Origin of the sequence: Sphingomonas sp. Leaf67 (assembly GCF_001421965.1) — a bacterium.
Lineage (GTDB): Bacteria > Pseudomonadota > Alphaproteobacteria > Sphingomonadales > Sphingomonadaceae > Sphingomonas.
In genome coordinates, this window is record NZ_LMLP01000019.1 from 1 (window position 1) to 111,415 (window position 111,415).

Annotated in this window: 119 protein-coding genes and 2 tRNA genes; 47 read left to right on the forward strand and 74 right to left on the reverse strand. The window is 66.0% G+C overall.

All coding sequences use genetic code 11. The features are described 5' to 3' along the window. Window positions 1–143: 143 nt before the first annotated feature. Window positions 144–434, reverse strand: a complete 291-nt coding sequence (locus ASE90_RS09415) for a hypothetical protein (RefSeq protein WP_055999334.1) — start codon at window positions 432–434, stop codon at window positions 144–146. 97 nt (window positions 435–531) lie between these two features. Between ASE90_RS09415 and ASE90_RS09420 the strand changes: the two genes are divergently transcribed. The 3 genes from ASE90_RS09420 to ASE90_RS09430 all read left to right on the forward strand — a co-directional run bounded on the left by ASE90_RS09420 (window position 532) and on the right by ASE90_RS09430 (window position 4,311). Then, window positions 532–2,805 carry a hypothetical protein gene (locus ASE90_RS09420; protein ID WP_055999337.1) on the forward strand — a complete coding sequence of 758 codons (2,274 nt, stop codon included), beginning with the start codon at window positions 532–534 and terminating at the stop codon, window positions 2,803–2,805. A 90-nt stretch (window positions 2,806–2,895) separates the two neighbouring features. Beyond that, a protein-coding gene (locus ASE90_RS19120) for an IS630 family transposase (RefSeq protein WP_414889064.1) occupies window positions 2,896–3,838 on the forward strand; the annotation gives its coding sequence in 2 pieces (ribosomal slippage) (window positions 2,896–3,242 and window positions 3,241–3,838; 945 coding nt in all). A gap of 107 nt (window positions 3,839–3,945) precedes the next feature. Next, entirely contained in the window at window positions 3,946–4,311 is a 366-nt protein-coding gene (locus ASE90_RS09430) for a hypothetical protein (RefSeq protein ID WP_055999343.1), read from the forward strand. Between the two features lie 25 nt (window positions 4,312–4,336). Here the strand turns inward: ASE90_RS09430 and ASE90_RS09435 are convergent, their stop codons facing one another. The 32 genes from ASE90_RS09435 to tkt all read right to left on the reverse strand — a co-directional run bounded on the left by ASE90_RS09435 (window position 4,337) and on the right by tkt (window position 34,195). Continuing rightward, window positions 4,337–4,597, reverse strand: a complete 261-nt coding sequence (locus ASE90_RS09435; protein ID WP_055999346.1) for a DUF1467 family protein — start codon at window positions 4,595–4,597, stop codon at window positions 4,337–4,339. A gap of 10 nt (window positions 4,598–4,607) precedes the next feature. Continuing rightward, complete coding sequence (locus tag ASE90_RS09440; RefSeq protein ID WP_055999347.1) at window positions 4,608–6,248, reverse strand: ribonuclease J; 1,641 nt, start codon at window positions 6,246–6,248, stop codon at window positions 4,608–4,610. Between the two features lie 45 nt (window positions 6,249–6,293). Then, the gene (locus ASE90_RS09445; protein WP_055999351.1) at window positions 6,294–7,085 is read right to left on the reverse strand and encodes a type III pantothenate kinase; all 792 of its coding nucleotides are present in this window, start codon (window positions 7,083–7,085) and stop codon (window positions 6,294–6,296) included. Window positions 7,086–7,192: 107 nt separating this feature from the next. Then, window positions 7,193–7,921, reverse strand: a complete 729-nt coding sequence (locus ASE90_RS09450) for a biotin--[acetyl-CoA-carboxylase] ligase (RefSeq protein WP_235531739.1) — start codon at window positions 7,919–7,921, stop codon at window positions 7,193–7,195. Beyond that, window positions 7,888–9,333, reverse strand: a complete 1,446-nt coding sequence (gene nuoN, locus ASE90_RS09455) for an NADH-quinone oxidoreductase subunit NuoN (protein WP_055999354.1) — start codon at window positions 9,331–9,333, stop codon at window positions 7,888–7,890. Before nuoN ends, ASE90_RS09450 begins: the two co-directional genes overlap by 34 nt. Then, window positions 9,333–10,901 carry an NADH-quinone oxidoreductase subunit M gene (locus ASE90_RS09460; protein WP_055999357.1) on the reverse strand — a complete coding sequence of 523 codons (1,569 nt, stop codon included), beginning with the start codon at window positions 10,899–10,901 and terminating at the stop codon, window positions 9,333–9,335. The genes nuoN and ASE90_RS09460 overlap by 1 nt, the downstream gene beginning before the upstream one ends. Before the next feature lie 37 nt (window positions 10,902–10,938). Beyond that, a complete protein-coding gene (gene nuoL / locus ASE90_RS09465) occupies window positions 10,939–13,026 on the reverse strand; it encodes an NADH-quinone oxidoreductase subunit L (RefSeq protein ID WP_055999360.1) in 2,088 nt (695 codons plus the stop codon). A 34-nt stretch (window positions 13,027–13,060) separates the two neighbouring features. Then, window positions 13,061–13,366, reverse strand: a complete 306-nt coding sequence (gene nuoK / locus ASE90_RS09470; RefSeq protein ID WP_055755914.1) for an NADH-quinone oxidoreductase subunit NuoK — start codon at window positions 13,364–13,366, stop codon at window positions 13,061–13,063. Continuing rightward, entirely contained in the window at window positions 13,363–13,974 is a 612-nt protein-coding gene (locus tag ASE90_RS09475) for an NADH-quinone oxidoreductase subunit J (protein ID WP_055999363.1), read from the reverse strand. Before ASE90_RS09475 ends, nuoK begins: the two co-directional genes overlap by 4 nt. A gap of 112 nt (window positions 13,975–14,086) precedes the next feature. Then, a complete protein-coding gene (nuoI, locus tag ASE90_RS09480) occupies window positions 14,087–14,572 on the reverse strand; it encodes an NADH-quinone oxidoreductase subunit NuoI (RefSeq protein ID WP_055999366.1) in 486 nt (161 codons plus the stop codon). Then, on the reverse strand, window positions 14,569–15,594 hold the full coding sequence (nuoH, locus tag ASE90_RS09485) for an NADH-quinone oxidoreductase subunit NuoH (protein WP_414882173.1): 1,026 nt from the start codon (window positions 15,592–15,594) through the stop codon (window positions 14,569–14,571). The genes nuoI and nuoH overlap by 4 nt, the downstream gene beginning before the upstream one ends. Before the next feature lie 26 nt (window positions 15,595–15,620). After that, window positions 15,621–17,636 carry an NADH-quinone oxidoreductase subunit NuoG gene (gene nuoG, locus ASE90_RS09490; protein WP_055999372.1) on the reverse strand — a complete coding sequence of 672 codons (2,016 nt, stop codon included), beginning with the start codon at window positions 17,634–17,636 and terminating at the stop codon, window positions 15,621–15,623. Continuing rightward, on the reverse strand, window positions 17,636–18,940 hold the full coding sequence (gene nuoF / locus ASE90_RS09495; RefSeq protein WP_055999375.1) for an NADH-quinone oxidoreductase subunit NuoF: 1,305 nt from the start codon (window positions 18,938–18,940) through the stop codon (window positions 17,636–17,638). The genes nuoG and nuoF overlap by 1 nt, the downstream gene beginning before the upstream one ends. Before the next feature lie 2 nt (window positions 18,941–18,942). Next, window positions 18,943–19,113 carry a hypothetical protein gene (locus ASE90_RS09500; RefSeq protein WP_156355915.1) on the reverse strand — a complete coding sequence of 57 codons (171 nt, stop codon included), beginning with the start codon at window positions 19,111–19,113 and terminating at the stop codon, window positions 18,943–18,945. Continuing rightward, on the reverse strand, window positions 19,110–19,790 hold the full coding sequence (locus ASE90_RS09505; RefSeq protein WP_055999380.1) for a complex I 24 kDa subunit family protein: 681 nt from the start codon (window positions 19,788–19,790) through the stop codon (window positions 19,110–19,112). The genes ASE90_RS09500 and ASE90_RS09505 overlap by 4 nt, the downstream gene beginning before the upstream one ends. Further along, entirely contained in the window at window positions 19,790–20,122 is a 333-nt protein-coding gene (locus tag ASE90_RS09510; RefSeq protein ID WP_235531740.1) for a nuclear transport factor 2 family protein, read from the reverse strand. The genes ASE90_RS09505 and ASE90_RS09510 overlap by 1 nt, the downstream gene beginning before the upstream one ends. Then, on the reverse strand, window positions 20,119–21,342 hold the full coding sequence (locus ASE90_RS09515) for an NADH-quinone oxidoreductase subunit D (RefSeq protein ID WP_055999383.1): 1,224 nt from the start codon (window positions 21,340–21,342) through the stop codon (window positions 20,119–20,121). The genes ASE90_RS09510 and ASE90_RS09515 overlap by 4 nt, the downstream gene beginning before the upstream one ends. Continuing rightward, window positions 21,342–22,199, reverse strand: coding sequence for an NADH-quinone oxidoreductase subunit C (locus ASE90_RS09520; RefSeq protein WP_055999386.1), 858 nt, complete (start codon window positions 22,197–22,199; stop codon window positions 21,342–21,344). Before ASE90_RS09520 ends, ASE90_RS09515 begins: the two co-directional genes overlap by 1 nt. After that, complete coding sequence (locus ASE90_RS09525; RefSeq protein ID WP_055999390.1) at window positions 22,196–22,765, reverse strand: NuoB/complex I 20 kDa subunit family protein; 570 nt, start codon at window positions 22,763–22,765, stop codon at window positions 22,196–22,198. The genes ASE90_RS09520 and ASE90_RS09525 overlap by 4 nt, the downstream gene beginning before the upstream one ends. Continuing rightward, window positions 22,756–23,130, reverse strand: a complete 375-nt coding sequence (locus ASE90_RS09530) for an NADH-quinone oxidoreductase subunit A (protein WP_055999393.1) — start codon at window positions 23,128–23,130, stop codon at window positions 22,756–22,758. The genes ASE90_RS09525 and ASE90_RS09530 overlap by 10 nt, the downstream gene beginning before the upstream one ends. A 206-nt stretch (window positions 23,131–23,336) precedes the next feature. Next, on the reverse strand, window positions 23,337–24,152 hold the full coding sequence (locus tag ASE90_RS09535) for an inositol monophosphatase family protein (protein ID WP_055999396.1): 816 nt from the start codon (window positions 24,150–24,152) through the stop codon (window positions 23,337–23,339). 128 nt (window positions 24,153–24,280) lie between these two features. Beyond that, complete coding sequence (gene efp / locus ASE90_RS09540; protein WP_055999400.1) at window positions 24,281–24,844, reverse strand: elongation factor P; 564 nt, start codon at window positions 24,842–24,844, stop codon at window positions 24,281–24,283. A gap of 38 nt (window positions 24,845–24,882) precedes the next feature. Then, window positions 24,883–25,467 carry a M23 family metallopeptidase gene (locus ASE90_RS09545; protein ID WP_055999403.1) on the reverse strand — a complete coding sequence of 195 codons (585 nt, stop codon included), beginning with the start codon at window positions 25,465–25,467 and terminating at the stop codon, window positions 24,883–24,885. 12 nt (window positions 25,468–25,479) lie between these two features. After that, window positions 25,480–26,505 (reverse strand): L,D-transpeptidase family protein, encoded by a 1,026-nt coding sequence (locus ASE90_RS09550; protein ID WP_055999406.1) that lies wholly within the window; start codon window positions 26,503–26,505, stop codon window positions 25,480–25,482. Window positions 26,506–26,563: 58 nt separating this feature from the next. Continuing rightward, a complete protein-coding gene (thiE, locus tag ASE90_RS09555) occupies window positions 26,564–27,247 on the reverse strand; it encodes a thiamine phosphate synthase (RefSeq protein WP_055999410.1) in 684 nt (227 codons plus the stop codon). Between the two features lie 299 nt (window positions 27,248–27,546). Continuing rightward, on the reverse strand, window positions 27,547–28,452 hold the full coding sequence (locus tag ASE90_RS09560) for a fructose bisphosphate aldolase (protein ID WP_055999413.1): 906 nt from the start codon (window positions 28,450–28,452) through the stop codon (window positions 27,547–27,549). A gap of 29 nt (window positions 28,453–28,481) precedes the next feature. Continuing rightward, window positions 28,482–28,814, reverse strand: a complete 333-nt coding sequence (locus tag ASE90_RS09565; RefSeq protein ID WP_235531741.1) for a type II toxin-antitoxin system PemK/MazF family toxin — start codon at window positions 28,812–28,814, stop codon at window positions 28,482–28,484. Further along, window positions 28,805–29,041 (reverse strand): ribbon-helix-helix protein, CopG family, encoded by a 237-nt coding sequence (locus ASE90_RS09570; protein ID WP_055755911.1) that lies wholly within the window; start codon window positions 29,039–29,041, stop codon window positions 28,805–28,807. The genes ASE90_RS09565 and ASE90_RS09570 overlap by 10 nt, the downstream gene beginning before the upstream one ends. A 408-nt stretch (window positions 29,042–29,449) precedes the next feature. Then, window positions 29,450–30,640, reverse strand: a complete 1,191-nt coding sequence (locus ASE90_RS09575) for a phosphoglycerate kinase (RefSeq protein ID WP_055999416.1) — start codon at window positions 30,638–30,640, stop codon at window positions 29,450–29,452. A gap of 88 nt (window positions 30,641–30,728) precedes the next feature. Beyond that, on the reverse strand, window positions 30,729–31,190 hold the full coding sequence (locus ASE90_RS09580; protein ID WP_055999419.1) for an MOSC domain-containing protein: 462 nt from the start codon (window positions 31,188–31,190) through the stop codon (window positions 30,729–30,731). A gap of 4 nt (window positions 31,191–31,194) precedes the next feature. Next, window positions 31,195–32,202, reverse strand: coding sequence for a type I glyceraldehyde-3-phosphate dehydrogenase (gap, locus tag ASE90_RS09585; RefSeq protein WP_055999422.1), 1,008 nt, complete (start codon window positions 32,200–32,202; stop codon window positions 31,195–31,197). A gap of 13 nt (window positions 32,203–32,215) precedes the next feature. Continuing rightward, on the reverse strand, window positions 32,216–34,195 hold the full coding sequence (gene tkt, locus ASE90_RS09590; protein WP_056000098.1) for a transketolase: 1,980 nt from the start codon (window positions 34,193–34,195) through the stop codon (window positions 32,216–32,218). A gap of 122 nt (window positions 34,196–34,317) precedes the next feature. Between tkt and ASE90_RS09595 the strand changes: the two genes are divergently transcribed. The 4 genes from ASE90_RS09595 (at window position 34,318) to ASE90_RS09610 (ending at window position 35,759) form a co-directional block, all read left to right on the forward strand. Beyond that, a complete protein-coding gene (locus tag ASE90_RS09595; protein ID WP_156361525.1) occupies window positions 34,318–34,509 on the forward strand; it encodes a hypothetical protein in 192 nt (63 codons plus the stop codon). Next, a complete protein-coding gene (locus ASE90_RS09600) occupies window positions 34,509–34,808 on the forward strand; it encodes a cell division protein ZapA (protein ID WP_055999428.1) in 300 nt (99 codons plus the stop codon). The genes ASE90_RS09595 and ASE90_RS09600 overlap by 1 nt, the downstream gene beginning before the upstream one ends. A 184-nt stretch (window positions 34,809–34,992) precedes the next feature. Further along, the gene (locus tag ASE90_RS09605; protein ID WP_055999431.1) at window positions 34,993–35,547 is read left to right on the forward strand and encodes a 5-formyltetrahydrofolate cyclo-ligase; all 555 of its coding nucleotides are present in this window, start codon (window positions 34,993–34,995) and stop codon (window positions 35,545–35,547) included. Beyond that, complete coding sequence (locus ASE90_RS09610) at window positions 35,544–35,759, forward strand: DUF2842 domain-containing protein (protein ID WP_055999433.1); 216 nt, start codon at window positions 35,544–35,546, stop codon at window positions 35,757–35,759. Before ASE90_RS09605 ends, ASE90_RS09610 begins: the two co-directional genes overlap by 4 nt. A 21-nt stretch (window positions 35,760–35,780) precedes the next feature. Here the strand turns inward: ASE90_RS09610 and ASE90_RS09615 are convergent. From ASE90_RS09615 to ASE90_RS09630, 4 genes are all read right to left on the reverse strand, one after another. Further along, a tRNA-Asp gene (locus tag ASE90_RS09615) sits at window positions 35,781–35,857 on the reverse strand. A 452-nt stretch (window positions 35,858–36,309) separates the two neighbouring features. Next, on the reverse strand, window positions 36,310–36,576 hold the full coding sequence (locus tag ASE90_RS09620; protein ID WP_055999435.1) for a hypothetical protein: 267 nt from the start codon (window positions 36,574–36,576) through the stop codon (window positions 36,310–36,312). Then, a tRNA-Asp gene (locus ASE90_RS09625) sits at window positions 36,576–36,652 on the reverse strand. Before ASE90_RS09625 ends, ASE90_RS09620 begins: the two co-directional genes overlap by 1 nt. A gap of 21 nt (window positions 36,653–36,673) precedes the next feature. After that, a complete protein-coding gene (locus tag ASE90_RS09630) occupies window positions 36,674–37,927 on the reverse strand; it encodes an AI-2E family transporter (protein ID WP_082449693.1) in 1,254 nt (417 codons plus the stop codon). 163 nt (window positions 37,928–38,090) lie between these two features. On the opposite strand from ASE90_RS09630, the gene ASE90_RS09635 reads away from it, so the two are divergent. From ASE90_RS09635 to ASE90_RS09645, 3 genes are read left to right on the forward strand one after another with little or no spacing between them, the layout of a single operon-like run. Continuing rightward, window positions 38,091–39,236: an 8-amino-7-oxononanoate synthase gene (locus ASE90_RS09635; RefSeq protein WP_055999437.1), complete on the forward strand. Its 1,146-nt coding sequence runs from the start codon at window positions 38,091–38,093 to the stop codon at window positions 39,234–39,236. Next, window positions 39,233–39,856, forward strand: a complete 624-nt coding sequence (bioD, locus tag ASE90_RS09640; RefSeq protein WP_055999439.1) for a dethiobiotin synthase — start codon at window positions 39,233–39,235, stop codon at window positions 39,854–39,856. The genes ASE90_RS09635 and bioD overlap by 4 nt, the downstream gene beginning before the upstream one ends. After that, window positions 39,853–41,100, forward strand: coding sequence for an adenosylmethionine--8-amino-7-oxononanoate transaminase (locus ASE90_RS09645; protein WP_055999443.1), 1,248 nt, complete (start codon window positions 39,853–39,855; stop codon window positions 41,098–41,100). Before bioD ends, ASE90_RS09645 begins: the two co-directional genes overlap by 4 nt. 7 nt (window positions 41,101–41,107) lie before the next feature. Here the strand turns inward: ASE90_RS09645 and ASE90_RS09650 are convergent, their stop codons facing one another. The 9 genes from ASE90_RS09650 to ASE90_RS09690 all read right to left on the reverse strand — a co-directional run bounded on the left by ASE90_RS09650 (window position 41,108) and on the right by ASE90_RS09690 (window position 51,955). Then, entirely contained in the window at window positions 41,108–42,118 is a 1,011-nt protein-coding gene (locus ASE90_RS09650) for a glycosyltransferase family 4 protein (protein WP_055999446.1), read from the reverse strand. Further along, window positions 42,118–43,683 carry an alpha-amylase family glycosyl hydrolase gene (locus ASE90_RS09655; RefSeq protein WP_235531742.1) on the reverse strand — a complete coding sequence of 522 codons (1,566 nt, stop codon included), beginning with the start codon at window positions 43,681–43,683 and terminating at the stop codon, window positions 42,118–42,120. Before ASE90_RS09655 ends, ASE90_RS09650 begins: the two co-directional genes overlap by 1 nt. 34 nt (window positions 43,684–43,717) lie before the next feature. Beyond that, window positions 43,718–45,763, reverse strand: coding sequence for an acetyl/propionyl/methylcrotonyl-CoA carboxylase subunit alpha (locus ASE90_RS09660; RefSeq protein WP_056000107.1), 2,046 nt, complete (start codon window positions 45,761–45,763; stop codon window positions 43,718–43,720). Then, window positions 45,763–46,140: a lysozyme inhibitor LprI family protein gene (locus tag ASE90_RS09665; RefSeq protein ID WP_055999449.1), complete on the reverse strand. Its 378-nt coding sequence runs from the start codon at window positions 46,138–46,140 to the stop codon at window positions 45,763–45,765. The genes ASE90_RS09660 and ASE90_RS09665 overlap by 1 nt, the downstream gene beginning before the upstream one ends. Further along, window positions 46,131–47,162 (reverse strand): biotin synthase BioB, encoded by a 1,032-nt coding sequence (gene bioB, locus ASE90_RS09670; RefSeq protein WP_056000110.1) that lies wholly within the window; start codon window positions 47,160–47,162, stop codon window positions 46,131–46,133. Before bioB ends, ASE90_RS09665 begins: the two co-directional genes overlap by 10 nt. A gap of 80 nt (window positions 47,163–47,242) precedes the next feature. Continuing rightward, window positions 47,243–49,372 carry a methylmalonyl-CoA mutase gene (gene scpA / locus ASE90_RS09675; RefSeq protein WP_055999452.1) on the reverse strand — a complete coding sequence of 710 codons (2,130 nt, stop codon included), beginning with the start codon at window positions 49,370–49,372 and terminating at the stop codon, window positions 47,243–47,245. 48 nt (window positions 49,373–49,420) lie between these two features. Beyond that, window positions 49,421–50,197 carry an enoyl-CoA hydratase-related protein gene (locus ASE90_RS09680; RefSeq protein ID WP_055999455.1) on the reverse strand — a complete coding sequence of 259 codons (777 nt, stop codon included), beginning with the start codon at window positions 50,195–50,197 and terminating at the stop codon, window positions 49,421–49,423. Window positions 50,198–50,297: 100 nt separating this feature from the next. Continuing rightward, on the reverse strand, window positions 50,298–51,302 hold the full coding sequence (locus tag ASE90_RS09685; RefSeq protein WP_055999458.1) for an RcnB family protein: 1,005 nt from the start codon (window positions 51,300–51,302) through the stop codon (window positions 50,298–50,300). Window positions 51,303–51,412: 110 nt separating this feature from the next. Then, window positions 51,413–51,955, reverse strand: coding sequence for a (2Fe-2S)-binding protein (locus ASE90_RS09690; protein ID WP_056000113.1), 543 nt, complete (start codon window positions 51,953–51,955; stop codon window positions 51,413–51,415). A gap of 114 nt (window positions 51,956–52,069) precedes the next feature. Here ASE90_RS09690 and ASE90_RS09695 point away from each other — a divergent pair, with 114 nt between their 5' ends. From ASE90_RS09695 to ASE90_RS09715, 5 genes are all read left to right on the forward strand, one after another. Beyond that, window positions 52,070–52,867: a DODA-type extradiol aromatic ring-opening family dioxygenase gene (locus tag ASE90_RS09695; protein ID WP_056000116.1), complete on the forward strand. Its 798-nt coding sequence runs from the start codon at window positions 52,070–52,072 to the stop codon at window positions 52,865–52,867. Window positions 52,868–52,942: 75 nt separating this feature from the next. Then, complete coding sequence (locus ASE90_RS09700; protein ID WP_055999461.1) at window positions 52,943–54,469, forward strand: acyl-CoA carboxylase subunit beta; 1,527 nt, start codon at window positions 52,943–52,945, stop codon at window positions 54,467–54,469. Continuing rightward, a complete protein-coding gene (locus ASE90_RS09705; protein WP_055999464.1) occupies window positions 54,466–54,684 on the forward strand; it encodes a hypothetical protein in 219 nt (72 codons plus the stop codon). Before ASE90_RS09700 ends, ASE90_RS09705 begins: the two co-directional genes overlap by 4 nt. Then, a complete protein-coding gene (mce, locus tag ASE90_RS09710; RefSeq protein WP_055999467.1) occupies window positions 54,684–55,100 on the forward strand; it encodes a methylmalonyl-CoA epimerase in 417 nt (138 codons plus the stop codon). The genes ASE90_RS09705 and mce overlap by 1 nt, the downstream gene beginning before the upstream one ends. A 46-nt stretch (window positions 55,101–55,146) precedes the next feature. Continuing rightward, window positions 55,147–55,839: a prolyl hydroxylase family protein gene (locus tag ASE90_RS09715; RefSeq protein WP_055999469.1), complete on the forward strand. Its 693-nt coding sequence runs from the start codon at window positions 55,147–55,149 to the stop codon at window positions 55,837–55,839. Window positions 55,840–56,111: 272 nt separating this feature from the next. Here the strand turns inward: ASE90_RS09715 and ASE90_RS09720 are convergent, their stop codons facing one another. From ASE90_RS09720 to purF, 3 genes are all read right to left on the reverse strand, one after another. Further along, a complete protein-coding gene (locus ASE90_RS09720) occupies window positions 56,112–56,492 on the reverse strand; it encodes a hypothetical protein (protein ID WP_200910852.1) in 381 nt (126 codons plus the stop codon). Window positions 56,493–56,605: 113 nt separating this feature from the next. Beyond that, on the reverse strand, window positions 56,606–57,313 hold the full coding sequence (locus ASE90_RS09725) for an SDR family NAD(P)-dependent oxidoreductase (protein ID WP_055999471.1): 708 nt from the start codon (window positions 57,311–57,313) through the stop codon (window positions 56,606–56,608). Beyond that, on the reverse strand, window positions 57,310–58,770 hold the full coding sequence (gene purF / locus ASE90_RS09730; protein WP_055999474.1) for an amidophosphoribosyltransferase: 1,461 nt from the start codon (window positions 58,768–58,770) through the stop codon (window positions 57,310–57,312). The genes ASE90_RS09725 and purF overlap by 4 nt, the downstream gene beginning before the upstream one ends. Before the next feature lie 116 nt (window positions 58,771–58,886). On the opposite strand from purF, the gene hisI reads away from it, so the two are divergent. Then, a complete protein-coding gene (hisI, locus tag ASE90_RS09735; protein WP_055999477.1) occupies window positions 58,887–59,246 on the forward strand; it encodes a phosphoribosyl-AMP cyclohydrolase in 360 nt (119 codons plus the stop codon). Next, complete coding sequence (locus ASE90_RS09740) at window positions 59,243–59,713, forward strand: hypothetical protein (protein ID WP_055999478.1); 471 nt, start codon at window positions 59,243–59,245, stop codon at window positions 59,711–59,713. The genes hisI and ASE90_RS09740 overlap by 4 nt, the downstream gene beginning before the upstream one ends. A 20-nt stretch (window positions 59,714–59,733) precedes the next feature. Here ASE90_RS09740 and ASE90_RS09745 read toward each other — a convergent pair whose 3' ends face one another. Next, window positions 59,734–61,098, reverse strand: coding sequence for a cryptochrome/photolyase family protein (locus ASE90_RS09745; protein ID WP_055999481.1), 1,365 nt, complete (start codon window positions 61,096–61,098; stop codon window positions 59,734–59,736). A 10-nt stretch (window positions 61,099–61,108) separates the two neighbouring features. Next, window positions 61,109–62,017 carry a histone deacetylase gene (locus ASE90_RS09750; protein ID WP_055999484.1) on the reverse strand — a complete coding sequence of 303 codons (909 nt, stop codon included), beginning with the start codon at window positions 62,015–62,017 and terminating at the stop codon, window positions 61,109–61,111. A gap of 62 nt (window positions 62,018–62,079) precedes the next feature. Here ASE90_RS09750 and ASE90_RS09755 point away from each other — a divergent pair, with 62 nt between their 5' ends. The 8 genes from ASE90_RS09755 (at window position 62,080) to ASE90_RS09790 (ending at window position 69,089) form a co-directional block, all read left to right on the forward strand. Next, window positions 62,080–62,559 (forward strand): RNA pyrophosphohydrolase, encoded by a 480-nt coding sequence (locus ASE90_RS09755; RefSeq protein ID WP_055999487.1) that lies wholly within the window; start codon window positions 62,080–62,082, stop codon window positions 62,557–62,559. Window positions 62,560–62,623: 64 nt separating this feature from the next. Beyond that, window positions 62,624–63,520 carry a YdiY family protein gene (locus ASE90_RS09760; protein ID WP_056000122.1) on the forward strand — a complete coding sequence of 299 codons (897 nt, stop codon included), beginning with the start codon at window positions 62,624–62,626 and terminating at the stop codon, window positions 63,518–63,520. Between the two features lie 63 nt (window positions 63,521–63,583). Next, window positions 63,584–64,753: a hydrolase gene (locus ASE90_RS09765; protein ID WP_055999489.1), complete on the forward strand. Its 1,170-nt coding sequence runs from the start codon at window positions 63,584–63,586 to the stop codon at window positions 64,751–64,753. Beyond that, window positions 64,750–65,763 (forward strand): arginine N-succinyltransferase, encoded by a 1,014-nt coding sequence (locus ASE90_RS09770; RefSeq protein WP_055999491.1) that lies wholly within the window; start codon window positions 64,750–64,752, stop codon window positions 65,761–65,763. The genes ASE90_RS09765 and ASE90_RS09770 overlap by 4 nt, the downstream gene beginning before the upstream one ends. Before the next feature lie 2 nt (window positions 65,764–65,765). Then, window positions 65,766–67,019, forward strand: a complete 1,254-nt coding sequence (locus tag ASE90_RS09775; protein WP_055999494.1) for an N-succinylarginine dihydrolase — start codon at window positions 65,766–65,768, stop codon at window positions 67,017–67,019. Window positions 67,020–67,085: 66 nt separating this feature from the next. Then, a complete protein-coding gene (locus ASE90_RS09780) occupies window positions 67,086–67,307 on the forward strand; it encodes a hypothetical protein (protein ID WP_055999497.1) in 222 nt (73 codons plus the stop codon). 8 nt (window positions 67,308–67,315) lie between these two features. Further along, window positions 67,316–68,113 carry a TrmH family RNA methyltransferase gene (locus ASE90_RS09785; protein WP_055999500.1) on the forward strand — a complete coding sequence of 266 codons (798 nt, stop codon included), beginning with the start codon at window positions 67,316–67,318 and terminating at the stop codon, window positions 68,111–68,113. Window positions 68,114–68,144: 31 nt separating this feature from the next. Further along, window positions 68,145–69,089, forward strand: coding sequence for an arginase family protein (locus ASE90_RS09790; RefSeq protein WP_055999503.1), 945 nt, complete (start codon window positions 68,145–68,147; stop codon window positions 69,087–69,089). A gap of 5 nt (window positions 69,090–69,094) precedes the next feature. Here the strand turns inward: ASE90_RS09790 and rmuC are convergent, their stop codons facing one another. The 3 genes from rmuC to recR all read right to left on the reverse strand — a co-directional run bounded on the left by rmuC (window position 69,095) and on the right by recR (window position 71,752). Next, window positions 69,095–70,519 carry a DNA recombination protein RmuC gene (gene rmuC, locus ASE90_RS09795; protein ID WP_055999506.1) on the reverse strand — a complete coding sequence of 475 codons (1,425 nt, stop codon included), beginning with the start codon at window positions 70,517–70,519 and terminating at the stop codon, window positions 69,095–69,097. Window positions 70,520–70,599: 80 nt separating this feature from the next. Next, window positions 70,600–71,124: a peptide deformylase gene (def, locus tag ASE90_RS09800; RefSeq protein WP_055999509.1), complete on the reverse strand. Its 525-nt coding sequence runs from the start codon at window positions 71,122–71,124 to the stop codon at window positions 70,600–70,602. Window positions 71,125–71,155: 31 nt separating this feature from the next. Then, window positions 71,156–71,752 carry a recombination mediator RecR gene (gene recR / locus ASE90_RS09805; RefSeq protein ID WP_055999512.1) on the reverse strand — a complete coding sequence of 199 codons (597 nt, stop codon included), beginning with the start codon at window positions 71,750–71,752 and terminating at the stop codon, window positions 71,156–71,158. Window positions 71,753–71,805: 53 nt separating this feature from the next. On the opposite strand from recR, the gene fmt reads away from it, so the two are divergent. After that, a complete protein-coding gene (fmt, locus tag ASE90_RS09810; RefSeq protein WP_055999515.1) occupies window positions 71,806–72,711 on the forward strand; it encodes a methionyl-tRNA formyltransferase in 906 nt (301 codons plus the stop codon). Continuing rightward, on the forward strand, window positions 72,708–73,451 hold the full coding sequence (truA, locus tag ASE90_RS09815) for a tRNA pseudouridine(38-40) synthase TruA (RefSeq protein ID WP_055999518.1): 744 nt from the start codon (window positions 72,708–72,710) through the stop codon (window positions 73,449–73,451). The genes fmt and truA overlap by 4 nt, the downstream gene beginning before the upstream one ends. A 107-nt stretch (window positions 73,452–73,558) precedes the next feature. Here truA and ASE90_RS09820 read toward each other — a convergent pair whose 3' ends face one another. From ASE90_RS09820 to ASE90_RS09860, 9 genes are all read right to left on the reverse strand, one after another. Then, window positions 73,559–74,761 (reverse strand): class I SAM-dependent RNA methyltransferase, encoded by a 1,203-nt coding sequence (locus tag ASE90_RS09820; protein WP_055999521.1) that lies wholly within the window; start codon window positions 74,759–74,761, stop codon window positions 73,559–73,561. Further along, window positions 74,752–76,140, reverse strand: a complete 1,389-nt coding sequence (locus ASE90_RS09825; protein ID WP_055999523.1) for an NAD(P)H-hydrate epimerase — start codon at window positions 76,138–76,140, stop codon at window positions 74,752–74,754. The genes ASE90_RS09820 and ASE90_RS09825 overlap by 10 nt, the downstream gene beginning before the upstream one ends. Next, window positions 76,137–76,526, reverse strand: a complete 390-nt coding sequence (locus ASE90_RS09830) for a hypothetical protein (RefSeq protein WP_055999526.1) — start codon at window positions 76,524–76,526, stop codon at window positions 76,137–76,139. The genes ASE90_RS09825 and ASE90_RS09830 overlap by 4 nt, the downstream gene beginning before the upstream one ends. Before the next feature lie 345 nt (window positions 76,527–76,871). Beyond that, complete coding sequence (ilvD, locus tag ASE90_RS09835; protein WP_055999529.1) at window positions 76,872–78,593, reverse strand: dihydroxy-acid dehydratase; 1,722 nt, start codon at window positions 78,591–78,593, stop codon at window positions 76,872–76,874. Window positions 78,594–78,602: 9 nt separating this feature from the next. Beyond that, complete coding sequence (locus ASE90_RS09840; protein ID WP_055999531.1) at window positions 78,603–79,322, reverse strand: N-formylglutamate amidohydrolase; 720 nt, start codon at window positions 79,320–79,322, stop codon at window positions 78,603–78,605. Further along, a complete protein-coding gene (locus tag ASE90_RS09845; RefSeq protein WP_055999534.1) occupies window positions 79,319–79,798 on the reverse strand; it encodes an enoyl-CoA hydratase/isomerase family protein in 480 nt (159 codons plus the stop codon). Before ASE90_RS09845 ends, ASE90_RS09840 begins: the two co-directional genes overlap by 4 nt. Before the next feature lie 148 nt (window positions 79,799–79,946). Further along, window positions 79,947–80,774 (reverse strand): 4-(cytidine 5'-diphospho)-2-C-methyl-D-erythritol kinase, encoded by an 828-nt coding sequence (locus ASE90_RS09850; protein ID WP_055999537.1) that lies wholly within the window; start codon window positions 80,772–80,774, stop codon window positions 79,947–79,949. 4 nt (window positions 80,775–80,778) lie between these two features. Next, window positions 80,779–82,332, reverse strand: a complete 1,554-nt coding sequence (locus ASE90_RS09855; RefSeq protein ID WP_235531744.1) for a tetratricopeptide repeat protein — start codon at window positions 82,330–82,332, stop codon at window positions 80,779–80,781. 13 nt (window positions 82,333–82,345) lie between these two features. After that, window positions 82,346–84,007: an electron transfer flavoprotein-ubiquinone oxidoreductase gene (locus ASE90_RS09860; RefSeq protein WP_055999540.1), complete on the reverse strand. Its 1,662-nt coding sequence runs from the start codon at window positions 84,005–84,007 to the stop codon at window positions 82,346–82,348. Between the two features lie 119 nt (window positions 84,008–84,126). On the opposite strand from ASE90_RS09860, the gene ASE90_RS09865 reads away from it, so the two are divergent. Genes ASE90_RS09865 through moaB form a run of 3 tightly spaced genes read left to right on the forward strand, consistent with a single transcriptional unit; the run spans window position 84,127 to window position 87,129 of the window. Further along, window positions 84,127–84,843 carry a uracil-DNA glycosylase family protein gene (locus tag ASE90_RS09865; RefSeq protein ID WP_055999543.1) on the forward strand — a complete coding sequence of 239 codons (717 nt, stop codon included), beginning with the start codon at window positions 84,127–84,129 and terminating at the stop codon, window positions 84,841–84,843. A 29-nt stretch (window positions 84,844–84,872) separates the two neighbouring features. Continuing rightward, window positions 84,873–86,612: a lytic transglycosylase domain-containing protein gene (locus tag ASE90_RS09870; protein WP_056000128.1), complete on the forward strand. Its 1,740-nt coding sequence runs from the start codon at window positions 84,873–84,875 to the stop codon at window positions 86,610–86,612. Beyond that, window positions 86,602–87,129 carry a molybdenum cofactor biosynthesis protein B gene (gene moaB, locus ASE90_RS09875; protein ID WP_055999546.1) on the forward strand — a complete coding sequence of 176 codons (528 nt, stop codon included), beginning with the start codon at window positions 86,602–86,604 and terminating at the stop codon, window positions 87,127–87,129. Before ASE90_RS09870 ends, moaB begins: the two co-directional genes overlap by 11 nt. A gap of 3 nt (window positions 87,130–87,132) precedes the next feature. On the opposite strand, the gene ASE90_RS09880 is transcribed toward moaB, so the two are convergent. Then, on the reverse strand, window positions 87,133–87,462 hold the full coding sequence (locus ASE90_RS09880) for a VOC family protein (protein WP_055999549.1): 330 nt from the start codon (window positions 87,460–87,462) through the stop codon (window positions 87,133–87,135). Between the two features lie 56 nt (window positions 87,463–87,518). Here ASE90_RS09880 and ASE90_RS09885 point away from each other — a divergent pair, with 56 nt between their 5' ends. The 4 genes from ASE90_RS09885 to ASE90_RS09900 all read left to right on the forward strand — a co-directional run bounded on the left by ASE90_RS09885 (window position 87,519) and on the right by ASE90_RS09900 (window position 91,762). Beyond that, on the forward strand, window positions 87,519–88,589 hold the full coding sequence (locus ASE90_RS09885) for a PA0069 family radical SAM protein (RefSeq protein WP_055999552.1): 1,071 nt from the start codon (window positions 87,519–87,521) through the stop codon (window positions 88,587–88,589). A gap of 63 nt (window positions 88,590–88,652) precedes the next feature. Then, entirely contained in the window at window positions 88,653–90,071 is a 1,419-nt protein-coding gene (locus tag ASE90_RS09890) for a M48 family metalloprotease (RefSeq protein ID WP_082449695.1), read from the forward strand. A gap of 39 nt (window positions 90,072–90,110) precedes the next feature. Further along, complete coding sequence (locus ASE90_RS09895; protein ID WP_055999555.1) at window positions 90,111–91,277, forward strand: NAD(P)/FAD-dependent oxidoreductase; 1,167 nt, start codon at window positions 90,111–90,113, stop codon at window positions 91,275–91,277. After that, the gene (locus tag ASE90_RS09900) at window positions 91,241–91,762 is read left to right on the forward strand and encodes a DNA-deoxyinosine glycosylase (protein WP_082449696.1); all 522 of its coding nucleotides are present in this window, start codon (window positions 91,241–91,243) and stop codon (window positions 91,760–91,762) included. Before ASE90_RS09895 ends, ASE90_RS09900 begins: the two co-directional genes overlap by 37 nt. A gap of 159 nt (window positions 91,763–91,921) precedes the next feature. Here ASE90_RS09900 and ASE90_RS09905 read toward each other — a convergent pair whose 3' ends face one another. Continuing rightward, complete coding sequence (locus ASE90_RS09905) at window positions 91,922–92,353, reverse strand: hypothetical protein (RefSeq protein WP_055999561.1); 432 nt, start codon at window positions 92,351–92,353, stop codon at window positions 91,922–91,924. A gap of 70 nt (window positions 92,354–92,423) precedes the next feature. On the opposite strand from ASE90_RS09905, the gene ASE90_RS09910 reads away from it, so the two are divergent. Genes ASE90_RS09910 through coaD form a run of 3 tightly spaced genes read left to right on the forward strand, consistent with a single transcriptional unit; the run spans window position 92,424 to window position 94,068 of the window. Further along, window positions 92,424–92,666, forward strand: a complete 243-nt coding sequence (locus ASE90_RS09910) for an exodeoxyribonuclease VII small subunit (protein ID WP_055999565.1) — start codon at window positions 92,424–92,426, stop codon at window positions 92,664–92,666. Next, entirely contained in the window at window positions 92,666–93,571 is a 906-nt protein-coding gene (locus ASE90_RS09915; protein WP_055999568.1) for a polyprenyl synthetase family protein, read from the forward strand. The genes ASE90_RS09910 and ASE90_RS09915 overlap by 1 nt, the downstream gene beginning before the upstream one ends. After that, on the forward strand, window positions 93,568–94,068 hold the full coding sequence (gene coaD / locus ASE90_RS09920; protein WP_082449697.1) for a pantetheine-phosphate adenylyltransferase: 501 nt from the start codon (window positions 93,568–93,570) through the stop codon (window positions 94,066–94,068). The genes ASE90_RS09915 and coaD overlap by 4 nt, the downstream gene beginning before the upstream one ends. 23 nt (window positions 94,069–94,091) lie before the next feature. Here coaD and ASE90_RS09925 read toward each other — a convergent pair whose 3' ends face one another. Then, entirely contained in the window at window positions 94,092–94,646 is a 555-nt protein-coding gene (locus ASE90_RS09925) for a DedA family protein (RefSeq protein ID WP_055999571.1), read from the reverse strand. Between the two features lie 91 nt (window positions 94,647–94,737). On the opposite strand from ASE90_RS09925, the gene ASE90_RS09930 reads away from it, so the two are divergent. The 4 genes from ASE90_RS09930 (at window position 94,738) to ASE90_RS09945 (ending at window position 97,982) form a co-directional block, all read left to right on the forward strand. Beyond that, complete coding sequence (locus tag ASE90_RS09930) at window positions 94,738–95,787, forward strand: COX15/CtaA family protein (RefSeq protein WP_082449698.1); 1,050 nt, start codon at window positions 94,738–94,740, stop codon at window positions 95,785–95,787. A gap of 119 nt (window positions 95,788–95,906) precedes the next feature. Continuing rightward, the gene (rplM, locus tag ASE90_RS09935; protein ID WP_082439099.1) at window positions 95,907–96,386 is read left to right on the forward strand and encodes a 50S ribosomal protein L13; all 480 of its coding nucleotides are present in this window, start codon (window positions 95,907–95,909) and stop codon (window positions 96,384–96,386) included. Continuing rightward, window positions 96,386–96,952 carry a 30S ribosomal protein S9 gene (rpsI, locus tag ASE90_RS09940; RefSeq protein WP_082449699.1) on the forward strand — a complete coding sequence of 189 codons (567 nt, stop codon included), beginning with the start codon at window positions 96,386–96,388 and terminating at the stop codon, window positions 96,950–96,952. Before rplM ends, rpsI begins: the two co-directional genes overlap by 1 nt. A 280-nt stretch (window positions 96,953–97,232) precedes the next feature. Further along, window positions 97,233–97,982 carry a class I SAM-dependent methyltransferase gene (locus tag ASE90_RS09945; RefSeq protein ID WP_055999574.1) on the forward strand — a complete coding sequence of 250 codons (750 nt, stop codon included), beginning with the start codon at window positions 97,233–97,235 and terminating at the stop codon, window positions 97,980–97,982. A gap of 260 nt (window positions 97,983–98,242) precedes the next feature. Here ASE90_RS09945 and ASE90_RS09950 read toward each other — a convergent pair whose 3' ends face one another. The 6 genes from ASE90_RS09950 to kduI all read right to left on the reverse strand — a co-directional run bounded on the left by ASE90_RS09950 (window position 98,243) and on the right by kduI (window position 105,585). Further along, window positions 98,243–99,001, reverse strand: coding sequence for a metallophosphoesterase family protein (locus ASE90_RS09950; RefSeq protein WP_055999577.1), 759 nt, complete (start codon window positions 98,999–99,001; stop codon window positions 98,243–98,245). 46 nt (window positions 99,002–99,047) lie between these two features. Beyond that, the gene (locus tag ASE90_RS09955) at window positions 99,048–100,247 is read right to left on the reverse strand and encodes an MFS transporter (RefSeq protein WP_055999580.1); all 1,200 of its coding nucleotides are present in this window, start codon (window positions 100,245–100,247) and stop codon (window positions 99,048–99,050) included. Beyond that, window positions 100,244–102,832 (reverse strand): PAS domain-containing protein, encoded by a 2,589-nt coding sequence (locus tag ASE90_RS09960; protein ID WP_055999582.1) that lies wholly within the window; start codon window positions 102,830–102,832, stop codon window positions 100,244–100,246. The genes ASE90_RS09955 and ASE90_RS09960 overlap by 4 nt, the downstream gene beginning before the upstream one ends. Before the next feature lie 68 nt (window positions 102,833–102,900). Beyond that, window positions 102,901–103,902, reverse strand: coding sequence for a sugar kinase (locus ASE90_RS09965; RefSeq protein WP_056000147.1), 1,002 nt, complete (start codon window positions 103,900–103,902; stop codon window positions 102,901–102,903). Further along, window positions 103,899–104,651: a 2-dehydro-3-deoxy-D-gluconate 5-dehydrogenase KduD gene (gene kduD, locus ASE90_RS09970; protein WP_055999585.1), complete on the reverse strand. Its 753-nt coding sequence runs from the start codon at window positions 104,649–104,651 to the stop codon at window positions 103,899–103,901. The genes ASE90_RS09965 and kduD overlap by 4 nt, the downstream gene beginning before the upstream one ends. 94 nt (window positions 104,652–104,745) lie before the next feature. Continuing rightward, window positions 104,746–105,585, reverse strand: coding sequence for a 5-dehydro-4-deoxy-D-glucuronate isomerase (kduI, locus tag ASE90_RS09975; protein WP_055999588.1), 840 nt, complete (start codon window positions 105,583–105,585; stop codon window positions 104,746–104,748). Window positions 105,586–105,934: 349 nt separating this feature from the next. Between kduI and hemF the strand changes: the two genes are divergently transcribed. Then, complete coding sequence (gene hemF, locus ASE90_RS09980) at window positions 105,935–106,777, forward strand: oxygen-dependent coproporphyrinogen oxidase (protein ID WP_055999590.1); 843 nt, start codon at window positions 105,935–105,937, stop codon at window positions 106,775–106,777. A 4-nt stretch (window positions 106,778–106,781) separates the two neighbouring features. Further along, window positions 106,782–107,375: a GNAT family N-acetyltransferase gene (locus ASE90_RS09985; RefSeq protein ID WP_200910854.1), complete on the forward strand. Its 594-nt coding sequence runs from the start codon at window positions 106,782–106,784 to the stop codon at window positions 107,373–107,375. Here ASE90_RS09985 and ASE90_RS09990 read toward each other — a convergent pair. Beyond that, the gene (locus ASE90_RS09990) at window positions 107,348–108,088 is read right to left on the reverse strand and encodes a hypothetical protein (protein ID WP_055999593.1); all 741 of its coding nucleotides are present in this window, start codon (window positions 108,086–108,088) and stop codon (window positions 107,348–107,350) included. The two genes, ASE90_RS09985 and ASE90_RS09990, sit on opposite strands and share 28 nt — an antisense overlap. After that, window positions 108,085–108,855, reverse strand: a complete 771-nt coding sequence (locus ASE90_RS09995) for a hypothetical protein (protein WP_156361526.1) — start codon at window positions 108,853–108,855, stop codon at window positions 108,085–108,087. Before ASE90_RS09995 ends, ASE90_RS09990 begins: the two co-directional genes overlap by 4 nt. Window positions 108,856–108,984: 129 nt before the next feature. Between ASE90_RS09995 and lipB the strand changes: the two genes are divergently transcribed. From lipB to ASE90_RS10015, 4 genes are all read left to right on the forward strand, one after another. Beyond that, a complete protein-coding gene (lipB, locus tag ASE90_RS10000) occupies window positions 108,985–109,668 on the forward strand; it encodes a lipoyl(octanoyl) transferase LipB (protein ID WP_056000153.1) in 684 nt (227 codons plus the stop codon). A 94-nt stretch (window positions 109,669–109,762) separates the two neighbouring features. Further along, window positions 109,763–110,035: a hypothetical protein gene (locus ASE90_RS10005; protein WP_055999599.1), complete on the forward strand. Its 273-nt coding sequence runs from the start codon at window positions 109,763–109,765 to the stop codon at window positions 110,033–110,035. A gap of 203 nt (window positions 110,036–110,238) precedes the next feature. Continuing rightward, window positions 110,239–110,913, forward strand: coding sequence for a hypothetical protein (locus ASE90_RS10010; RefSeq protein ID WP_055999602.1), 675 nt, complete (start codon window positions 110,239–110,241; stop codon window positions 110,911–110,913). Between the two features lie 319 nt (window positions 110,914–111,232). Then, complete coding sequence (locus ASE90_RS10015) at window positions 111,233–111,367, forward strand: entericidin A/B family lipoprotein (RefSeq protein ID WP_055999605.1); 135 nt, start codon at window positions 111,233–111,235, stop codon at window positions 111,365–111,367. Window positions 111,368–111,415 lie beyond the last annotated feature (48 nt).

A 111,415-nucleotide genomic window follows, 5' to 3' on the forward strand; every position in this document is an offset into this window, starting at 1 on the left:
GTGTCCCCTCGCGCCCCGGGAGATAACCAGCAATCCGCTCCCATTGCTCATCCGTCAGCGTGCGTCTGCTCAAGGCTCGGCTCCTTCGCCAGCCTTGAATCAGAACTCAACCCGAATGGGAATCCTGCAAATGCAGACACCGCCTAGAGGTCGTCGATCGCCTCATGCAGCTTCGCCAGCACGGCCGTGTCGCCGGCCGGAGCCGCCGCAGCCGCCGTAGACAGTCCCATCAGGTCGACCGCGCCGAAGCTGGCCGCCAATCCCTTCAGCCGGAATGCCGCGGGCTGCCACCCTTCGGCATCGGCGGCATCGAGTGCGCTGAGCGCCTTTTTCGCGCTTTCGGTGAAGGCACGGCGCAGCTCGGCGATCAGTTGGGGTTCGTCGCCCAACGCCGCCGCCAGCGCCGCATCGATTGCTCCGGGATCATAGACCATGGCTGAAGAATACGCCCCAAAAGGTTAAGAAAATGTTACAGCTACGTCGGTTCGACCGCTCTGTCGTTCGGATGACGACCATGGTAGACGGTACGTCATGAATGGGGGTTCGATCACGGAGCTGCAACAGCACCACCAGCATTCCGATGGCGAACAGGTCGCGCAGGACGAGGCGCAACACTGGCTGGCAGAGGCGGTCCCCGAACCCGAACCGATCGGGCGCAACTGGATCGCACCGACGCTTGCCGGCGTTGCCGTGCTCGGCTGGGCGGGCGGGATGCTGGCATGGAGCGCGCCGTCGCTGCCGGCGCTGGGGCCGATCGGGCTGATATCGTTCATTGCCGCCCTGTGCGTGCCGCCGATGCTGCTCGGCGTCGGCTGGCTGCTGCTTCGTCGGAACAGCCGGGCGGAGGCACGGCGGTTCGCCGCCACTGCGCAGGCGATGCGGGCCGAGGCACAGGCACTGGAGGCGGTCGTTGCCAGGGTTCGACACACGCTGTCGGAATCGCGCAGGGAACTGGCCGAACAGACGCAATCGCTGCTGACGCTGGGCGACAGCGCGACCGACCGGCTGCGCGGCGTCAGCGCCGGGATGGGCGAACAGGTCGAGGCGATCGGCACGACTGCCGGCCGGCTCGATCGGGTGGCCGATGCCACGCAACAACGGCTGGCGACCGTGCTGTCCTCCCTGCCCCGCGCCCGTGCCGAAGCAGCGGAAATGGCCGCGCTCGTCGAGGCGACCGGCCTGTCGGCCAGCGAACGGGTCGCCGCGCTCGACGCGCAACTGGTCGTCGTCGCGCAACGCTCGCGCGAGGCCGATCAGCTGGCCGGGGGCGCGGCGCAGCGGTTGGCGGCGCATATGAACCGGATGGAAGCAACCAGCGAGAGTGCCGGCGTCCGCCTCGAATCGGTCATCGCCACCATGTCCGAAGCGATCGACGCGGTGCTCGAACGCGCTGCCGCCGCGATCGACGAATCGCGCAAGGCGATCACCGCGCAGGGCGATGCGACGATCGCGATGATCGAGGCGAATGGATCGGCGATCGAACGCGCCGGACGCGAGGGTGCCGAGCAACTCGCCGATCGCGTCGCCAGGATCGATGCCGCGATCCACATGCTGGCCGAACGGCTCGACGATCGGCGTCGCGATGGTGAGGCGCTGTTGACCCTGCTGAACGACGGACTGGCCGGGGTCGACGATCGCTTCGAACGCTTGCGGGTGACGGGGGTCGAACGGACCCAGGCGGTGGCCGGATCGGTCGCTGCCTTGACGCAGGTGGCCGATGCCCTGGCCGACGCATTGGCCAATGGCGACGGTACCGCCCGCCGCGTGATCGCCAGTGCCGAGGAAGTCTTGACCGCGCTCGACGCGGCGGCGCGCGAAATGGACGAAACGCTGCCGGGCGCGCTCGACCGGCTCGACAGCCGCATCGCCGCCAGTCGCGCCGTCGTCGCCCAGTCCAAGCCCGAACTGCTCGCGCTGGTCACCGCTGCCGAGAGCACGCATGACGCGATCGAGGCGATTGCGGGGGTCGTGGCAATGCAACGGGACACGTTGTCGACGGTGCAGCAATCGCTGCTCGACACGCTCGACCGTGGTGCCGACCGGATCGAGAATGTCCGCACTATCGTCGACGAGACCATCGCGACGACGATCCATTTCGCCGAAGACTCCGCGCCGCGCCTGACCGAAGCGATGCTCCGCATCCGCGATACCGCCGAAGCGGCGAGCGAACAGACCCGCGAGACGCTGGCGAAGGTCCTGCCCGATGCCGCCCGCGATCTCGAGGCACGCGGCGCGCGTGCGCTCGCCAACGCGGTCGACAGCGCGGTGACGGGGCAGGTCGCCGAATTGTCCGCCATCGCCAATCACGCCGTTGCCTCGGCGATCGAGGCTTCGGAGCGGCTGTCACGGCAGATGCTCGACATCGCCGACACCAGTAAACAACTTGACGAACGCATGGCCATGGCCCGCGCCGAACACGAAGCCGCCGACAGCGATCAGTTCTCGCGCCGCGTGTCCTTGCTGATCGAGGCGATGAACTCCGCCGCGATCGACATCGCCCGTTCGCTGTCGACCGATGTGTCCGATACGGCATGGGCCGCTTATCTGAAGGGTGATCGCGGCGTCTTTACCCGGCGCGCGGTGCGGCTGGTCGACGGGACGCAGGCCCGCGAGATTGCCGCCTTGTACGATGCCGATCCCGGCTTCCGCGATCAGGTGAACCGCTACATTCACGATTTCGAGGCGATGCTGCGTCAGATCCTCGGCTTGCGGGACGGATCGCCAATGGGCGTGACCTTGCTGTCGTCCGATATGGGCAAGCTGTACGTGGTGCTGGCGCAGGCGATCGAGCGGTTGCGCAACTAGAGCATGATGACGTAGATCTGAATCGCTAGGGATTCCCGTTGGGCTTGCGATCTGATTCACTGTGCCGGCTGGCGAAGGAGGCCAGCCAGCATGTCAAAGCCATATTCGATGGACCTGCGGGACCGGGTGGTCAGGGCGGTAACCGCTGATGGCATGTCGTGTCACGCGGCCGCTTCACGCTTCGGGGTGGCGCCGAGTTCGGCGATCAAATGGGTGCGGCGCTTTCGCGATACGGGCAGCGCCGCGCCGAGCCGGATGGGTGGTCGCCGATCCAACATCCTGTCCGGCGCGACACGTGACTGGCTGCTGGAGCGGATGACCCGCGACTTCACCTTGCGTGGACTGGTAGCGGAGTTGGGAGGCCGCGGCGTGAAGGTCGACTATGTTCAGGTCTGGCGGTTCGCCCATGTCGAGGGGCTGAGCTTCAAAAAAAAGCGTGCTGCCCGCCGAGCAGCTCCGTCCCGCGATCGCCCGGCGTCGGGCGCAATGGAAGAAATACCAGGGCCGGCTTGATCCGGTGCGTCTCGTCTTCATCGATGAGACGTGGGTCAAGACGAACATGGCCCCCTTGCGCGGTTGGGCACCGGTCGGCCAGCGGCTCCATGCCAAGGCGCCCTACGGCCACTGGCGCACGATGACATTCCTGGCCGCGCTGCGCTACGACCGGATCGACGCGCCGTGCGTGCTGGACCAGCCGGTCAACGCGCAAAGCTTCATCGACTATATCGAGCAGTGCCTCGTGCCGACGCTGTCGCCCGGCGACGTCGTCATCATGGACAACCTCTCCAGCCACAAGAAACCCGCTATCCGCAACGCCATCCGTGCGGTCGGTGCCAGGCTGCTGTACCTGCCGCCCTACAGCCCGGACCCGAACCCCATCGAGCAGGTTTTCGCCAAGCTCAAGCACCTCATGCGCAAGGCCACCGAGCGATCCCACGAGGCAACATGCAGACGCGTCGGCACGCTTCTCGATGCCTTCTCCGCCGCAGAATGCCGCAACTACCTCATCAACTCCGGATATGGGTCAGCTTGATGTCATCCGACTCTAGTGGGGTTTGCCGGGGAGGTCGTTGTACGCCAAACGGGAACGAACTCGCTTACCCCGCCCTTTTCGAAGCATTTCTGGCTGCCGACGATACGTTGGCGACACGCGACCAGACTGCCTACTACTTCTCGCTGCCGAACGTGTTCGGCCGTGATTTCGATCTGAAGTTCGAAAAGTCGGTCTGCATCCTGATCGGGGAGAATGGTTCGGGAAAGCCGACGCTACTCGAAATGATCGTAACTATGGCGCGTTCTGGCGAAGGCGGTGGTGCGCAGGGAACGACAGTGGTGGGACCGTCGCGCGGGGCAGGCAAGGACGCCGACCGGCTGGGCGATCTGCCGTGCGCGGCAGGCTGCCGCGGCGGGCCGATTTCATGTCCGTGGCGGCGTTCTTCGTGGCTTACGATGCTCGGTAGCGCGTTCCCGACACCTTGCCACGCGCTGAAATTCTCACCGCACTGATGATGCGGCCTGATCGGAAAACGCCTTAATTATAGAAATTCAGCATGTCGGCGGTCACCCAACCATAAACGTAGTTGAGGTAGAACCCGCCAAACAAGACCCCGGATACCAACGTCGTCCGCCAAGCCATCTGCCCGAAGCGGAACCCAGATGGTGCGCTGTCGGCCTGTCCCGGCACCGGGGGTTCGCCCGCTTCATGCGTCGTGCGAACCCCGAACGGCAACACCAGAAACATCGCCAGCACCCAGAACAGCAGGTAGATGGCGAGCGCCGATTGCCAGGTCATGCGCCGCTCGTCAGGCCGGAATGATCAGCACGTCGACGACCGGCTTCTTGCCGGTCCAGCGCGTCGCGACGCGGCGGACCGCAAGGCGGATCGCCTCGGGCAGCTTGGACCGCTCACGCCCCTTGGCCGCGACCGTCTCGGCCGCCGCATCGACCGCTTCCTCAAGAAAGGGTTCGCGGTCTTCCTCGACCGGCACGCCCTGCACCCGGATCTGCGGCTGACCGATCAACTGCCCGCGCCGGTCGATCGCGACCGCTACCGACATATGGCCAAACGCCGCCAGCTTGCGCCGTTCGTTGATCGTCGTGCCGTCCGCCGGCAGAATGACGTCGCCGTCCAGCGCAAGTCGCCCAACGGCCGCCTGCCCGACCTTGGTCGGATTGCCCGGTGCCAGACGCACGATATCGCCGTTGGTCTGGACCAGCGTTTGACCGATGCCCTGCGACAGGGCGAACCGGGCATGTTCCATCAGATGGCGCATCTCGCCATGGACCGGTACCATGACTTTCGGACGCAACCAGCCGTAGAGCTTGGCCAGTTCCGGCCGACCGGGATGCCCCGAGACATGGACATGCGCCTGCCGGTCAGTAACCATTTCGATCCCGGCCGCGGCAAGCTGGTTCTGGATGCGACCGATCGCAACTTCATTGCCGGGGATCTGCTTCGACGAGAAGATGACCCGGTCGCCGGACTGGAGGCTGAGCTGATGCTCCCGATTGGCGATGCGGGCCAACGCCGCGCGCTGTTCTCCCTGCCCGCCGGTCGCGATGATCAGAACCTGATCGCGGGGCAGGCGCATCGCGGTGTCGAAATCGACGGTCTGCGGGAAACTCTTCAGATAGCCCGTTGCCTTCGCGACCTTCAGAATGCGGTCAAGCGAACGACCCGCCACGCAAACTTTGCGGTTGGTGTCGCGTGCGACCTCGCCCAGCGTATGCAGTCGCGCGGCGTTGGACGCGAAGCTGGTGACCATCACCCGCCGCCCTTCGGCAGAGGCAATCTGTTCGAACAGCCCCTTGCGAACATCGGCTTCCGATCCCGATGCCTCGGTGTTGAAGACGTTCGTCGAATCGCACACCAGCGCGAGGATACCCTCATCGCCGATCGCGGTGAGTTCGGCCGGGCTGGCCGGCGTCGCGACCATCGGTTGATCGTCGAGCTTCCAGTCGCCCGAATGGAACACCTTTCCATGCGGCGTGGAAATGACCAGCGAGGTCGATTCGGGGATCGAATGCGCCATCGGCACGAAGCGGACGCCGAACGGACCGACATTCACGTCGCCGCCCAGCTGCACGATCTTCAGCTTCACCCGATCGGCAATGCCTTCTTCATCGAGCTTGCCGCGGATCAGCCCGGCAGTGAACGGCGTTGCATAAATCGGCACGCCCAGATCGGCAGCCAGATATGGCAGCGCGCCGATATGGTCCTCATGCCCATGGGTGATGACGATGCCGAGCAGCTGGTCGCCGCGTTCCTCAATGAATTGCAGGTCGGGCAGCATCACGTCAATCCCGGGATAGCCCGGATCGGCGAATGTCACGCCGCAATCGACCATGAGCCATTTACCGGCGGTCCCGTACAGGTTGACGTTCATGCCGATTTCGCCCGACCCGCCAAGCGCGACGAACAACAATTCTTTCTTTGGTGTCACTCAATCTCTTTCAATGCCCGCGCCCATTCGCGGGTTGGGTTTCGTTCAGTACGTTGCTGCAGAAATATGGGTGCGGCGCCACAGCATCGCCAGTCCCGTGATCGTCAGGTCTTGTTCGATCGAATCGAAGACCTGCGTGTGTTTCTCGAACAGGATCGCCAGACCGCCGGTGGCGATCACGCGGACGGGGCGGCCGATTTCCGCCTTCATCCGCGCGACCAGCCCCTCGATCATCGCAATATAGCCCCAATAGATGCCGATGTGCATCTGATCGGCCGTATTACGGCCGATCACCGTCTTCGACGCTGGCGCCTCGATCGCGATACGCGGCAGCTTGGCTGCCGCCGTTACCAGCGCATCGAGCGACAGGTTGATGCCCGGCGCGATGATCCCGCCTTTGTATGCCCCTGTATAATCCACCACGTCGAATGTCGCGGCCGTGCCGAAATCGACGACGATCAGGTCGCCGGGATGAGCCGCATGCGCCGCGATCGCATTCAGTGCGCGATCGGCACCGACCGTATGCGGCTCCTCGACATCGAGCGCGATGCCGAATGTCGCCGCGCCGCGCCCGGCAACGAGTGCTTCGACCCCGAAATATTTGCTGGCGAGCACTTCGAGGTTATGCAGCGCACGCGGAACGACCGTGCCAATAATGACCGCCTCTACCACCGCCCGGTCACGTCCGCCCAGTGCCAGCAACTGGCTGAGCCATACCGCATATTCGTCCGCGGTCCGACGGGGATCGGTCGCGATGCGCCAGCGCGCGACGATCGTTTCGTCGTCGACCAGCGCGAAGACGATGTTGGTATTGCCGGCATCGATCGCAAGCAGCATCGAACTTCCCCGTCACGCCCGACCGGCGTGGTTCCCCTTCCCGCTAAAGGGTGCAGCGGGCCACGACAAGCGCTCCGCCATGCCGCACACGCATTGTAACGACCGCTTCACGCCGAAACATCGCCAGCGTGGACGATTACCGGCTTGCCGCCCTGATCGATCAACCGCAACGCTCCATCGACTTCAAGGCCTGCGAACCGTCCCGATTGCTCACGACCGTCGGGCAACCGCACGCGAAGCGACGTGCCGACAGGATGCGCCATCTTTTCCCAAGTACTGCGGACGATCGACAGATCGCCCATCCGCCACCGCGCGACCCAAACCGCAAAACGGTCGCAAAGCTTCACGAGCAACGCGTCTGGCCCGACGCTGAAACCTTCCGCTGCGAGGGAGGTCGTCGATCGGTCGGGAAGCATTGGATGCGAGGAAAGATTGACGCCGAAGCCGATGACCACCGCATTGCCGGATCGTTCGAGCAGAATACCGGACAGCTTCGCATCGCCGACCATCAGATCGTTCGGCCATTTGATCGTCGCGATCCCCGGCGCAAACGCCGCAACCGCTTCGGCCAAGGCGACTGCGGCGACCAGCGTCAGGGTATGCGCCGGCGGATCATGAGGACGCAACCGAACGATCGTGCTGGCAAATAAATTGCCCGCACCGTCCGCCCAGTTCCGCCCCAACCGACCTCGCCCCGCCGATTGACGTTCGGCCCGCAACCAGAGGCCTTCCTCGGCTCCGGTCGCGGCAGCGGCGATCAGGTCGGCATTGGTCGACCCGGTCTCGCCGACAACCCGAATCGTCAGAACAGTGCCCGAGCCGCCGTCAGCGACCACGCCGACAGCGCCGGGATCAGGAACAGGCTGACCGGCGAGATCACCACCGCCGCAGCAAGCGTCAAACCGCCCTCAACCAACGCCGGTTCGCGCAGGAACTCCGGTGCCGGTTCGTCGAAGTACATCGTCTTGACGACGCGCAGATAATAATAGGCACCGATCGTCGAGGCCGCGATTCCGATGACCGCCAGCGGGAACAGGCCAGCCTGCACCGCCGCATCGAACACCGCGTATTTGGCCCAGAAGCCGAACAACGGCGGGATACCGGCGAGCGAAAACATGAAGATCGCCAGCGCCAGCGCGAGGGCCGGGCGCGTCCGCGACAGGCCCGAAAGGCTCGCCAACGTTTCCAGCGGTTGCCCGTCGCTGCCCCGCATCTGCAGGACAACGAGGAACGAACCCAGCGTCATCACGACATAGACGGCGAGATAGAACAACACGCCCGCCACGCCCTGCGACGAACCGGCGGCCAGTCCGATCAGCGCGAAGCCGACATTGTTGATCGACGAATAGGCCAGCAGCCGCTTGACGTTCGTCTGACCGATCGCGCCCACCGCGCCGAGCAGGATCGAGGCGAGTGCAGCAAAGACCACGATCTGCCGCCACTGGTCCACCGCCGGACCCATCGCCTCGACAGCGACGCGCAACGCCATCGCCATTGCCGCGACCTTGGGTGCGGACGCGAAAAACGCGGTCACCGGGGTCGGTGCGCCCTCATACACGTCCGGCGTCCACATGTGGAACGGCACTGCCGCCAGCTTGAACGCGATGCCCGCGAACACGAACACCAGCCCAAACAACAAGCCCATGTTGCGCGGCCCGGCATAGGCCGTCGCGATATCGGTGAACAGCGTCGTGCCGGAAAAGCCATATACCAGGCTGATGCCATAGAGCAGGATGCCCGATGCCAGCGCACCGAGCACGAAATACTTCAGGCCCGCCTCGGCCGAACGCGTATCACGGCGCATGAAGCTCGCCAGCACATAGGCCGCAAGGCTTTGCAGCTCGAGCCCGACATACAGGAGCAGCAGGTCCGACGCCGAGACCATCATGCCCATGCCGCAGGCCGACAACAGGATCAGTACCGGATATTCGGGCTTCAGATCGTCGCCGCTGGTCCGTTCGAAGAACCGGGGGGCGATGATGATCGCGACGGCCGATGCGAAATAGATCAGCACCTTGGCAAAAGCCGCAAAGGCATCCGCGCGATACATGCCACCAAAAGCCGTACCACCCGACGATCCATTACCGATCAGCGCGACGCCGGCCCCCGCCAGTACGAAGACCGCCGCGATGCTCACGCCGCGCGTCGCCGCCTGCTTGCCCCATGCCGATACCAGCATCAGGACGATCGCCCCGACCGCGAGAACCAACTCGGGCAGGGTCATCGAAAGTTGTTCGGCGTAGCTCATCAGTGCGATTCCCCGTGCGCCGCTTCACCGCCGCCCGTTCCATGTTCCGCGGCCTGCGCCGCCGCCGCCGCCGGATTGCCGGCAGTCGACTGTGAGTCCGAAGCTGGAGCTGCCCGTTCGATGCGAGCGAGCAGCACGCCGACATCCTTGCGCATCGGTGCAAGGAAACTCTCGGGATAGACGCCCATCCACAACACAACCGCTGCGATCGGTGCCAGCATCGCCAGTTCGCGCATCGACACGTCGGGCATCGTCTTCACATCGTCATGCACCAGATCGCCAAGGGCAATACGGCGGTAGAGATAGAGCGAGTAGGCCGCACCAAGAATGATGCCGGTCGTGCAAATTAATGCCGCCCACGTCGAAACCCGATAGGTACCGGCAAGGCTCAGGAACTCGCCGACGAAACCCGAAGTGCCCGGCAGACCGATCGACGCCATGGTGAACAGCAGGAAGAACACGGCATAGCGCGGCATATTGATCGCCAGACCGCCATAGCGCGCGATCTCGCGGGTGTGCAGCCGGTCGTAGATGATGCCGACGCACAGAAACAGCGCGCCCGACACCAGCCCGTGGCTGAGCATCACGATCATCGCGCCTTCGATCCCCTGCTGGTTGAAGGCGAACAGGCCGATGGTCACGATCGCCATGTGCGCGACCGACGAATAGGCAATCAGCTTCTTCATGTCCGACTGCACCAGCGCCACGAGCGAGGTGTAGACCACCGCGATCGCCGACAGCGTCAGGATCAGCCAAGTCAACTCGCCCGAGGCCTCCGGGAACATCGGCAGCGAGAAGCGCAGGAAGCCATAGCCGCCGAGCTTCAGCAACACGCCCGCAAGAATGACCGAACCGGCGGTCGGTGCTTGCACGTGCGCGTCGGGCAACCAGGTGTGGACCGGCCACATCGGCATTTTGACGGCGAACGACGCGAAGAAAGCGAGCCACAGCCACATCTGCACCTGCACAGGGAAATCATACGCCATCAGCGTCGGGATATCCGAGGTACCGGCCGTGCGGATCATGTAGATCATCGCGATCAGCATCAGCAGCGAGCCGAGCAGCGTGTACAGGAAGAACTTGTACGATGCGTAGATGCGGTTCGCCCCGCCCCAAATCCCGATGATCAGGTACATCGGGATCAGGCCGGCTTCGAAGAATACGTAGAACAACAGCAGATCCTGTGCCGCGAAGGTGCCGATCATCAGCACCTCGACGCTCAGGAACAGTGCCATATATTCTGGCACGCGATTGGTCACCGACTTCCACGATGCGCCGATACAGATCGGCATCAGGAAGACGCTGAGCATGATCAGCATCAACGCGAAACCATCGATGCCGAGCGCATAGCGGAACACGCCGAAGTCACCGAGCGCCGGTGCCTCGACAAACTGCCACTGCGCGCCGCCGATATCGTAGTTGGCCCAAAGGATTACGCCCAACACGAAGTTGACCAGTGTGGCGATCAGCGCCGTCCAGCGCGCTCCGTTCGCCGATACGAACAGGCACAGCATCGCTGCGACCGCCGGTACCAGCAGCATCACCGACAGGATCGGGAAGCCGTTCACGAGTTATTCCCCCGAACCAATTGCTTGAAACCGCGCATCACGACGCGATCGCCCAGGTAACTGCCGCCGTCAGGCCGATCAGCATGACAAAGGCATAGGTGTAGAGATAGCCGGTCTGCATTCTGACCGCGAGGCGGCTGGAAAAGCCGACCAGTGCCGCCGAACCATCTGGACCGAAGCGGTTGATCGTCTGTTCGTCGCCGCGCTTCCAGAAGAAACGGCCAAACGCAAAGGCCGGGCGGACGAAGAGCAAATGATACAACTCGTCGAAATACCATTTGTTGAGCAGGAAGCGGTGCAGCACGCGGAACGTGTCCGCAATGGCCCCTGCCGTGCCCGGCCGCAGGATATAGACGTAGAATGCACTCACCAGCCCGATCAGCATCACGATCGTCGCGGCCAGCTTCACCAGCACCGGCACCTCGTGCATCGCGTGCATCAGATGCTCGTTGTAGAACAGACTGCCCTTCCAGAAGGCCTCGCCGGCGTCCCCGCCGATGAACCAATGATTGAATACATAGCCGGCAGCGACCGCACCAACCGTCAGCACGATCAGCGGGATCAGCATTACGATCGGGCTTTCATGCGGATGATAGCCCGCCGTACCTTCGACGACATCGGTCGCATGGGCGTCATGGGTCGACGGGGCATGACCCGCGTCTTCGGCGGCCGGATGTGCGTCGTGATGCGCATGATCGTCGTGCCCGTGATGACCGTGCGCATCATGGACCGCGTGCTGGATATGCTCCGACCCGGCCCAACGAGGCTTCCCGAAGAAGGTCAGGAACATCAACCGCCACGAATAGAAACTGGTGAGCAGCGCCGCGAAGGTACCGACATAGAAGGCACCATAGCCGCGCGGACCCGCCGCCCAGGCTGCTTCAAGGATCGCATCTTTCGAGTGATAGCCGGCAAAACCGCCCACCTCGTAGATACCGACACCGGTGATCGCGAGCGTACCCGCCATCATCGCCCAAAAGGTCAGCGGGATATGCTTCCGCAGGCCACCATAATACCGCATGTCCTGTTCATGGTGCATCGCATGGATGACCGAGCCGGCACCTAGGAACAGCAGCGCCTTGAAGAAGGCGTGCGTGAACAGGTGGAACATCGCCGCGCCGTAAGCCCCGACGCCCGCCGCAAAGAACATATAGCCGAGTTGCGAACAGGTTGAATAGGCGATGACGCGCTTGATGTCGGTCTGGACCAGCCCGATCGTCGCAGCGAACAGGCAGGTCGCAGCACCGATGCCCGTCACGACGGCTAGCGCCGTGGGCGAGGTTTCGAACATCGGCGACAGACGGCACACCATGAACACGCCAGCGGTGACCATCGTCGCCGCGTGGATCAGCGCCGACACCGGGGTCGGGCCTTCCATCGCATCCGGCAGCCACGTGTGCAGGCCAAGTTGCGCCGACTTGCCCATCGCACCGACGAACAGCAGCAGGCAGAGCACCGTCATCGTGTCGGCACGGAACCACAGGAAACCAATGGTCGAACCGGCCATCGACGGCGCGGCTTCGAGAATTGCCGGGATCGAAATCGTACCGAACACCAGATAGGTGCCGAAGATGCCGAGCATAAAGCCAAGGTCGCCGACGCGGTTGACGACGAACGCCTTGATCGCGGCGGCATTTGCCGACGGCTTCTTGAACCAGAAACCGATCAGCAGGTACGAAGCCAGACCGACGCCTTCCCAACCGAAGAACATCTGAACCAGATTGTTCGCGGTCACGAGCATCAGCATCGCGAAGGTGAACAGCGACAGATAGCTGAAAAAGCGCGGCTGATCGGGGTCCTCGCTCATATAGCCCCAGCTATAGAGGTGGACGAGCGCGGACACACTGGTGATGACGACCAGCATGACCGCGGTCAACGCATCGACCCGCAATTCCCATGCGATGTCCATGCCGCCCGACAGAATCCAGGTCGACACCGGGGCCACATTCGCCTGCGCCGCGCCGGTCAGGAACGGGATAAAGATCGACCACGACAGCGCGGCCGCGATCAACAGCCCGGCGGTCGTGATGATCTTCGGCACCGCGATACCGAAAGCGCGGTTCAACAGCCCCGCGACGATCGATGCCAGCAGCGGCAGGAACACGACGATATGGATGGCGCTCACGAAAGCACCCCCGAAACCCGAAAAGCCACCGGCATCACCCCTTCATCCGGTTGACGTCGTCGACCGCGATGGAACCGCGACCACGGAAATAGATGACCATGATGGCCAGCCCGATCGCGCTCTCCCCGGCGGCGACGGCCAGTACGAACATCGCAAAAATTTGACCGACGAGGTCGCCCAGCTGTGCCGAGAAGGCCACGAAATTGATATTCACCGCCAGCAGGATCAACTCGATCGACATCAGGATGACGATCAGATTCTTGCGGTTCAGGAAGATGCCGAGCACCCCCAACGTGAACAGGATCGCCGCGACGACCAGATAATGGGTCAGTCCGATCACAGCTCCACCCCCTGCCCAATGGGCTGATTGACGTTGCGAACGGCATCCTTCGCACGACGGTTGATCTGGCGATTGATGTTCTGCGCCTTGGCATCCGCCCGCTTGCGCTGCGTCAGCACGATCGCACCGATCATCGCGACCAGCAGGACCAGCCCGACACCCTCGAAAACATAGAGATAGCGCGAATACAGCAGCCGACCGATCGCCTCGATATTCGGCACCGCCGCTTCGGTCGGCGCGATGCGCCGCGCAAGGTCGATCCGGGCCGCCGTCCATGCATAGGCACCGACGATGAGTTCGACGGCGAGCAGCACCGCCAGCGCCAGCCCGGCAGGCAGGTACCGGACGAAGCCGGCGCGCAATTCGGTGAAGTCGATGTCGAGCATCATGACCACGAAGAGGAACAGGACCGCGACCGCGCCGACATAGACGATGATGAGGAGCATCGCGATGAATTCAGCTCCGCACAGGACCATCAGGCCCGCCGCGTTGAAGAAGGCGAGGATCAGCCACAGCACCGAATGGACCGGGTTGCGCGACGTGATCGTCAGCGCGGCCGATGCCACCACGACCGTGGCGAACAGATAGAAGGCGAGTGTCTGGATCACGAGCGCTGCTCTTCCCCCTGCCCGCCCCGCGTGTTGCTGCGGGACGAAACGCTAATCGATTGGCCGGCGAAGCGAGGTTTCTCGTCCCCGCCGGTACGGAATATGCGCGCCATTACCGATAGGGCGCGTCGCTCGCAAGGTTCGCGGCAATCGCGCGTTCCCAGCGGTCACCATTCGCGAGCAGCTTGTCCTTGTGATAGATCAGCTCCTCCCGCGTTTCGGTGGCGAATTCGAAATTCGGCCCTTCGACGATCGCATCGACCGGGCAAGCCTCCTGACACAAACCGCAATAGATGCACTTGGTCATGTCGATGTCGTAGCGGGTCGTCCGGCGACTGCCGTCCTGGCGCGGCTCGGCCTCGATCGTGATCGCCAGCGCGGGACATACCGCCTCGCACAGCTTGCACGCGATGCACCGCTCTTCGCCATTGGGATAGCGACGCAGCGCATGCTCGCCGCGGAAACGGGGCGAGATTGGATTCTTTTCGTACGGGTAGTTGATCGTTGCCTTGGCCTTGAAGAAGTACCGCAGCGTCAGCGCGTGCGCCTTCACGAACTCCCACAGGGTGAACGATCGGATGGTCTGGGCGATACTCATGCTGGCAATCCTACGCGCTGGATCATCAGCCAGCCCGACACGAGGAATACGAAGGTCAGCGACAGCGGCAGGAAGATCTTCCAGCCCAGCCGCATCAGCTGGTCGTAGCGGTACCGAGGCACCGTCGCCTTGATCCAGCTGAACACGAAGAAGAAGAAGAAGGTCTTCGCAAGGAACCAGATGATGCCCGGCACGAAATAGAGCGGAGCCCAATCGACCGGTGGCAGCCACCCGCCCCAGAACAGCAGGGCATTCAGCGCGCACATCAGGATGACGTTGGCATATTCGCCGAGCCAGAACAGCGCGAACGCCATCGACGAATATTCGGTCTGGTAGCCCGCGACCAGCTCCGATTCCGCCTCGGTCAAGTCGAACGGGGCGCGCGCCGTCTCGGCAAGCGAGGAAATCAGGAACACGACCGCCATCGGAAACAGCAACGGGTTGAAACCGAAACCATTGATGAAGCCGAAGATATGCGCTCGCTGTTCGAGGACGATCGTCGTCAGGTTGAACGATCCGGCCCACAGCACCACCGAGAGCAGCACGAAGCCGATCGCGACTTCATAGCTGACCATCTGCGCGGCGGCACGCAGCGCCGAATAGAACGGATATTTTGAGTTCGACGCCCAACCCGAAATGATGACGCCGTATACGCCCAGCGAAGAGGCGGCGAGAATGTAGAGCAGACCGACATTGATGTCCGCCACCACCACCCCGACGTCAAACGGGATTACGGCCCACACGATCAGCGCTACGGTGAAGGTGATGATCGGCGCCAGCAGGAACAGGCCGCGATTGGCCGACGACGGCACGATCGTTTCCTGCAGAAACACCTTCAGGCCGTCGGCAAACGACTGGAGCAGCCCGAACGGGCCAACGACGTTGGGACCACGCCGCAGCGCCATCGCCGCCCAGATCTTGCGATCGGCGTAAATGATCATCGCCACCGCCAGCATCAGCGGCAAGGCGATGACCAGAATGCCGATCAGCGTCGCAACGGTCCACGCCCAGCCATAGGGCATGCCGACAGTAGTTTCGAAAAACGAGGTCACTCGGCGGCCTCCGCGAAATCCTGGCCATGGACAAGTTCGGCCGAACAACGCTGCATCGTCGGGCTGGCCCGGCAGATCGCGTTGGTCAGATAGAAGTCGGTCACCGGGTAGGTCACCGTCCCCGAGGCCTTAACGTCGAGTACCGGCGGGTTCCAGTCAAACCGTACCAGACCTTCCTGACCCAGTTCGGGCACGGCCGCCGCCATCGCCGCACGGACGCCGTCGAAATCATCGAACGGCAGCGTCACGCCAAGCACTTCCGCCAGCGCGCGGAAAATCGTCCAGTCCTCGCGGGCGTCACCTGGCGGGAACACCGCGCGGTCACCCCGCTGCACACGGCCTTCCATGTTGACGTAGGTGCCGGCCTTTTCGGCGTAGCTCGCCCCCGGCAGAACGATATCGGCCGCCGCCGCGCCCTTGTCGCCATGATGGCCGACATACACCTTGGTCGCGCCAGCGAACTTGGCGAAGTCGACTTCGTCGGCACCGAGGAAAAATACCAGCTTCGGGTTCGCCGCGACGATATCGCCGATGCCACCCGGCTGCGCATAGCCGAGCATCAGGGCGCCCATGCGCGCGGCAGCGAGGTGAACGACGTTGAAGCCGTTCCACGTCGTGCCATCCTCGAGCGCCCGGACCAGATTGCCGTCCTGCGCCAGCTTCAAGGCCGCGCCGTGACCGTTCCGGAGCGCGGCGGGACCGACGATGACCATCGGCCGCTTGGCCGCATCCATCGCTTCGGCCGCACGGTCGGGCAGACCACCGAGCAGACCGAGATCGTCGCCCAGCCATTCCGCCTTGTAGGTCAGATCGACATTGGGGCCGATCGCGAACACCCGTGCACCCTTCTTGATCGCCTTGCGGACACGCGTGTTGATGAGGGGGGCTTCATGACGCAGATCGGTCCCGACCAGCAGGATCGCATCGGCATCCTCGACACCGGCGATCGTCGAGTTGAATGCGACGGCACCGAGATTGGTGACGTCGTAGTCCATGCCCGTCTGCCGCCCTTCCAGCAGCGACGAACCCAGTGCATTCACCAGCGCCTTGGCCGCGAACATGGTCTCGCAATCGAGCAGGTCGCCCGCGATCGCCGCAACCGACGATCCCGCATTGACCGCCGCGATGGCAGCGAAGGCGTCGTCCCATTCGGCCGCGACCAGCTTGCCGTCCTTCCGGACATAAGGCTTGTCGAGACGGCGACGGACAAGACCGTCGACGGCATGGCGCGTCTTGTCGTGCGCCCATTCCTCATTGACGTCTTCGTTCATCCGCGGAACGCAACGCAACACCTGCCGCCCACGGCTGTCGAGACGGATATTGGTGCCGACCGCGTCCATCACGTCGATGGCGAGCGTCTTCTTGAGCTCCCACGGACGCGCCTCGAACGCATAGGGCTTCGACGTCAGCGCACCGACCGGGCACAGATCGACGATATTGCCCGACAGCTCGCTCGATACCGCCTGCTCGAGATAGCTGGTGATCTGCATATTCTCGCCGCGATAGATCGCGCCGATTTCCTCGACCCCGGCGACCTCTTCAGCAAAACGGATGCAGCGCGTACACTGGATGCAGCGTGTCATCACCGTCTTGACGATCGGCCCCATATATTTTTCGGTGACCGCGCGCTTGTTCTCATCATAACGCGACTGGCCCCGACCATAGGCGACCGACTGGTCCTGCAGGTCACACTCGCCGCCCTGATCGCAAATCGGGCAATCGAGCGGGTGGTTGATGAGCAGGAACTCCATCACGCCCTCGCGCGCGGCCTTCACCATCGCGCTGTCGGTGCGGATTTCCTGGTTATCGGCGGCGGGTAGCGCGCACGAAGCCTGCGGCTTGGGCGGTCCCGGCTTCACCTCGACCAGACACATCCGGCAATTGCCGGCGATCGACAGCCGTTCGTGATAGCAGAAGCGCGGAATTTCCTTGCCCGCCGCTTCGCAAGCCTGAAGGACCGTCGCGCCCTGCGGCACTTCGACTTCGACCCCGTCTACTTTTACCTTCGGCATTATTCGGCCGCTTCCATCATGGGCGACATCCCGCCGCCGTTCTTCTCGTTGATCCGCCGCTCGAGTTCGGGGCGGAAATTCTTGATCAGGCCCTGGATCGGCCATGCCGCCGCGTCGCCCAGCGCGCAGATCGTATGGCCTTCGACCTGCTTGGTGACCTGTTGCAGCATGTCGATTTCGGACAGCTCGGCGTCGCCGGTGCGCAGCCGCTCCATCACCCGCCACATCCAGCCCGTGCCTTCGCGGCAAGGCGTGCACTGGCCACAGCTTTCATGCTTGTAGAAATAGCTGAGCCGGCTGATCGCGCGGACGACGTCGGTCGACTTGTCCATGACGATCACCGCCGCAGTGCCGAGACCCGATCCGACTGCCTTCAGGCCATCGAAATCCATCGGCGCGTCAATGATATGCTCGGCCTTGACCAGCGGCACCGACGATCCGCCGGGGATGACGCAGAGCAGATTGTCCCAGCCACCGCGAATGCCGCCGCAATGCTTGTCGATCAGCTCGCGGAACGGGATGCTCATCGATTCCTCGACGACACACGGCCGGTTCACATGCCCGCTGATCTGGAACAACTTGGTCCCGCGGTTATTCTCCGCACCGAAGCTGGCGAACCATTCGGGACTGCGGCGCAAGATCGTCGGCACGACCGCGATTGACTCGACATTGTTGACCGTCGTCGGGCAGCCGTAAAGTCCGGCCCCGGCCGGAAAAGGCGGCTTCAGACGGGGCTGGCCCTTCTTGCCCTCGAGGCTTTCGAGCATCGCGGTTTCTTCGCCGCAAATATACGCCCCTGCGCCACGGTGCGCGAAGACGTCGAAGTCATAGCCCGAGCCGCAAGCATTTTTGCCCAGCAGACCTTTGGCATAAGCTTCGGCGATCGCCGCGAACAGCGTTTCGGCCTCACGAATATATTCGCCGCGAATGTAGATGTACGCCGCCCGCGCACGCATCGCGAAGCCTGCGACCAGCGCGCCTTCGATCAGCTTGTGCGGATCGTGGCGGATGATCTCGCGATCCTTGCACGAACCCGGCTCGGATTCGTCGGCGTTGATGACGAGGAAGTTCGGCCGGTCGGGCTTGGGAGCCTTCGGCATGAACGACCATTTGGTGCCGGTCGGAAACCCTGCACCGCCGCGTCCGCGCAAGCCCGACGCCTTGATCCGGTCGATGATCGTGTCGGGACCAAGCTGCAACAGCGCCTTGGTATTGTCCCAGTCGCCCCGCATCACGGCGGCGTCGAGGTTCCATGGCTGGAACCCGTACACGTTGGTGAAGATGCGATCCTTGTCGGCCAGCATCCTTATCGTCCCTTCCCGATCGCCTTTTCGGCGACAAAATAAACGGCAACCATCGCAGCGATGCCGATGGCGACGCCGAGAAGTTTCAGCGCGCCAACGAACAGTTCAAGCGCGATCCACAACACGACGACACCGACCAGTGCCGCAATCAACAGGCTGCCCAGCGCCCTCACGAAGCCGTTCCCCATTCGGGTCGGTAATCGTGGTTCTCGGTCATCATCGCGGCGAGGTTGGTCGGTTCACCGACCGGTTCGACGGTGTGCCGGCCCGGCTCCTGCGTGCCGGGCTTGGGCCATTCACCCTTGCCCAACGCCTCGAGGATCGCGGTCATACGATCATAATCGAGATCTTCATAATTGTCGTCGTTGATCTGGACCATCGGCGCCGACGCGCAATTGCCCATGCACTCGACCTCGGTCAGCGTGAACAGGCCGTCGGGCGTGGTTTTACCCTTGGTCAGTCCACGATTCTTGCACGCCGCGAACACGTCGTCCGATCCCCGCAGCATGCACGGCGTCGTGCCGCAGACCTGCACATGATAGCGGCCAACTGGCGCGAGATTGAACATCGTATAGAAGGTCGCGACCTCGTACACCCGCATATAGGCCATGCCGAGTTCACGCGCGACGAACTCGATTACCGGTACTGGCAACCAACCCTGGGTATGCGTCTCGGCTCCGACCTGCCGCTGGGCAAGGTCGAGGAACGGGATGGTGCACGACTGCTGCCGCCCTTCAGGATAGCGCGCGACGATCTCGCGTGCCTTCTCGGCGTTGGCGGGGTTCCAGGCGAAATTGCCCCAGCGCGCGCGGACCTCCGCTTCGTCGGGGATGTTGGGGGCGTCGGCCATCAGCGAATAAACTCCACGCGGCTGACTTTGTCGCCGCTGAACGAATAGACGGTCATCACGTCGAACGGTTCGGCGTCGGCCGAACGGCGGACGCGTTCGTGCAGTACGACGCGCTCGCCCAGTTCGAACGACTGCAGGACTTCGGCATGGTTCTGCGGAAATTCGGCAAAGACCGTCGCCATGCCGCTTTCCACGCCAGCGCGGCCGTCACGAACCACGTCACCACGGTACTGGGCTTCATAGCCGTCATCAGCGAAGAAGGCGGCATAACCGCCCGCGTCGCGCGCATTGTAGCGCTCCATCATCGCCATCACGGTATCGAGGCGGCTCAACGGTCGCACTCCCCGAACACGATGTCCATCGCACCCAAAATGGCGGTGATGTCCGCGAGCATATGCCCCTTCGACATGAAATCCATCGCCTGCAGATGGCTGAACGCGGTCGGTCGGATCTTCACCCGGTACGGCTTGTTGCTGCCGTCCGAAACCATGTAGATGCCGAATTCGCCCTTGGGGCTTTCGGTCGCGACATAGACTTCGCCGGCGGGCACATGATAGCCTTCCGTGTAGAGCTTGAAGTGATGGATCAGTGCTTCCATCGACTGCTTCATCTCGCCACGCTTGGGTGGCACGACCTTGCGGTCGTCGCTGGCGATCGGCCCTTCGGGCATCTGTGCCAGACATTGTTTCATGATGCGTGCCGACTGGTACACTTCCTCGACGCGGACCATGAACCGGTCGTAGCAGTCGCCGCGCGTGCCGACCGGCACGTCGAACTCGACCCGGTCATAGGCGTCATACGGCTGCGCCTTACGGATGTCCCACGGGATACCCGCGCCACGAATCATCGGGCCGGAGAAGCCCCAGCGCACCGCGTCCTCCCGGCTGACGATGGCGATGTCGACATTGCGCTGTTTGAAGATGCGGTTTTCCGCGACGAGGCTGATTGCATCGCCGAACAGACGCGGCAGACGCGTGTCGAGCCATTCGGCGATATCGGTCAGCAGCTTGAGCGGAACGTCCTGACGAATGCCACCCGCACGCAGGAAGTTCGCATGCATCCGGGCGCCCGATGCCCGCTCGTAGAAATTCATCGTATCTTCGCGCAGCTCGAACATCCACAGGTTCGGCGTCATCGCGCCCACGTCCATGACATGCGAACCAAGGTTCAGCATGTGGTTCATGATACGGGTCAGCTCGGCAAAGAACACACGCAGATACTGGGCACGCAACGGCACCTCGATATCGAGCAGCTTTTCGACCGCGAGGACGTAGCTGTGCTCCATGCACATCGGCGAGCAGTAATCGAGCCGGTCCATGTACGGTAACGCCTGCGCGTAGGTCTTGTACTCGATCAGCTTTTCGGTACCACGATGGAGCAGACCGACATGCGGGTCGATCCGTTCGATGATCTCGCCGTCCAGTTCAGTGACGAGGCGCAAAACCCCGTGCGCCGCAGGATGCTGCGGACCGAAGTTGATCGTGTAGTTCTGGATCTCGACATCGCCAGGCGTCGGGTTCGCGGCGTCGATCTGGTGATCGTAATCGGCCATCACTTATTCTCCGCGGACGAAGCCGTCGCATCGGGCGAGGGAACGTCGGGATCGACCGGCTTGCTGTCGGCCTGATTACCGGGATGCGGCTTACCCGCGCCGGTATCGGCCGAACCTTCGGTCACCTTGGGCTTATCGACCTGCGGCGCAGCATCCTTGGTCCGTTCATCGGCGCGCTTGACCTGATCGGCAGTCGCCGTCGACTGTGCACCGGGAGCCTGTCCCACGGCAGGCTTCGGCTCGGCAGCCTTCTCATCACCCGGCAAGACGTATTCGGCGCCTTCCCATGGGCTCATAAAGTCGAAGGTGCGGAAATCCTGTGCCAGTTTGACCGGTTCATAGACGACGCGCTTGGCCTCTTCCGAGTAGCGCATTTCGACATAGCCGGTTAGCGGGAAGTCCTTGCGCAGCGGATGGCCGCGAAAGCCGTAATCGGTCAGGATACGGCGCAGATCGGCATTGCCCGTGAATAGTACGCCGTACATGTCGTACACTTCACGTTCGAGCCAGCCGGCATTGTACCAGATGCCAGTTACCGACGGCACCGGCAGTTCCTCATCGGTCGTCACGCGCACACGGATGCGATGGTTCCGTGTCATCGACAGGAGATGATAAACGACGTCGAACCGTTCGGCCCGCTCGGGATAGTCTACGCCGGCAATCTCGGCCAGCATCTCGTATTTGAGCCCCGGCGTATCGCGCAACGTTTCCATCGCAATGACCAGTCGATCGCGATCGACGGTCAGCGACACTTCGCCGACCAGATCCTGCGCGTGGACCAGCATATCGCCAAGTACCGCCGTCGCCGTCTCGACCACGCCGTCATTGGGTGCGTAGCGGGGTGCAGGCGCCCTCACCGTTCGATGCTCCCCGAACGACGGATTTTCCGCTGCAGCTGCATTACGCCGTAGAGCAACGCTTCTGCGGTTGGCGGGCAACCAGGAACGTAGATGTCGACCGGCACCACGCGGTCACAACCGCGAACGACGCTGTAGCTATAATGATAATAGCCGCCGCCATTGGCGCAGCTGCCCATCGAGATGACGTACTTCGGTTCCGACATCTGGTCGTAGACGCGACGCAGTGCCGGGGCCATCTTGTTGCACAGCGTACCGGCGACGATCATCACGTCCGACTGGCGCGGCGATGCCCGCGGGGCAGCGCCAAACCGCTCCATGTCATAGCGCGGCATGTTGACGTGGATCATTTCGACCGCGCAGCAGGCGAGGCCGAACGTCATCCACCACAGCGACCCGGTGCGCGCCCACTGGAACAGGTCCTCGGCCGAGGTGACCAGAAAACCCTTGTCAGTCAGTTCGCCGTTCAGGTCGTTGAAGAAACCCTGATCGGGAGCCTGCACCGGCACGCCGGCCGCGTTGCCCGCGCCAAATCCATGCGGCGGCGTCGTCAGTTCTACTCCCATTCGAGAGCTCCCATCTTCCAAGCGTATACGAGACCCAGCGCCAACTCGCCGATGAAGACCATCATCGACACCCACGCGGTCCAGCCAAGGTCAAAAACCGAGACTGCCCAAGGATATAGGAATGCTGCTTCCAGATCGAAGATGATGAACAGGATCGCGACCAGATAAAAGCGCACGTCATATTGGCTGCGCGAATCCTCGAACGCGGGAAAGCCGCATTCATATTCGGTCAGCTTTTCCGGTGTCGGCTTATGCGAACCGGTGAAACGCGATGCCACCATCGGCAGTACGACGAACGCCGTCGACAGGACCAAGGCAATGCCCAGGAACATCAGGATCGGCAGATATTGCGACAGGTCGACCAAGGCAGGGTCTCTCGCGGTTGCGGTATGGATGGAGCCGGCTTTAGGCCGATGCCGCGGGGGCATCAAGGGCGGAACAGGGTGAGAATCACTCTCATCTCCGCCGATGCCGGATACGGTACGGTTCACACCCCCGCGCAGGTACCGCACGGGGGTCAACGCGCTTGCCGTCGGTGCCCGACCACGCGGCCGGGCAGATCTTTATCTGCTCAGCGAAGGGCGCCGGCGACCAGCTTGTGCAGACGCGTCTGCATCTGTTCGTTGCTGGCCAGCACCTCACCCTTTTCATAGGCGCGATCGGCGCCGCGGTAATCGGTGACGAAGCCGCCCGCCTCGCGCACCAGCAACATGCCAGCGGCAATATCCCACTTCTGCAAGCCCGATTCCCAGAAGCCGTCGAAACGGCCCGCTGCGACATAGGCGAGGTCGAGAGCGGCTGCCCCGAAGCGGCGGATGCCGGCGACTTCCGGGGCGACCGCACCGAAGATCCGGGTCCACTCGGTAAAATTGCCATGGCCGAGGAACGGGATGCCGGTCGCGATCAGTGCCTCCGACAGGTCGCGACGCGACGATACGCGCAACCGTTGCCCCTGCAGCCATGCGCCCCGGCCCTTTTCGGCCCAGAAGCCTTCGTCGGTGATCGGGTTGTAGACCATCGCGGTCGTAATTTCAGGCTTGCCGCCCGCGCCGTTCGGCTCCTCGACCGCGACCGAGATCGCGAAATGCGGGATACCGTGCAGGAAGTTGGTGGTGCCATCGAGCGGATCGACGATCCAGCGCGGCTTGGTCGGGTCGCCCGCAACCTCGCCGCCCTCTTCCAGCAACATGCCCCAGTCGGGCCGTGCCTTGCGCAGTTCCTCGACCAGCGTTTCCTCGGCGCGCTTGTCGGCCAGCGACACGAAGTCGGCCGGCCCCTTGCGGCTGACCTGCAGATGCTGCACCTCGCCGAAATCACGGCGCAGGCGCGGGCCGGTCTTGCGGACGGCGCGTTCGATGACGGTGATGAGACCGGACTGGGCGGACATTTCTTCTGTTCCTATGACTTCTTTGCAGCGACACGGGCAAAGCCCGTGCCGTCGGTCGCAGCTATGCGCGCCGGCCGGGCTTGCGGATCGGGGAGTTAGCTACGCTAGTCCCTCTCGTCCGCTGCGCCTCAATCCGCCCTTCTGACATACGTCTGCTCATACACATCGACCACGATCCGCGTACCCGCAGCAATGTGCGGCGGGACCATTACGCGAACGCCGTTGTCGAGGACGGCCGGCTTGTACGACGACGAAGCCGTCTGCCCCTTCACCACCGCGTCGGCTTCGACGATTGTCGCCTCGATCGTGTCGGGCAACTGGACGCTGATCGCTTCCTCGTCATACATTTCCATCACGACGTCCATGCCGTCCTGCAGAAACGCGGCAGCGTCGCCCAGCAGGTCGCGCGGCAACGACACCTGATCGTAGGTAATCTTGTCCATGAACACCAGCATATCGCCTTCGGGATACAGGAACTGGAAGTCCTTGGTATCCAGCCGGATTCGCTCGACGCTTTCGGCGGAGCGGAAACGGACGTTGTTCTTGCGGCCGTCACGCAGGTTCTTCAGCTCGACCTGCATATAGGCGCCGCCCTTGCCCGGCTGTGTATGCTGGATCTTCACCGCGCGCCAGATGCCGCTTTCATACTCGATGATGTTGCCGGGGCGAATGTCGACGCCGCTGATCTTCATGACGAACCATACCTGTTGGAAAGAGCGAAGCAGCGCCCTTACCGCTCAGTCCGTCCGCGGGCAAGCAGCGGATAGGGATCGATCGCGCGGCCCTGGTGCCAGGCTTCATCGGGCAGCAGCCGTTCGATGCCGAAATGCAGATGGGTGTTTCCCGTTCCGGCGTTGCCGGTATCGCCGACCGTCCCGATCGTTTCACCGGCGCGCACCGGCATGCCTTCGCGCAGACCCGGCGCGTAGTTGGCGAGGTGCGCATAATAATAGGACAGCCGCCGGTCGGGAGCCCGGACATAGGCGGTCACCCCGCCGCCCCCGTCGCTGTAGAACAGCTTCTCGACGACGCCGTCCGCTGCCGCGACGACGGGCGTGCCGCCGGCGGCCATGATGTCGGTGCCGGTATGGCCGCGCGATCCGCCGCTGCGGCTTTCGCCCCAGCTGTCCCGGATATCGGTCCAGCGCACGCCCCGTACCGGCAGGACCAGCATTCCCGTCGGAGCCTTTTCTATCGACACCGGTGGGTTTGCGGCCCGCCGCGGTGCCGCCGCTCTGCCGAAATCGACCAGTAGCGCGGCGAGCGCGGCGAGCGCGAAGAAGAGACCGAGAAACGTCCAGCCGATCCGGTTCATAGCCCCTTGCCCTTATGGCTGGAAGATCGCCGGAGTGCCAGGCTTGACCATCAGCGACAGGCGGGCCGCGTCCCAGTTGGTCAGGCGGATACAGCCATTGCTTTCGGTCTTGCCGATATTCTGCGGCTCGGGCGTGCCGTGGATGCCGTAATGCTCCTTCGACAGGTCGATCCAGACCACGCCGACCGGATTGTTCGGACCGGGGGGCACGATCTCCTTGCTGTCCGATTTGTCTGCGTGGCGAAGAATGGCCGGATTATACTGCCAGTCGGGATTGGGAGCGACACCCTGAATCGTCCACTTCCCAATCGGCAGCGGATCGTGCGACGACCCCATCGTCGCCGGAAACTGGGCGAGGATGCGGTCGCCGGCATAGGCGCGCAGCCATCCTTCCGACTTGTCGACGACGACGCGGTCGGCCTGCGGCTGACTCGCATCGACGTTCAGATTGGCGAGCGTCTGGCGATATTCGGGCGACCAAGTGTCGGGATAAGCGCGCGAGGCGGGGAGAATATTGGGGAAGACGACGCGGGTGCCGGGGCTCAGCATCGTTTCCCGGCTGTTGAGCGCCACCAGCGTAGCGGGCGTGGTGTGGAACATCTCAGCCAGCTTTTCGAGCGGGGAGCGATAGCCGAGCGTGGTCAGCTTCGCCTGATCGGCATATTCCTTCGGGATCGGGTTGGTGTACGGACCGGCGAGCGCGCGGTCGGACAGGGTCAGCGTGACCGTCGCCGGGCGCATCCCGGGGTTGAGCGCGCGCAGGGTCGCAGGGTCGAGCTTGCCGGTGACGGGCAGATCACGGGCCGACTGAAAACCGCGCAACGCCTTGGCGAAGGCCGGGCTGTCCCGACCGTCGATCGTGCCGACGGTGAAGCCGTGCCGGTCGAGCAGGACCTGCGCATGCAGGACATTCCGATCGATCGCCGGGAGCCCCTGCGTTGCGGGCTTCGGTGCCGTGGGTGACGACGGTGCGGACGTCGGTGCCTGCGCCATCGCCGCGCCGCCCATCAGGATCGCCGCCCATGCCAGTCGCTTCATCACCCGTCCCCAAAGTCGTTGAGGCTGGATAACGAACGGACGGCAAAGACGTTTCCGACTATCCGAGAACCTCGGCAAAGGCGCGGACGGCGGCGGCTTCGTCGCCGCTCCACACCGCGCCCGAGACGGCGAGGAAGTCCGCGCCGGCAGCGACCAGCGGCGCCGCGTTGGCGGGGGTGATGCCGCCAATCGCGACGCTGGGCAGTTCGAACACCGCCGACCACCACGACAGGATCACCGGTTCGGCGACGTGCCGCACGTCCTTGGTCGTGGTCGGGTAGAAGGCACCGAAGGCGACATAGTCGGCACCGGCCTCCCCGGCCTCCATCGCGAGGTGGCGGCTGTCGTGTGCGGTCACGCCGATCTGGGCGTTAAGGCCGAGCACATCGCGCGCCTCACGCGGGTCGCCGTCCTCCTGTCCCAGATGGACGCCATCGGCACCCAGCCGCTTGGCTAGGCTGATGCTGTCGTTGACGAGGAACGCGACGTCCCGGTCGGCGCAGATGCGCTGGAGCGGTTCGGCCAGACGCGCGGCGGCGTGCTGGTCGATGTCCTTTACCCGGAACTGGAAGGCGGCGACGGGGCCGGCATCCAGCGCACGGGCAAGCCGGTCGGGAAAGGTGCCGGTCACGTCGAGCGGCGAAACCAGATACAGTTGGCACGGCGGGCGGCGCACGTCGCGAACGAACTGCTTCGCGAAATCGGGGGACAGCGGGCCGAGCGGATCTTCGTCAAGGGTCATGCCCCCTCCCTGCCCCAGCCGCGCGGCGGGTGGAAGGGCGCGTGGAGGCCAAAGGTCACAAAAGTCACACTCGCGCGGTTGGCGCGGATGACGAATGCGGGCCAAAGGTCACGAAGGTCACACTTGCACATTGTTGGTGCGGGTGTCGCAGTGCCGGGCCGATTGGTGATCCTCACCCTGGGTTCCGGATCGAGTCTAGGGTGACGGTATGGCACCGCGTCTGGCTACGATGGCAAAGAGCACCGGACGCGCGAACGTCCGATGCCCTTTTGTCACGGTTCGCGATCGGTAGGAAAGCGTTACGCGGCGACCAGCGTCTTTTCGGTCGAGGCGCAGTGGATTTCGTCGATCGCTTCACCCAGTGCCGCGTCGAATTCGGCGTCGGCCATCTGGTGACGCAGGTCCGACAGCAGCGCGCGGCTGAAGCTGGCGATGATACCGGGGTTCTTGGCCAGTTCGGCGCAGGCTTCGGTGCGGCCGAACCCGCCCGACAGTGCCACGACGCGCAGCACGCGCGGATGATCGACCAGCGGCTGGAACAGGCCCGGCGTGGCCGGCAGCGACAGCTTCAGCATGACCTTGTCATCGCCCGGCATCGCGTCGAGCGCCTTCAGCGTTTCGTCGAGCAGGATCGCGTCGGCTTGCGCACGCTCGGCACTCTTGATGTTCACTTCCGGTTCGATGATCGGCATCAGCCCGGCGGCGAGCACCTGCGCCGCGACCTCGAACTGCTGCTGGACGACAGCGGCAATGCCTTCGCGGTTGGCGAGGTTGATGACCGAGCGTTCCTTGGTGCCGAAGATGCCGAGCGCGGCGGCATGGGCGAGCAGTTCGTCGAGACCGGGGTTCTGCTTCATCAGCTGCACGCCGTTCGCTTCGTCCTCCAACCCCTTGTCGATCTTCAGGAACGGCACGACGCCCTTGTCGGCCAGCGCCTGCGGCACGGGCTTGCCTCCCGCCTGCCCATTCATGGTGCGTTCGAACAGGATCGCGCCGATCACCTTGTCGCCGGTGAACGCGTCCGACAGGATGATACGGGCCCGCATGTCGTGGATCAGGCCGAACATCTCCTCGTCGGTGCTCCACGCATCGTCCTCGACGCCGTAACCCTTCAGCGCCTTCGGCGTCGAACCGCCGCTCTGGTCGAGCGCGGCGATGAAACCCTGTCCGTCGGCAATCTTCGCAGTCATATCAGCGGTGTTCATGTCGATCCCCTTGGGTTCTCAAGAAAATGTCAGAGGGCGAGCCAGCGCCGTAGCGCCTGATCCACCTGCTCCATCGATGTTGCCGTCGCCTGACCGAGGACGCGGACGATGCGGCTGCGGCGCAATGTCTTGATCTTGTCGACCTGCGCCTCGCTTTCGACCGAGACCCCGGTCGCGTCGGAGGGCGCGAAGGGCACGCGGAACAGCGTCTCGCCGCCGGTCAGGCTGGTCATCGGGATGAGCGTAACTGAGGCATGGGCTTCGTTGAACAGGTCGGATTGCACGACCAGAAAGGGTCGGCGCTTGTTCGCCAGTGCCTCGGGTCCTTCAACCAGCACGATCATGCCGCGGCCTATTTCCACCGGCCATCCTCCGCTTCGACGCGATCGAAAAACGCCCAGTCGGCACCGTCGTCGCGGGCGGCGGCGCGTTCGGACTGGCGACGGGCTTCGGCGCGAAACGCTTCGTCATGGAGTTCGACGTACCGACGGACGGCATCGCGGGCGATGTCGCTCTTGGAACGGCCCTGCGACCGGGCGACGTTGGCCAGCCGCTCTTCCAGCTCGGTATCGAGTCGTACGCCTAGCACCCGGTGCCACCTCCGTTTAACGTGTTGAACGGGTACGGCAGGTTGCGGTTGGGATCAAGCGGGTTGTTTTGCGGGTGGCTGTTTCAGAAGAAGTTGGTTCGCGCGAAGGCGCGAAGGCGCAAAGAGAAGAATTGGTTCGTGCAGAGAGGCGGAGACGCGGAGGGGTTGCGGTCGCGGTACCGTCTCGCGTCAGCGAGACCTTCATTCTTTCGGCAACGAGCAGATTGGAGGCCGCTGGTGCGGCAGTCCGATCCGCAAGGACGACGTCCTCTACGCCTCTGCGTCCCTGCGCGAACCCTCTTCTCTTTGCGCCTTCGCGCCTTCGCGTGAACCAACTACCTTCCTGAAACCGAACGCCACAGCGCGTCGCCCCGGCAACAGTCCGGGGCGACGGCCTGCCGACAATCGTCAGCGCGTCAGGGCAGCAACGCCGGGCAATTCCTTGCCTTCCATCCATTCGAGGAACGCGCCGCCGGCAGTCGACACGAAGCTGAACTGATCGGCGACACCGGCCTGATTAAGCGCGGCGACGGTATCGCCGCCGCCCGCGACCGACACCAGCGATCCGTCGGCGGTCAATGCCGCCGCGGTCTTGGCCAGCGCGACGGTGGCGACGTCGAAGGGCGGGGTTTCGAACGCGCCCATCGGCCCGTTCCACACCAGCGTGCGGCAATTCTTGAGCACGTCGCCCAGTGCCTCGGTCGCGGCGGGGCCGACGTCGAGGATCATTTCGTCGGCAGCGACTTCGTGGACGTTGACGGTCCGGGTCGCGGGGTTCGGCCGAAATTCGGTCGCGACGACGACGTCATAGGGCAGGTGGATAGTGCAGCCTGCCTTCTCCGCCGCTTCGAAGATCGCTTCCGCCGTGCCGGTCAGATCGTGTTCGCACAGCGACTTGCCGACATTCACCCCGCGCGCGGCGAGGAAGGTGTTGGCCATGCCGCCGCCGATGATGAGGTGATCGACGCGGGTGACCAGATGGCGCAGCACGTCGAGCTTCGACGACACCTTGGCACCGCCCACCACCGCCGCGACCGGGTGCTGCGGGTTGCCCAGTGCCTTGTCGAGCGCATCGAGTTCGGCCTCCATCTGCCGTCCGGCAAAGGCGGGCAGCTTGTGGGCCAGCCCCTCGGTCGAGGCATGGGCGCGGTGCGCGGCGGAGAAGGCGTCGTTGACGTAATAGTCGCCCAAGGCGGCGAACCGGTCGATCACCGCCGGGTCGTTCGTTTCTTCACCAGCGAAGAAGCGGGTGTTTTCGAGAACGGCGATGTCGCCGGGGTTGAGCGTCGCGACATTCGCCTCGGCCCCTTCCCAATCGACATAGCGCACTTCGCGGCCGAGCACCGCCGACAGCGGCCGGACGACCTGCGACAGCGAAAACTCGGGGCTCGGCTGGCCCTTTGGACGGCCGAAATGGGCGAGGATCAGCACGATCGCGCCACGATCCGAAAGGTCGGTGACGGTGCCGACGGTGGCGCGCAGGCGGGTGTCGTCGGTGACGGCGCCATCGGCCATCGGTACGTTCAGGTCCTCGCGGACCAGCACGCGCTTGCCGGTGAGGTCGCCCATGTCGTCGAGCGTCTTGAAATTGCGGCTCATGTCTTCGCTCCCTAATGCCGTTCGGTTCGAGCAGCGTGCGAAGCGAGCGAGAGGCGTCCGTCGGAAACGGTTCTCGACAAGCTCGAACCTAACGCGTTGTTTCCAGTGTAATCGCATCGCCGACGGTGAGGACGCCGCCCTCGATGACCCGCGCCAGCGCGCCACCGCGCCAGTCGGGGATGAGCGCGCCGCGCAGCCCCTCGACGATCGTCTCCATGCGGCTGCATGGATCGCATTCCTTGGTGATTTCGAGCAGTACCGGTCCGACGCGGACGTACGCGCCACACGTTTGCGGCAGGTCGAAATCCTCGACCAGCAGGTTCGCGCGGCGTTCCCACCATGGCAGGTCGTGACCGACCTCGCGCATCGCCTGCGCCCAGTCGCCGACTTCCATCAGCGAAACCTGCCGATTGTTGCGGCCGGGTTTGAGCGCACCGCGGAAATCGCCGTCGAGGCCGGTTTCGACGGTGACGCGCACCGTCTGCACCAGCTCGATCGGCCCGCGCGAAAAGGCGTGGCGGGCGATGCCCTTCAGGATACCGCCCGCCACCGGATCAGCCCAGCTTCGCCATCGCGGTCGCGGTGTCGACCATGCGGTTCGAGAAGCCCCATTCGTTGTCGTACCACGAAACGACGCGGACCAGCTTGCCGTCGAGCACCGCGGTCTCGAGGCTGTCGACGGTCGACGACGCGGGGGTATGGACGATGTCGATCGAGACCAGCGGGTCTTCCGAATAGACCAGCACGCCCTTGAGCGGACCCGATTCCGACGCCGCCTTCAGGATCGCATTGACCTCGTCCTTGGTCGTGTCGCGCTTCGGGGTGAAGGTCAGGTCGACGAGGCTGCCATCCGGCACGGGCACGCGCACGGCCGAACCGTCGAGACGGCCCTTGAGTTCGGGCAGCACTTCGCCGACCGCGCGGGCGGCACCGGTGGTGGTCGGGATCATCGACATGGCCGCCGCACGGGCGCGGCGCAGATCGGGGTGGATCTGGTCAAGGATCTTCTGATCGTTGGTGTAGGCGTGGATCGTGGTCATCAGGCCGCGTTCGATGCCGATCGAATCGTTCAGCACCTTGGCGACCGGGGCAAGGCAGTTGGTGGTGCACGATGCGTTCGACACGATCGTGTGGCCGGCCTCCAGCTTGTCGTGGTTCACGCCATAGACGACGGTCAGGTCGACGTTCTTGCCGGGTGCCGAGATCAGCACGCGCTTGGCACCGGCGTCGATATGCTTCTGGCACGACGTCCGGTCGGTGAAGAAGCCGGTGCATTCGAGAACCAGCTCGACGCCCAGTTCCTTGTGCGGCAAGTTCGCCGGATCACGCTCGGCCGTGACGCGGATGCGCTTGGCGTCGATGACCAGATCGTCGCCCTCGGCGGCGACATCGCCCGGATATTTGCCATGGACCGAGTCGCGGCTGAACAGCCACGCATTCGACTTGGCATCGGCGAGGTCGTTGATCGTGACCAGTTCGAGGCCGCAGTCGGGGCGTTCGAGGATCGCGCGCGCCACCAGGCGGCCGATGCGCCCGAATCCGTTGATCGCTACTTTCGTCATATCCGCGTCTCCCTCAATGTCCGAGCCGTGCCAGCACCTTCGCGGTGACGGCATCGGTGGTCAGGCCGAAATATTCATAAAGCTTGTCGGCCGGGGCGGACGCCCCGAACCGGTCAATGCCGAAGCGAAGGCCATCGACCATCGTATAGCGTTCCCAGCCGATCGTCGTCCCGGCCTCGATCGAGACGCGCAGGATGTCGTCGGGGCGGGCATGCGGCAGCACGTCCTCGCGATAGGCGGCGTCCTGCGCATCGAAGCGCGACCAGCAGGGCATCGACACGACATCGGCCCCGATCCCCTGCCCTTCCAGCTTGGCGGCGACGCCCAGCGCGATCTCGACCTCCGAACCGGTGGCGAGCAGGATCACGCGGCGGTCGGCCTCGGCGCCCTTCAGGCGATAGGCACCCCTGGCGCTGCGATTCTCGGTGGCGTCGGTGCGGACTTGCGGGAGGTTCTGGCGCGACAGCGCGAGCAGCGACGGACCGTCGCGGCTCTGCACCGCCAGTTCCCAGCATTCCGCCGTCTCGACCGCATCGGCCGGGCGATAGACGTCGAGGCCAGGGATCAGGCGCAGGCTCATGACATGCTCGATCGGCTGATGCGTCGGGCCGTCCTCACCCAGACCGATCGAGTCGTGGGTCATGACGTAGACGACACCGGCATTTTGCAGCGCCGACAGCCGGATCGCCGGCCGCGCATAGTCGGCGAACACTAGGAAGGTCCCGCCATAGGCCAGCACGCCGCCATGCAGCGCCATGCCGTTCATCGCCGCCGACATGCCGAATTCGCGGATGCCGTAATGGATGTAGCGGCCCGAATAATCGTCGGCGGTCAGCGGCACCAGCGCCTTGGTCTGGGTATTGTTCGAGGGGGTCAGGTCGGCCGAGCCGCCGATCGTTTCGGGCAGCGAAGCGTTGATCGCTTCGAGCGCCAGCGACGATGCGACGCGGGTCGCGATCTTCTTCGGATCGGCCAGCAGCCCGTCGACATGGGCCTTGAGCGACCAGCCCTCGGGCAGCTTGTTCGCCATGCGACGCTCGAATTCAAAGCGATCGAAATGGCTTGCGAGGCGATCCTGCCATTCGGCGCGAACCGAGCCACCCTTCGCACCGATCGCCTTCCACGCATCGGTCAGCGCTTCGGGCAGATGGAAGGCTTCGTGCTCCCACAGCAATGCAGCGCGGGTGGCGAGGATTTCATCGGCGCCGAGCGGCGAGCCATGAACCTTGTGGCTGCCACCCTTGTTCGGTGCGCCCTTGCCGATGACGGTCCGGCAGCAGACCAGCGACGGACGGGGATCGGCAGCGGCTTCGGCGAGCGCGCGGTCGATATCGGCAAAGTCGTGGCCGTCACAGGCGACGACGTGCCAGCCGGTCGCCGCATAGCGGGCCGCAACGTCCTCGCTGGTCGACAGGTCGGTCGAACCGTCGATGGTGATGCGATTGTCGTCCCACAGCACGTTCAGGCGGCCGAGCTTCAGATGCCCCGCCAGACCGATCGCTTCGTGGTTGATCCCTTCCATCAGGCAGCCGTCGCCAGCGATCACCCAAGTACGGTGGTCGACCAGATCGTCGCCGAACACGGTGTTCAGGTGGCGCTCGGCCGTCGCCATGCCTACCGCCATCGCCAACCCCTGCCCCAGCGGACCGGTGGTGCATTCGATGCCCGGCAGCTCGAAATTTTCGGGATGGCCGGCGCACGGGCTGCCCAGCTTGCGGAAATTCGCAATGTCCTCGATCGTCGGCTGCGCATAGCCGGTCAGATGGAGGAGCGAATAGATCAGCATCGACCCATGGCCAGCCGACAGGACGAAGCGGTCGCGATCGGCCCAGTTCGGGTCGGTCGGATCGAACTTCAAATAGTTCGACCACAATACCGTCGCCACGTCGGCCATGCCCATCGGCATGCCCGGATGGCCGGAATTGGCGGCCTCTACCGCATCCATCGACAAAACGCGGATGGCGTTGGCGAGTTCAAGCTGGGATATGGTCACGCGCACTCCTGTTGGGCGCCAGAGTACTAAGGTTCGGGCGAGCCTTTGGAACCGTCACGCCCCACAGTCAACCGCCCAGACGAAGGGTTGTTTAACATGTATAGCAAGCGGAGATGTATCCGATGAACGAGGACGCCCACGAGGCCGCTGTCGCGCGCATCGAACAGGCGCTGGTGCGGATCGAGCGCGCGTCGGAGTCGCAGGCGTTCAAGAATCGGACGCTTGCGACCCGCCACGCTGTTTTGCGATCGAGGATCGGCGACGCGATCGGCGCGATCGATTCGGTAATTACGCGCGAAACGGAGGCGGATTGATGGGACAGATCGCGTTGAACGTCGCCGGACGCGAATATCAGGTCGGGTGCCGCGACGGTGAGGAGCCCAAGCTGCGGGGTCTGGCGACTATGCTGGAACGCCACGCCGACGCAGCCCAACGCGCGGCGCGCGGATCGACCGAACGGACGCTGCTGTATATCGCGCTGATGATTGCCGACGAGCTGGCCGATCGCGAGGCGAGCGCCGCCGGAGGACACTCGGCGGCGATGCTGACGCAAATCGCCGAACGGCTGGAGATGGTCGCATCAGCCCTTGAGGAAAGTCCGTCGAATCCTTAGATAGGTCTTGGCGGGAACTGCCCGGTGCGAGCCTTGCATAATCCCTGAGGCTATTTCTTCATCCATGGGGGTTGTCCCTGCGCAGATCCTGGTCTGACGTACATGATCCCCACCTGACGTACCGTGCGTCAGTGGATAACGCGGCAAACGGCCCATGGTGGTCCCGCCACCCCATGTTTCGCCCATGACGATCGACAAATCCAGCCTGCGCGGTGAACTCCGCAGCCTGCGCCGGGCGTTCGTCGCCGCTGGACAGCCGGCGCTGGTGCCACCGAGCCTGTTTTTGAACGCGCTGCGCGAAGGGATGATCGTCGCAAGCTATGTCCCCGTCGGCAGCGAGGCCGACCCGTCCCGTTTCGAGGCGGCGGCGCTTTATGCCGGTGCGACATTGGCATGGCCGGTGGTCGTCGACCGGGATTCACCGATAACGTTTCATCCTGCGCCGGGGGGACAAATGGTGGATGGTCCGTTTGGGCTGAAGCAACCGTCGGGGGACACGGCGCCGGTCGTGCCGGATATCATCCTGACCCCGCTGCTCGGCTTCGATTCGCGGTGCAATCGGCTGGGTCAGGGCGCGGGACATTACGACCGGGCGTTTGCATCGTGGCCGGAGGCGCTGCGGATCGGTATCGCATGGTCGGTGCAGCAGGTCGCCGACCTCCCTTGCGACGCGTGGGATATGCCGTTGGACGCGATCGTCACCGAAACCGAACTGATTCTGCCAGGAGCCGCACGATGAACGAACCGACATGGCGCAAGCCGGCCGGGGTGCTCGCGATTCTTGGCATGCTGATCTTATGGGCGATCGGCGTCGCGATGCTGTCGGATGTAGTAGGCGGCTGGCACTGGCTGTCGCAGCTCGGTTTTTATCTTACCGCCGGTATCGCGTGGCTATGGGTATTGCCGATGCGAGCAATGTTGCGCTGGATGGAGACCGGCCAGTGGCGGTAGCGCACATCGCTTCGTGCGCAATGGCGCGAGTGACGGGGCTCGAACCCGCGACCTCCGGCGTGACAGGCCGGCGCTCTAACCAACTGAGCTACACCCGCTCTCTAGCGAGGAGGCGGCGTTTAGGTCAGCGAATCGTTGCTGTAAAGCGGCTATTTGGAACGGGCATGATTTTGTCGCGCGGCTGGCGCACGGGCAGTCGTTGACGCGCGAACCCACCGGTCGGGAGGATACCGGGGACCACCGCATCCTTTACGGTCGCATCGAGACCGGGATTTGAGGACATGTCGGAGCACGCCCGGGAATAGCTAGGGCGAGGCCGCTGTCATCGGCAGCGCGATTGGAAGCAGGCGATGCCAGACGACGCGGCCCGACGCGAACCCCTCGGAAAGGTCAGCGCGGGCGGTCGCCCCGCCGGTGCCGGCGTGGCCCCCGTCGTCGGTTCGAGCGGCAGCGGCGCACGCGTCGGCCAGCGGCCGGATCCTGTCGAGTTCGACATCACCCTACCCGATCAGCAGGTGCCGTCGCCGTACAGTACATCGCCGGACGTGCCTTACACTAAGTGCCGCCACCTGCGGTATGGCCAGTCGTAAGGTAGAAAAGCAAACGCCAGCACGCGCCTTGCGACGCCGGCCCAGATCGCCCGGCTCCACATCACGATCACGTCGCCCTGCCATACGTCAGCGCCATCTTGCTCGTCGGACGTGAGGTCGACACCCGAACGCAGCCGGCGGAACAGCGGGTCACGTTGCGATGTAATTGTATCTGCGTGGATCGTGCCGTCCGTACCGGCACCCGGCGCATCCAAACGATGCGCCATGGCGCGAGTGACGGGGCTCGAACCCGCGACCTCCGGCGTGACAGGCCGGCGCTCTAACCAACTGAGCTACACCCGCTCTCTAGCGAGGAGGCGGGCTTTACGGAGCGGTGCCGGGGCTGTCAACGGCGCTGTTGCCATTTGGTGCATTTCGTTGCGCGGGCGGCACGTCCTGCACCAGCGTGCCGTGTTCGAACAGGAAGCCGGCGATATCGGGTTTGCCGGCACCTTTCAGCACCGTCTGGATGATGATGAGCAACGGCACCGCCAGCAATGCGCCGGGCGTACCCCATACCCAGCCCCAGAAGCTGAGCGTTATCAGGATCATCAGCGGATTGATGGTCAGGCGGTGCCCGACGACCAGCGGAGTGATGACGTTCGCCTCCACCAGATGCGCACCGACCATGATCGCAGCGGGCAGCAACGCCCACCAGATATCGGTAAAGGTCATCAGCCCGCCGACCGCCAGCAGCAAGGCGGCGAAGATCGGGCCGAGATAGGGCACATAGTTGAGCAGCGCGACGAGGCCGCCCCACATCAACGGCGTCGGCATGCCGATATACCACAGGGCAAAGGCGACGATCACACCGAGCATCAGATTGATGAAGGTGATCGTGCCGAGATAGGCCGAAGTGTCGTCGACGACGTTCTGGATCACGCGCGCGGTCGCCATCGCGCCGCCGAAGCTGCTGCGCCCGGTGATCGCGGCGCGACGCAGATTGGTCCAGCCGGCGAGAAAGAAATAGATGACGAGAATCGCGAAGAACATCTCCAGCAAGGCCGACGGTGCGGAGGTGGTGACGACGTCGAGCAGCGATTGCGGCGGGGCAACGCTGCTGGTCGTCTGGCGCGCCGGCGCACTGGCAACGTTGGCGATCAGGCCGTTCACGAATTTTTCGAGGCTGGCATAGAAATCGATCAGCGGCGCGATATTTTCCTGCACGCGGTCGATGCGGTCGGGGAGGATCGCCGCCCAGCCCCATGCCGGCACGACGATCGAGGCCAGCGCGCCATTCGCGACGATCAGGAACAGGAGCACGCAGACCAGCGCGGCGAGCGGGGCGGGCACCCGGTGGCGCTCCTGCCATTCGAGCAGCGGCACCAGCGCGATGGCGATCACGATCGCGGCGGTCAGCGGCAGGAAAAATCGCGCGCCCGCCTGCAACGCGAAGGGCAATGCCAGTACCAGCCCGACCCCGGCGATCAGCGTCAGCGCGGCGAGCAGCCGGTCGCGACGCAATTCCTCGGTCGGGGCATCGACCACCGCGTCGACCGGATCGGACGGCGGCGTTGCGGCGGTGCCGGTCGCACCGACCCGGTCGATGGTCGCGGATTCTTCTGTGGTTTGTACCATGTGCCCTGATCACCCCCTGCGCCGTCGCGGACCGTATCGGCAACGACGATCGACGCATCGGCCCTTAACGCGCAACGACGCAATTTGCGCCATGCCGATGTCGCGGATACAGGCGACGCCCGGCATGGAGTGGAGAAGACAGGGCGTGGGAGAAGGAGCAGCGATGATCGACGATGGCCGCCTGCCCGCCCCCGCGCTGCGCCCGATCGCCGCCGATCTCGACCGGCTGTCGGCGATCGACCGGCGGCGGCGGTTGATCCCGATCGCGGGCCGGGATTTTTCCTCGAACGATTATCTGGGGCTGAGCGGATCGCAACACCTGCGCGATGCGGTAACCGACGCCATCGCGCGCGGCGTGCCGGTCGGGTCGGGCGGATCGCGGCTGCTGCGGGGCAATCATGCCGAGCATGAAGCACTGGAGCGCGAGGCGGCGGCCCTCTTCGGGAGCGAGGCGGCATTGTGGTTCGGCAGCGGGTTCGCGGCCAACGCCGCGCTGCTGGCGACATTGCCGCAGCGCGGCGACCTGATCGTCCACGACGCGCTGATCCATGCCAGTGCCCATGACGGGATGCGCCTTGCCCGTGCGCCGGCGGTGGCGGCGGGACATAATGATCCGCAGGCGATCGAAGATGCGATCATCGGCTGGCGGCGCGACGGCGGGACCGGTTCGCCATGGATCGCGGTCGAAAGCCTGTACAGCATGGATGGCGACCGTGCGCCGCTCGACGACCTGATCGCGCTCGCCGACCGGCATGGCGCGATGTTGCTGATCGACGAAGCCCATGCGACCGGCGTGTTCGGACCCGATGGGCGCGGGCTGGCGGCGGCGTTGGAGGGGCGGCCGAACGTCGTCACGCTGCGCACCTGTGGCAAGGCGCTGGGCAGCGAAGGCGCGCTGGTATGCGGGCCGGCGGTGGTGTGCGACTTCCTGATCAACCGGGCGCGCGGGTTCATCTTTTCGACCGCGCCGTCGCCGGTGATGGCGGCGGCGGTCCGGGCGGGCCTGCGGGTGCTGCGCGACGAACCGGAGCGGCGGACGCGGCTGGCGGCGCTGATCGACCATGCGGGCAAGCGGCTGGGGCGGGTCGGCGCGCGGGTCAGCGGGTCGCAGATCATGCCGCTGATCGTCGGTGACGATGGGCGGGCGATGGCGCTGGCGGCGGCGGTGCAGGCGGCCGGGTTCGACGTGCGTGGTATCCGCCCACCGACGGTGCCGGCCGGTACGGCGCGGCTACGTATTTCGTTGACGCTGAACGTCGATGCGGCCGCGATCGACGGTCTGGGCGATGTGCTGGAGCAGTGGTCATGACCGTGGTCGTCGTCACCGGGACCGATACCGATGTCGGCAAGACCGTGTTCGCCGCCGCGCTGACCGGGGCGCTCGGCGCATCCTATTGGAAGCCGGTGCAGGCCGGGACCGACGACAGGACCGATCGCCAAAGCGTCGCCCGGCTGGCGGATGTCGCGCCCGAGCGTATCCTGCCCGAGGCCTATGCCCTGACCACCCCCTGCTCGCCGCATCGCGCCGCCGCGACCGACGGCGTCACGATCGATCTCGACCGACTGGCGCTGCCGCAGGTCGAGGGGCCGCTGGTGGTCGAGGGCGCGGGCGGCGTACTGGTGCCGATCGTCGGGCGCACGACGTTCGGCGACCTGTTCGCACGCTGGCAGCGGCCGGTCGTGCTGGTGGCGCGCACCGCGCTCGGCACGATCAACCACAGCCTGTTGTCGATCGAGGCACTGCGGACGCGCGGCGTGCCGTTGCTGGGCGTCGCCTTTATCGGGGACAGCGTGCCCGACAGCGAAGAAACGATCGTTCGACTGGGCAATACGAAGCGTCTGGGGCGTCTGCCACGGCTAGATCCGCTCGACCCTGCGACCTTGGCGGAGGCCTTTACCGCCCATTTCGACATGGAGGATTTCCAGTGAGGTCGTCGCCCGTCTGGCATCCCTTTACCCAGCATGGATTGCAGGAGCCTGTCCCACAGATCGTGCGCGGCGATGGCGCTGCACTGTGGACGGCGGACGGGCGGCGGATCGTCGATGCGATCTCCTCGTGGTGGGTGACGACGCACGGCCACAACCATCCGCGTATCACCGCCGCCATCGCCGAACAGGCCGGGCGGCTCGATCAGATCATCTTTGCGGGATACACGCACGAGCCGGCCGAAACACTGGCGGCGGGACTGTGCGCTCTGCTGCCCGATGCGCTGACCCGCGTGTTCTTTTCCGATTCGGGATCGACCAGCGTCGAAGTCGCGCTGAAGATGGCGCTGGGATATTGGCGCAACCGGGGCGAGGATCGGCACCGCATCCTCGTGCTCGACCATGGCTATCACGGCGATACGATCGGGGCGATGTCGGTCGGGGCGCGGGGGGTGTTCAACCGGGCCTATGCGCCGCTGCTGTTCGATGTCGGGTCGATCCCCTTCCCCGATGCCGGGCACGAACAGGCGACGTTCGACGTGCTGGAGGCGGCGTGCCGGGCCGGGGCGGCGGCGTTTATCGTCGAACCGCTGGTGTTGGGCGCGGGCGGGATGCGGCTGTATGCGCCGGCGGTTCTGGCGGAGATGCTCCGGATATGCGCGACATACGGCGTCCTGTTCATCGCCGATGAAGTCATGACCGGCTGGGGCCGCACCGGTACGCTGACCGCGTGCGAACAGGCCGGGGTGGTGCCCGACCTGATGTGCCTGTCAAAGGGATTGACCGGTGGTGCCATTCCGCTGGCGGTGACGATGGCGAGCGAACCCGTCTTTCAGGCGCATTACGGGCCGGACCGGGCGACGATGTTCTTTCATTCGTCGAGCTATACCGCGAACCCGATCGCCTGCGCCGCGGCCAATGCCAATCTGGCGATCTGGCGCGAGGAACCGGTGGCCGAACGGATCACGTCGCTGACCCGGCGACAGGGGGCGCGGCTGGCGGCGCTGGCGACGCATCGGCGGGTTGCGAACGCTCGCCAGCTCGGCACGATCACGGCGTTCGAACTGGATGGCGACGAAGGCTATCTGTCGGACCGCGCGCCGAGACTGCTGGCGCGGTTTAGCGAGGCGGGCCTGTTGCTCCGCCCGCTCGGTTCGACGCTGTACGTCATGCCGCCCTATTGCATCGACGATCGCGATCTCGACGCGATCTATGCGGCATTGGGCGAGGCGTGCGACGACGCCTGATCGAGGCTCAACCGCCGAGGATCGAGCGGTATAGCGCGTGATAGCGTTCGGCCATCGCCTCCACCGAAAAGCGCTCGGCGACGCGGGCTCGGCAGGCGGCGCGGTCGATCTCTCCCACGCGGTCGATCGCGGCGATCGCTTCGTCGAGCGTGTCGACGAGGAAGCCGTTGACGCCGTGCTCGATCAATTCGGGCATCGACCCGCGGTCATAGGCGATGACCGGCGTGCCGCAGGCCATCGCCTCGACCACCGACAGGCCGAAGGGTTCGTCGAAGCCGATCAGGTGGAGCAGCGCGCGGGCACCCCCCAGCAGGTCGGTTCGCGCCGTGCCGCCGACCGCGCCGTGATAGACGATGCGTGTCCCATCAATATGTGGCTCGACCTGTTCGCGCCAGTAGCGGTCGTCCTGAACGATGCCCGCCATGTGCAGCCGGCGGCCGCTGGCCTGTGCCGCCGCGACCGCTTCGGCCGCGCCCTTGTCGGGGTGCATCCGGCCGAAGAAGAGCAGGTCTTCACTGCCCTTGGCATCGAACGGAAAGTCGTTCAGCGGAATGCCGTGATGGATCGTCGCCGCATAGCGCAGTGACGGGTGGCGATCGGCGTCGCTGATCGCGACATACCGCACCCGGTCCTGATAGGGCGCGTACATCGGCAGGATGCGGTCCGATGAAAAGCCGTGGATGGTGGTGACCATCGGGGTATCGACCAGCCCCGAAAAGGCGTGGGCGGGAAAGTCGGCCTGATTGTGGATCAGGTCGAATTCGCCCGCGCGTTCGAACAGATGGGCGAGATGCGCGAACTCCCAGACCTTCGCGTCGATCGACGGGTCTTCGCTGTAGGGTGCGGGTACCACGCCGGCGAGCGTTGCCGAGGTCTGGCTGTCGAGCGTGGCGAACAGCGTCACGTCGACGCCACGCGCGACCAGCGCCTCGGTCAGCAGGCTGGTGACTAGTTCCCACGGGCCGTAATGTCGCGGCGGCGTGCGCCACGCGATCGGGGCGAGCATGGCGATACGCATCAGTCGACTTTCAGGATCAGGCCTTCGTCGGGGCGAAGGGAGGAAGCGGTGGCAGCGTCATGGGTCGAGAGGATGACCGCGCCGGGTTCGAGATCGATGGCGGCCGTTCGGTGGCCAAGGTTGAGCGCGATGCGATAGCGATCGGTGCCGTCACTGCGCAGATAGGTGAGGACGTCGCCTTCGGCACGGACGTCGCCGATCGTGCCGGTCGCAAGCGCCGGCGTGGCGCGGCGTAGCGCCAGCAAGTGGCGGTACAGGGTCAGCATCGATTCCGGATCATCCACCTGCGCAGCAACGTTCAGCGGCAGATGCGCCGGGTCGATCGGCAGCCACGGCTCGCCGGTGGTGAAGCCGCCCTCCCCCGTCCATGGCAGCGGAGTCCGGACCGGATCGCGGCCCAGCCCCAGCCCCGGTTCGCGCAGCTCGCGCGGGTCCTGAAGCTTGTCGGCAGGAACCTGCGCGTCGGGAAGGCCCAGTTCATCGCCCTGATACAGCGTCGGCGTACCGCGCAGCGTCAGCAACAGCATCGCCGCCACCCGCGCCTGTGCCGCGCCGACGCGGGTCGTGATGCGTGGGCGGTCGTGATTGCCGAGCACCCAGTTGGGCCAGCCGCCGGTCGGCAGCGCCGCTTCATATTCAGTCATGCGTTCGGCGAGTTCGGCGGCGTTCCAGCGCGCCTCGATCAGCTGGAAATTGAACGGCAGATGCACTTCGGGGGCGTCGGCCGGGCCGTAATAGGTCATCAGCCTCGGCACGGGCAGATAGATTTCGCCGACCAGCACCGCATCGTAACGATCGGCCAGTTCGCGCATGTCGGCGGCGATCGCGTGGACTTCGGGCTGGTCGGTCGAATTCAGCTGCAGCACGCGGTGCATCTCGCCCATGTCGTCGCGATAGTCGGGGTTGGGCGGATTGTCGGGGAAGCCGGCGTGCTTGACCATGTGCCACAGCACGTCGATGCGAAACCCGTCGACGCCGCGGTCGAACCAGAAGCGCATCGCGTCGAGCATCGTCGCGCGGACGTCGGGGTTGCGCCAGTTCAGATCAGGCTGTTCGGGCAGGAAGGCACGCGAATAATATTGCCCGGTTGCGGCGTCGAACGTCCATGCCGGTCCGCCGAAATCGCTGATCCAGTTGTTGGGCGGGCCACCGTCCGGTGCGGGATCATGCCAGATATACCAGTCACGCCGGGGATGGTCGCGTGACGACCGGCTTTCGGCAAACCACGGATGCTGATCGGAACTGTGGTTCGGCACGAAATCGAGCAGCACGCGCAGGCCCAGTCCGTGCGCCTTGGCGAGCAGCGCGTCGAAATCAACGAGCGTGCCGAAACGCGGATCGATGCCGGTATAATCGGCCACGTCGTATCCGAAATCGGCCATCGGTGACGGGAAGATCGGTGAAATCCACAGCGCATCCACGCCGAGCGATACGAGGTGATCCAGCCGGTCGGCGATACCGCGCAGGTCGCCGATTCCGTCACCGTCGCTGTCGGCGAAGGACCGGGGATAGATCTGGTAGATGGTAGCGGCCTGCCACCATGGTTGCGGAGGAGTAACGATCACCCGCCGACAAGCCGCCAGCGGGCAAAACGTTCCGTTATTCGAACTCCATGATGACGGCATCGACCGCCAGACTGTCGCCGGGCGCATGGCGGACGGTGGCGACGGTGCCGGCGCGTTCGGCGCGCAGGATGTTTTCCATCTTCATCGCCTCGACCACCGCCAGCGGCTGTCCCGCCTCAACGCGCTGCCCCTCGGCCACCTCGACCCGTGTGAGCAGGCCCGGCATCGGGCACAGCAGGAAACGCGACAGGTCGGGTGGGACCTTTTCAAGCATGTGGTGCGTCAGCGCCGCGATATGCGGGGGCAGCACGCGGACGACATGGCTGCCGCCGCGAGCGGTCAGTTTCCAACCGCCAATCGCCCGGGCGATGCGGACGGTCCATTCCTCGCCGTCGATGCGCGCGGTTACGACCCGCTGCGACGGACGCCAGTGCATCACGACATCGAGCGGCGCGGCGTCGTCGATATGGACCAGCATGCCGCCATCATAGCCATCGACGCAGATGGCGTACCGGCGGTCGCCGATCGTGACGATGCGCTCGTTCGACGGCGCGATAGCCGTGCCGAGTTGCCCGTCGATCGAGCCGGCGCGGCGCGACTGTTCGCAATCGGCGACGACCGCGATCGCGGCCAGCCGCCGCAGCAACGTTTCATCGGCGGGCGCGCCGTGAAAGCCCTCGGGATATTCCTCGGCGATGAAGCCGGTGGTGAGCGCCCCTTTGCGGAAGCGCGGATGCTGCATGATCGCCGACAGGAAGTCGATGTTGTTGCCGACCCCGGCCAGTTCGAACCGGTCGAGCGCCGCGACCTGCGCAACGATCGCCGCCTCACGGGTCGGTGCCCAGGTGACGAGCTTGGCGATCATCGGGTCGTAGAACATGCTGACCTCGCCGCCCTCGGCGACGCCGTCGTCGACGCGGGTGCGGGGCGTGCCCTCCCCGTGCCGGGGAGGATTATATCTGGTCAGGCGGCCGGTGCTCGGCAGGAAGCCGCGATAGGGGTCTTCGGCATATACCCGGTTTTCGATCGCCCAGCCGGTCAGCTTCACCTCGTCCTGACCGAAGGCCAGCGGTTCGCCGGCTGCGACGCGCAGCATCTGTTCGACCAGATCTAGGCCGGTGATCTCTTCGGTCACCGGGTGTTCGACCTGCAACCGGGTGTTCATTTCGAGGAAGTAGAAACTTTCCCCCGTCACGTCCGCGCCCGAGACGATCAGTTCGACGGTGCCCGCCGAATAATAGCCCACCGCGCGGGCCAGTGCGACGGCCTGTTCGCCCATCGCCTTGCGCATCGCGGGCGTGACGAAGGGCGACGGCGCTTCCTCGACGACCTTCTGGTGGCGGCGCTGGATCGAGCATTCGCGCTCGCCGAGATAGACGATGGTACCGTGCTGGTCGCCCAGCACCTGAATTTCGATGTGGCGCGGGCTTTCGATGAATTTCTCGATGAAGACGCGGTCGTCGCCAAAACTGGCCAGTCCCTCGCGCTTGGTCGCTTCGAAGCCCTCGCGGACGTCCTGTTCGCTCCACGCTAGGCGCATCCCCTTGCCGCCGCCGCCGGCCGACGCCTTCATCATCACCGGATAACCGATATCGCCGGCGATGCGCACCGCTTCCTCGGTATCGGCGATCTCACCCAGAAAGCCGGGCACGACGTTGACGCCGGCGGCTTGCGCCAGTTTCTTCGATTCGATCTTGTCGCCCATCGCGGCGATCGCGTTCGGCGGCGGGCCGACGAAGGTGATGCCGGCATCGGCGCAGGCGCGGGCGAAACTCTCGCGCTCCGACAGGAATCCGTAGCCGGGATGGACGCAGTCCGCGCCGGTCGCCTTCGCGGCGGCAAGGATGAGTTCGGGCACGAGATAGCTTTGCGCGGCGGGTGCCGGCCCCAGCCGCACGCGCTCGTCCGCCATCAGGACGTGCGGTGCGCGGGCGTCGGCATCGGAATAGACCGCGACGGTCGCAATCCCCATCCGCCTGGCGGTGCGCATGACGCGGCAGGCAATTTCCCCGCGATTGGCGACCAGAATCTTTTTGAACAACTCGCTCTCCTGTCCGCCCCGTTTGTCCGGGGTCAGCATCATGTTTCGCGGCGCAGATCGCGCAACTGCTGCGCCCGTTCCTTCGTCAGTCGTTCGAGGCAGTTGGCGCGCGCCAGCGGCTGCATCGATCCGCCGGCATAGCGTCCCGCTTCGAGGACGCACTGCGTGTCGCGGAACTTCAGCCATGCCCGCTGGCTGGCGAGTGCCGCCGCCGCATAGCCGAAGCCACCGCCGCGCGAGGTATCCGCCGCGTCCTGCGCCTTCATCCGCGCATAGCTCGCCTGCCATTCGCGGGTCATCGCCGCGTCGGCGCGCTGCAACGCCGCCTGTGCACAGCGGTTCATGTCCACCTGCGTCGTGGCGCTGGCGCAGCCGCCCTGTGCGGCGGCGGCCGCGAGGAGCAGGGTCAGCAGCATGAGGATTTCCGCATCGGTTCTTCCGCCGCCATCGGCGTCAGCCCAAGCTTCGCCAGCAGCGCGGCGTCGGCGTCGTCGCCGGCGTTGCCCGTAGTAAGCAACCGGTCGCCGGTGAAGATCGAGTTGGCACCGGCCATGAAGCACAGCGCCTGCGTCGCATCCGACATGCTTTCGCGCCCCGCCGACAGGCGAACCATGCTCAGCGGCATGGTGATGCGCGCAACGGCGACCGTGCGGACGAATTCGATATCGTCGAGCTTCGCGAGCGGCGTGTCAGCCAGCATATTACCGAGTACCGTGCCCTTGACCGGGACCAGCGCGTTGACCGGCACGCTTTCGGGATGGCGGGGCAGCGTGGCGAGCGCGTGGACGAAACCGACCCGGTCGGCGCGGGTCTCCCCCATGCCGACGATCCCGCCGCAGCAGACGTTGATCCCGGCTTCGCGAACATGTTCCAGCGTGTCGAGCCGGTCGTCGAACGTCCGGGTAGTGATGACGTTGGCGTAGTTTTCCGGCGAGGTGTCGATATTGTGGTTGTAGTAATCGAGACCCGCCTGCCCCAGCCGCTGCGCCTGATCCGGGGTCAGCATGCCGAGCGTCATGCACGTTTCCATGCCCATCGCGGCGACACCCTCGACCATCGCCACGATCCGGTCCATGTCGCGGTCCTTGGGGTTGCGCCATGCCGCGCCCATGCAGAAACGCTGCGATCCCGCCGCCTTGGCCTGTGCCGCGCTGGCAAGGACGGCGTCGACGTCCATCAGCTTTTCGGCCTTCAGCTGCGTGTCGGCACTGGCCGATTGCGAGCAATAGCCGCAATCCTCGGGACAGCCGCCGGTCTTGATCGACAGCAAAGTGCAGAGCTGGACCTGCCCGATGGCGTGGTGCGCGCGGTGGACGGTCTGCGCGCGGAACATCAGTTCGTCGAACGGCAGGTCGAACAGGTCTGCGATTTCGGTGCGGGTCCAGTCACGCCGAACTTCTTCGGCGTGCCCCCGCGCAGGCGGGGGCCCAGAGCCCAGGGTATCGCGCTCGTTACCCTGGCCCCCCGCCTGCGCGGGGGTAGGTCCATCGATGGGGGCAACCGAAGCAGTCATCACATTCATTCGACAGTTTCTCCGACCGGCGGGAGGTTGTGGCCGAGCAGTTTCAGCACCTCCGCCGCTGCATGGACCAGATTGGTACCCGGTCCGAAAATCGCCGCCACCCCGGCGTCGCGGAGCAGCGCATAATCCTGTGGCGGGATGACCCCGCCGGCGATGACCCGGATGTCGGCGCGACCGGCATCGGCCAGTTGCGCGATCAGTTCGGGGATCAGCGTGTTGTGACCGGCGGCAAGACTGGAGGCACCGACGATATCGACCCCTTCGGTGATCGCCAGTTGCGCGGTTTCCTGCGGCGTCTGGAACAATGGACCCGACACGATGTCGAACCCTAGATCGGCAAAGGCGCTGGCGACGACGTTCGCGCCGCGATCATGCCCGTCCTGCCCCATCTTGGCGACCAGCATCCGGGGTTTGCGGCCCAGCCGCCGTTCGACGGCGACGACGCCCTCACCCGCGCGTGCCCAGCCTTCGTCACCGGCATGCGCGGGACCATAGATCCCCTTGACCGGGGTTACCGAGACCGCGTGGCGACCGAAGGCGACCTCCATCGCCGCCGACATTTCACCGAGCGTCGCCCGGGCGTGGGCAGCGGCGACGCACAGCGCCAGCAGGTTCGCGTCGCCCTTGGCACCCTCGCGCAACGCCGATAGCGCCACCTGCGTCGCGGCTTCGTCGCGGTTCGCGCGGACCTGCTCGATCCGGCGGATCTGGTCGGCGCGGACCTTCGCATTGTCGATCGAGAGGATGTCGATCGGCGTCTCCTCGGCCAGCCGATATTTGTTGACGCCGACGATGACGTCCTCGGCCCGGTCGACGCGGGCCTGCCGGGCGGCGGCGGCGCGTTCGATATGCTCCTTGGGCAGGCCCTTGTTGACGGCGTCGATCATGCCGCCCGCCGCTTCGACCTCCTCGATCAGCGCCCATGCCTTTGCGGCGAGTTCGTTGGTCAGCGCCTCGACATAATAGCTGCCGCCGAGCGGATCGACGACATGGGTCATGCCGGTCTCTTCCTGCAATATCAGCTGCGTATTGCGGGCGATGCGGGCCGAGAAGTCGGTGGGCAGGGCAACGGCTTCGTCAAGCGAGTTGGTGTGGAGCGACTGGGTCCCGCCGAAGGTGGCGGCCATCGCCTCGATCGTGGTGCGGATGACGTTGTTGTAGGGGTCCTGCTCGGTAAGCGAGACGCCGCTGGTCTGGCAATGGGTGCGCAGCGTCTGGCTGCGGGGCGAACCGCCGAAATCGGCGATGATCCGGCTCCACAGCATGCGCGCCGCGCGCAGCTTGGCGATCTCCATGAAGAAATTCATACCGATGCCGAAGAAGAAGGACAGCCGCCCGGCGAACGCATCGATATCCAGCCCGCGCTCGATCGCCGCGCGGACATAGGCCATGCCGTCGGCCAGCGTGAACGCCAGTTCCTGCACCGCCGTCGCGCCGGCTTCGTGCATATGATAGCCGCTGATCGAGATGCTGTTGAAGCGCGGCATGTGCTCGGCGGTATAGGCGATGATGTCCGACACGATCCGCATCGATGGCTCGGGCGGATAGATATAGGTGTTGCGGACCATGAACTCCTTGAGGATGTCGTTCTGGATCGTGCCCGACAGCTTTTCGGGGCCGACGCCCTGTTCTTCGGCGGCGACGATGTAGAAGGCGAGGCAGGGCAGCACCGCGCCGTTCATCGTCATGCTGACCGACATGGTGTCGAGCGGGATGCCGTCGAACAGGATCTTCATGTCGTCGATCGTGTCGATCGCGACCCCCGCCTTGCCCACGTCCCCCGCCACACGCGGGTGATCGCTGTCATAGCCGCGATGCGTGGCGAGGTCGAAGGCGACCGACAGCCCCTTCTGCCCCGCCGCCAGATTGCGGCGATAGAAGGCGTTCGATTCCTCGGCGGTCGAGAACCCGGCGTACTGGCGGATCGTCCACGGCCGGCCGGCATACATCGACGCCTTCACCCCGCGGGTGAACGGCGCAAAACCGGGCAGGCCGGGGTCGGGCGCATCGGCGGCGGTGTAGAGCGGCTTGACCGCGATCCCCTCCGGCGTGTGCCAGGTGAGATCGGCGTCCTTCACCTCACGCGCGGCGAGCTTCTGCCAGTCATCGATCGTCGGGCCGGTCATTCGTGCTTCCCTAGCGCCCGGTGGGGGGGCAAGTCGAGGTGGGTCATGTCAGCGGCCTTCGAACCGGGGGGAACGTTTGGCGAGGAAGGCGGCGGTGCCTTCGCGCGCATCGGCGCTGGCGGCAGCGCTGCGCTGTGCCTCCGCCTCGCGGACCATCGCCGCCGGATAGTCATGGTCGAGCGCGTAGGCGAGATTGCGCCGGGTCAGGCCGAGCGCGACCGTCGGTCCCGCCGCCAGCCGCCGCGCGAGCGCCATCGCTTCATCGTCGAGCATCGCGCCATCGACCACCGCATGGATCATGCCCCAGTCGAGCGCGGTCGCGGCGGCGACGCGTTCGCCGAGCAGCATCATCCGCGCCGCCCGCGCCCGGCCGATCAGGCGCGGCAGCATCCAGCTGGCCCCGCCATCGGGGACGAGGCCGATATTGACGAAGGCTTGCAGGAAATAGGCGTCGTCGGCCGCGACGCAGAAATCGGCGGCGAGCGCGAGGCTGCACCCGATGCCCGCCGCCGCACCGCGGACCGCGCTGACGATCGAGACCGGCAGGTCCGCGATCGCCTGCAGGCAGGGATTGTAGTGATGGGTCAGCGCATGGTGGGTCGCCGCCGGTCCGTCGTCGGCCGCCTGTACCGCTGCCACGTCCGCGCCCGAACAGAAGGCGCGGCCCTCACCGGTCAGCAGCACCGCGCGCGCACCATCGAGGTCCGCCAGAGCATCGCGGATCGCCTCGAACATCGCCGGCGGCGCGGCGTTCAACCGGTCGGGCCGGTCGAGCGTGATCCGCAACACGTCGCCGTCGCGCGCCACCCGGATATCGCCTGCCATCGAATCGCTCTCCCGTATCTTTTGATACGGTTTGCGGAAAGGCCGCTGCGATTGCCAGCGCAAACGAACCGCGGCGGGGGATCACCCCGCCGCGGACCGCTTACCAGAAGATGTCGTATTCGACGTCGACCACCTGTCCCGTTCGGATGTCGACCAGCATCGCGTCGTTGTAATAGCGGACCCAGCGATACGGCCCCCATGTTTCGGGCAGGCGATAGTAGAAGGGGTCGTTGATCCAGTAGTTCGATCCGAACAGGAAGGAATTCAGCCGGACGCCGACGCCGAAGCGGCGATAGCCATAGCCCCAGCCCTGCGGCGCATAATAGCGCGGCAGGCGGTACAGGCTGCGGTTGCGTTCGCGATACCGGTTCCAGTCATAGCGGTCGTCGCGCCGCCAGCCGCGATCCCATTGGCCGTCATTGCCCCACCGGTCGCGTTGCCACCCGCCCTGGTTCCGGCCATCGCGGTTCCAGTCGCGGTCGCGCCGCGCCCAGCCGTCGCCATCCCATTGATCGCGACGCAACTGTTCGCGCCGCCATTGTTCCCGGCGATCGCGGTCCAACGTGCCGCGACCGTCGCGACGCGGCCAGTCGCGGCGCAGTGCCTCGCGGTCGATCTGGCCCTGCGCATCGCGCGGCGGGTCGCGCCGTTCGAAGCGGTCGGGCGTGTTGGGCTGGGCGGGACGCTGCCAGCCGCGATCGGGTTCGCCCGGCTGCGGCCCGCGCCGCCAGCCGCGATCCTCTCGCTGTTCGCGTTGGTTGCGCTGCCATTGACCGCGCAGCGCGTCGCGATCGATCTGGCCCTGCGCATCGCGGGGCGGATCGCGCCGGTCGAAACCGGGACCGCGATCGGGCTGGTCGCCGCGCGGTTCGAACCGGGGCGATTCACGACGTTGTTCGGGGCGCTGTTCGGGGCGGGGTGCCGGTGCCTCGACCCGGATGTCGTTGCGGAACTCGGCGCGTGCCTGCGGCGTCTCGCCGCCCGGTCCGCGTTCGATCCGCTCGCGCATGCGGGGCCCCCGCCCCTCGCGCTCGGGCTGTGCCATCGCGGCGCTCGGGACCAGTGCGGTCACACTCAGCAACGCCAGCAGGAAACGGCTCTTCATCTCGGCTTCCCTCCACCGCCGGATGTCGCCGGCTTCGATGGTGCCGGCATACGACGGATGCGATCAACCGTGGCTGAACGGCGATGACAGCCGATTGAAAGAATAAGCGCCTATGGTTTGGGCGGCGTCAGTGCCGGTGTTTCTCGCGCTGCCTCGGCCGGATCGATGCCGGGTCGCGGCGGGGGTGCGAGCGTCGCGTCGCCCCGCGCGGCCGCCGCGGCCTGTCGCACCGCATCGACCAGCCGGGGATAGATGCCGCAGCGGCACAAATTGGTCAGGGCGGCCGTGATCGTCGCTTCGTCGGGATCGCGGTTCGCGCGCAACAGCGCGGCGGTCGCCATGACGAAGCCGGGAATGCAGAAGCCGCATTGCACGACCTGTGCTGCCAGGAACGCGGCCTGTACCGGGTGGCTGCGGTCGCGCGCCAGCCCTTCGATCGTGGTAACGAACGTGCCCTCGATACTGCCGATCGTCACCTGGCACGACTTTACCGCGCGTCCGTCGATATCGACGGTACACGCCCCGCAATGGCCGGTGCCGCAGCCATATTTGGTCCCGGTCAGGTTCGACACGTCGCGCAGTGCCCACAGCAACGGCGTTTCGGGGTCGAGCCGATATTCCTGCGGCAGGTTGTTGACGGTGAACCGGGTCATGGCGTCGGCCTTGTAGGGAGGATCACGCGGCCACGCCAACCCCATGGATCAGGAAACGGGTCGTTTCCCCCCGCGATCTTGTCGGTCGATCGGCGCGACGCGATCTTCGCTCCCATGACCTTACCATCTTTGTTCGTGCCGCATGGCGGCGGCCCCTGCTTCTTCCTGAACCCCGGCGAAGCGCCCGACCCGATGTGGCGGCCGATGCAGGCCTATCTGGCCGGCCTGATCGCGTCGCTGCCCGAACGGCCGCGCGCGATCCTGATGATTTCGGGACATTGGGAGGCACCGGTGCCGACCGTGCATGTCGGCGAACGGCCGGAATTGCTGTTCGATTATTACGGCTTTCCCGAACATACCTATCACCTGCGCTGGGATGCGGCCGGTGCGCCCGACGTTGCGCGGCGGGCGGCGGGGCTGTTGCAAGCTGCGGGCTTCGCGACGGCGGAGGAAGCCGGGCGCGGATGGGATCACGGCGTGTTCATTCCGATGATGGTCGCGGTGCCCGATGCCGAACTCCCGCTGATGCAATTGTCGCTCGACCGGTCGCTCGATCCGGCGGCACACATCGCGATGGGCCGGGCACTCGCTCCGTTGCGCGACGAAGGGGTGCTGATCGTCGGGTCGGGGATGAGCTTTCATAATTTGCGGGCGCGGGGGCCGTCGGTCACGCCGGTGGCCGACGAATGGGATCGGGCGTTGACGGCGGCGGTGACCGATGCCGATCCGGCGCGGCGTGCGGCCCGGGTGGCCGATTGGGAAGCCCTGCCCCATGCCCGTTTTGCGCACCCGGAGGCCGAGCATCTGTTGCCGCTGATGGTCGCGCTGGGTGCCGGCGGCGATGATCCGGCGGTCTGCGACTATCGCGACACGGTGATGGGCTGGGTCGTTTCGGGCTATCGGTTCGGCTGACGCAAGAATGTTGCGCTTTGCCGCGTCCTGCTGGCACAAGGGCGGAAACGCCCATGAAGGGGCCAAGGAGAGACGATGCTCGGAGCACTCGAAGCGTTGGAACAACGACGCGCGGCGGCGCGTGCCGGCGGCGGTGAAAAGCGGGTCGCGGCGCAACATGCCAAGGGCAAGCTGACCGCGCGCGAACGGCTGGACGTGTTCCTCGACCATAGGTCGTTCGAGGAACTCGACATGTATGTCGAACATAATTGCGTCGATTTCGGCATGCCCGATCAGGTGGTTCCCGGCGACGGGGTGGTCACCGGATCGGGGACGGTCAACGGCCGGCTGGTCTATGTCTTCAGCCAGGACTTCACGGTGTTCGGCGGGTCGCTGTCGGAACGGCATGCGCAGAAGATCTGCAAGATCATGGATATGGCGATGAAGGTCGGCGCGCCGGTCATCGGCCTGAACGACTCAGGCGGGGCGCGCATTCAGGAGGGCGTCGCTTCGCTGGGCGGTTATGCCGAGGTGTTCCAGCGCAACGTGCTGGCGTCGGGCGTGGTGCCGCAGCTGTCGCTGATCATGGGGCCGTGCGCAGGCGGTGCGGTCTATTCGCCCGCGATGACCGACTTCATCTTCATGGTGAAGGATTCGAGCTATATGTTCGTGACCGGGCCGGACGTGGTGAAGACGGTCACCAACGAGGTCGTGACGCAGGAGGAACTGGGCGGCGCGATCACGCACACGACCAAGTCGTCGGTCGCCGATTGCGCGTTCGAGAACGATATCGAGGCGCTGCTGGCGGCGCGCGACTTTGTCGACTTCCTGCCCGCCAACAACCGCAGCGGCGTGCCGACACGGCCGAGCGACGATCCGTGGGACCGGCTGGAGGACAGCCTCGACACGCTGATCCCGCCCAGCGCCAACCAGCCCTATGACATGCACGAGCTGATCGTGCGGACGCTGGACAATGGCGACTTCTTCGAGCTTCAGCCGGCCCATGCCGGCAACATCATCATCGGCTTCGGCCGGATCGAGGGGCGCACCGTCGGCATCGTTGCCAACCAGCCAATGGTGCTGGCCGGGTGTCTCGACATCAATTCATCGAAAAAGGCGGCGCGGTTCGTGCGCTACTGCGACGCGTTCGATATTCCGATCGTGACGTTCGTCGACGTGCCGGGGTTCCTGCCGGGCGTGGGACAGGAACATTCGGGGATCATCAAGCATGGCGCGAAGCTGCTGTTCGCCTATGCCGAGGCGACGGTGCCCAAGATCACGGTCATTACCCGCAAGGCCTATGGCGGCGCGTATGACGTGATGGCGTCGAAGCATCTGCGCGGCGATTTGAACTATGCGTGGCCGACCGCCGAGATCGCGGTGATGGGCGCGAAGGGCGCGGTCGAGATCATCTTCCGGTCGAAGGACCTGGAGGAGGTCGCGGCACGCACCGCCGAGTATGAGGCGCGCTTCGCCAACCCGTTCGTCGCCGCTAGCAAGGGGTTCATCGATGAGGTGATCCTGCCGCATTCGACGCGGCGGCGGGTGGCGTTGGGGCTGCGCAAACTACGGAACAAGAAGCTCGAGAACCCGTGGAAGAAGCATGACAATATTCCGCTATGAGCAATGACACGCTTGCGACGGTCGGCAATATCGCAGCATTTCTGTTGTTCGGCTCGGTTGTTATACTTACGCTTGCTTTCCTGCAGCGGACGCGTTTCCGTCCGGTGATGCGCGCAGGTTCAAACCGCATTTTGCGACGGTTGATCCGATTGGCATGGATCGGCGTGCTGGCGAGCCTTGCCATGATAGCCGGTGCCTTCTGGAGTAGCCTGTAATGACCCTCGGTCGCCTGAACCACGTCGGCATCGCTACGCCGTCGATCGAAACATCCGTTGCGATGTATCGCGATCTGCTCGGCGCGGACGCGATCGGCGAGCCGTTCGATCTGCCAGCGCAGGGGGTGAAGATGTGCTTCATCGATGCGCCGAACACCCAGATCGAGCTGATCGAGCCGTATGACGCCAGCTCGCCGATCGCGGGGTTCCTTACCAAGAACCCGGCGGGTGGGCAGCATCATCTGTGCTTCGAGGTGGCCGACATCCATGTCGCGATCGCCGACCTGACCGCCAGGGGCGCGCGGGTGCTGGGCAGCCCGCGCATCGGGGCGCATGGGACGTTGATCGTGTTCGTCCATCCGCGCGACATGGGCGGGGTGCTGATCGAGTTGATGGAGACGCCGGCGGACCACTGACCGGTCCCCCTCGACACCTTTCGCCCTATCTGGTTGAACGAAGGCCATGAACACGCCGATCCGTAAAGCCGCCGGTAGCCCCTCCCCCGTCCGTGCCGAATGGGGCCGCAGCGTCGAGGCGACGCTGGCCGCGATCCCCGGCATCCGTCGCGCCAAGACCGACGCGGCGGTGCTGTTCGCGCTCCCCGATTTCCTGTCGGAGGACGAATGCGACCTGCTGATGGCGACGATCGATGCCGGGCGGCGCAAATCGACGTTGCTGACCAGCAGCAACGACCCAAACTTCCGTACGTCGGACAGTTGCGATCTCGATCGCTGGCATCCGGACCTGCAGCCGATCGACGAACGGATCGCGCACCTGCTGGGCATTCCGCCCGAATATGGCGAGACGATGCAGGGGCAGCGCTATGCGCCGGGCCAGCAATTTCGGGCGCATGCCGACTATTTCAACGAGAACGAGCATTATTGGGCGCCGATGGCGGTGCAGGGCGGGCAGCGGACCTGGACGGCGATGGTCTATCTGAACGAGGTCGAACAGGGCGGCGCGACGTGGTTTCCGGTCGCCGGGGTCCGCTTCAATCCGCGGCCGGGCATGCTGGTCGCGTGGAACAACATGAACGCCGATGGCAGCCCGAACCTGTCGACGCTGCATGAGGGCATGGCGGTGGTCGAGGGGACCAAATACATCGTCACCAAGTGGTTCCGCGAGCGGCCGTGGACGCCGACCGTTCAGCCCTGAACGGCCAAAGGTCACAAAGGTCACACTTGCCGCGTTGTTTGCGCGAAGTGGTTTTGGCTGGTTCAAAGAGCGAACGGACCGATCGTCCCGAATGGCGCTGAGCGAAGTCGGAGGAGCGGATCGAAGCGGCACTAGGCATGCTTCGATACGAGCATTCGACTTCGCTCGGTCTCTACTCTGCACGAACGGACAGTACAGTAATCCTATCCGCGCCCTTGTAGGAAAGCGCAAAAGGAAGGGCGGCGAGCCGAGGCGACCCGCCGCCCCCAGTATCACGCCTTCTTGCGGGCCCGCTTCGGGGCGGCTGCGGCTTCAGTGTCTTCGGCCTCGTCGGGCGACTCTTCGCCCGCTTCGCTCAATGCTTCGCCCAGTGCACGCAACTTGTCCTGCGACTTGTCCGCCTTTTCGGCGATCTTGGTCGTCGCGGCACCCAGACGGTGGAGCAGGTCGTGGACCCGGTCGCTGTCGGGCGCGTCCTTTTCCAGTTGCTTGCGCAACGAGGCGAGGTCGCGCAGGATACCCTTGGCACCCGACACGTCGGTGTCGGCCAGCGCTGCTTCCCAATCCTCGATGATCGTCGCGCCCTTGGCGGGCTTGGTATCGTCCAGTCCGCGATTGATCGCGTTCATCGTTCCGGCGAATTTAACGGCCATGTCAAGGCTCCTCGAAGGGCAAGCTGCACGCGCAGCCGCCGGACAACGAGCGAACCGAAACCCGGCCCCGGCAAAAACCAACTATATGTTTTTGCAGGGGTTCGGAACCTTCGTCAGTCGACGCGGATACGGGTGCCGCTATCGAAACCGTCGGTCATCAGCTGGACGATCGCATCGGCGACCCGCTCGGGCGGCTTGACGCTTTGCGGGTCTTCGCCGGGATAGGCGCGCTCGCGCATCTTCGTCCGGGTCGCGCCGGGATCGACGATCGCGGTGCGGACCGGAGAGATGTTGGCCATTTCCAGCCCGTAGCTGGCGATGATGTTGTCGAACGCCGCCTTCGACGCGCCGTACATGCCCCAATAGGCACGCGGCGCGGCCCCGACCGACGAGGTGACGCCGACCACCCTGCCCGACCGCGCCAGCCGCAGCATCGGCGAGAAGGCGGCGATCAGCGCGGCATTGGCGGTGACGTTGAGCGTCATCACCTTGTCGAACTCTTTCAGGTCGAACGACGGCACCGGCCCCAGCGTGCCGAGCGCGCCGGCGTTGAGCACGAGCATGTCGAGCGCGCGCCAGCGTTCGGCGATCGCCGACACCAGTTGCGGGATGGCGGTGCGATCATAGAGGTCGATCGGCGCGATCGTCGCCGATCCGCCGGCTGCGTAGATCGCGTCCTCGACCTCCTCCAGCCCGCCGGTGGTCCGCGCGGTCAGGATGATGTGCGCACCCTCCGCCGCGAGGGCGATGGCGGTCGCGGCACCGATCCCGCGGCTGGCACCGGTGACGAGGGCCAGCTGCCCCTTCAGACGCTCCGTCATCCGACCCGTTCGGCCAGAACCGCGAACTGATCGACCGAGCTGGTCTCGTCCTGATCGGTCAGCGGCGTCGGATAATCGCCGGTGAAGCAGGCATCGCAATATTTCGGACGGACCGAGGTGCGGTTGGCTTCGCCGAGCGCACGATACAGACCGTCGATCGAGATGAACGCGAGGCTGTCGGCCTGGATATAGTCGGTCATCCCACCCAGGTCGTACTTGGCAGCCAGCAGCTTCGCGCGTTCGGGGGTGTCGACGCCGTAGAAGCAGCTGTGCCGGGTCGGCGGCGATGCGATGCGCATATGCACCTCTGCCGCGCCGGCATCGCGCATCATCTGCACGATCTTCAGCGAGGTGGTGCCGCGCACGATCGAATCGTCGACCAGAATGATGCGCTTGCCCTCGATCAGCTTGCGGTTTGCGTTGTGCTTCAGCTTGACGCCAAGATGCCGGACCTTGTCGCCCGGCTGAATGAAGGTGCGGCCAACATAGTGCGAACGGATGATGCCCAGTTCGAACGGGATGCCCGACGCCTGTGCATAGCCGATCGCGGCAGGAACGCCCGAATCGGGGACCGGGATGACCAGATCGGCGTCGACCGAATTTTCCTGCGCCAGTTCGGCACCGATCGCCTTGCGCACCGAATAGATCGAGCGGTCTTCGGAGATCGAATCGGGGCGCGAGAAATAGACCCATTCGAAGATGCATGGGCGTGGGGACAGCGGCGCGAACGGACGGATCGACCGCAGCTCGCCATTCTTGACGATGACCAGCTCGCCCGGTTCGACCTCGCGCACGAACTCTGCCCCGACTACGTCGAGCGCGACGGTTTCGGAGGCGAAGATATAGGCCCCATCGCCCAGCCGGCCCATCACCAGCGGCCGGATGCCGAGCGGATCGCGACAGGCGATCATCCCCTCGGGCGTCATGCAGATCAGCGAATAGGCACCTTCGACCTGCTTGAGCGCATCGATGAACCGGTCGAGCAGCGTCCGGTAATTGGACGTGGCGACCAGATGGATGATGACTTCGGTGTCGCTGGTCGACTGGAAGATCGATCCGGTGCGGACCAGATCCTTGCGCAGCCGCATGGCGTTGGAAAGATTGCCGTTATGCGCCACCGCGAAACCGCCCGACGCCAGTTCGGCATAGAGCGGCTGGATGTTGCGGTTCGACGTTTCGCCGGTGGTCGAATAGCGGACATGGCCGCAGGCGGTGGCGCCGGGCAGCGATTCGATGATTTCGGGTCGATCGAAATTGCCGGCGACATGGCCCTGTGCGCGCTGGGTATGGAACATCGCCCCATCCCAGCTGCAGATGCCGGCCGCTTCCTGACCGCGGTGCTGGAGCGCATGGAGGCCGAGCGCCACGAGCGCCGCAGCGCCGTCCGCGCCGGATACACCGAAGATGCCGCATTCTTCACGCAGCTTGTCGTCGTCGAATGGATGGGTGGTGAACATAGGCCCTTCCGGGGATAAGCGTGTCACGCGGCTGCCATATAGGCAGGCAAAATCGGTTTGTCGCCCTTTGATCGTCGATTGCCGAGGAACCGCGATCGGCGATAGGAGTTGCGGCGATGGAAAATCGCGATACCGGACTGGTGCTGAACCCGAAATTCGATGCCGATGGGCTGTTGACCGCCATCGCCGTAGACGCCGCCAGCGGCGAACCGCTGATGGTCGCCTTCATGAACGACGAGGCGTTGCGCCTCACGCTGGCGACGGGCGAGGCGACCTTCTGGTCGCGGAGTCGCGGGCGGTTGTGGAAGAAGGGCGAGACCTCGGGCAATGTGCTGCGCGTGGTCGAGGCACGGATCGACTGCGATCAGGACGCGCTGTGGCTGCGGTGCGAACCGGCGGGGCCGGCGTGCCATACCGGGGCAGACAGTTGTTTTTTCCGGCGGATCGAGGGCGATCGGCTGGTGCCCGCAACGTGAGGCTGTGGCTGGCGGCGGCGCTGGTGCTGGCGGGATGTTCGCCGGGGGCGGCACCCGATCGCGACGAAGCGACGCTGGAACAGGCGGCGATCGCGCGCGGCGTGGTGCGCGATCCGGCGGCGGCGACTCCGGTCGGGCTATATGCGCGTGAGGGCGACCGGCTGTGCATCGCCGGCAGTCGCATCGGGATGTTCGTCGACTATGGCGACGATATCGGGTGCAGCGGGCATGGCCGCTATTCCCGCGAGGGCGAAACGTTGCGCGCCGACCTGGGCAATGGCTGCACGTTCGAGGCGGCCTATGACGGCGGCCGTATCCGGCTGCCGGGCAAGCTGCCCGATGGCTGCAAGCGGCTGTGTACGCAGCGCGCGTCGCTGGCCGGGTTCGCGGTCGACCGGTTGAGCGACAGCGGTTCGGAGGCGGCGGCGCTGCGCGATCCGAAGGGGCGGCAGCTGTGTGGGTCGTGAGTTCGCCGGCCTGATCGACATCACACGCCGCGCGCCGCCGCCAGGGCACGCTCGCGTGCCTCGCGATGCTCGACGAGCTTCGCGGGATAGTCCTTCGGCCGACATCCGGCGGCGTCGGGGTCGTGGATCGCCGCGTCCGGCAGATGGGCCAGTTCGGGGACCCAGCGGCGGATATAGTCGGCGGCGGCGAATTTTTCGGACTGGGTCAGCGGGGCCATGATCCGCCCGAACATGTTCGAATCGACACCGGTGCCCGCGACCCATTGCCAGTTGACGGCATTGTTGCCGAAATCGGCATCGACCAGACAATCCCAATACCAGCGTTCGCCCTCGCGCCAGTCGATCAGCAAATGCTTGATGACGAAGGACGCGGCGATCATCCGCACCCGATTGTGCATCCAGCCGATCTGCCACAGCTGGCGCATTCCGGCATCGACAATCGGATAGCCGGTACGGCCCTGTTGCCACGCCGTCAGGTCGCGGGTCGCCTCCGCACCGCTGCGCCATTTCAGCTTGTCGTAGCGCGGGCGGCCATTGGCATCGGCATAGTCGGGCATCGACAGGATGACGCCGCTGGCGAAATCCCGCCATGCCAGTTCCTTGCGATAGGTCGTCAGGCTGTCGCCCTGCCCGTCGAGCGCCGCCCAGACCTGTCGTGGTGAGATCTCGCCATGGTGGAGGTGCGGCGACAGGTTCGAACTGCCATCGACCGACGGCAGGTTGCGCGCCTCGTCATAGTCGCCGAGGCGCGCGGCGAAGGATTTGAGCGCCTTCGCAGCACCATCCTCGCCCGGCTGCCATGCTTTGGCGAAGGCCGTCGACCAGTCGGGCTTGGTCGGAAGCAGCTTCCAGTCGGCGAGCTTGTCGGACTTCGGCCATTTGGACGGAGCGGGAATCGTGTGCGGCATCGCCACCGGCTCCTCCGGCGGGAGCATCTGGTTCAGCGCCTTCCAGAAGGACGAATAGATTTTGAACACGCCGCCAGAGCCGGTGCGGACGCACTCGGGCGGGCGGAGATGGTTGCCGTCGTGCAGCGTCAGATCGTCGCCCAGCGCGTCCTGCGCCTTCACCCACCATGGTTCGTAATGGCGCATCGCATGAATGTGGGATGCGCCGGTCTCCTCCATCAGCTTGCGCAGTTCGGCCACCGCCTCGCCCCGGCGCAGGATCAGGCGCGATCCCTTTGCCTTTAGCGAGTCGTCCAGCGCGGCGAGGCTGTGATGCAGCCACCAGCGCTGCGCACCGCCGATCGCCCAGTCGCCCGGCGCGTCGTCATCGAGGACATAGACCGGGATGGCTGCGCCGGCGTCGATGGCGACGACGAGCGCGGGCTGGTCGCGCAGGCGGAGGTCCTGGCGGAGCCAGAGAAGGACGGGTTCGGTCATGCGACAGGCGTTACGCGTGCGCGACGATCCCGGTTCCCTGCGCCACCGCGACGATCGACGCGACGTGGCGATGTGCGACTTCGAGCAGATCGCCATACCCACCGCCGAGCGCGCTCGCGATCGGCAGGCCGCGTTCCCGCGCCAGCTGCCCGATCCAGCGGTCGCGTTCGTTCAGCCCCGCCTGGGTCAGCGACAGCCGCCCCAGCCGGTCGTCGGCGAACGGATCGACCCCGGCCTGATACAGCAACAACGACGGCGCGAAGCTGTCGAGCAGCGGAACCAGCGTCGCCCCCAGCGTCGCCAGATATTCGTCGTCGCCGACCCCATCGGGCAATCCGACATCCAGCGTCGATCGCGCCTTGCGCGCCGGAAAATTCTTTTCGGCATGGATCGAATAGGTCGCGAGACCGGTGCGCCCGGCGAGCAGCGAGGCGGTGCCGTCGCCCTGATGCACATCGACGTCGATCACCAGCACCCTGGCGCAGGCGCCTTCGTCGACCAGCCGGTTGGCGGCGATGGCGAGGTCGTTGAACACGCAATAGCCCGCCCCGGTATCGGCGAGCGCGTGGTGGCTGCCGCCGGCGGTATTGGCCGCATAGCCGCGCTCCATCGCCACGCGCGCGGCGTGATAGGTGCCGCCGGGCACCGCGACCGCGCGCAGTGCCATCGGCGGGGTGACCGCGAAGCCGATGCGGCGTTCCTTGGCCGGCGGCACGCGCGCCTCGATCACCTCGGCGACGTAATCGTCGTCATGCACCGCCTCGATCCACCGACGCGGCATCGGTTCGGGTTCGTGCCAGTCGATTGCCGATCCCCGGTCGCGCAGGAGATCGCGGACGAGGCCGTTCTTGCCCCAGCGATAGCGGCTGCCCGGCGGGCTTTCGGCGACGTAGTGCGGATGATGGACGACGGGGATCACGCGGCACAGATAAGATGCCGTTGGTCCTCGCAAAAGCGGCACGGTGCCGATAGGAAGCGGCGATGGACAAGACCACCCTCCCCTATCGCCCCTGCGCCGGCGTCATGCTGCTGAACCGCGACGGCCGGGTGTTCGTCGGCCAGCGGCTCGATTCGACGCTGGAGGCATGGCAGATGCCGCAGGGCGGGATCGACGAGGGCGAGGAACCGGTCGATGCGGCGGTCCGCGAACTGCGCGAGGAAACCGGGGTCCTGCCCGACAAGGTCCGGCTGATCGCCGAGGCGCCGGGCGAATTCCTCTACGACCTGCCCGACGACATGATCGGCAGGATCTGGAAGGGGAAATGGCGCGGGCAGCGGCAACGCTGGTTCCTGTTCGCGTTCGAGGGCGAGGATGCCGATATCGACATCGAGACCCCCGAACCCGAATTTCGCGCATGGCGCTGGGCCGAGCCGGCCGACCTGCCGACGATGATCGTGCCGTTCAAGAAGACGCTGTACGAACAGGTGCTGGCGGCGTTTGCGGATCACCTGCATCGGTGAAGCGCGCGAAAGTCGGGGTGAATGGTTCAGCCCGACGACAGGCAATCGGCTATAGCGGGTGATGATGCCCAATCCCGCGCTCCTCCTGCCGCTTGGCCTATACTTTGCGGAACCGCCGCCGGAACCCGATCTGCCGATCGAAATCCGGACGATGCTGGAAGAGGCGATGGCGTCGGGCAACGACAACGATGTCGCGACGATCGTCCGCTATGCGCGTAAGGCCGCGCCGAAACATTCGCAGAAGATCGCCGATCTGGCATCGCATTATACATTCGAACGCACCGAAAAGACCGAGAAGCGGCTGCGCACCGCGTCGTTCGGCGCGCTGGTGAAGGGGCGTGCGGAAGTCGGCGGCTGGATCAACAGCGGCAATTCGGACAGTCTGGGCGTCACCGCCGTGCTCGACCTCTCGCGCGAAGGCTATCGCTGGCGACACAAGCTGAAATTACAGGCAGATTATCAGGAAAATAACGGGATTCCGACGCGCGAACATTATCTCGGCGCATTCGAACCCAACTACAAAGTTGACGACCGCCTGTATATCTATGGCGCGGCGCAGTATGAGTCGGACAAGTTCTTCGGCTATTACGATCGATATTCGGCGTCGAGCGGTGCGGGCTACACCGTCGTCGCACGCGGACCGGTCACGCTCGACCTCGAACTCGGCCCGGCATTCCGGCATACCTCTTTCACGACCGGCGATGTCGAGCGCAATCTGGCGGCGCGTGGCTCGGTCGATTTCGACTGGCGGATGACGCCCGCGCTGACGCTGCGGCAGGATACGTCCGCCTATGTGCAGGCTGCGAACAGCACCGTCACGAGCCTGACGGCGGTCGATGCCAAGCTGCTGGGTCCGCTGTCGGCGCGGCTGTCGTACAACGTCCAGTATGAAAGCCGCCCGCCGGTGGGACGCATCAACACCGACACGACCGGGCGTGCCTCCCTGGTCTATGCTTTCTGAACGCATCGATCCCGGTTACACCGGGGCATGGATCGGACGTATGAAGAAGCCGGATTGAGGGACATGATCGACGGCGCGGCGATGCTGCCGCAGGTCGAACGATGGGTCGCGGTCAACAGCGGCACCCGCAACCTTCGCGGACTGGCGACGATGGCCGGGCTGCTCGCCGACGATTTCAGCGCCCTGCCCGGCGCGATCGAGATGGTCGACCCCGAGCCGGTCGAAACGGTCGACAGCGACGGGCAGGTGTGCGCGATCGACCATGGCCGCCACCTGTTGCTGCGCGTGCGGCCGGATGCGCCGCTGCGGATGTTGTTCACCGGGCATATGGACACGGTCTATGACGTGGATCACGCGTTTCAGACCGCGCGCTATCTGCCCGATGGCGCGCTGAACGGTCCGGGGGCCGCCGATATGAAGGGCGGATTGTCGGTGATGTTCACCGCGTTGAAGGCGGTCGAGGCGGCGGGGATCGGCGATCGCTTCGGCTATGACGTGGTCATCAATTCCGATGAGGAAACCGGCTCGTTCGCCTCTGCCCGGCTGATCGAGACGATGGCGGCGGGCAAGGTCGCGGCCTTTACCTACGAACCCGCTCTCCCCGACGGGACGCTGGCGGGCGCGCGGGGCGGGACCGGCAATTTCTCGATCGTGGTCAGCGGGCGCAGCGCCCATGCCGGACGCAACCCCGAGGAGGGCCGCAATGCCATCGTCGCCGCCGCCGATATCGCGCTGCGGCTGAATACGGTGAAAGGGCCGCGGCTGGCGGTCAATCCGGCGCGGATCGAGGGCGGCGGGCCGAACAATGTCGTGCCCGACCATGCGGTGCTGCGCGTCAATTTCCGGCCGCATGGGACAGACGAGATCGCTCGCGCCCGGTCGCAGATCGATGCAATCGCGACGGCGGTGGCGGCCAGCCACGATGTCGGGGTCGCGGTGCACGGCAGCTTCAACCGCCCGCCCAAGCCGATCGATGCCGGTGCCGCGAAGCTGTTCGCGCTGGTACAGGCGGTCGGCGGCGACCTGTCGATCCCGATCGGCTGGCGCGATACCGGCGGGGTGTGCGACGGCAACAACATCGCCGCGCAGGGCGTGCCGGTGATCGACACGATGGGGGTGCGCGGCGGCGCGATCCATTCCCAGCAAGAATATATGATCGTCGACAGCCTGGCCGAACGTGCCGCGCTGTCGGCGATCGCCATCTCGCGTATCGTGGCACAGGGGGGATTGTGACGTTTCGTATCCGCGCAGCACGTGAAGACGACCTGAAATATCTCTATGAGATGGCCAAGCTGACCGGGGGCGGTTTCACCAACCTGCCGCCCGATCGCAGCGCGCTGCTGACCCGGCTGGAGCGCAGCGCCGTCGCCTTCACGCATGACGAGGATACGCCGCGCGACGAGGTGTTCGTGCTGGTGCTGGAGAATATCGACACCGGCGAAGTACGCGGGACGTGTCAGGTGTTCACCAAGGTCGGCCAGCGCTGGCCCTTCTATTCCTATCGTGTCGCGACGCTGACCAAGCATAGCGAGGCGCTGGGACGGACGTTCCGGGCCGACATCCTCAATCTGGTCAACGATCTGGAGGGAGCGAGCGAGGTCGGCGGGCTGTTCCTGCATCCCGGCGAACGGGCCGGCGGGCTGGGGCTGTTGCTCGCGCGGTCGCGCTACCTGTTCATCGGGCGGCACCGCGGGCGTTTTGCCGACCGGGTGCTGGCCGAATTGCGCGGGATCATCGACGAGGCGGGTGGATCGCCGTTCTGGGACGGGGTCGCCGGGCGCTTCTTCGGCATGACCTTTCAGGATGCCGACCAGTTCAACGCGATCCATGGCAACCAGTTCATCGCCGATCTGATGCCGCGCCATCCGGTCTATATCGCGATGCTGCCCGACGCGGCGCGCGCCGTCATCGGCCTGCCCCATCCGACCGGGCGGGCGGCGATGCGGATGCTGGAGAATGAAGGCTTCGCGTACGAGAATTACGTCGACATCTTCGACGGCGGGCCGACCATGACCGCACGCACCGACCAGATCATGACGATCCGCAACCGGCGCGAGGGCAAGGTCGTGGCGATCGACGATCGCGGCGGCAGGCCGTCGTTGCTGTCGACCGGGCGGCTGTCGGATTTCCGAGCCTGTCTGGGCGAGGTGACGGTCCGCGACGACGGCATCGCGATCGATGCGGAGGCGGCACGCGCGCTGGGTGTCGTGGTCGGCGACACGCTATGTCATGTGGGGCGGTGACGATGGTGCGGGAAATCAATTTCGACGGGATCATCGGTCCCAGCCATAACTATGCGGGGCTGAGCCACGGCAATCTGGCGGCGACGCGCAATGCCGGCGAGGTGTCACGCCCGCGCATGGCGGCGTTGCAGGGGATCGCCAAGATGCGCGCGAACCTCGCGCTGGGGCTGACGCAGGGCATCCTGCTGCCGCATCCGCGACCGGACACGCGCTGGCTGGCGCGGCTGGCGACCGATTATGCGGGCGCGGCAGCGCATGTGCGGGCGCAGGCGTTGTCGGCCTCGGCGATGTGGGCGGCCAACGCCGCAACCGTCTCCCCTGCGGCCGATACTGGGGACGGCCGCTGTCACCTGACCGTCGCCAATCTGGTGACGATGCCGCATCGCAGCCATGAATGGCCGGCGACGCTCAAGCAACTGGAACTGGCCTTCGCCGATGCGGCCTTTGCCGTGCACGGGCCGGTGACTGCGCCATTCGGCGACGAAGGGGCGGCGAACCATATGCGGCTCTGCGAGGCGCATGGGACGGCGGGGGTCGAGGTGTTCGTCTATGGCGTGAGCGGCGGCCCCTTCCCCGCGCGCCAGCATCGCGAGGCGTGCGAGACGGTCGCGCGGGCGCATCGGCTCGACCCGGCCCGCACCCTCTTCGTGCGGCAGTCGGACGCGGCGATCGCGGCCGGGGCGTTTCACAATGACGTCGTCGCGGTCGCCAACGAACGCGTGCTGTTCGCGCATGAACAGGCGTTCCACGACAGTGACGGGTTCTTCGCCGATCTGCGCGCGGCGATGCCGTCGGTCGAGATCGTCGAGGTACCCGCCGATCGCGTCAGCCTTGCCGATGCGATCGCTTCCTATTTGTTCAATGCGCAGCTGGTGACGCTGGCCGATGGCGGCATGGCGCTGATCCTGCCGGCCGAGGCGCAGGCGAACGTGCCGGTATGGACGTGGTTGCAGGAGATGGTCGCGGGTAATGGCCCGATCCGGCGGCTCGAGGTCGTCGACGTCCGCGAATCGATGGCCAATGGCGGTGGCCCGGCCTGCCTGCGGCTGCGCGTGGTGGCCGATCCGGCGACGATCGACCCGCGGTTTCTGGTCGACGGAGCCACGCTCGACCGGATCGCGGCGGTGGTCGAGGCGCATTGGCCCGAGCGGATCGCGCCGGCCGACATCGGCGATCCGGCGCTGATCGATCGGATCGTCGCGGCACGGCGGGCGTTGCTCGAAACGCTCGACCTTGTCGGGTTAATTGACAATTAACTACGTGCGACCGTCCGAACCTCGCGGAAAACCGTCGGTGGTACGTATGTTGCGTATGGTGCCGCCATGCTGACCCGACTGAAGAACCTGTTCACGATCAAGTCGAAGTTCGAGGCGTTCCTCGTCATCTATGGCCTTGCCGTCGGCGCAGTGGAGCGCGGGTTTCATTATCTGCAGCTATATCCGGGGATCGCGGGAAAGCTAATGTTCGCGGTCTGCCCGATCGCGGTATTCATGGCGGGCACGCGCATTATCGATTCGATCGACGCGGAGCGCGCGGCACGCTAGGCGAAACCATGCCTCGCGAGATTACCGCTTTTTCGAACCCGATGGTGAAGGCCGCGCGCAACCTGCGCGAGAAACGCCATCGCCGGGACCAGCGCCGCTTTCTGGCCGAGGGTCTGCGCATCCTGACCGAGGCGCGCGAGACTGGCTGGCTTCCCGCCGAACTGTATTTCGCCAGCAGCGAGCAGCATCCGTTGTTGCAGGTGCTGATCGAGGAGACCGAGGCGTCGGGGGGCACCGCGATCGCGACCACGGTCGACATCCTGTCGAAGCTGTCGGGCAAGGACAATCCGGGGTCGGTAGTCGGCGTCTATGACGAATTCTCGACCGAGCTTTCGGGCATCGACCGGCGCAACGCCTCACTGTGGCTCGTCGCCGAACGGCTGCGCGATCCCGGCAATCTGGGGACGATCCTGCGCACCGCCGATGCGACCGGTGCCGGCGGACTGATCCTGATCGACGAATGCGTCGACCCGTTTTCGGTCGAGGCGGTGCGGGCGAGCATGGGGGCGATCTTCACCGTCGCCGTGGCGCGGGCCGACTGGGCGACGTTCCAGAGCTGGCTGCGCCGTGGTCCGGGGACGCTGGTCGGCCTCAGCCTCGATACCGAACAGGATTATCGCGCGGCGACCTATCCCGACCCGACGTTCCTGCTGACCGGGAACGAAGCGCAGGGAATGCCCGACCATATGGCCGCCGAATGCGACCTGCTGGTCAAGCTCCCGATGCTGGGCAAGGCCGACAGCCTGAATGCGGCGGTGGCGACGGCGGTGATGGCGTACACCGTGCTGGGGCAGCACCGCCCCTGAACCTTTCGGGCGGGGTACGCATTCAGCGGGGATGACCCGTCCGACCTTCGCCGCCCTGCCCGCCGCCGACCTCGACACGCTCGACCGATCCAGCATCGTGCTGTTCGGCGCGAGGGAGGCGACGCCCTATGACGATGGCGAGCCGAGCCATTCGGCCGACGCGCCTACCGCGATCCGGGCGGCGTCGCAGGGGTTTGCGCGGCAATTGTCGCAGATCGATTTCGACCTCGGCTTCACCCCGTTTCCCGACCAAGCCGATGCGCGCGGCGTCGTCGATCTCGGCGACGTCGATACCCGGCCCGAGGATGCAGCGGGCAATCGCGAGCGGATCGAGACGACGACGCGTGCGGTGCTGGCGGCGGGCGCGGTGCCGATCGTGCTGGGCGGCGACGATTCGGTGCCGATCCCGTTCGCGGCGGGCTTTGCCGATCACGGGCCGCTGACCGTCGTGCAGATCGACGCGCATGTTGATTGGGGCGACGATATCCGGGGGCAGACGCTCGGTTATGGATCGCCGATGCGGCGGCTGGCGGAGATGCCGCATGTCACGGGCATGGTGCAGGTCGGCGTACGCGGTCTGGGCAGCGGCGGCGCGTGGCAGATCGAGGATGCGCGGGGCTGGGGCAGCCGGATCGTCACCGCCTATGACCTGATCCGCGGCGGGATCGATGCGGCGATCGACGCGGTGCCGGCGGGCGGGCGGTATCTGGTCGCGATCGATTGCGACGGAATCGATCCGGCGGTGTTCCCGGCCGTGGCGATGCCGACACCTGGCGGGTTGCGCTACGAAGCGGTCATCCTGCTGTTGCGGGCGCTCGCCGAAAAGGGCGAGATCGCCGGGCTGGTGCTGGCGGAATATGTCCCGGCGCGGGACGACCCGCACCGGCTCTGCGCGATGATGGCGGCGCGGATCGTCGCGGTGACGATGGGACTGGTGCTGGGCGACGACGGTCAGACGCCGCCGCGACCGGTTTGACGCAGTTACTCCGCCGCGGTCTCGTGCGGCTCGCTGCGCTCTTCGACCGCTTCCTCGGCCTGTGCGATCGCCACGGCCAGCTTCGTCAGCGGACGCGGCGATTGCTCGACGACCGGGAGCGGATCGATCGACTTGCCGCCGGTGTCGATGTTGAGCGTCTCGAACCGCTTGGCCGAGGTCATCACCTGCGATTCGAGGCTGCCGACGAACGCGTTATAGGCAGTGTTCGCGCCCTCCAGATTCTTGCCGAGCTTCGCGACGTGATCGCCCATCTTCGCCAGACGGGCGTGAAGTTCGCGGCCGAGCTGGCCGATCTGCCGCGCCTCGCCCGCCAGCTTTTCCTGCCGCCAGACCGCCGCGACGGTGCGGGCAATGGCGATCAGATTGGTCGGCGTTGCAATCAGCACGCGGCGGTCGAAGGCATAGTCCCACAGGTCGGGCGCATGTTCGAGCGCGGCGGCAAGGAAATGCTCGCCCGGCACGAACATCACGACATAGTCGGGCGTATCCTCGAACTGCGACTGGTAGCTCTTGGCCCCCAGCGCGTTGACGTGGTTCTTCATCGACGCGACGTGCGCGGTCATGAAGGCGGCGCGCTCGACCTCGTCGACCGCACCATGCGCGTCCTGATAGGCGTTGAGCGAGACCTTGGCGTCGATGACCAGGCTCTTGCCGCCGGGTACCTTGACGATCGCGTCGGGGCGCAGCCGCCCGTCGCCGTGATCGACCGAAACCTCCATCTGGAAATCGGTATGTTCGGCAAGCCCGCAGGTTTCGAGCACGTTGCGCAGCTGCTGTTCGCCCCAGCGGCCGCGGGCCTTCGGCGCGGAACGGAGCGCGTTGACCAGCTTGGCCGCTTCGCTCTTCACCGATTCCTGACCGATACGCATCGCGTCCATCAGGCCCTTGAGCGTGCCATAGGCTTCCTGCCGCTCGCTCTCGACCTTGCCGATGCTGGCTTCGTAGCGTTTCAGCGTCGCCTCGACCGGGGCCAGCAGCGCCTTCAGCTTCATCTCGTTGGTGTCGCCCGCCTGCGCGAAGCGTTCCTGTGCGCGGTGCAGGAAGGATTTCTGGGCACCGTCGAGCATGACCTGCGCGGTTTCGCGGAACTGCGATGCCATCGCCTCGCGCGCGTCCTTGAACTCGGCCAGCCGTTCCTCGAACGCCGCGGCATTGGCTTTGAGCGCAGCGTGGTCGAGCCGCAATGCATCCCGATCGGCGCGGAGTTCGATCAGCTCCTCGCGCAGCGTCGGCACTTCCTTCGCGCGTTCGCTGGCCAGCGCCAGATCGGCGATCGCCTGTTTGAAATCGCCCTCGCGCTTGTCGCGCTCCTCACGCAGCGACTGTACCTGTCGGCTGCCCATCAGCCAGCCGATCGCCAACCCCGCAAGCAGGACGGCGGCGACGATGACGATGACGAGCGGGTCCATGCGATACTCCGGGAGGAACGGACCCGGAACTTACCCGCGCCCCGCCTGCCGGACAAGGCGAACGGGGATCGGTTCGTCGCTTACGCCGCCTTGCGCGCCTTGTTCAGCTTCTTGATGACCATGTCGCGCTTCAGTCGCGACAGATGGTCGATGAACAGCACGCCGTTCAGGTGATCCATCTCGTGCTGGAGACAAGTGGCCATCAGCCCGTCGAGCCATTCGTCATGCTGGTCGCCCTTCTCATCCAGCCACGTCACGCGGCAGCGCGCCGGGCGGACGACGTCGGCATATTGTTCGGGGATCGACAGGCAGCCTTCCTGATAGGTCGACAGCTCTTCCGACTCTTCCTCGATCACCGGGTTCACGAACGCCCTGGGTGCCTTGATCGGCTTGCCCTCTTCGTCTTCCTCGTCCTGCAGGTCGATGACCAGCACGCGCTTGGGCACCGCGACCTGGATCGCGGCGAGACCGATGCCGGGGGCGTCGTACATCGTCTCGAACATGTCGGCGATGAGCGTCTTTACCTCGTCGGTCACGGCCTCGACCGGTTCGGAGACGAGGCGGAGACGGGGATCGGGGATTTCGATGATCGGAAGAATGGCCATAGCGGCTAGCTAGGTAGCATATTTCCGGCGGTCAAGCGACCGGGCGTCGTGCCCGCAGCGCCTGCGCCAGCGTACCTTCGTCGAGATAGTCGAGCTCGCCGCCGACCGGCAGGCCGTGCGCAAGCTGGGTCAGGCGGACCGGATATTTCTCGATCCGCTCGGCGATGTAATGGGCGGTGGTCTGCCCCTCCAGCGTGGCGTTCATCGCCAGCACGACCTCGTCGATGCCGCCCGCCGCGACGCGGGCGACCAGCGAATCGATCGCGAGGTCGTCGGGGCGCACGCCCTCCAGCGCCGACAGCCGTCCACCGAGCACATGGAAGCGGCCGGGGAACAGCCGCGCCCGGTCGAGCGCCCACAGGTCGGCGACCTCCTCGACCACGCACAGCGAGCGATCGTCGCGGCGCGGATCGGTACAGATGCCGCAGGGATCGGTGGTGTCGACATTGCCGCAGGTCGAGCAGGTCGCGAGATTGCGCGCCACCCGGTCGAGCGCGACCAGCAGCGGGTCGAGCGCAGTCTCCCGCTTCTTGACCAGATGCAGCACCGCGCGGCGTGCCGAACGCGGGCCAAGGCCGGGAAGGCGGGAGAGCGCCTGCGTCAGCGCGTCGATTTCGGGAGAGGCCATCGCACCCAAGATAGGGGGTTGCGCGCGCGGACGCCACGGTGTCGAGAGGGGCCATGCGGATCATCTTCATGGGCACGCCCGATTTTGCGGTGCCGATCTTTCAGGCGCTGGTCGATGCCGGGCATGAGATCGTCGCGGCCTATAGCCAGCCGCCGCGTCGCGCCGGGCGCGGCAAGGCGCTGACCCCCTCCCCCGTCCATCGGCTGGCCGAAACGCTGGGGATCGCGGTGCGGACGCCGGAGACGTTGCGCGATCCGGCGGTGCAGGCGGCGTTTGCCGCGCTGAATGCCGACGTGGCGGTGGTGGCGGCTTATGGGTTGCTGTTGCCGCGGGTGGTGCTGGATGCGCCGCGGCTGGGATGCCTGAACGTGCATGGCTCGCTGTTGCCGCGCTGGCGGGGGGCGGCACCGATCCAGCGGGCCATTCTCGCCGGGGACACGGAGACCGGCGTCGGCATCATGCAGATGGCGGCGGGGATGGATACCGGGCCGGTGCGGCTGGAGGGGCGGACGCCGGTCGATGGCAAGACGGCGGGCGAACTGGCCGACGAATTGAGCGCGATGGGCGCGCGGCTGATGCTGGCGGTATTGGCCGACCCCGACGCCTATCCGCCGGTCGAACAGGCCAGCGACGGCGTCACCCATGCCGCCAAGATCGACAAGAGCGAGGCGCGGTTGCGCTTTAATGGGAGTGCGGTGGAGGCCGAGCGGCAGGTGCGGGCGTTCAATCTGGCACCGGGGGCATTCTTCGAGCTGAACGGCGAGCGGGTGCGGGTGCTGGCGGCGGAGGTCGTCGATGCGGCAGGCGCGCCGGGCACGGTGGTCGACGCGGCGCTGACCATCGCCTGTGCCGAGGGCGCATTGCGGCCGACGCTGGTCCAGCGGGCCGGCCGTGGCGCGATGACCCCGGCCGAGTTGTTGCGCGGCTTTGCGATCCCCGAGGGTACGCTGCTGGCATGACCCGCTTTGCCCTGACGGTCGAATATGACGGGCGGCCGTTCGTCGGGTGGCAGCGTCAGTCCGAGGGGGCGAGCGTACAGGGTTCGATCGAACGTGCGCTGTTCGAGGTGACCGGCGAAACCGCCGCCGTCCATGCCGCCGGGCGGACCGATGCCGGGGTCCATGCCACCGCGATGCGGGCGCATGTCGATGTCGCCAAGCCGCTGCCGCCGTTCCGGTTGATGGAGGCGCTGAACGCGCGGCTGCGGCCCGATCCGGTCGCGATCCTCGATTGCCGGGCGGTCGCCGACGACTGGCATGCGCGGTTCTCGTGCGTGCAACGCGCCTATGTCTATCGTATCGTCTGTCGGCGGGCGCCGCTGACCCATGAGCTGGGGCTGGCGTGGCGTGTGCCGCAGGAACTGGACGCGGTGGCGATGGCGGTGGCGGCGGCGCGGCTGGTCGGGCGGCACGACTTCACGACCTTCCGATCGGCGCATTGTCAGGCGGACAGCCCGCTCAGGACGCTCGATCGGCTGGAGGTCGAGCGCCAAGGCGACCGGATCGCGATCCATGCCGCCGCGCGGTCGTTCCTGCACCATCAGGTGCGATCGATGGTCGGCTGCTTGGCGTTGGTCGGACAGGGCAAGAGAACGCCCGACGATCTGGCCGACATCCTCGCGGCGCGCGACCGGTCGGCGCTGTGGCTGAATGCGCCGCCCGACGGGCTGTATTTTGTGGGTGCCGATTACCCCGGCTGAACGTCAAAGGTCACAAAGGTCACACTCGTGCGCCATTCGCGCGATGACCGGATTTGCCCTTCGCCTGCCAACGATCCTGGATGGCAGATCCGGGGTGTGTAGGAAAGTCAGCGCACCAGCCGCGCGACCAGTTCGACATGGGTCGACCAGCGGAATTGTCCGACCGGCTGTACCCAGTTGATGCGATAGCCAGCCTGAACCAGCGTCTTAGCATCGCGGGCGAAGCTGCTGGGATTGCAAGAAACATAGGCGATGACCGGCACCTGTGCCTCGGCCAGTGCCAGCGCCTGTTCGCGTGCCCCGGCGCGCGGCGGATCGAGGATGACCGCGTCGAAGCGATCCAGTTCGGCCGGCGTCAACGGACGGCGAAACAGATCGCGATGGTCGGCGACGACCGACCGTCCGGCGCGGGCGGCGGCGAGCTTCAGCGCCATGATCGCTTCGCGCCCCGCCTCGCCCGCATAGGTGCGGACCCTGGCACCGCGCGACAGGGTGAAGGTGCCCAGACCGGCGAAGAGATCGGCGACGATCCCCGCATCGGCGACCGCGTCGTCGACCGCCGCGATCAGCGCGGCCTCGCCGTCGCCGGTGGCTTGCAGAAAGCTGCCCGGGGGGAACGACACCGGCACGCCGCCCAGCGTCACCGTGACCGGTTCCGGTTCCCAGCGCGCCTCCGCCCCCATGCCGTCGTCGATCGACAGCCGGGCCAGACCCTGTTCCTGCGCAAAGATCGTCAATGCTTCGGCGGCGGCCAGCCCCTCGGCGACCTTGCCGATGATGAGCACGTCGACGCCCTGATCGACGCGCGCCAGATGCACGTCGGCGCGCGAGCGGTCCTTGAGCGCGACGGCGAGCAGCCGGCGCAGCGGGCCGATCGCGTCGAACAAGTCGGGCAGCAGCACATGACATTCGCGGATGTCGACGATGCGATGGCTGCCCAATTCGGTGAAGCCGAGCGTCACCTGCTTGCCCCGTCGATCGGCGTGGAGCGTCGCGCGACGGCGGGTCTTCGGGGCCGACAGGATGGCCGGACGAACGGTCGCGGCCAGCGACTGTGCGGCGAGCGCCCCGGCCACCCGGTCGGCGACGAACCCGGCTTCGGTTTCGAGGTCGAGATGCTGGAGCTGGCACCCGCCACAAGTCGGGAAATGGCGGCAGGGCGGCTCGGCGTGATGCGGCCCCGGCGCGATCGATCCATCGCCGAGCAGGCGGTCGCCCGGCGCGGCGAAGGGCACGTGACAGCCATCGCCGGTCACCCCCTCGCCCCGCGCAGCGACGCGGACGATCACATCGTCATCGGTCAGCGACATTCGGCGATCGCCTGTCCCAAATGGTCGATCAGCGCATCGGCGACGAACGCCGGGCCGGCGAGCCGGGCGGCGCGGCCATGCAGCCACACCGCCTGTTCGGCGGCGGCCGCGCCACCGGGCCGCAGGCGCGCGGCGAGCGTGCCGGCCAGCACGTCGCCCGTACCGGCGGTCGACAGCCATGTTGGGGCGTGGGTGGACAAAATGGCGGTGCCTTGCGGGCAAGCGATCACGGTATCGGGGCCTTTATGAACGATGGTCGCGCGCGCCTGTAGCGCAGCGTGGCGGGTGCGGTCGATCTTGTTCCCGCCCTTGGCCGGAAACATGCGGGCGAATTCGCCTTCGTGGGGGGTCAGCCAGGTCGGGGCGGTACGGGTAGCAACCCGCTCTGCGCCAGCCGCACCGAGCAACGAGATCGCGTCGCCGTCGATTACCAGCGGCGCGTCGGTGGCGAGCGCCGCATCGAGCAGGGTGCGGGCACGATCGTCGCGACCGAGGCCCGGCCCTATTAGTACCGCCGCCAGTCGATCGTCGCCGAGTAGCGCCGCCGATTCGGCGCGTCGGACCAGCGCGTCTGGACCACCCTGCCCCGCATCGTCGCCGGTCAGCACGACATAGCCGGCACCCGCTGACAATGACGCGCGGGCGGCAAGGCGGGCGGCCCCCGGCATGGCACCGCCAAGGACGGCGATCAGGCCGCGGGTGTATTTATGGGCGTCGCGCGCGGGCGGATCGATCGTCGGGCGGCGGATCGTGCGGACGGTGGCAGGGATCGGAATGCCAAGGTCGGCCAGCACGACATGCCCCATGCGGCCGGCGTCGGGGCCGGTGCCGTGCGCAGGTTTCAGCGCGCCCAGCGCCACGGTCAGGTCGGCACGACCGGCACCGGCAAAGGCGTGTTCGGCGTCGCTGTCGACCCCGCTGGGCAGGTCGATCGCGACGACGAAGGCGTGGTCGGACAGAGTGGCGAGGCGATCGGCCAGTGTCGGATCGAGCGGGCGGGTGACCCCGGTGCCGAACAGGCCATCGATCAGGATCGGTCGGGGTTCGGCTTCCTCGATCGATCGGATCGGACCGGTCCATGCGGACCTCATTCGGGCAGCTGCGCCATCTGGCTTGGCGGGGAGCGCCGCCATGGTGACGTCATGGCCCCATTGGTGCAAAAGTCGTGCGACAACAAATGCGTCGCCGCCATTGTTACCGGAGCCTGCCAGCACGAGGATCGGCTGACCGAAGGCGATCCGGCGGACCTGTTGCGCGACGGCAGTGCCAGCGCGCTCCATCAGCGTGTCCTGCGAAACCCCGGTAGCGAAGGCCGCTTCCTCCGCTGCGCGCATCTCGGCGGCGCGAAGGACCGGAGCGTCGGCGGGGAAGTGCGTCATCGCGCGACCGGGCCGATCGTGGCGGGCAGTCGATACCGCGCGTCGCCGATTGCGACCTCGATCCGGTCGTTGCCGATGACCGTCACCCGCGCCGCCCCCGCACCGTCCGCCGCGACGACGCCGCGGCCGTCACGGGTGATCCGCAGCCGGTGGAAACCGCCATCTGGCTGGCGCAAGGTCAGGATGGTGTCGGCGCCATCGGCGGTTCGTTCGATCGTGCAAGCGGCCGCGACCGGCGCTGCGCCGGTGGCACATTCTATACGGCCGGCATCCGCCGCGGCGGCGCGCTGCCCGGCCTCGACATTGGCGAGGACGTCAGGGTCGGGTCGTCGATCGCATGCCGCCAGCAGCAGGGCGGGGATCAGGAGAGCACGTTTGTCGATCATTTGCGGGTCGATAGCATATGCCGGTCGACGGGTATCGTCGCGTATGTTGCCGTTCTCGCCGTTTACGGCCGCCCCCCGGCGATGGCGAAACCTCTGCGAAAGTCTCAGACTCAACCACAAAACCGACGTACCCCCGCGTAGGCGGGGGTCCAGAGCCAAACAAAACAGACACTTGCGCTAGAGATGGACCCCCGCCTGAGCGGGGCTACGCAATATCGCGGATCGCGACGGCCAAGGGTATCCCCCTGCCCCCAGCTAAATGGGAGTACGGCACAAGGCGGGAGGATGAGGACCTTCGCAGATCCCCCGCCCTCGCCGCATTACGAAATCGGCAAGGCAACCCCGTCAGATGTCGGCGTAGACGTGCCGTTCGGCTTTGGCGCCCGGATGGGTCACCGCCCCCTGATAGGCTGGGCCGACCGTGGTCGAGTAGCGCCACAGTGCACCCGCCTGATAGTCGTTGACGCGCGGTTGCCATTTGGCGCGGCGGTCGGCCAGCACGTCGGGGGCGACGTCGAGGTCGATGGTGCCGGCTTCGGCGTCGATGGTGATGATGTCGCCTTCCTCGACCAGCGCGATCGGACCGCCCTCGGCTGCTTCGGGACCGACATGGCCGATGCAGAAGCCGCGGGTCGCGCCCGAGAAGCGGCCATCGGTGATCAGCGCGACGCTTTCGCCCATGCCGAGGCCGTAGAGCGCGGCGGTGGTCGACAGCATCTCGCGCATGCCGGGACCGCCCTTCGGCCCTTCATAGCGGATCACGACGACCGATCCTTCCTTGATGCTGCGCGCTTCGACGGCGGCGAAGGCGTCTTCTTCACAATCGAAAACCTGTGCAGTTCCCGTGAATTGCAGACGTTTCATGCCAGCGACCTTCACGATCGCGCCATCGGGGGCAAGCGTTCCGCGCAGGCCGACGACGCCGCCGGTCGGCGACAACGGCGTCTTCACGTCGTAGATCACCTTCTGATCGGGGTTCCACGTTACTTCGTCGATATTCTCGCCCAGCGTCTTGCCGGTGACGGTCATGCAGTTGCCGTCGAGCAGGTCGTTGGTCAGCATCGTCTTCATGAGCATGTAGACGCCACCGGCCTCGTACATATCCTTGGCGACATACTTGCCGCCGGGCTTGAGGTCGGCAACGTACGGCGTTGATTTGAAAGCCTCCGCGACGTCGAACAGATCGAAGTCGATACCGGCCTCGGACGCCATCGCTGGCAGGTGCAGCGCGGCGTTGGTCGAGCCACCAGTCGCGGCGACGACGCGCGCGGCGTTGATGAAAGCGGCGCGGGTGGCGATGTCGCGCGGACGCAGGTTCAGGCGGACCAGTTCCATGACCTGCTTACCCGCCGCAATCGCGATCTCTTCCCGGCTGCGATAGGGGGCGGGCACCATGTTCGAATTGGGCAGCGACAGGCCGATCGCTTCGCCGACGCATGCCATGGTGTTGGCAGTGAACTGGCCCCCGCACGCACCATGGCCGGGGCAGGCAACCTTTTCGAGCGCGGTCAGATCGTGCAGCGGACAGGTGCCGGCGGCGTAGCGGCCGACCGCTTCGAACACATCGACGACGGTGACGTCGCGATCCTCGAACCGGCCGGGCAGGATCGATCCGCCATAGACGAAGATCGACGGCACGTTCAGCCGGAGCATTGCCATCATCATACCCGGCAGCGATTTGTCGCAGCCGGCAAAGCCGACCAGTGCGTCGTAGCAATGGCCGCGCACCGACAATTCGACAGAATCGGCGATGACTTCGCGACTAACCAGCGAGGATTTCATCCCCTGGTGACCCATGGCGATGCCGTCGGTGACGGTGATGGTATTGAACCGGCGCGGCATCCCGCCGCCGGCCACCACGCCTTCGCGCCCGGCATCGGCCTGAAAATCGAGCGTCGTGTTGCACGGCGCGCTGTCGTTGCCGGCCGAAGCCAGCGCGACGAAAGGCTTGGCGATGTCCTCTTCGGCGATGCCCATCGCATAGTAATAGCTGCGATGCGGCGCGCGTTCGGGGCCGACGGAAACATGGCGGCTCGGCAGCCGCGACTTGTCGAATTGCTGGGTCATGGCGACAGCCTATTGCGCAAGCGGAGCGTTCAGCGCAAGTCCGTTACGTACGGCCGCGATCATCTCGGTCAGGACGGCGCACCAGCGGGCGACGCCGGCGGGATCGGCGATCAGGTCGTTGCGAATTTCGACCGATAGCGACGCAATCCCCTGCCCATCGGCATGACGGTCGAGCGTCGCGTTCAGCAGGCGGCCGGAATAGGGCTGCTGATCGCCGGTCGGAATGCCGCGTGAGCAGAGGAAGTCGATGGCGATACGGGCGGCGCGGTCGTCGCGGCCGTAGAGGATGCCCGCTTCCCACGGGCGTGGGCCGTCGCCGGTTTCGAGCTGGCGGGTGAAGCTGTGGATCGCGACGATCAGGCGCGGGCGGTCGCGGCGGACCTGCGCACGGATAGCGCGGTGATAGGGGGCGTGGAAGCGGGCGATGCGACCAGCGCGGTCGGCATCGATATTGGCCGGGATGGCATGGCCGTCGGAAACGGTGGGAATCAGGCCGGGATGGTCGCTCTGGCGGTGCAGGTCGATGACCAGCCGCGAGACGGTGCCGAGGATCGCGGGCGCATCGAGACTGGCCGAGAGCGCATGGGTCAGCGGTCCTGCCCCGATATCGACGCCGATATGCAGCGACAGCAATGCGGGCGCGATGGCGATGTCGGGCGGGACGAACGCCGATGCGTGATCGCCGAGCAGCAGCAGCGATGTGTCGCGGCCGGGCAGATGATCGGTCATGGAAACTCCGGCGGGCGGCGGGACTGGAAGGCGGCGGTCAGGCGGGCGATGTCCGCGGGTGGATAGAGGATGCCGAGCCGCGCGGGGGGAACGGCGAAGCGCGCGTCGTCGCCGGCGACGACGATGTCGCAGGCGAGGATCAGCGCAACCGCTGCGCCGAAACAGCCGCCATCGACCGCGGCGATGACCGGCATCGGCAGCGCGGCAACGCCCTCGATCGCCGCGGACAGTGCTTCGCGAAAAGCAGTGGCGCGGTCGGGCTGACGTTGCAATTCGGCGAATTCGGCGATGTCGGCGCCCGCCGAAAAGATGCCCGGTTCGCGCGAGGCGATCAGGACGGCACGGGCGTCCCCGGCGGCAAGATCGGCAACCGTGGCGGCAAGGTCGTGCCAGTGCGCGATCGACAGCGCGTTCCTCGCGCTCCCACGGGACAGCCAGATCGTGGCGATTTGCCAGCCCTGCGTACCCTCGATCATCGGGAAAAAGTGGGCGGCGTCCGGAGAGACCGCCCACGGACGATCCGCTCCTGGCGTTTGATCCGCGCCCCTTGCCCAACAAACTTCGTGCCAGGTGCATCGTCGAGCACGAATGACCCGCCCTGCCCCGTTCCGATACGAACCGCCGTCACGCGAGGTTCGTTTCGAGACACCACCAGCCGGGCTGTGCGGCCCGGATGGCGGTGGCGGCATGGGCGCGGGCGGCTTCGTCGTCGAACAGCGCGAAACAGGTCGCGCCCGATCCCGACATGCGGGCGAGCGTGACGCCCGGCGCGGCGTTCAGCAGCGCGAGCACCTTGTCGATCGCGGGTGCCAGCGCGCGGGCGGGCGGTTCGAGATCGTTGCGACCGGCGAGTGCGATCGTCAGCGCATCGCCATCGGCGATCGGACCGCGATCGATGCGGTCCCAGCCGGCAAAGACCTTTGCGGTCGACACCGCGACACCGGGATTGACCAGCAATGCCGGCCGCTTCGGCGCATCGATCAGGGTAAGTTGCTCGCCGCGCCCGCGCCCGATCGTCGTCCGCCCGACCAGACAGGCAGGAACATCGGAACCGAGCCGGTCGGCGATCGCCATCAGCGCCGGATCGTCGAGCGCCACGCCGTGCAATCGCGCCATCCCGCGCAGCGTCGCGGCGGCATCGGCCGATCCGCCCCCGATGCCCGACGCGACCGGCAGATGCTTGTCGAGCAGGATCGCGAGCTGGTCGCCGGGACCGAAGGCGTCGCGGAAAGCGTCGCGGGCGCGGGTGACCAGATTGTCGCCCTCCCCGCTCAAACCGGCGGCGAACGGGCCGGTGATGGTGAAGCCGTCGTGCGCCGCGGGGGTCAGCATCACCGTGTCGCCATCGGCGACGAACGCGAACAGCGTTTCGAGTTCGTGATAGCCATCGGCGCGCCGCGCACGGACATGGAGCGCGAGGTTGAGCTTGGCGGGAGCGGGTTCGACGATCATCGGATCAGCGTTGCGACGAAGCGGGTCCGTTCGCAAGCTTGCTCGCCAATCGAGCCGCGTCCGCGCCCTCCGCCTCGACCGATGCCGCCCGCCATGCGTAGCGCGCCTCGACCCGGCGACCGGCGCTCCAGTAAACATCGCCGAGATGTTCGTTGATTTCGACATCGTCGGGCGCTTCGCGCGCGGCCCCTTCGATCAGCGGCAGCGCGGCGGTCGGGTTGCCGGCCCGGAACCGCGCCCAGCCGAGCGAATCAGCGATCGCCGGGTCCTTGGGCGCGAGCGCATGGGCGCGTTCGAGCATGCGCGTCGCTTCGACGACATTCTCGCCGCGATCGACCTGTGCATAGCCGAGATAGTTGAGCGCGGCGGGTTCCTGCGGGGCCAGCTCGACCGCGCGGCGCAGCATCGGCAGCGCCCCCGCCCAGTCGCCCGCGCGGTCGAGCGCCGCGCCGCGTTGCAGATAGAGCGACCAGTCGTTCGCCGCGTCCGGCCGGGCCATGGCGCGGGCATAGACGGCGGCGGCTTCCCCGGCCCGACCGGTTTCGAGCAGCAGGTCGGCGTAGCGGCGCAGGCCGGCGGTGGTCGCGTCGGGGCGATCGGCCTGTCTGGCGGCCAGCGCCAATGCCGCATCGGGGTTGCCGGCGCGCTGCTGGATGACGATGGCCAGCGCGGCGGCGCTGGTCGCGAAGGGATCGTCGGCGGGGATCGCGGCCAGCGTCGCCTGCGCCTCGGCGGTCGCTTCGCTGCGGGCCAGCGCATCGGCCAGCGCGAGACGGGCGCGCGAGTATCCGGAATCGAGCAACAGGGCCGACCGGCTAAGCATGATCGCCAGCGGTTCGGTCCCCTCGGCCGACAGGTCGCCGGCCATGCGCGCGAACAGGCGCGAGATGCCGAAGCGGGCATCGCCCCGCCGGCCGCGACCGAGCGTCGCGGCGCTGCGCGACAGAACCGGGTCGCTCCCGGCAAGCAGCGACCGCGCCGTCGCACCATCGCCTGCCCGGGCCAACAGTTGCGCGGCGTTCAGGCGAAAATCGGCGTCGTTGCCGCCGGTGGTCAGGAGCGCACGGACCGCGGCGACGCCTTCGTTCGCCTGCCCGGTCGCGAGCAGGCGGAGCGCGCGGTTCTCGGCGGCATAGCGGCGGGGGATCGCACCGCCGTCGCTGGCGATCGCCGGCGCAGACTGATCGACCCATTCGGCCAGCAGCGGCGCGAGGAAGCCCAGCGGCGATCCCGCCAACCGGGTCAGCGCCGTCCGCTGTCCGGCCACATCGCGCCGGACGACGGCATCGGCGAGGCCGAGAATGTCGAGATCGGGCGGCGCGACATCGGCGGCGCGCAGCACCGCCCCTGCGCGGCGGGCAAGCGCCAGGTCGCCACTCGCCAGCGCCTCCCGCAGCGCGCGCACCGCGATGACCGGATCGGACGGCTGTGCCGCCAGCGCCAGTGCATAGCCCTGCGCCGCGATCGTCACCCGGCCATCGGCATCGGCGGCGCGAGCACGGGCATAGGCGGCCAGCGGGGTGTCGGCGGCGGCCGGCGACGCGACCAGCGCCGCCACCAGCAGACCGATACTACATGTTCGGATAATTCGGTCCTCCGCCGCCTTCCGGCACGACCCAGTTAATGTTCTGCGTCGGGTCCTTGATGTCGCACGTCTTGCAATGGACGCAGTTCTGCGCGTTGATGACGAATTTCGGATCGTCCGTCTCCGCCCCGACGATCTCATATACGCCAGCCGGGCAATAGCGTTGCGCGGGTTCGTCGTAGAGTGGCAGATCGTATTTTACCGGGACGTCGGGGTCCTTCAGCGTCAGATGGACCGGCTGATCCTCCTCGTGATTGGTGTTCGAGAGGAACACCGAGGACAGGCGATCGAAGCTCAGCACGCCATCCGGCCTGGGATAGGCGATCGGCTGCACCTGATCCTTGCGCCACAGGCTTTCGTGATCGGGATGATGGCCCATGGTGAACGGCATCCGCAGCCCCCAATGCTCCGCCCACATCGTCACGTTGGCGACGCCCGACCCGATAAAATCGCCGAATTTCTTGACCAGCGGCACGACGTTGCGGACGGTGCGCAGTTCCTGATACACCCAGCTCGCTTCATAGGCGGCGGTATAGGCGGTCAGTTCGTCGCCCTGCCGCCCGTCGCGCACGGCGGTAAAGGCGGCTTCGGCGGCCATCATGCCCGACTTCATCGCGGTATGGATGCCCTTGATCCGCGGCACGTTCAGGAACCCCGCCGAACAGCCGACCAGCACGCCGCCGGGGAAGGTCAGCTTCGGCACCGACTGCCACCCGCCATCGTTGATCGCGCGCGCGCCGTAGGACACGCGCTTGCCGCCCTTCAGGATCGCGGCGATCGCCGGATGGGTCTTCCACCGCTGCATCTCGTGGAACGGCGAGAGATAGGGGTTGGAATAGTTGAGCCACGTGACGAAGCCGAGCGCCACTTGCCCGTTCGCCTGATGATACAGGAACCCGCCGCCATTCGACCCGCGCGTTTCGCTCAGCGGCCAGCCCTGCGTATGGATCACGCGGCCGGGGACGTGGTTTTCCGCCGGAATGTCCCACAATTCCTTGATCCCCAGACCATAGACCTGCGGCTGGCTGTCGCGTGCCAGATCGAAGGTACGGATGATCTGTTTCGAAAGATGCCCGCGCACTCCTTCGGCGAAAAACGTATATTTGGCATGGAGTTCGAGGCCGGGCTGCCAGTCGGGCTTGTGCGTGCCGTCGCGCGCCACGCCCATGTCGCCGGTCGCGACGCCCTTTACCGAACCATCCGCATGATACAGGATTTCGGCCGCCGCGAAGCCGGGGAAGATCTCGACGCCCATCCCCTCGGCCTGTTCGGCCAGCCAGCGGCACATATTGCCGAGCGACCCGGTATAGGTGCCGGTGTTCTGCATGAACGGCGGCAGGATGCGGTGCGACACCTCGCTGCTGTCGGTTTCCGACAACAGCCAGTGGTGGTTCTCGGTCACCGGAACCTCGGCCATCGGGCAACCCATCGTCCGCCATTCGGGCAGCAGTTCGTCCATCGCGCGCGGATCGAACACCGCGCCCGACAGGATATGGGCACCGACCTCCGATCCCTTTTCCAGCACGCACACGGCCAGTTCCTCGCCCGTGTCCGCCGCCATCTGTTTCAGCCGGATCGCCGCGGACAGGCCGGCAGGCCCCGCGCCGACGATCACGACGTCATAGGGCATCGATTCCCGTTCGCTCATCTTCCATCCTCATCGCGGGCGCTGCGCACTGCCCGTATCGTCGCGTCGCTGCAACGCCCTGTCCTCCTCCACGATTTGGGCAGATTGACGGGGAGGTCAAGGAGAGCGTTAAAGGCGATATGGGGGCGGACCAGCATATCCAGTGGCACGAAGCCGCAGCCAGCGCACTGGAATGGTGGCAGGATGCCGGTGTCGACACGCTGGTCGAGGACAAACTGCGCGACTGGTTCGCGGCCCCCGTCCCGACGCGAGCGCCCGCTGCCGTAGCGTCGACGCCCGCCGCCGACCTGCCACCCGACACGCTTGATGCGTTTCTGGCATGGCGCATGGGCGATGCCGCGCCCGAGGCGGGATGGAATGGCGAACGCCTGGCCGTCGCGGCGACAAAAAATCCGGCACTGATGATTTTGACCGATCTGCCCGAAGCCGATGATTCGGCGGAAACGGGCTGGATGACCGGCCCGGTCGGCATGCTGCTCGACCGCATGCTCGCGGCGATCGGGCTGGACCGGGGTGCGGTGACGATCGCCGGGGTCGCACAGGCGCGGCCGCTGGCCGGACGGGTGCCGGACGAGGCGCAGGCGACGCTCGACGATCTGGCGCGGCGGCTGGTGACGCTGGTCGCGCCGCGCAAGCTGTTGTTGTTCGGCGCGGAACCGTGCCGGGCGTTGCTGGGGCCGGACGGGCAACGCGGTGGTTTACGGACCCTTCACCATGATGGCATAGACTGCCTCGCCATCGCCACTTTCCATCCGCGCTTCCTGTTGGAGCGGCCCTTGGCCAAGGCGGAAAGCTGGCGGCATTTGCAGTTGCTTACCAGGGAAACGATCACGTGAAGCTGACCCCCATCGTGTTCGCGGCGCTGATGCTGCCCGCCCTCCCCGCTTATGCCGGCGAGGCGCCGACGCTGGCGAGCGTCGCCCGGACCCCGGTCGAGGCGCGGGTGCCGCCGCAATTGTCGGCCGAAGATCGCGATGCCTATACGCAGGTGTTCGCGGCGATTCGTGGCGGGCGCTGGGCCGATGCGCAATTGCGGCTCAGTGCGATGAAGCCGGGGCCGCTGCATGCCGTCGCCCGGGCTGAACTCTATACGGCCAAGGGATCGCCGAAGGTCGAGCTGCCGCAGTTGCTGGCGCTGCTGACCGAGGCACCCGACCTGCCGCACGCCCCCGATCTTGCCCGCCTTGCCAAGCTGCGCGGGGCCGAAACCCTGCCCGAATTGCCGATGCAGCAGAAGCTGGTGTGGTTCGATGCCGCGCCAGTGCGGCTGCGCGCCAAGGCGGCGCGCAGTGACGCGGCCGCCGCGCAACTGCTCGACGCGATGAAGCCGTTCGTGAAGGTCGATGACGGTGCCGCCGCCGAAGCGCTGATCGCCACGCGCGAGTCGGACCTGACTCCCGAGGCGCTGACCGAGATGCGCGGGCGGGTCGCGTGGATCTATTTCGTGGCGGGCGACGATGCCAATGCCCGCCGGCTGGCGGCGGTGGCGCAGCGCGGCTCGGGCGACTGGGCGGCGCAGGCCGACTGGACGCAGGGACTGGCGGCGTGGCGGCAACAGGATTGCGCGGCGGCCCAGACCTCGTTTGCCAGCGTCGCGCAGCGCGCGGGCGATACCGAATTGCGCTCGGCCGGGTTGTACTGGGCGACGCGTGCCGACATTGCGTGCGGGCGGCCCGATCTGGTGCAGGGGCGGTTGCAGACGGCGGCGCAATATGGGGAAACCTATTACGGGTTGCTGGCGCGGCAGGCGCTGGGGCTGATCGACGGGGCCGATGCGGCATCGCGCGCGCCGGCGACCGACGACTGGCGCGCGCTCGAGCGCCGGTCGAACGTCAAGGTCGCCGCCGCGCTGACCGAGATCGGCGAAGGCGCGCTGGCCGACAAGTTGCTGCGATATCAGGCGCGAATCGGCGGCGCCGGCGACTATCCGGCGCTGACCCGCTTGTGCGGCAGCCTGAACCTGCCCGCGACGCAATTGTGGCTGTCGCATAACGGACCGCAGGGTGCCCGGCCGCTGGTCGAGGCGCGCTATCCCGCCCCCGACTGGACGCCCGAGGGTGGCTGGCGCGTCGATAAGGCGCTGGTGTTCGCACACACGTTGCAGGAATCGCGCTTCGATGCCGGTGTCGTCAGCCCGGCCGGCGCGACGGGGCTGATGCAGATCCGGCCCGGTGCGCTGACCGATTACGCCCGCGCGCACGGGTTGCAGCTGGAAAAGTCGGCGCTGTCGAAACCGCAGGTCAATATGGCGGTGGGACAAAGCTATCTGGAGCAGTTGCGCGACCGGCCGTTCACCGGCGGGCTGCTGCCGAAAATCATCGCGGCCTATAATGCCGGGCCGACCCCGGTCGAAGCATGGAACGTCCAGTTGCGCGACGGCGGCGATCCGTTGATGTATATCGAATCGATCCCCTATTGGGAGACGCGCGGCTATGTGATGACCGTGCTGCGCAATTACTGGATGTATGAGAAGCAGGCGGGCAAGCCGTCGGCCAGCCGCGCCGCGCTGGCGCAGGGGATGTGGCCGAAATTCCCCGGCCTGCCGGGTGCCGCCGCGATCCGCGTGAGCAAGACCGGCCGGACGCGCGTCGCCGATGCCCATTGATGCAAGCCGGGCCTTCGTGCCCGTGCGGATCGCGGTACTGACCGTATCGGACACGCGGGGGCTGGCCGAGGATCGGTCGGGCGACACGCTGGTCGCGCGGGTCGAGGGCGCGGGCCATGCCCTTGCCGACCGCGCGATCGTCCGGGACGATATCGACACCATCGTCGCGCGACTGAACCAGTGGATCGACGACGCTGCGATCGACTGCATCATCACCACCGGCGGCACCGGGGTTACCGGCCGCGACGTGACGCCCGAAGCGGTCGAGCGGATCGCGACCAAGCTGATCCCCGGTTTCGGTGAGCTGTTCCGCTGGCAAAGCTATGCCAAGATCGGCACCTCTACCATCCAGTCGCGCGCGACCGCCTGTGTCGCGCGCGGCACCTATGTCTTCGCGCTGCCCGGATCGACCGGCGCGGTGAAGGACGGCTGGGACGGCATCCTTGCCGAACAGCTCGACAGCCGCCACCGGCCGTGCAATTTCGTCGAGCTTATGCCGCGCCTGCTCGAACGATAGGGGTTATTCGGGCACCATCGCCGCCAGCACATGCCCGTCGGGATCGCGGAAGTGGAACCGGCGTCCGCCGGGGAAAGCGAAGATCGGCTCGACGACCGTGCCCCCGGCGGCTTCGACCGCAGCCAGCGTCGCTTCGAGGTCCTCGACCTGAATAACGGGCAGCATGACCGTCAATCGCGTATCGGCGTCCAGCCCCAGATCGGTATCGCCGGTCGTCGTCGCGGCATAATCCGTGCCGTAAGCGGTAAAGGTCCAGCCCATCACCTTCGCGTAGAAATCCGCCGCTGGTCCGGTCTCCGCCACCGGCAGTTCGAGATAGTTCAATCGCGCCATTATAGCCTTTCTCCCTTGTTCTTGCTTCGTTCTAATGGAAGCGATAGGATCGCGCAATGCGCAACCGTCCTGCCCGTGGAGCGACCGAGAATGCGGTGAGCAACCGTTTCGCACTGCCGTCTCGCGATGCGGACGGCGACTGGCTCGATTGGCGGGAGACAGTCGATGGCGCGGAGCCGGTCCTGCGGACGACGGTGACGATCGAACAGCCACGCACGATCATCGCCCGGAACTCGTCGCCGGACATGCCGTTCGATCGGAGCATCAACCCGTATCGGGGCTGCGAACATGGCTGCATCTATTGCTTCGCGCGGCCGAGCCATGCCTATCACGACCTGTCGCCGGGGCTGGATTTCGAGACGAAGCTGTTCGCCAAACCCGATGCGGCGGCGTTGCTGCGTGCCGAACTTGGCAAGCCCGGCTATGTCGCGCAGCCGATCGCGATGGGGACCAACACCGATCCCTATCAGCCGATCGAGCGCGAATGGCGGATCACGCGCGACTGTATCGCGGTGCTGGCGGAGACGAATCATCCGCTGACCATCACGACCAAATCCGACCGGGTGGTGCGCGACATCGTCCTGCTGGCACCGATGGCGGCCAAGGGGCTGGTGAGCGTCACGCTGTCGGTGACGTCGCTCGACCCGGTGATCGCGCGGACGCTGGAGCCGCGTGCGCCGCATCCGGCCAAGCGTCTGGACGCAGTCGCGAAGCTGAGCGCGGCGGGGATACCGACCTATGTCTCGATCTCGCCGGTCATTCCCTCGATCACCGATCACGAGGTCGAACATCTGATCGAACGCGCGGCGCAGGCGGGGGCGAAGGGTGCTTATTTCCTGCCGGTACGATTGCCGCATGAGGTGGCGCCGCTGTTCCGCGCATGGCTGGAGGCGCATTTTCCCGATCGCGCGGGAAAAGTGATGGCGATCGTCCGGTCGCTGCGCGGCGGGCGCGACAATGATCCGGGATTCCATTCGCGGATGCGCGGGCAAGGCGTGTGGGGACAGTTGCTGGCGACGCGCTTCGCCATCGCCTGTCGTCGGCACGGATTGACGGGCGGCCACGCGCCGTTGCGCTGCGATCTGTTCCGCCCGCCGGCCGGGGCGCAGGGCGAGTTGTTCAGCTGAGCGACGGAACCGTTGTCGTATCGCAACGTATTCCGAACGAGACTGAACGGGGGACTGCCTAAGATGACGAAACGGATCTGGACCGCGGCCATGCTGTGCGCCGCGACGATCACGACCCCGGTGGCGGCGCAGACGCGATCGATCTCGCAGAACGACCGCGCACAGGGCGCGCAGGCCAATCCGCAGTTGCTGGCGCAATATGGCGGCCGCTATTCGGGGCCGCAGTCCGCCTATGTCGAGCGCGTCGGCAAGCGGGTGGCGGTGCAGTCGGGCCTGTCGAACGCCAGCGGCGACTTCACGGTGACGCTGCTCAATTCGCCGGTCGAGAACGCCTTCGCGATCCCCGGCGGCTATGTCTACATCACGCGGCAGTTGCTGGCGCTGATGAACAGCGAAGCGGAACTGGCGGCGGTGATGGGACATGAGGTCGGCCATGTCGCCGCCCGCCATAGCAATTCGCGCAGCACGCGTTCGACGCTGGGCACGCTGGGCGCGACGCTACTGGGGGCGGTGACGGGCAGCGATCTTGTCGGGCGGATCGCCGGGGTCGGGTCGCAGCTCTACACCCTGTCGTACAGCCGCAATCAGGAATATCAGGCCGATCAGTTCGGCGTCCGCTATGCGACGGCGGCGGGCTATTCGCCGTCGGGCATGGCCGACGCACTGGTCCAGCTGAACGAAGCGCAGGCGCTGGCGGCGCAGACCAGCGGACGGGGCGGCAATGCCGTACCGACGTGGATGAGCACCCACCCCAATGGCGCCGATCGCGTCCGGCGCGCACAGGCACTGGCGCAGCAGGCGGGCCGCGCAACGACGCAGCCGGCGCAGGACGTGACCTATCTGCGGATGCTGGACGGGCTGCGCTATGACGATGATCCCGCGCAGGGCGTGATCGACGGCACGACCTTCAAACACCCCGCGCTGCGCGTCCGCTTCACAGCGCCTGCCGGCTATGCGTTGCAGAACGGCACCGATGCGGTGACCATCGCCGGGCAAGGCGGACAGGCCGAGTTCCGAATGGGGCCAGCGGGCGATCCGGCGAGCATCGTGCGCCAGCGGCTGACGGCGCTGGGCGCGCAGAATGTCGGCGAGCCGGAGCGGACGCGGATCAACGGCACCGAAGCGGCGATCGGCACGGTGCGCGCGAACGCGAACAATCAGGCGGTCGACGTCACCGTCGTCGCCTATCGCTATCCATCGGCGACCTATTATTTCCAGATCGTGACGCCCGCCGGACGCGGCATCGGCCCGTTCGAATCGCTGCTCGACAGCTTCGGCACGCTGAGCCAGGCCGAGGCGAATGCGATCGTCGGCAAGCGCATCCGCATCGTCACGGTAAAAGCGAGCGACACGGTAGACTCGCTCAGCCGGCAGATGGCCTATCCCGATTTCCAGCGCGACCGCTTCCTGACGCTGAACGGACTGGAGGACGGCGCGCGGCTGGTGCCGGGACAGTTGATGAAGGTCGTGGTGCGGGGCTGACCCCTTCACCTCACCTGCCGCCCGTGCGAAGGGCCGGGGATGACCAGTCACGACGCCATCATCCTCGGCGCGGGCGGTGCGGGCCTGTTCTGCGCCGGCATCGCCGCACAGCGTGGCCGGCGGGTGCTGGTCGTCGACCATGCATCGGAGCCGGGACGCAAGATCGTCATTTCGGGTGGCGGGCGCTGTAACTTCACCAATATCGGGACGAATTGGGACCGCTATGTCTCGGCCAACCCGCAATTCGCGCGGTCGGCGCTGGGCCGCTATACCGCCCAGGACTTCCTCGCGCTGGTCGACCGGTACGGAATCGCGTGGCACGAGAAGACGCTGGGGCAACTCTTCTGCGACGGATCGGCCCGACAGATCGTGGCGATGCTGCTCGAAGAGGCGGCGGGGGCGGACATCCGGTTGGGCCAGCCGATCCGCGACGTGACCCATGCCGATGGCGTCTTCACCGTGCGACATGGCGATCTCGACGCGACGGCACCGGCGCTGGTCGTCGCGACCGGTGGGCCTTCGATCCCCAAGCTCGGCGCGACCGGCTTTGCCTACGACCTTGCCAAGCGCTTCGGCCTAAAGCTGGTCGAGCCGCGGCCGGCGCTGGTGCCGTTGACGCTGCCGCCCGGGGACGCGCTGTTCCGCGACTTGTCGGGGGTCGCGACCGAGGTCGTTGCGGGCGCGGGCAAGGCGACGTTTCGCGAGGCGGCGTTGTTCACCCATCGCGGGCTGTCGGGGCCGGCGATCCTGCAGGCATCGTCCTATTGGCGGCATCGCGAGGCGGTGACGATCGATTTCGTGCCCGACCAGCCACCGGGCTGGCTGCTCGCCACCAAGCGGGCGCGCCCGCGTGCCGGGCTGCGATCGGCATTGGGCGCGGCCCTGCCCGACCGACTGGCCGAGGCACTGGCGGCAAAATTCGAGGTGACGGGCGAACTCGGCAATGCGCGCGATGCGGTGCTGGGCGATATCGAACGCCGGCTGTCGGGCTGGCAATTCCATCCCGACGGTACCGAAGGGTTCGCCAAGGCCGAAGTGACCGTTGGCGGGGTCGCGACCGATGGCCTGAACCAGAAGACGATGGCGGCGAAGCACCTGCCCGGCCTGTATGTGATCGGCGAGGCGGTCGACGTGACCGGCTGGCTCGGCGGCTATAATTTCCAATGGGCATGGTCGAGCGGCTGGGCGGCGGGACAGGCGGTGTGACGCGCAAGGCGTCGTTCCCGCCGGTGGTCGATGCGGGGACACGCGTGCTGATCCTCGGCAGCCTGCCGGGTGATGCGTCGCTGGCGGCGGGGCGCTATTACGCGCATCCGCAGAACCAGTTCTGGCGGTTGCTGTCGCCGGTAATCGGGGTCGAGCTGCCTGCGCTTGCGTATGACGATCGGTTGGCGGCGCTCCGGACGGCGGGGATCGGGCTATGGGACGTGGTGGCGAGCGCGACCCGGCCGGGCAGCAGCGACGCCGCGATCCGCGATGCGACCGCGAACGATGTGGCGGCGCTCGTCGCGACCCTGCCCGCGTTGCGGCTGGTGGCGTTCAATGGCGGGACGGCGTGGAAGGCCGGACGCGGCATGGTGGCCGGCGTCGAGACGCTGGCGCTGCCGTCGAGCAGTCCGTTGCATACGGTGGGGGTGGCAGCGAAGCAGGCGGCTTGGGACGCGATCGGGGACTATCTTTCAACCGAATAGCGATACCTGCATTCCGCGCTCCTACAGCGGCGATCGGTCGGCAAGTAGATGGCGCTGGCGAGCCTCCGGCCTGATCCGGTAAGTTTTGCCGACCAGTATCAAATCTTTCGCGAAGGGCAGCGCGCCTGTCGGAAGAATAGGAATAGCATGACTAGCCGGCTAATGCCGATCGATGTCCGCGATTAACGCTTCGCGAAATTGCGTGGCACGGTCCGCATCAGCCCCTTTGGGAAACGTAATCCATATCCGTCCGATATGACCCCGATCGTCCGCCAGCATCTGGTTCTCCTCATCATCAGCCCCCTGCCAGACCCCTACGTTAAAACTGCTATGGAATGACGGAGGAAGGGCGGATGTCCGTTCGAACTGCTGCCACTTCCGCGATACGTCATCGACATGAAAACCAGCCGCCAGCGCATGGCGGCGGAAAATCTCCACGAGCAAACGGCGATCCGCTTCGTCACGCGGCACGACCTCCAAGGCGGCTACGGTGCGGATCCGTTCCTGATCGACGGGTTCGCAGGCGGTCATCAGCAATAGAAACGCTATGCACCGCATCCTGTTCATACCGTCGCCCTGGATCACTGCCATCGACCAAAACGCATACCAACCCCGGCTCCCCGGTTGCAATCGCCCTGCCCCCTGCCCCATAGCGTCGCCTATGTCCGACGAACGCGATGTTTCCGCCCTGTCCTTCGAAGATGCGCTCCGCGAACTCGAGGGAATCGTAAGCCGGCTGGAGACGGGTCAGGAAGACCTCCAGACCGCGATCGACCTGTATGCCCGGGGCGACCTGCTCCGCGCGCAATGCGCCGCGCGGCTCGATGCGGCGCAGGCGCGGATCGAGGCGATCCGGGTCGATGCCGAAGGGCGCGCCTCGACCCAGCCGTTCGACGCACAATAATGGCGACGATCGCGCCGCCGGTGTCGCTGAACGCCGCCCTTCGGGAAGTCTCGGCAGAGATGGATCGCCAGTTCGACGCGCTGCTGCCGGTTCCCGGCGATCCGCGCGCGAACCTGTACCGCGCGATGCGCCATGCTGCGATCGGCGGCGGCAAAAGGCTGCGGCCGCTGCTGGTGTTCGCGACCGCGCGCCTGTTCAATGTCGAGCGGAGCCGCGCCGCGCGCGCCGCGCTCGCGATCGAATGCATCCATGTCTACAGCCTGATCCATGACGATCTGCCGGCGATGGATGACGACGACATACGTCGCGGCAAGCCGACGGTGCACAAGGCGTATGACGAAGCGACCGCGATCCTTGCCGGCGATTGCCTGCACGCGCTGGCGTTCGAGATTCTGGCGCACGAGGCGACCCATCCCGACAGTCATGTCCGCATCGAACTGATCGCCGATCTGGCGCACGCGTCCGGCCCGTCGGGCATGGCGGGCGGCCAGGCGATGGACCTCGAGGCCGAGGAAACGAGCTTCGACCTGAACACCGTCACCCGGTTGCAGGCGATGAAGACCGGCGCGCTGATCGCCTGTTCGGTCGAAGCGGGCGCGATCCTCGGTCGGCTGCCAGCCGATCAGCGCACCCCGCTGCGCGGGTTCGCGCGCGACATCGGCCTCGCCTTTCAGATCGCCGACGACATTCTCGACGTCGAGGGCGACGAGGCGGCGGTCGGCAAGGCGCTGCGCAAGGACGGCGAGGCGGGCAAGGAGACGTTCCTGTCGCTCCTCGGCCTCGATCGTGCGCGTGAACAGGCACGGATGCTGGTGGAGCAGTCGATCGAGCATCTGCGCGATTTCGGCCACGAAGCCGACCTGCTGCGCGCTATCGCCCGCTATGTGCTGGAGCGTGATCGGTGAGGATCGGCGTCTATCCCGGCACTTTCGATCCGATCACGCGCGGGCATATGGATATCATCCGGCGCGGCGCGAAGCTCGTCGACCGGCTGGTGATCGGGGTGACGACGAATCCGTCGAAATCACCGATGTTCTCGCTCGACGAACGGCTGGCGATGGTCGAGCGCGAGGTTGCCGGCGTTGGCGGCGACATTCGCGTCGTCGCGTTCGATGCGCTGCTGATGACCTTTGCCGAGCGGCAGGGCGCGAGCGTGATCGTGCGGGGGCTGCGCGCGGTCGCCGACTTCGAATATGAATATCAGATGGCGGGCATGAACCAGCAGTTGAACGACCGGATCGAAACGGTCTTCCTGATGGCGGACGTCTCGCTGCAACCGATCGCGTCGCGGCTGGTCAAGGAGATCGCGATGTATGGCGGATCGATCGCCAGGTTCGTGTCCCCGGCGGTGTGCGAAGAAGTGATCGCCCGGGTAGAGAAACTGGGGCGCAAGGGCGACTGATATCCTTCCCGTACCGGGAGGAATTAGCTGCGTCGTTTCCACCACCAGGTCAGGCCGGCGATGACGGCGAACGCGATGCCGCCGCCGGCCAGCACCTGCCACGACGGCAGCCAGCGTCCGATCAGTTCGCTCAGGCCATGCCCGAACCAGTAGCCGATCGACACGAAGATCGTCGCCCATAGCAGCGCCGCCGATCCGTTGAGGATCGCGAAGCGCGCCAGCGGCAGGCGGGTAGTGCCGATCGCGACCGGGCTGACGGTGCGCAATCCATAGAGAAAGCGGAAGGCGAAAACGAATAGCGTCGGATGCCGCTCGAACGTGGTCAGCGCACGGACGAAGGCCGGCTTGCCGCGCCAGCGCACCACGCGCGGATGATCGCGAAACCGGCGGCCGGCAGCAAAGAAGAGCTGGTCGGCAATGAACGAGCCGATCGCCGCCGCGAGGATCGCGCCGACATAGGGCAGGCTGCCGCGCTGGACCATGATTCCGCCGAGGACGACGACCGTCTCCCCCTCCACGCCCGCGCCGAGCAGCAGCGCGGCAAGGCCGTAGCGCGCGACCAGCGCTTCGATCGTCATGGGCGGGCTTTCGGCATCGCGGCACCGTAGCGGCAAGCCGGGGCGGGTAAAGCGAAACACGCCCCTTTCGAACGACCCACGCGAACGCTAAATGCCGACGATGCTTGCTCCTCCCCTCCCCTCGCGCGCCCGGCCGGGTGCAGTCGCCCGCTGGCTGTGGTGGGTGGCCGCACTGATCGTCGCGATGGTCGTGGTCGGGGGCATTACCCGGCTGACCGAATCCGGGCTGTCGATCACCGAATGGAAGCCGTTGTCGGGCACGCTGCCGCCGTTGAACGCCGCGCAATGGGAGGCGGAGTTCGCCAATTACCGGCGCATTCCCGAATATCAGCTACTCAATCAGGGCATGACGCTGGCCCAGTTCAAGGGCATTTTCTTCTGGGAATATATCCACCGCTTGCTCGGTCGTGTGATCGGGCTGGCATTTGCGCTGCCGCTGGCGTGGTTCTGGGTCCGACGGGCGATCCCGGCGGGGTATAAGGGGCGGTTGCTGGCGCTCCTCGCGCTGGGCGGCCTGCAGGGGGCGATCGGCTGGTGGATGGTCGCGTCGGGGCTGTCGGTGCGGACCGACGTGTCGCATATCCGGCTGTCGGTGCACCTGCTCAACGCGCTGCTGATTTTGGCGGGGACGGTGTGGACCGCGCTCGATCTGCGCGAACTGGCGGCGGATCGCCATGCACGGCCGGCGCGGATGACTACGGTCGGGGCGGTTGCAGGGCTGGTGCTGTTCGTCCAGCTGTTGTTCGGGGCATGGGTCGCCGGGCTGAATGCCGGGCTGGTTACCGACCAGTGGCCGCTGATGAACGGACGGTTCTTTCCGGCGGACGAATGGGCGGCGCGCAACCCGTTGGATGCGATCGTCAACGATCCCTATGTCGTTCACTTCATCCACCGCTGGTGGGCGTGGGTGACGGTCGCGGTGCTGATCGTGCTGGCGCGCGCCGCCAAGCGTGCCGGGCACCCGAAGGTGGCGAAGGTTGTACATATCGCGTTCGGCTTTCAGATCCTGCTGGGCATCGCGACCGTCATGACCGGGGTCCGGATCGAGGTGGCGGCGTTGCACCAGTTCGTGGGCGCGATGCTGGTCGTCGCCACCACCTGGGCGGCGCACGCGACCGGCCGGCGGGCATCAGGTATTTAGGTACCCGTCAGCAAAGCCGCTGTTTGCTTGACTTCCGAGGCTCCTTTCGGCATTTGGCCAGCGTTCGCACCGCTCCGGTTCGGGGTGGATGCGGTTAACTTCCGAAAGGTCCAACGCCCATGAAGGCGCTCATGAAGACCACCAAGTCGGCCAAGCCGCACGAGGTGGAGAAGAAATGGCATATCGTCGATGCCGACGGCCTGGTGGTCGGTCGCGCTGCGTCGATCATCGCCAACGTGCTGCGCGGCAAGCACAAGACGTCGTTCACCCCGCACGTCGATTGCGGTGACAACGTCGTCGTCATCAATGCCGACAAGATCCGCTTCACCTCGAACAAGGCGAAGACGAAGACCTATTACAAGCACACCGGCTATGCCGGCGGCATCAAGGCGGTCACCGCCGAGAAGGTCCTCGAAGGCCGTTTCCCCGAGCGCGTCCTTGAAAAGGCCGTCGAACGGATGATCCCGCGCGGACCGTTGGGCCGCGAACAGATGCGCAACCTGCGCATCTTCAAGGGCACCGAGCATCCGCACGGCGCGCAGAACCCCGAGGTTCTCGACATCGCGGGCATGAACCGCAAGAACAAGGTGGGCGCATAATGTCCGACAACCGCCAGTCCCTTTCCGACCTCGCGAACCTGACCGGCCAGCAGGCCCCGGCAGCTCCGGCCGCCGCACCGCAGGCTTCGGCCCCGCAGGCCGATGGCGCGGAAGCACCCGCCGCTCCGGTCGAACCGCCCCGTCCGACCATGCCGCTGCGCGCGCAGGAAATCGACGCCTATGGCCGCGCCTATGCGACCGGCCGTCGTAAGGACGCCGTTGCCCGCGTCTGGATCAAGCCGGGTTCGGGCAAGATCACGATCAACGGCCGCGACCAGGAAGTGTATTTCGCACGTCCGACGCTGCGCCTCGTCATCAATCAGCCGTTCGGCGTCGCCGACCGCAATGGTCAGTATGACGTGATTTGCACCGTCAAGGGCGGTGGCTTGTCGGGTCAGGCCGGCGCGGTCAAGCATGGCATCAGCCAGGCACTGACCCGCTACGAGCCGATCCTGCGGGCGCCGGTCAAGGCCGCCGGGTTCCTGACCCGCGACAGCCGCGCGGTCGAGCGTAAGAAGTACGGCAAGGCGAAGGCCCGCCGCAGCTTCCAGTTCTCGAAGCGCTAAACGTCGTCTGGAAGCGCGCCCGGTCGGGTGCGCTTCGCAATCCCGGCCCGTTTTCTTGTCCTGTCACCCACGGCGTATCGTGTTCGGGTGGTCGGAAGGGAAGGCGGGCCGGACTTGCGTTCGGACAACATCGCACGCACGCGGTACCGAAAGGTTCCGGTTTGCGGCCAGTTGCGATCCCGATGGGGCGGTCCGGTATCGGGCCGCCCTTTTCGTTTGGGTCATAACCGTATAGCGAGTGGCCGTCCGCACGCTGGCGGAGCCGAAAACAAGAGACGCCATGACCTCGCGTGCCAAGACTTCGTTGCTGCCGCTTGCCGATTCGGACCTGTGGCCCGAGGAACTGCGCCGCAGCCTGTCCGACAAGCTGTTCACCATCGCGTTCGGCGCGATCCAGTGGCCGTGGCTGCTGCGCAGCCTGTCGGGCGGCAAGCGGGCCGACAAGGCGCGGTTGATGGCCGAACTGGGCCTTGCCCCCGACGCGCTGCCCAATCTGGGAAGCTGGAAGGCGGATACCGGGTATCTGTCGCTGATCGTCGAGCAGATCGCCGACAACCGGCCGCGCACCGTCGTCGAGCTGGGCACCGGCGCGTCGAGTCTGGTGACCGGCGCGGCACTGGCCAAACATGGCGGCGGGCAGCTGATCAGCTTCGACCAGCATGCCGGCTTCGTCGACGCGACGCGCGAATGGCTGGCCGAACACGGTATCGCCGCCGATCTGCGCGCGGCACCGCTGGTCGAATCGCCGGGGGACTGGCCGGGCGTCTGGTACGATATCGATGCGCTGCCCGATCAGGTCGACCTGCTGCTGATCGACGGGCCGCCATGGACGATCCATCCCTATGTTCGCGGCGCAGCCGAGACGCTGTTCGATCGTTTGCCGGTGGGTGGCGTGGTGATGCTCGACGACGGCGCACGGCCGGGCGAGCGCGTGGTCGCACAGCGCTGGCGGCGGCGGTGGCCGAACTTCCGGTTCGAACTGGTCAATCGCGGGACCAAGGGTACGTTGATCGGGCGGCGCTTGTCCTAAGGGCTGGTTTCGAAGCGGCGGGGGGCAGCTTCGGCTGCGGTTTGCCGTCGCTCCCTGCCTGCGCGGAACGTCTGCGAAAGTCCTCTGCCCCTACCCTGGCGAAGGCCGGGGTCCAGTCGGGAGGACATTTCCGTAAGTCACCAGCGTCCCCCAACTGGGTCCCGGCCTTCGCCGGGGTTACGCCAAGAGGTGGCTCCGTTCGCGACGTTCGGAGCGGTATCGCCCGAGAGGCTTTTCGGCGAACCGAACAGGGGAGTCTTCTAGTCGCCCATCGTCACTGGTTCGTCCGCCGCGCCCATTTTGCGCGCGATGGTCTCGAACGCACCGCCGTCGATCCGGATCTCGTTGAACGACGGTGGATCGCGACGGGTGCGGGTCGACAGCGTGCCGGCGCCGATCATGCGCAACCGCCCCTTGGCCGTGCGATAGGGAAGATCGAACGGGTCGTGGACATGGCCCGACAACACCGCATGCGCCCCCGCTGCCACCACGGCGTCGAGCGCGGCGGGGCCGCCATCGGTCTCGCCGCTGGATTTAGTGCCGACATCGACGAGGGGGTGGTGCGCGGCGATGAAGATCATCCGCCCCTCCGGCACGCGTTCGATCAACCGCAGCGTGCGCGCCAGCGCCTTCGGCCCGACATAGCCTTTCGACCAGTCCCAACGGAACTGGAAGCGGGCGGTCGTCTTGAGTGGCACGATCGCGACGCCGTCGATCTCCAGCGGGCGTTCGATCATCCGTTCCAGTCGCTTGTAGCGTTTGTACGGCCGGACGAAGCGGGCGAAGAGATTGTAGAGCGGCAGGTCGTGATTGCCGACCTCGACCGTGACCGGACGACCGAGGCTTTCGAGCCATTCGGCCGCCGCCTCGAACTCGGCGGTGCGGGCGCGCATCGTCAGGTCGCCGGTCATGATGATCGCATCGGGTTGTTCGCGCGCGACCGCTTCACCGAACCATGCGATCGCGTCCTTGTCCTCCGCACCGAAATGGACGTCGCTGACATGGAACAGACGGATCATCGGGCGCTCCCCTAAAACTGCAAGTGCAGGCAACGCGCGACGGGGCCTAGCGCTCCGACCGGATCGCCAGCGCGGTCAGCCCGCCACCCGCCGCGACCAGCGCCAGCACGACGAACACCGCGCCCAGCCCTGCCCCTGCCGGCACCAGCGCCGCCAGCAGCGGCGGAACGCAGGCTGGCAGCGTGTTGGTGAGGTTCAGGATCGCCAGATCGCGCCCGCGGGTCCGTGGCGAGGGCAGCAACTGCATCGCCAGCGCCGAATGCAGCGCGAGGAACACCGACAAGCCGGTCTGGGTCACGCCATAGCCGATCGCCGCACCGACGAAGCCCGGCGCGATTGCCATGCCGATCAGTCCGGCCACGACCAACAGCGTCGCGCCGCCCAGAAACGGCTTGCGCCCGCCGACCCGGTCGGACCAGCGCCCGGCGACAATGGTGGCGACGACCACCACGGCGGTGACGATCGCCATCGCCCGCGCGACCGGTCCGGCCGCATCGCCGTCGCCCCGCCAGCGGTCGGCGAAATGGAAGAAGGCGTAGGCGGTCAGTCCGTTGCCCGCGACCTGCATCGCCAGTCGTGCGACCCAGGCACGGATCAGGTCGCCGCGCGGCACGACGCTCGCCGCTGCTGCGTCATCGTTCGACGCCCCATCGCCCGCCCCCCGCTCGCGCACGAACAGCAGGAACGGCAGGATCATCACTGCCGCCAGCACGACGTTGGCGGCGAAACGTGCGCCTTCGCCGACGAACATCGGGGCAGTCACCGCTGCCGCCGACAACACCCCGATCGGGTGCGAAATGCCGAGCAGGCCCGACACCCGCCCCTTGTCGGCATCGGGGACCTCGTCGGCGATGACCGCCACCATCGGCGCGAACATCAGGTTGAGCGCGACCTGCCAGAAGGCGATGGCCGCGAACAGCCAGCCAGGCGTCTGCGCGCAGTGGATCGCTGCGAAAGCGAGGGCGATCAGCACCAGCCCGACTGCGATCGGCGACCGCCGGCTGCCGCTGCGCCGCCAGCCGATGTCGCTCAGCCAGCCGGCGGCGATATTGGCGATGCTGGCGATCAACGCCCCGCCCAGCACCACCTGCCCCAGCAAAGCGACCCGGTTGGCGGGGTCGATCGCAGCGACCTTCACCTGCAACAGGATCGATACGAACGGCATGAATGCGACGAACAACCCGCAATAGGCGAGCGTATAGAGTGCGACGAACCCGCGCGGCGTCGCGACCGGGGGTGTGTTCAACGTCCCGCGGTCCGGCGCAGCGCGACGACCAGCCGGCGGATGGTATAGGGTTTGTGCAGCAGATCGAACCCCATCGTGCCGTGGCGGACGATCACGTCGCTATAGCCGCTGGTCAGGAGCACCGGCAGCTGCGGATACCGATCCCGCACCCGCGCCGCCAGTTCCATGCCGTCGATGCCCGGCATCATCACGTCCGAAAACACGACATCGAAACCCTGCGGGTTGTCCGCCAACAGGTCGAGCGCCACCTGCCCGTCGGCCGCGTGGACGGTGATGAAACCCTGCGCCTCCAGCGCATGGGTGGTGGTGGTGCCGACCGCGTCGTTATCCTCGACCACCAGCACGCGCAGCCCGTCGCCGCCGCCCGGCTCGATATCGTTGCGGAGCGGGGCGGCATTGCTGGTCGGCGCGGCGGCGCGCGGCAGGTACAGGATGAATTCGGTATTGCCGGGCACGCTGCGCGCGCGGACCTCGCCCCCCGATTGCTTGGCGAAGCCGAATACCTGGCTGAGCCCGAGCCCGGTGCCCTTGCCCAGCGCCTTGGTCGTGAAAAAGGGTTCGAACATGCGCCCGAGCGTTTCCTCGTCGATACCGCTGCCGGTGTCGGCGATGGTCACCGCCACGAACCGTCCCGGCACGGCGGGGGCGGCCGCGCTGGCGGGAATGCCGTCGATACACCCGATCGACAGCGTCAGCCGCCCCTCCCCCTGCATCGCGTCGCGGGCATTGGCGGCGATATTGACGATGGCGGTGTCGAACTGGTTCGGATCGGCATCGACGAATGCCGGGTCGGCGCTGGCGTTGATCGTCACGTCGATCCGGGAGCCCGCCAGCGTGCGGATGATGTCGCCTAGTGCCGCGACCGCGACATTGGCGTCGAACGTCTCGGGCTGGAGCGCCGAGCGGCGGGCGAAGGCGAGCAGTTGTCCGGTCAGTTTCGCGGCCCGATCGACGGTATCGCTGATCGCCGAGAGATAGCGTTCGCGACGTTCGGGCGCGAGCGAAGGCTGGCGGAGCAGATCGACCGAGGAGCGGACAATGGTCAGCAAATTGTTGAAGTCATGGGCGACGCCGCCGGTCAATTGTCCGATCGCCTCCATCTTCTGGCTTTGGCGCAACGCATCCTGGGCGGTGACCAGCGCCCTGGTCCGGTCGACCACCTGTTCCTCGAGCGACGATGCCAGCGCCGCGAGTTCGTGTTCGGCGCGGCGGCGTTCGGTCGCGGCGCGGGTGCGTTCGGCGACTTCGCGAATAAAGGCGATTTCGTCGTCGCGCCAGACGCGCGGCTCGCCGTGGTTGGCGTACAGCAGCGCGACCAGCCCGCCGAGTTCGGTGAGCGGCATGTTGATGAACGCGCGGGCATTGATCGATTCCAGTTGGGCGGCGGTGTCGGCAGTGCGCGGATCGACCCGGGCATCCTCGACCACCGCCGTCTCGCCGCGTTTCAGATCGTCGATATAGTGGCCATAATCCCGGAACTGGAGCACCCCGGCCAGACTGGCCACGCCCGGCGCGTTCCAGTCGCGATCGATGGTGATCGTCTCGGCAGCGCGATCGACGATGCCATAGCCGACCCGGTCGACACCCAGCGCCTCGCCGATGATGCGCGCGGCGGCGGCGGTCATCTCGATCGGGTCGTCGGGCAGGCGCAACATCTCGTTCAGCTCGGCCATCGCCGCGCGCATCCGTTCCAGCCGCTTGTACGCGGTGACGTCGATCGACACGCCGGTCAGTCGCGTGATCTCGCCCGCGGCGTTACGGGTCGGCTGCCCCCGGCTGGCGATCCAGCGCGTCTCGCCATCGGGCACGCGGACGCGAACCTCGATCTCGAGCGCTTCGCCAGCAAGGCTCGCCTCGATCGCGGCTATCGTCGCAGCGTGATCGTCGGGGTGGAGGATCGCGGAAATTTCGGCAGGCGATGGCGGATAATCGGTGTCGAAACCGAAATTGGCGCGGCAGATTGCCGACATGCTCAGCTGTCGCGTGATGCGGTCGAAGGACCATGTGCCGAACCGCCCTGCCTCCAGCGCGAACAACATCTCGCGTTCGCGCTCTTCCTGTTCGCGGAAGCGGCCTGCCAGTTCGGCGAGCAATGCGGCATTGGTCGATTCGAGTCCGTCGACCCGGTCGCGTTCGGCGGTGACGTCGAGCTGGCTGGCGAAGAAATAGGCCAGTTTGCCATCGGCGTCGGGGACAGGCGCCAGCAGCAACCGGTTCCAGAACGCCGTCCCGTCGCGGCGATAGTTGCGGATGTCGATCTCGATCGACTCTTCGGCCGCCACCGCCGCGCGGATCTGCGCGACCGCCGCGGGGTCGCTGTCCTCACCCTGCAGAAAGCGGCAGTTGCGGCCGATCACCCAGTCACGGTCGTAACCGGTCAGGCGGCAAAAGGCGTCATTGACGAAGACCAGCGGATTGTCCGGCAGCCGCGGGTTGGTGACGACCATCGGCATCCGGGTCGCGCGCACCGCTGCGACGAACGGGTCGGTGCCGCTGTCGGTACCGGCAATTTCCAGCGCGATGCGATGATCGTCGCGCCGCGCCCGTTCGCTGCTGCCCCCGTCCAGATCCACGTCGCCTCGCATCGCCCACACAACGTGGCCCGACGGCCGCCGTTCCGCAGCCGTGCCCCCGGGCACATCCTATGATCGGATCAGCGGCGGACGTCCAGCCCGCCGGCAAGAAACGCATCGATATCGGATTGATGAAACAGGCTAAAATCGCCGGGCAACGAATGCTTCAGCGCCGCGACCGCAAGGCCCCAGCGCGCTGCCACGTCCTCGCTTTCACCCGACATCAGACCGTGCAGCACGCCGCTGGCAAAGGCATCGCCGCCGCCGATCCGGTCGACGATGCCGGAAATCGAGACTTCCGGGGTCTGCACCGAACCGCCCGGCATATCGATCCGTGCCGACAGCCGGTGATGGTCGGCATCGATGACATGGCGCGCCGTCGAGGCGATGTGTTTGAGGTTCGGGAACGCCGCGAACGCCGCTTGCGCAGCTTCGCGCCGACGATCTTCGCCATCGCCCGAGAAATCCTGTCCGAGCAGCAGCGACACGTCGCGGTGGTTCCCGAACAACAGATCGGCAAGGCCGACCAGCCGGGTCAGCACGCTGCGCGGGTCGCTGTCCCATGCTTCCCACAGGCGGGCACGGTAATTGCCGTCGAACGAGATCGTCAGCCCCCTCGCGCGCGCGGCTTCGGCGGCTGCGATCGCGGCGTTTGCGCTTTCCCGCCCCAAAGCCGGGGTAATCCCCGACAAGTGCAGCCGGGTGCAGCCGTCGAGCAGCCGGTCCCAGTCCCAGCTGTCGGCCGGTGCAGTCGCAAAGCTGGAGCCGGCGCGATCATAGACAATGTCCGACGCGCGCAGCCCCGCCCCGACGCTGAGGAAATACAGGCCCATACGTCCGTCACGGGTCACGACCCGCGAACAATCGACGCCCTGCGCGCGGAGCGCCGACACGGCTCCCCGTCCCAGCGGGCTGTCGGGTACCGCGCTGGCGCAGGCGCTGGCATGACCAAGATTGGCGAGACCGACCGCGACATTCGCCTCCGCCCCGCCGACATTCACATCGAACCGGCCGCTCTGCATCAACAGCTCGCGGCCCGGCGCGGTCAGCCGCAGCAGCAATTCGCCGAAGCAAAGGATCATCGCGCCAGCCATCCCCCATCGACCGCAAGGACATGGCCGTTGACATAGTCCGACGCGGACGAGGCGAGAAAGACCGCCGCACCGCCCAGATCGTCGGCCGCACCCCAGCGTCCGGCCGGTATCCGTTCGACAATCTGGCGGTTGCGGGTTTCGTCGGCCTGCAACGCGGCGGTATTGTTGGTGGCGATATAGCCCGGCGCGATCGCGTTGACGTTCACGCCCTTTGCCGCCCATTCGTTCGCCAGCAGCTTGGTCAGGCCGCCGATCCCGGATTTCGATGCGGTATAGCTCGGCACGCGGACACCGCCTTGAAAGGTCAGCATCGACGCGATGTTGATGATCTTGCCCTGCCCCTGCGCAATCATGTGGCGGCCGGCCGACTGGCAGAGGAAGAACACCGATTTCAGGTTGGTGTCGATCACCGCGTCCCAATCGGCTTCGGTGAAGTCGAGGCTGTCGGCGCGGCGGATGATCCCGGCATTGTTGACCAGAATATCGAGCCCGCCCAGCGTGTCGACGACCTGCGACACGACCCCGTCGACCGGTGCGATGGTCGACAGGTCGGCGGAGACGATTTCCGCGCGGCGACCCATCGCCTGCGCCCGTTCGGCGGTGTCGGTGGCCGGGGTGCGACCGATCAGCGCGACATCGGCGCCAGCAGCGGCGAGCGCCAGCGCGATGGCCTGTCCGATGCCGGTATTGGCACCGGTGACGGCCGCGACCCGGCCCGAAAGATCGAAGGGATTCATGGCAATTCCTCCTGGCCCCGCCGCGGCGGGGAGGCAATCTTCTGCATAGCTGCGATGACGGCGTCGGCCCCGCCTGCGCGAGGGCCGCCGCGGATCACGCCAGCTGACAGATGTCGAGCACGTTCATGTCGGTATAGTCCTGGTTCTCGCCCGCCATCGCCCAGATAAAGGCATAGGCGCGCGTGCCCGACCCCATATGCACCGACCACGGCGGCGAGATGACCGCTTCCTCATTGCCCATGACGATGTGGCGCATCGCTTCGCCCTCGCCCATGTAATGGAACACCTTGTCGTTGTCGGTCGGCAGTTCGAAGTAGAAATAGATCTCGCTGCGACGCTCATGGATGTGCGGGGGCATGGTGTTCCACACGCTGCCGGGCTTCAGCACCGTCAGCCCCATGACCAGCTGCGCCGAATCGCATACGCCCGGAATGACCAGCTGATAGATGGTACGTTCGTTCGATTCCTCGAGGCTGCCACGGTCGAGCGCATTGGCGTCGGCGATGCCGAGCTTGCGGGTGGTGAAGCCCTTATGCGCCGGGCAGGACGCGATATAGAAACGCGCGCCCGTGCCGCCGAATTCGACGTCGGTGGCGCCCATGGTGACATAGACGCAGTCCTTGTTGCCGAGCGTGAACGTCTCGCCATCGACGGTCAGGGTGCCTTCGGCCTCGCCGACATTGACCACGGCCATTTCGCGCCGTTCGAGAAACGGATGCCCGGCGGCCGATTTCGGTTCGGTCTGCGCGGGCAGCTTCACCGGCGCATCGCCCACCGCGACGCCACCGATCACGAACCGGTCGGCATGGGTATAGTTCAGGACGCATTCGCCTTCGCGGAACAGGCCCTCGATCAGATACCGGTCGCGCAGTTCCTCGTTCGAAACGCATTCCATCATATCGGGATGCGTTGCGTAATAGGTGCGGTCGAACATGAGTCTCTCCATCAGGTAACCGGTATCAGCAGACGCTCGCTGCCAAAGGGTCCGGCGGTTCGATTTCGTTGCTACTGTCCTACCCCCCCTGAACCGTCCCGTCGACCGGTTTTTACGAGGCAGGAATGGCGGATTTGCGTCGGATCGAACCTTGGCGGCTAAAGGAACCTACGCGCCTTGTCGTTCCGTAATGTGATTATCCTGTTCGACATGCGGACATTCCGTTGTCACAAACACGGCTATCAGTGGCATATCTCTTGATTATGACACCGGTTCCCTTGCCGGGTACATCCGGTAGATATCTTCCGTCCTCTTGCCCCTGCCCGCCTCGCCCGGCAAAGCGATGGTCATGCAACCGCTCGACCCCCAGCAACAGTCCGCCCGTACCTGGTTCGAATCGCTGCGTGACCGTATCTGTGCGTCGTTCGAAGCGATCGAGCGCGAGGGCGGGTCCGACGCGACCTTCGACTATACCCGCTGGGACCGCACCGATCCGTCGGGCGAACCCGGCGGCGGCGGCGTTCGCGGGGTGATGAAGGGCGAGGTGTTCGAAAAGGTCGGGGTGAACGTCTCAACGGTCGGCGGCACATTCGAAGGCGAGTTCGCCAAGTCGATCCACGGGGCCGCCGACGATCCGCGGTTCTTCGCGACGGGTATCAGCCTCGTCGCACACATGGCCAATCCGCATGTCCCGGCCGTCCATATGAACTGCCGGTTTCTGGTGACCACCAAGCGCTGGTTCGGCGGCGGCGCGGACCTCAATCCACCCATCCCCTATCCGCAGGATACCGCCGACTTCCACGCGGCGATGCAGACCGCCTGCGACGCCCATGATCCGGCGCATTATCCACGGTTCCGGCAATGGGCCGACGACTATTTCTACATCCCCCATCGCGGGGTGCACCGGGGTGTCGGCGGCATCTTTTATGACCATCTGTCGAACGACTGGGACGACGATTTCGCCTTCACCCGCGATGTCGGGGAAGCATTCCTGTCGATCTATCCGCAACTGGTCCGGCGGCGGATGAGGATGCCGTTCGACGATGCGGATCGCGCACGCCAGCTCGAATGGCGTGGGCGCTATGCCGAGTTCAATCTGGTCTATGACCGGGGGACGCTGTTCGGGCTGAAGACCGGCGGCAATATCGATGCGATCCTGATGAGCCTGCCGCCGCTGGCGACGTGGAGCTGACGGAGTGGCGCTGATCCCGGTCAAGCCGGACGAGGTGGCGACGATCGTCACCTCGCTCGAAATGCTCGAACGGCCGCGTCCGGCCCCGCTACCGGCGTCGCCGCTGCAACTGGTGCGCTGGGACAAGCCGGGAATCGATCGCTATCGCGCGCTCTTCCGCCGGATCGGCCAGCCATGGCTGTGGTTTTCGCGTCTGGTGATGGCGGACGAAACGCTGGCCGCGATCCTTCGCGGCGATGCGGTCCGCATCTGGGCGGTGGTCGACCGCGCGGGGATCGAGGTCGGGATGCTCGAACTCGACGACCGGAAGGCGGGCGAGTGTGAACTATCCTATGTCGGGCTGATCCCCGAACTGACGGGACAGGGCCATGGACGGTGGCTGATGGCGCAGGCGCTGGCGCTGGCCTGGCGCAGGGACGTGCGCCGGGTCTGGGTCCATACCTGCACGCTCGACCATCCCGGCGCGCTCGCCTTCTATCGGCGCTCGGGGTTCGTGCCGTACCAGCGGACGATCGAGACCTTCGCCGATCCGCGTGCCATCGGCATCCTTCCCGCCGACAGCGCGCCGCATTATCCTTTGCTCGCCAACCGTCGATAGACGGTCGCCCGGACCAGCGCGAAGGCGGTCGACATCGCTGCCCCGACAAAGGCGATGGCGGTCGCGAGCATCGCCATGGTCACCGGATTGCCGCCGCTGCGCGATACCGCACTGGCGGTGCTGGTCAGCAGCAACGCAATCAGTTGCCCGCCGAAATACAGCAGCGCCGACAGCGACAGCAACTGCAGCACATGGCCACGGGTCAGCGCGAGCGCCCGGCTCATCGCATCGCCGAAGCGCCGCTGCGGCTCGGCCAGCAGCACCGGCATGACCACGAACACGCGGCCGATCACGTACAGTGCGGGCAGCACCAGCAACAGCAATCCGCCGAGCTTCGCCGCGTTGACCAGCAGCATCGCGACGACCAGCACCGGCAGACGACGGAAGACGCTGCGCAACGCCGCGCCCACCGTCGGCCGCGCGGGATCGAGCAGCAGCGCCAGCAGCACCGCGATGCCGATCAGCTCGGCCAATGCCTGCACCGCCAGCCACGGCGCATTCTCGATCAGTTGCGCCTGCAACGCCGCGACGAGCGCACCGTTGTCGGCCGTTGCCGGATCGGCGGACACCGGCGCGCTGTCCATCGTCAGCAGCAGCGACAGCATCAGATTGGGCAAGAAGAAGAATATGCCCGCGACCGCCACGATGACGTCGCGATCCCGCCGCCAGATCGAAACCGCTTCACGTACCGCCGCAGCGACATCCAGCCTCATGCGAAGACGGCCAGATCGTCCTGCTCGCCGACGACGGCGCGATACAGCTTGCCGATGAACGCCGACTGGAACAGCGCCAGCACCGAACTGACCGCGGCAACGGCGACCGCGCCGGCGATGGCCGCGATCGACAGGCCGCCGGTATCGCCGGCGATCAGCGCAACGACCGAACCGAACACGAACTGTGCCGCCGATACGGCGATCCCCGCGACAATGGCGTACAAGATGATGAGGCCGATCAGCTTCCACGTCATCCCCCGCGTCAGCGCGAACGCCCGACCGAACGCGCCCAGCCCCCGCCGCTCCATCGCCACGACGGCGTTGATCGGCAGCAACCGTGCCGACAGCCACAGGACGAACAGCGCAAAGACGAGGAAATAGAGCAGCGCCGAGCCGAGCTTGCCGAATTCGGACGGCTGTAGCGACGTGCCGTTGGCGATCGCCATGAAATCGAACCCGCTGGCCACCGCCAGCAGGATGCCCGGCAGCGCAAGGATGCCAAGCGCGACCAGTACGACGACACTGAGCCCCACGAGCGGCACGAACCGGGTGGTGGCGATGGTCATCGCCGCATGGCGATCCTCACGCCCGCTCGGCTGCGCGGCAAAGCCGATCAGATACAGCGCTCCCCAGAGCGAGATCAGCGTGGTCGCAACCGACAACAGCCCGAGGCCGGCGGCGGTACCGCCGGTCGCGTCGGCCCGCACCCCGGCCAGGCTACCGCTGATCGCCGGAGCAGCGAACTGGGTCACGATCAGTACCGGCATCACGGTGCCAAGATGTTCGCGGACGAAATCGACCGCCCGGTCCCACACTGTTCCGACACTTACCATCGTTGCGCTCGCTCCCCATTTGATCGATGGACCTCGCTCTACCCCTCCTCTTCCCGAATGAAAATGGCTACCCACTCCTTCATCCCATCCATCGCAACCGAACAGCAGATCGAATGGCGCCGCTCGCCCGGTCGCATCGAATATCCTGCGGCGCTGGCGCAAATGGAGGCACGCGCGACCGCGATCGCGGATCGCACTGCGGATGAACTGGTGTGGCTGCTTGAACATCCGCCGCTCTACACCGCCGGCACCAGCGCCGACCCCGCCGAGCTGCTCGATACCCGGTTCCCGGTCCATGCGGCGGGACGCGGCGGTCGCTATACCTATCACGGGCCGGGGCAGCGGGTCGGGTATCTGATGCTCGATCTGACCCGGCGCGGGCGCGACGTCCGGCGGTTCGTTCATGCCGTCGAGTCATGGGTCATCGGCGCGCTCGGTGAATTCGGCATTCATGCCTATGCCGTGCCCGATCGGATCGGCATCTGGACCAGCGATGGCGGGACCGAAGCCAAGATCGGCGCGATCGGCGTTCGGGTGCGGCGATGGGCCACGCTGCACGGATTTTCCGTCAACCTCGCCCCGGATCTGACACATTTTGGTGGGATTGTACCCTGCGGCATCGCCGAATATCCGGTTACGAGCGCGCAAGCCCTTGGCAGACCGATCGATGCGAGTGATTTTGATCGGGCGTTGGCAGACGGTTTTCCCGTCTTCCTCGACGCCTTGTACGCTGGTGCACAAAACTAGGCTTGAGGGGGACGGGCGGTTCGACTATCGTCCAGAGCGGATTGGGTATGAACGGCTAAGAACGCCGCCTACTCCACAGCTTAGGGAGCTTACCATGCGTGCATTTTCGAAGATTCTGACCGGTTCGATCGTTGCCGGTGCAGCGCTGGCGCTGTCGGCTTGCGGCGGTAACACCGAAACCACCGCCGATAACGCGACCGTCACCGACCTGAACTCGACCGATATGATGGACGGGACGATGTCGGACAACATGACCGCCGTTGACGGCGCCATGGGCAACGACACCATGATGATGTCGAACGACAGCATGATGTCCAACGACAGCATGATGATGTCGAACGAAGCCGGCATGACCAACGCCATGTAATCAGCCGTTTCGGCTATTCTGGCGAAGGGGCCGTCCGGGCGACCGGGCGGCCCTTTTTCGTTGCGCGATCGGATAGCGCGACGATCGTTACGCGGTCGTGCGGCGAAACGTGGCGGCGATTGTAAAATCGGGCTTGGGTCGCTGGGCAAAACTGCCTAACCATCGCGCTCGCCCAAGGCGCCGATGCGCCGTGAAAGAAAGAGATGAGCGTAGTGCGTACTCTGGTTCTGGCCGCTGTCGCCGCCCTGACCGTCGCGGCAACCCCCGCGTCGGCACAGTTTTATCTGAAGCCCGTCGATATGGACGGCCCGCGCGTTACCGGCGAGGAAACCGGCGTCGCCACGCAGGCGCTGCCCGGCGCGACTCCCGCCGAACTGCGCGCGGCGGTGCTATGGAACCTGCGATCGGGACTGAACGTCGCGGCGCTGCAATGCCAGTTCGAACCAACGCTGCTGACGCTGCACAATTACAATGCGATGCTGTTCGATCATACCGACGAACTGAAGCAGAGCTACGACGCGCTCAGCAAATATTTCATCCGCACCGCCGGATCGACCAAGGCCGGCCAGACCGCGCTCGATCAATTCGGCACCCGAGTCTATTCGAGCTTCTCGACGGTTTCGGCGCAGCTCGGCTTCTGTCAGGCGGCAAACGAAATCGGACAGGAAGCGATCTTCGTGCCGCGTGGGTATCTTGGCGAGTTCGCCGAGATGCGGATGCGCAAGCTGCGCAACTCACTGGTCGCGTACGGCGATCAGCAGTTCACGCGCGCCATCCCCTATTATGTGCGTCCGGTGCGGCTCTACCAGTTCGAGAACAAGAAGTGCTGGCGCAAGGGACTGTGGCAGACGAAGCGTTGCGGCGAGTTCCCCGCCTGATCGCCACGGGCCGACACTTTCAAAAAAAGAAGCGGATCGGTCGGAACCAAGCATCGGGCATCCCGTTATCACCCTCGGATAGCGAATTTATGCCCCCCCGCTCTCGCTATCCAAGAACAGGGCCCGGTTGGTGTGAACCCTCCCCCCCCCGGTAACACCGCCGGGCCCGAATTCCAATTTCGAGTTGAACAGCCCGTCGGCGAATGCTGGCGGGTTGTTTTTTGTCAGCTGCACGGAGCAGTTGCTGAACCGGAACGAACCGGCGGGTTAGACATTCTCGTGTGGAGCGGCTCAAGCTGCCTGTCCATCGGAGGTCCTTATGCGAAAGTTTTTTAGCCTGGCCGTGGTTGCCGGCGCCCTCGCCATCAGCGCGTGCAACACCGTCGAAGGTGTCGGTCGTGACGTTTCTTCAGCAGGCGATGCCGTCACCGGCGCGGCGAAGGATTCGAAGTAAGTTCTTCGAACGGACCAAGGTTGGGGGGGTGGTTCGGGTGTCATCCGA

Excerpts from the sequence above, each read along its gene's own strand:
- ASE90_RS09845 (WP_055999534.1), bottom strand. The coding sequence starts at position 79,798 with ATGATCGAGGGTACGCAGGGCTGGCAAATCGCCACGATCTGGCTGTCC.
- ASE90_RS09990 (WP_055999593.1), bottom strand. The coding sequence starts at position 108,088 with ATGAGGCTGGATGTCGCTGCGGCGGTACGTGAAGCGGTTTCGATCTGG.
- ASE90_RS09715 (WP_055999469.1), top strand. The coding sequence starts at position 55,147 with ATGAACACGCCGATCCGTAAAGCCGCCGGTAGCCCCTCCCCCGTCCGT.
- ASE90_RS09700 (WP_055999461.1), top strand. The coding sequence starts at position 52,943 with ATGCTCGGAGCACTCGAAGCGTTGGAACAACGACGCGCGGCGGCGCGT.
- ASE90_RS09600 (WP_055999428.1), top strand. The coding sequence starts at position 34,509 with ATGGGACAGATCGCGTTGAACGTCGCCGGACGCGAATATCAGGTCGGG.
- ASE90_RS10005 (WP_055999599.1), top strand. The coding sequence starts at position 109,763 with ATGCGTGCATTTTCGAAGATTCTGACCGGTTCGATCGTTGCCGGTGCA.
- ASE90_RS09505 (WP_055999380.1), bottom strand. The coding sequence starts at position 19,790 with ATGGCCGACGCCCCCAACATCCCCGACGAAGCGGAGGTCCGCGCGCGC.
- recR (WP_055999512.1), bottom strand. The coding sequence starts at position 71,752 with ATGGCCTCTCCCGAAATCGACGCGCTGACGCAGGCGCTCTCCCGCCTT.
- ASE90_RS09420 (WP_055999337.1), top strand. The coding sequence starts at position 532 with ATGAATGGGGGTTCGATCACGGAGCTGCAACAGCACCACCAGCATTCC.
- ASE90_RS09550 (WP_055999406.1), bottom strand. The coding sequence starts at position 26,505 with ATGAAGCGACTGGCATGGGCGGCGATCCTGATGGGCGGCGCGGCGATG.
- nuoF (WP_055999375.1), bottom strand. The coding sequence starts at position 18,940 with ATGCTGGCCGACAAGGATCGCATCTTCACCAACGTGTACGGGTTCCAG.
- truA (WP_055999518.1), top strand. The coding sequence starts at position 72,708 with ATGACCCGCTTTGCCCTGACGGTCGAATATGACGGGCGGCCGTTCGTC.
- rplM (WP_082439099.1), top strand. The coding sequence starts at position 95,907 with ATGAAGGCGCTCATGAAGACCACCAAGTCGGCCAAGCCGCACGAGGTG.
- ASE90_RS09560 (WP_055999413.1), bottom strand. The coding sequence starts at position 28,452 with ATGAACACCGCTGATATGACTGCGAAGATTGCCGACGGACAGGGTTTC.
- rpsI (WP_082449699.1), top strand. The coding sequence starts at position 96,386 with ATGTCCGACAACCGCCAGTCCCTTTCCGACCTCGCGAACCTGACCGGC.
- ASE90_RS09780 (WP_055999497.1), top strand. The coding sequence starts at position 67,086 with ATGCTGACCCGACTGAAGAACCTGTTCACGATCAAGTCGAAGTTCGAG.
- ASE90_RS09945 (WP_055999574.1), top strand. The coding sequence starts at position 97,233 with ATGACCTCGCGTGCCAAGACTTCGTTGCTGCCGCTTGCCGATTCGGAC.
- ASE90_RS09685 (WP_055999458.1), bottom strand. The coding sequence starts at position 51,302 with ATGAAGAGCCGTTTCCTGCTGGCGTTGCTGAGTGTGACCGCACTGGTC.
- thiE (WP_055999410.1), bottom strand. The coding sequence starts at position 27,247 with ATGACCCTTGACGAAGATCCGCTCGGCCCGCTGTCCCCCGATTTCGCG.
- ASE90_RS09785 (WP_055999500.1), top strand. The coding sequence starts at position 67,316 with ATGCCTCGCGAGATTACCGCTTTTTCGAACCCGATGGTGAAGGCCGCG.
- ASE90_RS09650 (WP_055999446.1), bottom strand. The coding sequence starts at position 42,118 with ATGCGTATCGCCATGCTCGCCCCGATCGCGTGGCGCACGCCGCCGCGA.
- ASE90_RS09445 (WP_055999351.1), bottom strand. The coding sequence starts at position 7,085 with ATGCTGCTTGCGATCGATGCCGGCAATACCAACATCGTCTTCGCGCTG.
- ASE90_RS09755 (WP_055999487.1), top strand. The coding sequence starts at position 62,080 with ATGGACAAGACCACCCTCCCCTATCGCCCCTGCGCCGGCGTCATGCTG.
- ASE90_RS09905 (WP_055999561.1), bottom strand. The coding sequence starts at position 92,353 with ATGGCAGTGATCCAGGGCGACGGTATGAACAGGATGCGGTGCATAGCG.
- ASE90_RS09415 (WP_055999334.1), bottom strand. The coding sequence starts at position 434 with ATGGTCTATGATCCCGGAGCAATCGATGCGGCGCTGGCGGCGGCGTTG.
- nuoH (WP_414882173.1), bottom strand. The coding sequence starts at position 15,594 with ATGCCCTATGGCTGGGCGTGGACCGTTGCGACGCTGATCGGCATTCTG.
- ASE90_RS09925 (WP_055999571.1), bottom strand. The coding sequence starts at position 94,646 with ATGACGATCGAAGCGCTGGTCGCGCGCTACGGCCTTGCCGCGCTGCTG.
- ASE90_RS09965 (WP_056000147.1), bottom strand. The coding sequence starts at position 103,902 with ATGATCCTTTGCTTCGGCGAATTGCTGCTGCGGCTGACCGCGCCGGGC.
- ASE90_RS09880 (WP_055999549.1), bottom strand. The coding sequence starts at position 87,462 with ATGGCGCGATTGAACTATCTCGAACTGCCGGTGGCGGAGACCGGACCA.
- ASE90_RS09695 (WP_056000116.1), top strand. The coding sequence starts at position 52,070 with ATGACCTTACCATCTTTGTTCGTGCCGCATGGCGGCGGCCCCTGCTTC.
- hemF (WP_055999590.1), top strand. The coding sequence starts at position 105,935 with ATGCAACCGCTCGACCCCCAGCAACAGTCCGCCCGTACCTGGTTCGAA.
- nuoG (WP_055999372.1), bottom strand. The coding sequence starts at position 17,636 with ATGCCGAAGGTAAAAGTAGACGGGGTCGAAGTCGAAGTGCCGCAGGGC.
- efp (WP_055999400.1), bottom strand. The coding sequence starts at position 24,844 with ATGAAGATCAGCGGCGTCGACATTCGCCCCGGCAACATCATCGAGTAT.
- ASE90_RS09690 (WP_056000113.1), bottom strand. The coding sequence starts at position 51,955 with ATGACCCGGTTCACCGTCAACAACCTGCCGCAGGAATATCGGCTCGAC.
- bioD (WP_055999439.1), top strand. The coding sequence starts at position 39,233 with ATGACCGTGGTCGTCGTCACCGGGACCGATACCGATGTCGGCAAGACC.
- kduD (WP_055999585.1), bottom strand. The coding sequence starts at position 104,651 with ATGAATCCCTTCGATCTTTCGGGCCGGGTCGCGGCCGTCACCGGTGCC.
- rmuC (WP_055999506.1), bottom strand. The coding sequence starts at position 70,519 with ATGGACCCGCTCGTCATCGTCATCGTCGCCGCCGTCCTGCTTGCGGGG.
- ASE90_RS09545 (WP_055999403.1), bottom strand. The coding sequence starts at position 25,467 with ATGAACCGGATCGGCTGGACGTTTCTCGGTCTCTTCTTCGCGCTCGCC.
- ASE90_RS09575 (WP_055999416.1), bottom strand. The coding sequence starts at position 30,640 with ATGAGCCGCAATTTCAAGACGCTCGACGACATGGGCGACCTCACCGGC.
- mce (WP_055999467.1), top strand. The coding sequence starts at position 54,684 with ATGACCCTCGGTCGCCTGAACCACGTCGGCATCGCTACGCCGTCGATC.
- ASE90_RS09745 (WP_055999481.1), bottom strand. The coding sequence starts at position 61,098 with ATGACCGAACCCGTCCTTCTCTGGCTCCGCCAGGACCTCCGCCTGCGC.
- nuoI (WP_055999366.1), bottom strand. The coding sequence starts at position 14,572 with ATGAGTATCGCCCAGACCATCCGATCGTTCACCCTGTGGGAGTTCGTG.
- ASE90_RS09860 (WP_055999540.1), bottom strand. The coding sequence starts at position 84,007 with ATGAGCGAACGGGAATCGATGCCCTATGACGTCGTGATCGTCGGCGCG.
- ASE90_RS09775 (WP_055999494.1), top strand. The coding sequence starts at position 65,766 with ATGGTGCGGGAAATCAATTTCGACGGGATCATCGGTCCCAGCCATAAC.
- ASE90_RS10010 (WP_055999602.1), top strand. The coding sequence starts at position 110,239 with ATGAGCGTAGTGCGTACTCTGGTTCTGGCCGCTGTCGCCGCCCTGACC.
- ilvD (WP_055999529.1), bottom strand. The coding sequence starts at position 78,593 with ATGACCCAGCAATTCGACAAGTCGCGGCTGCCGAGCCGCCATGTTTCC.
- hisI (WP_055999477.1), top strand. The coding sequence starts at position 58,887 with ATGGAAAATCGCGATACCGGACTGGTGCTGAACCCGAAATTCGATGCC.
- ASE90_RS09830 (WP_055999526.1), bottom strand. The coding sequence starts at position 76,526 with ATGATCGACAAACGTGCTCTCCTGATCCCCGCCCTGCTGCTGGCGGCA.
- ASE90_RS10015 (WP_055999605.1), top strand. The coding sequence starts at position 111,233 with ATGCGAAAGTTTTTTAGCCTGGCCGTGGTTGCCGGCGCCCTCGCCATC.
- ASE90_RS09720 (WP_200910852.1), bottom strand. The coding sequence starts at position 56,492 with ATGGCCGTTAAATTCGCCGGAACGATGAACGCGATCAATCGCGGACTG.
- ASE90_RS09960 (WP_055999582.1), bottom strand. The coding sequence starts at position 102,832 with ATGCGAGGCGACGTGGATCTGGACGGGGGCAGCAGCGAACGGGCGCGG.
- nuoN (WP_055999354.1), bottom strand. The coding sequence starts at position 9,333 with ATGAGCTACGCCGAACAACTTTCGATGACCCTGCCCGAGTTGGTTCTC.
- ASE90_RS09705 (WP_055999464.1), top strand. The coding sequence starts at position 54,466 with ATGAGCAATGACACGCTTGCGACGGTCGGCAATATCGCAGCATTTCTG.
- ASE90_RS09635 (WP_055999437.1), top strand. The coding sequence starts at position 38,091 with ATGATCGACGATGGCCGCCTGCCCGCCCCCGCGCTGCGCCCGATCGCC.
- ASE90_RS09680 (WP_055999455.1), bottom strand. The coding sequence starts at position 50,197 with ATGGCAGGCGATATCCGGGTGGCGCGCGACGGCGACGTGTTGCGGATC.
- scpA (WP_055999452.1), bottom strand. The coding sequence starts at position 49,372 with ATGACCGGCCCGACGATCGATGACTGGCAGAAGCTCGCCGCGCGTGAG.
- lipB (WP_056000153.1), top strand. The coding sequence starts at position 108,985 with ATGGCTACCCACTCCTTCATCCCATCCATCGCAACCGAACAGCAGATC.
- ASE90_RS09995 (WP_156361526.1), bottom strand. The coding sequence starts at position 108,855 with ATGCCGGTACTGATCGTGACCCAGTTCGCTGCTCCGGCGATCAGCGGT.
- ASE90_RS09820 (WP_055999521.1), bottom strand. The coding sequence starts at position 74,761 with ATGTCGCTGACCGATGACGATGTGATCGTCCGCGTCGCTGCGCGGGGC.
- ASE90_RS09620 (WP_055999435.1), bottom strand. The coding sequence starts at position 36,576 with ATGGCGCATCGTTTGGATGCGCCGGGTGCCGGTACGGACGGCACGATC.
- ASE90_RS09850 (WP_055999537.1), bottom strand. The coding sequence starts at position 80,774 with ATGATCGTCGAACCCGCTCCCGCCAAGCTCAACCTCGCGCTCCATGTC.
- ASE90_RS09910 (WP_055999565.1), top strand. The coding sequence starts at position 92,424 with ATGTCCGACGAACGCGATGTTTCCGCCCTGTCCTTCGAAGATGCGCTC.
- ASE90_RS09915 (WP_055999568.1), top strand. The coding sequence starts at position 92,666 with ATGGCGACGATCGCGCCGCCGGTGTCGCTGAACGCCGCCCTTCGGGAA.
- purF (WP_055999474.1), bottom strand. The coding sequence starts at position 58,770 with ATGTTCACCACCCATCCATTCGACGACGACAAGCTGCGTGAAGAATGC.
- ASE90_RS09790 (WP_055999503.1), top strand. The coding sequence starts at position 68,145 with ATGACCCGTCCGACCTTCGCCGCCCTGCCCGCCGCCGACCTCGACACG.
- ASE90_RS09895 (WP_055999555.1), top strand. The coding sequence starts at position 90,111 with ATGACCAGTCACGACGCCATCATCCTCGGCGCGGGCGGTGCGGGCCTG.
- ASE90_RS09515 (WP_055999383.1), bottom strand. The coding sequence starts at position 21,342 with ATGGCCGATTACGATCACCAGATCGACGCCGCGAACCCGACGCCTGGC.
- ASE90_RS09930 (WP_082449698.1), top strand. The coding sequence starts at position 94,738 with ATGCCGACGATGCTTGCTCCTCCCCTCCCCTCGCGCGCCCGGCCGGGT.
- ASE90_RS09435 (WP_055999346.1), bottom strand. The coding sequence starts at position 4,597 with ATGACCTGGCAATCGGCGCTCGCCATCTACCTGCTGTTCTGGGTGCTG.
- ASE90_RS09610 (WP_055999433.1), top strand. The coding sequence starts at position 35,544 with ATGAACGAACCGACATGGCGCAAGCCGGCCGGGGTGCTCGCGATTCTT.
- def (WP_055999509.1), bottom strand. The coding sequence starts at position 71,124 with ATGGCCATTCTTCCGATCATCGAAATCCCCGATCCCCGTCTCCGCCTC.
- ASE90_RS09630 (WP_082449693.1), bottom strand. The coding sequence starts at position 37,927 with ATGGTACAAACCACAGAAGAATCCGCGACCATCGACCGGGTCGGTGCG.
- ASE90_RS09900 (WP_082449696.1), top strand. The coding sequence starts at position 91,241 with ATGGTCGAGCGGCTGGGCGGCGGGACAGGCGGTGTGACGCGCAAGGCG.
- ASE90_RS09525 (WP_055999390.1), bottom strand. The coding sequence starts at position 22,765 with ATGGGAGTAGAACTGACGACGCCGCCGCATGGATTTGGCGCGGGCAAC.
- ASE90_RS09825 (WP_055999523.1), bottom strand. The coding sequence starts at position 76,140 with ATGACGCACTTCCCCGCCGACGCTCCGGTCCTTCGCGCCGCCGAGATG.
- gap (WP_055999422.1), bottom strand. The coding sequence starts at position 32,202 with ATGACGAAAGTAGCGATCAACGGATTCGGGCGCATCGGCCGCCTGGTG.
- ASE90_RS09950 (WP_055999577.1), bottom strand. The coding sequence starts at position 99,001 with ATGATCCGTCTGTTCCATGTCAGCGACGTCCATTTCGGTGCGGAGGAC.
- ASE90_RS09660 (WP_056000107.1), bottom strand. The coding sequence starts at position 45,763 with ATGCTGACCCCGGACAAACGGGGCGGACAGGAGAGCGAGTTGTTCAAA.
- ASE90_RS09865 (WP_055999543.1), top strand. The coding sequence starts at position 84,127 with ATGGGGGCGGACCAGCATATCCAGTGGCACGAAGCCGCAGCCAGCGCA.
- ASE90_RS09535 (WP_055999396.1), bottom strand. The coding sequence starts at position 24,152 with ATGTCCGCCCAGTCCGGTCTCATCACCGTCATCGAACGCGCCGTCCGC.
- ASE90_RS09665 (WP_055999449.1), bottom strand. The coding sequence starts at position 46,140 with ATGCTGCTGACCCTGCTCCTCGCGGCCGCCGCCGCACAGGGCGGCTGC.
- ASE90_RS09605 (WP_055999431.1), top strand. The coding sequence starts at position 34,993 with ATGACGATCGACAAATCCAGCCTGCGCGGTGAACTCCGCAGCCTGCGC.
- fmt (WP_055999515.1), top strand. The coding sequence starts at position 71,806 with ATGCGGATCATCTTCATGGGCACGCCCGATTTTGCGGTGCCGATCTTT.
- ASE90_RS09725 (WP_055999471.1), bottom strand. The coding sequence starts at position 57,313 with ATGACGGAGCGTCTGAAGGGGCAGCTGGCCCTCGTCACCGGTGCCAGC.
- ASE90_RS09595 (WP_156361525.1), top strand. The coding sequence starts at position 34,318 with ATGAACGAGGACGCCCACGAGGCCGCTGTCGCGCGCATCGAACAGGCG.
- ASE90_RS09760 (WP_056000122.1), top strand. The coding sequence starts at position 62,624 with ATGCCCAATCCCGCGCTCCTCCTGCCGCTTGGCCTATACTTTGCGGAA.
- ASE90_RS09890 (WP_082449695.1), top strand. The coding sequence starts at position 88,653 with ATGACGAAACGGATCTGGACCGCGGCCATGCTGTGCGCCGCGACGATC.
- moaB (WP_055999546.1), top strand. The coding sequence starts at position 86,602 with ATGCCCATTGATGCAAGCCGGGCCTTCGTGCCCGTGCGGATCGCGGTA.
- ASE90_RS09885 (WP_055999552.1), top strand. The coding sequence starts at position 87,519 with ATGCGCAACCGTCCTGCCCGTGGAGCGACCGAGAATGCGGTGAGCAAC.
- ASE90_RS09870 (WP_056000128.1), top strand. The coding sequence starts at position 84,873 with ATGCTGCCCGCCCTCCCCGCTTATGCCGGCGAGGCGCCGACGCTGGCG.
- ASE90_RS09840 (WP_055999531.1), bottom strand. The coding sequence starts at position 79,322 with ATGACCGATCATCTGCCCGGCCGCGACACATCGCTGCTGCTGCTCGGC.
- ASE90_RS09765 (WP_055999489.1), top strand. The coding sequence starts at position 63,584 with ATGATCGACGGCGCGGCGATGCTGCCGCAGGTCGAACGATGGGTCGCG.
- kduI (WP_055999588.1), bottom strand. The coding sequence starts at position 105,585 with ATGTTCGACCGCACCTATTACGCAACGCATCCCGATATGATGGAATGC.